The organism is Bacillus sp. FSL R5-0709 (assembly GCF_038004785.1).
GTDB lineage: Bacteria > Bacillota > Bacilli > Bacillales > Bacillaceae_G > Bacillus_A > Bacillus_A mycoides.
This window is the reverse complement of sequence record NZ_JBBORT010000001.1, coordinates 4,807,282-4,922,624: the sequence shown is the minus strand read 5'-3', so window position 1 is coordinate 4,922,624 and position 115,343 is coordinate 4,807,282. Positions and strand designations below refer to the sequence as shown.

The following is a 115,343-nucleotide window of genomic DNA, read 5'->3' as shown; positions in this document are numbered from 1 at the left end:
TCGAAGCAGGTACGCTGAAATTAGCAGGAACGGATGAAGAGACAATCTTTGGTCTTGCTGATGAGTTGTTATCTGATAAAGAAGCTCATGATAAGATGACGAAAGCATCTAACCCTTACGGCGATGGTCGTGCATCTGAGCGTATTGTAGAAGCGATTTTACAACACTTTAAGAAGTAACAACAATTGCGTGAAATAAAAAGAGCCAAATCGTATACGATTTGGCTCTTTTTTTATTCATGATTCCTCATAATCCACTCTGCATGAGCATTTGTAGAAGGGGGAGGAGGCGGTGGTGTTTTGTTCTCACTCGGCTCCTTCTTTGCTTTTGCGCTGGAGTTAGAATTTGAATCGGAATTTGTATTCTCATTTTTCGTAGTCTCTTTTGGAACTTTTGCTTTTTCTCCTATTTCCTTTTCAATTTCGTTACGTACAGTCTCTACACTGATTGGATCTGGAAGGAAGTAATAAATACCGCCAATTTTTCTGTCTTCTCCTTCAAGTTTTAACGTTTGTATTGTAGAAGGGTCGAATCCAGAGATTTTATTGTAAAGAGCAAGTCCGTCTGAAATAGGAATATCGGTTTTTATATATTTTCCAACTACCTTTGTTAAATCTTTAATTTTAAATACGGTAGAAGCAGAGTTTAGCTTTTGGGCAACAGCAGCCAGTACTTGTCTTTGTCTAGCAGCTCGACCATAATCACCGTTAGGATCTTGCTTTCGCATACGGACGTATGCGAGTGCTTCTTCACCATTTAAGCTCTGTTGACCTTGTTTAAATTGGATTTTTTTATAGTAATCCACGTCAGAGCGTTCCCAGAAATCGAAGGGGACATCAACGGTAATACCGTCAACAGCATCAACGATACCTTTAAATCCTTGGAAATCAATTTTAATATAATGATCAACAGGAACTTTTAAAAACTCTTCGACGGTGTCGATTGCCATTTTTTCTCCACCGTAAGCATGGGCAGCGTTAATTTTGTCTTCTTTATTTTTGCCAACAATCTTAACACGAGAATCGCGTGGGATACTCATAAGTGAAACCTTTTTTGAGTTTGGATTAACTGTCGCGAACATGAGTGAATCTGTTCGGCCGTTTTGACCATCTGTTGCGTAATCCTCAATACCCATAATTAGTATTGTGAAAGGTTTTTTTGTGATTTCCACATCTTCTGCTCGTAATTTAGATTTTTCACGGCTAAATCCACTGTACATCCCCATGAGAGAAGTGTAGGAATTTAACATATAAAGTCCTACGCTACCAAATAAAAATGCGAAAATAAGAAAGAAGAAAAACTTTCTTCTACGTTTCTTTTTTATTCTGCTATTTTGGAGATGATAATAACGTTCTTCCATATATAATCTCCTTATTCATTTGTAGGGAATTAATTCACTACATTAATCTTTAAAGGCGATAAGTTAGCTATTCTTAGATAACACCTTGTTCTAAGTACAACATATCTCCTTCTTTAATTGTACACTTCCCGTTTGTTAATTCAATCATCCAATCTGTAAATGTTTGTTTTCGATTTTCTTCTACATACGTATCGAATGTGACGTTTTCTAGATAATGTATATCTTTAATGTTATATTCTGAATTACGTAATTCATTTTCAACTTTGCCAAGCAATGTGTAATCAATTTCTGTTTCCATAACGCGCATTAGTTTTCGCTCAACAACGCCTACGTGATTAAGACCTTCACTTGTACACTTTCCATATGCACGAATTAATCCGCCAGCACCAAGTTTAATACCGCCAAAATAGCGCGTAACGACGACGACAGTATCTTTTAGACCTCGTTTTTTTAATACTTCTAACATAGGTACACCAGCTGTGCCGCTCGGTTCGCCGTCATCGTTTGCCTTTTGAATTTGATCTTGTTCACCGATTAAATATGCGGAACAATTATGTGTTGCATTCCAATGCTGTTTTTTTATTTTTTGTATAAATGCTTGAGCTTCCTCTTCCGTTGTGGCGCGATTCACATAGCAAATGAATCTTGATTTTTGAATCACAATTTCGTGCTCTCCATAGCCTTTTATTGTTAAATATTGTAATAACAATGGTATACGCCCCTATCTTTCAAAATAACTAGTACTTTACATTTTAAAAGCGAGCGTTTTTATATTCAAACATTTTTTACAAATATGTTGAAATTTTTGGTGAGTATTTTATTTTTTTGTTGTAATTTGTCGAGCGAGTGATTGTAGTTTCTAGCCGGCATTTTTATGTATGGATGCACCTTTTCTAGTTTTCGTGTAAAATTAGGGGATAAAAATTTTTTATAAGGCAGGTACCAAAATGAAAACAGCTATTGTTACCGATAGTACAGCATATATACCGAAGCATATTCGTGACGAACTCAATATATATATGATTCCATTAAACGTTGTGTTTGGAACGGAATCTTATCAAGAAGAGGCTGAAGTTTCAGCAAATGATTTTTATATAAAAGTACGTGAACAAGAAGAACTTCCGAAAACTTCGCAACCAGCAATTGGAAAGTTTTTAGAGTTATATGAAGAGTTATCTAAAGAATATGATGCAGTTATTAGCATTCACCTTTCCAGTGGAATTAGTGGTACATATCAAACAGCAACGGCAGCTGGACAGATGGTAGATGGTATTGATGTATATACGTACGACTCTGAAATTAGTTGTGAAGTACAAGGGTTTTACGTGCGTGAAGGGGCGAAATTAGTAAGTGAAGGGAAAGCCCCAGAAGAGATTATCGCTCGCTTTGATGAAATGAAGCAAACGATGGATGCTTATTTTGTAGTGGATGATTTACATCATTTACAACGTGGTGGAAGATTAAATAGTGCACAAGCTTTCATTGGTAGTTTGTTACAAGTAAAACCAGTATTATACTTTAGAGATAAAGTAATTATTCCATTCGAAAAAATTCGTACGCGTAAAAAAGCGTTAAAGCGTATCGTTGAAATCTTTGATGAGCAGGCAAATAAAGGTGTGCCTATGGAAGCTGTTATTATTCATGCGAATCGTGAAGAGGAAGCTAATGAATGGAAACAAGAATTAGAAGAGATATACCCTCATGTTACAATTCGTACGAGTTATTTCGGAGCTGTAATTGGGACGCATTTAGGTGAAGGTGCGCTTGGTTTAGGTTGGTATACGAAGTGATAAAGATATAAAAGCTCTCTTACTTGAAGAGGGTTTTTTTACGGGGATTTGACAAGTTAATATTTGGAAATGGTAAAATGTATGTAAAATTAAATAATGAGGAAAGTTTTATTACTTACTTTTTACAAGAAACTATATTATAATAGAAGAGAGGTGAAACATATGGAGCATAATTCTTGTTTATGTCCAAAGTTTGAGTCAGCTTTTACAATGCTTAGTAAGAAATGGACTGGCTTAATTATTAAATCTTTGCTCGAAGAGCCGAAACGTTTCAGAGAAATCGCAGATATTATACCGAATATGAGCGATCGTATGTTGTCAGAACGTTTAAAGGAATTAGAAGGCGAAGGTATTGTAGTTCGTAATGTTTATCCAGAAGTACCAGTTAGAATAGAGTACGGTGTAACTGATAAAGGGAAAGCGTTGGAAAGTGTTATGGATGAGGTCCAAAATTGGGCTGAGAAATGGATGAAGTAACGTTTCTATTTCATTCATATTGGAGTATTTTCAAAACGTAAGGGGTTCCCTTACGTTTTTTTTCAATCCTATAAAAAACGGTGTAAGGCTCTTAAAATTCTACATATATATACAAATTTAGATATACTTTGCTATAGAGATAAATGTAATATTACATTTATTTTACAAAACCGTAACATTAGCAAAAAAACTCCCGAATTATGGTATAAATTTTAATAGGTTATATACGGAAAATGAAAAAAGAAAGCGGTGTAAAAAATAAAATGAAAAAGCTAAAAATGGCATCTTGCGCATTAGTTGCAGGGTTAATGTTTTCAGGGCTAACACCAAATGTATTTGCAGAAGATAAAATTTCTGACGTGAAATCACAAATTAACACACAAAATGATACTTTACATAAACAACAACAAGAACGTGATGAATTACAAAAACAAATGAATGACTTAAACAAAACAATCCAAGGTTTGGATAAGTCTGTTCAAGAGAACGCTTCAAAACTTGATGAAACAACAAAAAAAGTTTCTGATACTGAGCAATTAATCGAAAATAAAAATAAAGATATTGCAGAACTACAAACAAAGATTGCAAAACGTGAAGAGTTATTAAGAAAACGCTTAGTTGCACTACAAGAACAGCCAAATACGAACATTGTAACAGAAGTTCTTGTAAACTCTAAAAACGTTGCAGATTTAGTTGATCGTTTAGCTTCTGTGTCTAAAATTATGGAATCTGACGAAGATATCATGAAAACACAACAAGAAGATCAAACGAACGTGAAAAAAGATGTTGAGACAGTAAAAGAAAAACAAAAAGAATTAAAAGAAGCACAAGCTCAAATTGAAACTGCTAAGAAAGAACTTGACGTTGAAAAAGAGAAAAAAGCAACAGCAGTAAACGATTTAAGCGGTAAAATGGATACAGTTGTAACTACAATGACAAGTACGGAAGGTCAATTGAAAGAGCTTGAACAACAGGCATTAAAATTACAACAAATCGCTGAAAAAGAAGCGCAAGAAAAAGCTGCACAAGAAGCTGCTGCTCAAAAACAAGCAGAACAAGCTGCTAAAGAAGCACAAGCACAACAAGCTGCGCCAGCGCCAGTACAAGAAGCTGCACCTGCAAACAATGCTGGACAAGCTCAAAAAGAAGAGCCTAAAAAAGAAGAGCCTAAAAAAGAAGAGCCTAAAAAAGAAGAGAAAAAGCCAGCACCACCAACTCCACCAACTGATGGTGTGATTGGTAAAGCACAACAATACTTAGGTTTACCATATGTTTGGGGGAGTGCATCTCCATCAAACGGTGGTTTTGACTGTAGTGGATTCATTTCTTACGTATTTGGTGTAGGTCGTCAAGACGTTGCAGGTTACTGGAACTCAGTTTCTAAAGTAAGTAGCCCACAACCTGGAGATTTAGTATTCTTCCAAGGTACTTATAAAGCAGGTCCATCTCACATCGGTATTTACGTTGGTAACGACCAAATGATTCATGCTGGTGATAAAGGGATTGCTTACGCTAGCTTAAGCAGTAGCTACAACCAGAAACATTTCTTAGGATACGGTAGATTCTAGGATTTATAACTGAATAAAAAACGTGTATAAAGTCGATAGTTTACTATTTTATAAGTAGGTTATCGGCTTTTTTGAGTTTTTACGAGATAAAGAGAAGGATTTATAGTAGTGCTGGAGGTGGCTATTGATGATGTTAGCTGGTAGACAGTTACTGTTAGAAGAACTCTCTTCAGATTTGCAGAATAAATTGGATCATCTGAAAAAGCACCGAGAAGTCGTTTGTGTGCAAGGGGTAATTAAGAAGTCTTCAAAATATATGTGTCAGCGCTGCGGAAATATAGAGCAGCGACTATTTGCGTCATTTTTATGTAAGAGGTGCAATGAAGTATGTACGTATTGCCGGAAATGTATAACGATGGGCAGGGTAAGTGAATGTACTGTACTTGTTCGCGGGATTGCTGAAATAAGCGGAGAAAGTTATTTGAATCCGTTACAGTGGGAAGGCGTTTTGTCTGACGGGCAGGAGTTAGCTGCGCAAAGTGTCGTTGACGCTGTTAGGCAGAAAGAATCATTTTTTATTTGGGCGGTGTGCGGGGCTGGAAAAACAGAAATGTTGTTTCGCGGAATTGCAGAGGCACTACAAAAGGGAGAAAGAGTTTGTATTGCAACGCCGAGAACGGACGTTGTACTTGAATTAGCACCAAGATTACAAGAAGTGTTTCCAAATATAAATGTAGCTGCTTTATACGGAGGGAGTTTAGACCGAGAAAAAGATGCGGCGTTAATCGTTGCAACTACACATCAATTGTTACGTTATTATAGGGCGTTCCATGTCATGATTGTAGATGAGATAGATGCTTTTCCGTATCATGCAGATAAGATGTTGCAGTATGCAGTAAACGAAGCGATGAAAGAGAAGGCAGCACGTATTTATTTAACTGCAACTCCAGATGAAAAGTGGAAGCGTAAGTTGCGAAGTGGTAAGCAAAAAGGGGTTATTATTTCAGGGCGATACCATCGTCATCCATTGCCAGTTCCGATATTTCGGTGGTGCGGAAATTGGAAAAAGGGTCTTATACGTAAAAAAATTCCTCGTGCTTTATTACAATGGTTAAATCTGTACTTATCGAAACGATACCCCATTTTTCTATTTGTTCCTCATGTGCGATATGTAGAAGAAATTAGCCAGTTATTAAAATCATTAAACAATCAAGTTGACGGTGTGCATGCAGAAGATCCGGCGAGAAAAGAGAAGGTAGCAGCTTTCAGAAAAGGAGAAATCCATTTATTAGTTACAACGACGATTTTGGAGCGAGGAGTAACTGTTAAAAATTTACAAGTTGCAGTTTTAGGAGCTGAGGAAGAAATATTTTCAGAAAGTGCTCTCGTTCAAATTGCAGGGCGTGCTGGCAGAAGCTCTGATGAACCGCATGGAGATGTTATCTATTTTCATTATGGAAAGACAGAGGCGATGGTGCGTGCGAAAAAACATATTCAAAGTATGAATAAGAATGCTAAAGAACAAGGATTGATAGATTGATGCATTGTCTACTTTGTGATGAGTATATTTCATATGCGATTAGTTGGTACACTTTTTTTGTTAAGCTTCATAAAAAGTATATATGTGATAGATGTGAACAAAAACTTCCCTATATTATAGGAGATATTTGCAAGGAGTGTGGTCGGCCTTTAGAACTTGTACCAGCTGAATATAAAAACGGGGATATTTGTATGGACTGCATAAGGTGGACGAACGAGCAGGGGTTTCCGTCTCTCATAAATCGTTCGTTGCATGTGTATGATGAAGGGATGAAAGAAATATTAGCACAGTTTAAATTTCGAGGAGATGCTGAATTAGTGCATATTTTTCATCAGCCTTTTCGAAGTCTTTTTCAAAAATATTTTGCGAATGTTTCAGTTGCCATTCCGGTTCCTCTTAGTGAAGAGCGAGAATACGAGCGTGGTTTTAATCAAGCGGAGTTACTAGCTTCTTGTTTGCCTATCAAAATGTTTTGTACATCATTAAGAAGAATAGAAACGGAAAAACAAAGTAAGAAGAAGCGTAAAGAAAGGATATCGGGAGTTAATCCTTTTTATTTTCAGGGAGAAGAGATGTTTCATGAGCAACACGTTTTAATCGTGGATGATGTGTATACGACAGGAATTACTGTTAGGCAAATTGGAAGCCTTTTGTATGATCGAGGAGCGAGAGAGGTTTCTTGTTTGACGCTTTGTAGAGGTTAATATGTGAATGTCGAAAGGAGTAATAAAAAGACGACAGGTCTTCTTTGACTTACAGTCTTGTCATTCGCTATAGTCAGAATATGGGGCGAATGCCCTGATTTTAAGAGTGAAGGGAATGGAATGAACATGCAAGGACGAGTAAAATGGTTCAATGCAGAAAAGGGATTTGGGTTTATTGAGCGTGAAGATGGTGACGATGTGTTTGTTCATTTTTCTGCTATTCAACAAGATGGGTATAAGTCGTTAGAAGAAGGTCAACAAGTGGAGTTTGATATTGTTGATGGAGCACGTGGGCCACAAGCGGCTAATGTTGTGAAACTGTAAAAATTAAGTTTTTGGAAAAGATAGAGCTGTATTTTTAGCAGCATTATATAGATGGCGAAAGCTCTTGCTCGTAACAAGGGCTTTTTTGTTTTAGAGGAGTTGTCAAAAAGTTGTTTCTTTTCTGTAACTAATTGTCCACAGTTACATTCGTTATTCACGATGTTAATAGGATAAAATAAAGATAGAAACGATGCATCTTTTCATTTCAACAAAAAACGATAAAAAAATCGCAATTCCACTAATTTTTTAAAAAAATTAGAAGGAGTTTTTAAGCCAATGTCGAAATTATAGTACATAGGCTTGAAAGGAGGAATTCATCTATGAAATTCAACATTCGTGGTGAAAATATTGAAGTAACTCCAGCATTAAAGGAATATGTAGAGAAAAAGCTAAGTAAATTAGAGCGTTATTTTGATACATTCCCAGAGATTAAGGTTAATTTAAAAGTATACTCTGACAAGCAACGTATCGAGGTAACAATTCCATTTACAGATTTATTACTTCGTGCAGAAGAAACAAATAGCGATATGTACGCTGCGATTGATTTAGTAGTTGATAAAATTGAGCGACAAATTCGTAAACATAAAACAAAGGTAAACCGTAAATTACGTGAGAAAGGTTCTATGAAAACTAACTTTATCCTTCCGGAAGCAGTAGCTGTTCTGGATGCGGTAGAAGAGGATGAATTAGAACTTGTACGTACAAAACGATTCGATTTAAAACCGATGGACGTTGAAGAAGCGATCTTGCAAATGGATATGCTAGGACATAGTTTCTTCGTCTTCACAAATGCTGATACAAATGAAACTAATGTTGTATATGGCCGTAAAGATGGGAAATATGGTTTAATCGAAACTAAATAATCATTCAAAAGCGCAGCCGAAATGGCTGCGCTTTTTTTATATGTTTTAGTGGTTGTATTGAGATTTTGAGTGTGATTATCTCTACAAGTATTTCCTTGCCATGAGCATACTAATTTTGTTTAATTTAACAAAATTTTATAATTGTAAATAAAATGTTAAGTCTTCTGAAATTAATTGATAGTGCATTTCGGTTTTGATATCCTAATATTGCATTATAAGGATTCACTTTATTCCTTCAGTGAAAAAATAAAATCAATATAATGCTACAAATTATCGGAGGTGTTTTTAGTGAGTATTAAGAAAAAAAGTCGTTTTATGTTTGGGTCTGTTTTATCTTTAGGTATTTTAGCTAGTACTTTTGCTTTAACCGAACCGGCCAAGGCTGATACTAAGGCTAATACAAGGGATGATCATGTGGAATTTACCTTTAGACTTTGGAATGCATATGATTATACTAATGCACGTCCTAAAGAGAATGATACTTCTATGTATATGCGTGTGAAGAGCAGTGAGAAGGGCGGTGGTTCTTTCAACGTTTGGACAGAAGCGGATAAAAATAAAAATGCAGAAAATAGAAAATGGGTAAATGTTTCAGGTGATTCAGGTAAGCATGAAGGAGAAGTGCAACCAGGTAAAACATATCTTTTCAAAAATTATGCATATGAAAACTATGGGAAAAATGTTCCTGTTAGATTTGGTGGTTATTCTAGAGAAAATAATGCTTATCCTACTGCTTGGAGCCCTGATAGTGTAAGACCTAATGGACCTTACATCGAATATTGATTTAGAAATTATAAATTGAAATTATTTATTTTGTAGCGCTAGAAAAAGTCGTATAGTTTCTAATCTAGATTATACGACTTTTTCTGCTATTTAATTTTTAAAAATAGGAGGAGCTGTAATGAAACTTATTTCAAAATATATTTTAGTTTGTTTTTTTATATTGAGTATTAGTTTCTTAGTTTCTTGTCAAAAGAAAGTAGATGAACCTATTGTAAATATTGAAGATACTTTAACGGAAAAAGGAAATTTAAAAAGTATTCAGTTGCAAGAAATTAAGAAAAATACTATTTATGAACAAGTATTTTTTGGGAATGAAAATGGTAATGATTTCTTTCAAGGTCAAATAGATAGAAATGATATTGCAATAGAAGATAAGCTTTTAGATAAAAATTTAAAGTCAGGAGTTATACCAGAAAATTATTATGTTTTTTTAACGGGTGTTACGAATAAGAAAAAACCAACGTATCTTTTGGGACGGATTGAACAAATTGATGGAAAAGTAATTCAGTGGAAACAAGAAGTTAAGAGTGTACAAAGAAAAGATGCGAATGGTGTTTATCAGTATGATGTTTATCAGTATGAAGTTGAGTTTCCTAAATTTGAAGGAGAGAGAGCAAATGTTTCTTTTCGTTACATTTGGTTAAATAAAGAAAATAAATGTTATGGTGTTGCGGATCAATTATTCATATTAAAAAAGATTTAAATTTAATTAATGGTTTATGGAGGAGCTATAGATGAGTTACTTTTTAGGAAGGATTTTAAAAGGTAGGATGTTTTGGTTGTCTTTATTTATTATGTTAATAATTGTTATTGCTCAATATATTGCTATGTGTGTAACAACTAAAGGATTTAACGATGATGGGATTATAAAGGTATCCCCATATTTGTCTAATATTTTACATTTTAATAGATTATCGTTTTATTGTGAGTTTTATCTACTTATATTTCCTATGCTTTCCGCGATGGCTGTAGCCGGAATTTACAGAACTGATAAAAATTATGGGTTTATTTATCCTGTTATTTCTAAAATGGGAACAGGTTATTATTTTAAGCTACTTTATTTTATTAATTTTATTGTATCTTTTTTTATTATAAGTTTCCCTTTACTATTTAATTTTTATTTATATGCAATGACTTATCCAACAGTTGCTCCGCATCCAATATTAAATTATATGGCTGCTACTGTTTCGCCAACAGCTCAATTTAATACGGTTTATTATGAGTACCCTACTTTATATTTTCTAATGTATGTATTCTTAAATGGTTTATACGGTGCGGTTTTTTCAAGTTTGGCTTTATCAATTTCGTTTTTTATAAAACGAGTTTATTTTATTTATTTAGTTCCATTTATTTTACATATTTTTTGGCTTGGTATTGGAAAAGGGATTCTCAATCCTAAGGATTATTTAATTAAAGATTTCGGCTTTTTTGAATTACAAATTTTTCTTAGTGTACTGTTATGTATTTGGTTTTGCTCTGTAGTTCTTTATTTACGGGGGAGTAGGAAGCATGTTCTTTTATAATGTAATGAAAGAAACTATAAGGATGAAATATGTTTGGTTAAGTATTCTCTTTTTACTTAATGTCAGTATCATTGGTTGTTTGTTCAATTATTTTGAACCTGGAATTGTAAAAGAGAAAATGAATGAATTGGAAACTTTGTATAAGGTTATGTCGTTTTATAATTTATCAACTATATTTATTCCTTTAACAATCGTTTTTTCTGTATATTCTATGTCGAATTTTTTTAGTATTTATGTTGTTTATAGAGTGAATAATGCATTGAAATTAGTTTCTATATATTATTTAAAATTATTAGTTTTCGTTTATTTTTTTGCGGGGAGTATGATTTTACAGTTATTTTTGATGTCAAATATGATGGCTGTAAACAGTATTTCTGTGAATTATCCATTATTATTTTGCATTCAATTATTTGCGAATATTTTCATATGTATGATAAGTGCTTTGTTGCAATTATTTTTACCTAGTTTACTTGCAATAATATGTATGATCACTGCTGTTTTACTAGATAGATTTATATTACATGGATTTTTATTTACAAATGTTTTTTATATAAATGTGTTTGAAGATGCTACGGGTTTATTTATACGTTTATTTGGATGTTTTTCTATCTTTTTTATAAGTGTATGGATTTTATCTAAAAAAAGTTATATTTCTATGAATGATGAAACAGAGGTGATCTAGTTTACATTATGATTTTATATCATTTGTTAAAAAGAGATTTACATGTAAGGTTTAGAGATTCCATCAAGATAATGGCTTTTTTATTCTTAATTTACGCTATGATTGTATTTACTTTTTTATACAATCAGTCTCTTATTAATGGTAAAGAACCTGGATTAGTAGATGTTACCTTTTATCGATTTTTTCATGGAGTAGACTTTGTTGATTTATCTCACTTTTATAAGGAGGGGCGATTTTCTATCCCTTTTTATTGGATTTTTTTTCAAATCACTCCTTTGTTGCTTGTAGGGAATTTTGCTTTTTCAGATATTCAACAGAATGGTGTTTATTTATTTCCTCGTGTTAAAAAGAAGCATTTTCTTTGGTTAACGAAAATACTATCTTTGGTCTTTTATATAATTAGTATTTGGATTGTTATGTATTTTCTTTGGTTTACTGTTTACTATTTGCTTTCTTTTGGCGAGTATTCTTTTTTAAATTTATATAGTCAATTTTCTTATAAAATATTAGGTACTATGCTAATTCAAATAATCATAAGCTTTTTATTAGCTTTAATTTTTGAGTTTTTAACGTTTTATATACCAATAACTATTGTTTTTGTACTGATGTTGATGTACCTATTTATGTCTATTTTCTTTCATAATATTTATTTTTTAGGCTCTTTTGTTATGCCAAATCGCTGGTATTTTGTTGATCACAGTTCAATTCAATTGACTTTAGGTAATAATCAATCTATTCAATGTAATGATTTACTTTTAATAGGAGTAGTAATTGTTGTTGTAATGATTTTATTAGGTAGTTTTTGTTTTAAAAAACTAGATGTGATAGGTGAATAATTTATGGACAATTATATTAAATGTGAATGTATGATGAAAAAATTAAAAGGAAATATTGTGTTAGATAATATTAGTTTATCGATAAAAAAAGGCGAGTTTTTAGTTTTGAAGGGGCATAATGGCTCTGGTAAAACGATGATTTTACGAGCTATATCAGGGTTAATGCGTTTGAATTCTGGATTTGTTTATATAGATAATAAAATGATCGGGAAACAAAAGCAATTTCCTGATTCTATGGGAATATTGATTGAATATCCAAGTTTTATTCCAGGGTATACTGGTTTTCAGAACTTGAAATTTTTAGCATCGATTAACAATAAAATTTCTGATGAGGAAATTTATAATATTATTCAAAGGGTTGGACTTGATAAAGCAGATAAGAGAAAGTATAAAAGATACTCTTTAGGTATGAAACAACGTTTAGGGATAGCGCAAGCTTTAATGGAACGACCAAAATTATTGTTATTAGACGAGCCAACTAATGCTTTAGATAGTGATGGGATAAAAGATGTTTTAGATATTTTGGAAGTAGAAAAATCTAAGGGAACGACTATTATTGTAGCTAGTCATGATGTGCATGTTCTAAATAATGGAATAGTAGATCGTATTGTACATGTTAATAATGGAAAGTTGGTAGATTAATAGTGACAAGAAAACATGTCTTAATAATCATTGGATTGTGTGTGTTGCTATGTACATTTGCTAGTTTGTTTAGATTTAAAACATTAAATCAAAATAATGAATCTTATAGAGTGGTAAAAGATGAGTTTTTATCTAATAGAACTTTTGATGATGGACAAGGAGTGAAGTTTCATGCACTTGAGCCTCTTGATCCTACAAAAGTTTATGATCCTTATGAAGACCGTGAAGTAGTGACGTATGTGTTACCTTTAAATATTACAAATACAACAAATCGGGATATTAACTTATTTAGTAATAAGTCTATTTCTAATACAATGTTTTATTCTAAAATAGGGGAGTTTTATAATTTAGTTCCTTATTCAATGGAATTACCTGAAAAATATCAGTTTGATCCTGTAATACCTGCTGGTAAAACAGTACGAGGATATATAGGGACAAATTATTTTATAGGAGATGACCCTTATAAAAATTATAAAAACTTTTCAAATGAATCAACTAAGGTGAAATTCATTTCTTTTATGAAGGATAAGAAAGGGAAATATCATGAATTAGAAATACCAATAAATTAATAACATTTATTAGTAGTATTAATTTGAAGTGTAATTGTAAAAAAAGAAAAAGTTCTATATAAAATGTATTAAGTAGAGTGTCTTTTTCTTCTTTATTGATATCTATATATTTTAAGTTTATTTTTGAGTTGCTGTGGTTGAGTATATCTTGCAATATAATGATAGATATTGTTTATAGAAATCAAAAGCTGAAGGTTTTGCGCATTGTGTGAGTATCTATGGGTGCTGCACCGGCAAAATCTTTGGCTTTTGTAATTGTCGATTTGAATCTTACTAATATGTTCATTCCAGCTACTCTCTTTAAAGGGAACGGGAAAGAATATTATTTAGAATTAATATGAAATTTGGAATATGAATTTGAAATAGAGAGGTAGGGAAAAGAATTATTAATTTGTTGAAACGAATAAAATAAAAACTTTTTCTGAATCTACGGCTCGACATTTGGACGATTGTTGTCATAGTTATAAGACAAGTGTTACAATTATCATTAGGTTTATACATTTTAGTTTTTTAATTAGGAGAAAAATTGGCATAACATAAATTTGATTTTTATAACGACTGATTGTAAAGAAAAAAAGAAAGCAATCGGAAGTTTTATTTTAATAAAAGAGGAGCGTATTTCCTATGATCGGTATTTTAAAAAAGGTATTTGATGTCAACCAACGCCAAATTAAACGTATGCAGAAGACAGTGGAGCAAATTGATGCATTAGAATCATCTATTAAGCCGCTAACTGATGAACAATTAAAAGGAAAGACGATTGAATTTAAAGAACGTCTAACAAAAGGTGAGACAGTAGATGATCTACTTCCTGAAGCTTTTGCGGTTGTTCGTGAAGCAGCGAATCGTGTTCTTGGAATGCGTCCATATGGCGTACAGCTAATGGGTGGTATCGCCTTACATGAAGGAAATATCTCTGAGATGAAAACAGGTGAAGGTAAAACGTTAACATCTACTTTACCTGTATATTTAAACGCATTAACAGGAAAAGGTGTTCACGTTGTTACAGTCAATGAATACTTAGCGCAACGTGATGCGAGCGAAATGGGACAACTTCATGAGTTCCTTGGCCTAACTGTAGGGATTAACTTAAATAGTATGTCACGTGAAGAGAAACAAGCTGCTTATGCTGCTGATATTACGTATAGCACAAATAACGAGCTTGGGTTCGATTACTTACGTGACAACATGGTGTTATATAGAGAGCAGTGCGTTCAGCGTCCACTTAATTTTGCTATCATCGATGAAGTCGATTCTATTTTAGTTGATGAAGCACGTACGCCGCTTATTATTTCGGGACAAGCTCAAAAATCAGCAGAGCTATACATGTTTGCAAATGCATTCGTTCGTACATTAGAAAATGAAAAAGAATATTCATTTGATGTGAAAACGAAAAATGTAATGTTAACAGAAGATGGTATTACGAAAGCTGAGAAAGCTTTCCATATCGATAACTTATTCGATTTAAAACATGTAGCACTTCTTCACCATATTAATCAGGCGCTTCGTGCACACGTTGTTATGCACCTTGATACAGATTATGTTGTACAAGAAGGCGAAATCGTAATCGTAGACCAATTCACTGGTCGTCTTATGAAAGGTCGTCGTTATAGCGAAGGTTTACATCAAGCTATTGAAGCAAAAGAAGGCGTAGAAATTCAAAATGAAAGTATGACGCTTGCAACAATTACGTTCCAAAACTACTTCCGTATGTACGAAAAATTATCTGGTATGACTGGTACAGCGAAAACGGAAGAAGAAGAATTCCGTAGTATTTACAATATGAATGTTATCGTAATTCCAACGAATAAAGATATTATTCGTGATGATCGTGCTGATTTAATCTTCAAATCAATGGAAGGTAAATTCAATGCAGTTGTTGAGGATATTGTAAATCGTCATAAGCAAGGGCAACCTATTCTTGTTGGTACAGTTGCAATTGAAACGTCAGAACTTATTTCAAAAATGTTAACACGTAAAGGTGTACGTCATAATATCTTAAATGCAAAAAACCATGCGCGTGAAGCAGATATCATTGCAGAAGCTGGTATGAAAGGCGCTGTAACAATTGCGACGAATATGGCTGGTCGTGGTACGGATATTAAGTTAGGCGAGGATATTAGAAACGTCGGTCTAGCAGTTATCGGTACAGAGCGTCACGAAAGCCGTCGTATTGATAATCAGTTACGTGGTCGTTCTGGTCGTCAAGGGGACCCTGGTGTAACACAGTTCTACTTATCAATGGAAGATGAACTAATGCGCCGCTTCGGTTCTGACAATATGAAAGCGATGATGGATCGTCTTGGTATGGATGATTCACAGCCAATCGAAAGTAAAATGGTTTCTCGTGCTGTAGAATCTGCACAAAAACGTGTGGAAGGAAATAACTATGATGCACGTAAGCAGCTATTGCAATACGACGATGTACTTCGTCAACAACGTGAAGTAATTTATAAACAGCGTCAAGAAGTAATGGATTCAGAGAACTTACGCAGTATTATTGAAGGTATGATGAAATCTACGATAGAACGTGCTGTTGCACTTCATACGCAAGAAGAAATCGAAGAAGATTGGAGCATTAAAGGTCTTGTCGATTACTTAAATACAAACCTTCTTGAAGAAGGAGATGTAAAAGAAGAAGAGTTACGTCGCCTTGCTCCAGAAGAAATGAGCGAATCAATTATCGCGAAATTATTAGAGCGTTATAACGAAAGAGAGAAGCTTCTACCTGAAGAGCAGACGCGTGAATTCGAAAAGGTTGTTGTATTCCGTGTTGTAGATACGAAATGGACAGATCATATCGATGCAATGGATCACCTTCGTGAAGGTATTCATTTACGTGCTTACGGACAAATCGATCCACTTCGTGAATACCAAATGGAAGGGTTCGCAATGTTCGAGTCGATGATCGCTTCTATTGAAGAGGAAATCTCTCGTTACATTATGAAAGCTGAAATTGAGCAAAACTTAGAGCGTCAAGAAGTTGTTCAAGGTGAAGCTGTTCATCCATCAAGCGATGGCGAAGACGCGAAGAAAAAACCGGTTGTAAAAGGTGACCAAATGGGACGCAACGATTTATGTAAATGTGGTAGTGGCAAGAAATATAAAAACTGTTGTGGCATTGGGCAGTAATAAGAAACTGTAGTTTAGACTGCTTTGCAAATTTTTACATCAAAAATGTATAATGAAAAGGATTAAACTCTCTCCGTAATAAGCGGAGAGAGTTTCCCTTGTTTTCATATGAAAGTAACAGCAATTACATAGAGGTGAAGGAAATGGAATTAGTAGAAATTAGGCAAGAATTAGAAAAAATGGCTAAGAGATTAGCGGCTTTTAGGGGGTCTCTTTGACCTTCCTGCTAAGGAAAAACAAATTGCAGAATTAGAAGAAACGATGATGGGCGCAGGATTTTGGGATGACCAACAAGGCGCACAAGCTGTAATTAATGAAGCGAATGCGCTGAAAGATATGGTTGGAAGATTCCGTCAGTTAGATGAGACGTTCGAAAACTTAGAAATGACGCATGACTTACTTAAAGAAGAGTATGATGAAGATTTACATGAGGAACTAGAATCTGAAGTGAAAACTTTAATTCAAGAAATGAATGAGTACGAGCTGCAGTTACTATTAAGCGATCCTTATGATAAAAATAACGCTATTTTAGAATTACACCCAGGTGCAGGTGGAACAGAGTCACAAGACTGGGGTTCTATGTTATTACGTATGTACACGCGCTGGGCTGAAAAACGTAGGTTTAAAGTAGAAACGGTTGACTACTTACCGGGCGATGAAGCTGGTATTAAGAGTGTTACATTATTAATTAAAGGTCATAACGCTTACGGTTACTTGAAAGCGGAGAAAGGTGTACATCGTCTTGTACGTATTTCACCGTTCGATTCTTCAGGTCGTCGTCATACATCGTTCGTATCTTGTGAAGTTGTACCTGAATTCAATGATGAAGTTGAAATTGAAGTGCGTACAGAAGATTTGAAAATAGATACGTATCGTGCAAGTGGTGCAGGTGGACAGCACGTTAATACGACAGATTCAGCAGTTCGTATAACTCATCTACCGACAAACACGGTTGTAACATGTCAGTCAGAGCGTTCTCAAATTAAAAACCGTGAGCATGCGATGAAAATGCTAAAAGCGAAATTATATCAAAAGAAATTAGAAGAACAACAAGCACAATTAGATGAGATTCGCGGAGAGCAAAAAGAAATTGGATGGGGCAGCCAAATCCGTTCTTACGTATTCCACCCGTATTCTCTTGTGAAAGACCATCGTACAAATACAGAAGTTGGTAACGTACAAGCAGTTATGGATGGAGAAATTAATCCGTTTATTGATGCGTATTTACGTTCTCGTATTTAATAAGAGAAAAAGCCAACAGAATTGTTGGCACATGCTGAGGTCCAAGAGGATATAAAGAGGCTTATCTTATTTATATTGATGAAATAAAGAGGAAGAGAAGTTGGAAACGACAACTTCTCTTTTTGATGAGATTATATGTAGAATACAATGCCGTATATTGTTTTGTAAAAGGTAGAGAATAGTAAAACAAAGTGGTAATAGAGTAGGACTTTATATAGAATTTCTCAGTTTTGATTGGAGAAAAAGGCTCTTTATAGAACTTTCTAAGGTGTTCACAGAATTGAAACAATTTATGAAAGCTTATTTTATTAGGCTTCTCACTATATTTGTGAAAAATATGAAATACACCTTAGTTTTTCTATATAAAGATAATGCTTATAATGAATATTGAATGTGTTATGAAAACTATTGCCTAGTTATGAATGAAAAGAATATCAACAATGGGGAGCGATAGAAGTGAAAAAGAAATTGTTGGCTATTACGCTGGGGACGTCAGTCGTTTTTGCTTTAGGAGCATGTGGAAATAAAGAAGAGAGTAAACCATCAAAACAATCTGCAAGCACAGATAGCGCAGAGCAAATTTTCCAAAAAAGTTGTATAGGTTGTCACGCTAAAGATTTATCAGGAGCAACTGGACCAGATTTACGAAAAGTAGGACAGAAATATGACGCAGCAGAGATTGAAAAGATTATTGAAAAAGGCCGCGGTTCAATGTCACCAGGAATTATTCAAGGTGAAGATGCGAAAAAAGTAGCTGAATGGTTAGCGGAGCATAAATAAGAAACGTAATTAATAAACGAGCTGATTGTATAACTTGACCGAAAAGTGCTTCGAGTTAAGTAATTACATGAGCTCGTTTACCTTTTATTAGGATGTAACATAACTGTAACAAAATTGTATCCGAATTGGAAACCGATTGATGTTACAATGGGGTTTGTAGAATTTTGATGAAATATATTACATAGAGTAGCATTGCTAATAAAAAGTATGTATGGAAGCTACCTTCAACAAGAATGGTCGAATGAAAATAAAGGTTTTTCTTTTATTTTCAAATGTACAGAAAAGTATTTCTAAAAAAATCATTAAGTATTGGGTGATAAATAATGATAAAAATGACGAATGTTTATAAGGAGTACCCAAATGGTATGAAAGCCATTGCTGGTCTCACAGTTAACATTAAACAAGGTGAATTCGTATACGTAGTTGGACCGAGTGGAGCCGGAAAATCTACATTTATTAAAATGATGTATCGTGAAGAGAAGCCATCTACAGGATCAATTAATGTAAATGGACTTGTAATTGAAACATTAGCAGAAAGAGATGTTCCATATTTCCGTCGTCAATTAGGCGTGATTTTCCAAGATTTTAAATTGCTACCTAAATTAACGGTATATGAGAATGTTGCGTTTGCTTTAGAAGTAATTGAAGAAGAGAAGGAAGCGATTCGTGAGCGCGTTACAGAAGTGTTAGGTCTTGTTGGTCTTGAAGAGCGTGCCGATGCACTTCCAAATGAGCTTTCGGGCGGAGAGCAACAACGTGTGGCGATTGCAAGAGCGATTGTAAATAAGCCAAAGGTTGTAATTGCCGATGAGCCAACAGGTAACTTAGATATTGAAACAGCTCTTGATATTATGAAGATTTTTAAACGTATTAATGAGCGTGGTACAACGATTGTTATGGCGACACATAACGCAGATATCGTAAATACAATTCGTCATCGTGTAATTGCAATTGAAGGCGGAAAAATTGTTCGAGACGAGATTGAGGGAGGATACGGATATGAAGGCTAAAACCCTTAGTCGACATTTGCGAGAAGGTGTGAAAAATCTATCCCGTAACGGATGGATGACATTTGCTTCTGTAAGTGCAGTAACAGTTACATTATTACTTGTAGGTGTCTTTTTGACAGCGATTATGAATATGAACCATTTTGCGACGAAAGTAGAGCAAGATGTAGAAATTCGTGTGCATGTTGATCCAGCAGCAAAAGAAGCTGATCAAAAGAAATTAGAAGAAGATATGAGTAAAATTGCGAAAGTAGATTCTATTAAATATTCTTCTAAAGAAGAAGAGTTGAAACGTTTAATTAAAAGCTTAGGCGATAGTGGAAAAACGTTCGAGTTATTTGAGCAAGATAACCCACTGAAAAACGTATTTGTTGTAAAGGCGAAAGAACCAACAGATACGGCAACAATTGCGAAAAAGATTGAGAAAATGCAGTTTGTAAGTAATGTTCAATACGGTAAAGGTCAAGTTGAAAAATTATTTGATACTGTAAAAACTGGTCGTAACATCGGGATTGCGTTAATTGCGGGTCTTCTATTCACAGCGATGTTCTTAATCTCTAACACAATTAAAATTACAATTTATGCTCGTAGTACTGAGATTGAAATTATGAAACTTGTTGGTGCAACAAACTGGTTTATTCGTTGGCCGTTCTTGTTAGAGGGATTATTCCTAGGAGTATTAGGATCAATTATTCCAATTGGCCTAATTTTAGTTATGTATAATTCGTTGCAAGGTGTGTTTAATGAAAAACTTGGCGGAACAATTTTCGAGCTTCTACCATACAACCCATTCGTATTCCAATTAGCTGGTTTATTAATGTTAATCGGTGCATTAATCGGTATGTGGGGAAGTGTAATGTCAATTCGTCGCTTCTTAAAAGTATAAAAAGTTGCAAACATAATTCGTACAAGCTTATCATATAGTAGAAATAGGTAAAGGCATCACACATCGTGTGATGCCTTTTGCTACACCACCTGTGTGTTCTGGAAAGGGGAATTCCGCATTGAAACGTAGAGTTGCAATTATTGGAATGGTTGTTGCATTTTTAATTGGTGCTGGCGGGATGTTTGGTGGTATGTACTGGTTTGGGATAAACCCAGCGTATGTAACGCAAACAGTATCGAATGGTAATGCTGGCACAGCGCAAGGGAATTTGGTAAAGATTAATGAGGCGTATGCACTAATTGATTCACGTTATGTGGAAGACGTGAAAGACGACAAATTAGTCGAAGGTGCGATACAGGGAATGTTGTCTACGCTGAAGGACCCTTATTCCACGTATATGGATAAAGAAACGGCAAAACAGTTTAGTCAGTCATTGGATCCTGAACTTGAAGGGATTGGAGCTGAAGTGAACAAGACGGACGGTAAGCTTATTATCGTATCGCCAATTAAAGGTTCACCAGCAGAAAAGATAGGAATTAAACCGAATGACCAAATTTTATCTGTAGATGGAAATAGTGTGAAAGATTTATCACGTGAAGAAGCAGTATTAAAAATTCGTGGTAAAAAAGGAACGACTGTTGCAATTGAAATTAAGCGCGCAGGAGTGGCTGATCCGATAGAATTTAAAATTAAGCGTGAAAAGATTCCGATTTTCACTGTATTTAGTTCCGTAAAGCAAGATAGCGGAAAAGATATCGGTTATATGCAAATTACTTCTTTCGCTGAAAATACTGCGAAAGAATTTAAGGATCAGTTAAAAGAGCTAGAGAAGAAAAACATAAAGGGCTTAGTTATTGACGTGCGTGGTAATCCTGGCGGTTATTTAAATAGTGTAGAAGATATACTAGGAGACATCATGACAGATAAAAAGCCAATGCTACAAGTAGAACAGCGAAATGGTGAGAAGAAGAAATTCTCTACGGAACTGAAAGAGAGAAAGTCATATCCAATTTCAGTATTAATTGATAACGGAAGTGCTTCTGCTTCAGAGATTTTAGCTGGTGCGCTAAAAGAAGGAGAAGGATACGATTTAATTGGTGAAAAAACGTTTGGTAAAGGTACTGTTCAACAGGCTGTTCCATTTAAAGATGGCAGCAACATTAAATTAACAATGTTTAAATGGTTAACACCAGATGGCAATTGGATTCATAAAAAAGGAATCGCGCCAACTGTAGAAGTGAAGCAACCAGATTATTATCATGCGACACCAATTCAAATTGAAAAGACACTTTCATACAATTCAAATGATGTACAAGTAAAACACGCGCAAGAAATGCTTAAGAGCTTAGGATATGTACCAGGACGTGAAGATGGATACTTTAGCAAAGAGACAGAATCAGCACTAAAAGCATTCCAAAATGCGAATGAGATGGAAGCAACAGGACAACTTGATAAAAAGACAGCTGAAGCGATTCAAACTAAAATCATTGAAAAAATCCGTTCTGGAGAAAATGATTTACAATTACAGACGGCATTGAAATTAATAGCGAAATAAGAAAGAATACAGGCACTTTGATGCCTGTATTTTTTTATGTGTTAAATATGATAAGATAAAAAGAAAGAATGATATAAATGGTGGTGAATGAATTCGTGGAGGCATGGCTTTTTGAAATACTACGAGCAGTTGGACGTTTTTTCTTACACCCTGCTGTCTATGTATTTTTAATTAGTAGTATCTTCGTTGGATACTTACGTATATTACGAGAACGAAAAGATTTTTCTTTTAAAGTATATGATATTTGGTTTGAACTACGAACAACTCTATTTGCAGGTATTGGGTACGGATTAATCGTATCTATTATTACGATTGGGCTTGGGCTTGTTGTTTCAAAAGCGAGTTTATGGGCAATTTTACTTTGGACGTTATTATTCGGATTAACTGCTATGTATCGATATTTATCTGTAGCTTATACTTTCGGAATCGCGATTGCACTCGTGTTGTTATCGTCTAAGATGCCAGTTTCCTTCTTACAGCTTGGAGAAGGTGAAGAGGGTACGATTGTATCCCTTGCTATTTTACTAGGCGTTATGCTCGTTGTAGAGGGTTTATTAATCTCTAAAAATGCAGTTCGTTATTCTACGCCGAAAATTAACAAAGGTAAGCGTGGGCTACGAATTGGACTACATGAATCCAATCGTTTATGGCTTGTACCAGTATTTATTCTTATACCAGGAGACGCGGTGACAGGATTTATTTCTTGGTGGCCTGTCGTTTCAATAGGTTCGACTACATACTCTTTATTCCTCGTTCCATTTTTAATTGGATTTATGAGAAAGGTTAGAAGTTATGAGCCGACGGAAGCTTTATTATTTACAGGAAGACGTGTCTATGGTTTAGCGGGGCTCGTACTCGTTTTAGGTATCGCAAGTTACTGGTGGCACGTATTCGCAATTATCGCGATGGGAGTCGCAATGCTTGGGCGCTTTACAATCTCGATGCAAGAGAAAATTGCAGACGAGAAAAGACCAGCATACTTTGCCGCACGTAATGATGGACTTGTTGTGTTAGATACAATTCCTAATACAATTGGGGCAGAGATGAATTTAAAACCTGGAGAAGTTATTACGAAAGTAAATGGAATCATTCCAAGAAGTACCGAAGAGTTTTATGACGCGCTTCAAACGAAGACGACAGGAGCGTTTTGTAAATTAGAAGTAGTAGATACAAATGGTGAGCTTCGTCTTGCTCAAACGGCATTATACGCCGGGGGACATCATGAATTAGGTGTTGTATTTGTTCAGCAAGAGCACGAGTGGGATTCGGAAGCTATATAAAATAAAATGGAAACCTTCATCAAATATAGATGAAGGTTTTTTTAGTTTCATAGACAGATAACTTGAATAATTACTTGATAATGGTTATCATTTAGAGAGTCTTTTAATTTGGAAAAGGGAGGAAAGATATGCTACGTAAATTTTTTTCTTACTATAAACCGTACAAAGGTTTATTCGTACTCGATTTTTCCTGTGCAGTTATCGCAGGTTTACTCGAACTTGGTTTCCCGCTTATCGTAAATCAATTTATTGATAAGTTATTACCAGGACAAAACTGGACGCTTATTTTATGGGCTTGTTTCGGTTTGTTCGTAGTTTATGTGTTAAATGCAGGTTTGCAATATGTCGTTACATATTGGGGACATATGCTTGGGGTTAACATTGAAACAGATATGAGGCAGAAATTGTTTGATCACATTCAAAAGCTATCATTCAGATTTTTTGATAATAATAAAACAGGTCATTTAATTTCACGTCTTACAAACGATTTAATGGAAATTGGGGAAATTGCTCACCATGGACCAGAAGATTTATTCATTGCCATTATGACTTTAGTTGGAGCATTTTCATTTATGATGATGATTAACTGGAAGTTAGCACTTCTAACATTCTTCGTAATTCCGTTCTTATTATGGTTGGCACTTTACTTCAATAAAAAAATGACAGGTACGTTTAGACGTTTATTCTCAGACGTTGCTGATTTCAATGCATGTATCGAGAACAATGTAGGCGGTATCCGCGTTGTACAAGCATTCGGAAATGAAAAGTTTGAGAAAGAGCAATTTGCTGTAAATAATGCTCGTTTCCGTACAACAAAATTAATGGCTTATAAAATTATGGCGTTAAATTCATCGATTAGTTATATGCTGATGCGTCTTGTAACACTCTTTGTATTAATATGTGGTACATGGTTTGTTCTGCAAGGTGAATTAACGTACGGTGGGTTTATTGGATTCGTTTTATTAACGAATATTTTCTTCCGCCCAATTGAAAAAATTAATGCGGTTATTGAAAGTTATCCGAAAGGAATCGCTGGTTTTAAAAGATATGTAGAACTTCTGGAAACAGAGCCGGATATTGTAGATTCTAAAGATGCAATAGAAGTTAAACATGTACACGGCGATATTCAATACAATAACATCACGTTTGGATATGAAAATAAAGAGCCGATTTTAAACGATATTAGTTTGAAAATACATGCAGGTGAAACAGTTGCTTTCGTTGGACCATCAGGGGCAGGGAAAACAACACTATGTAGTTTATTACCTCGTTTTTATGAACAATCATCTGGATCAATTCAAATTGATGGCATTGACACCAAAGAGATGACGTTATCGTCACTTCGTAAGCAAATCGGAATTGTACAGCAAGATGTTTTCTTATTCTCAGGAACAATTCGCGAAAATATCGCTTACGGAAACTTAAAAGCTTCAGAATCTGAAATTTGGCAGGCGGTAAAACGTGCTCAGCTAGAGGACTTAATTTACTCGCAACCAGACGGTTTAGATACAGTTATTGGTGAGCGTGGTGTGAAACTTTCAGGAGGACAAAAGCAGCGCTTAGCAATTGCACGTATGTTCTTGAAGAACCCGCCAATTTTAATTTTAGATGAAGCAACTTCTGCGCTAGATACAGAGACAGAACTTGCTATCCAAAAATCACTTGCAGAACTATCTGTTGGCCGTACAACATTAGTTATCGCTCACAGGCTTGCAACTATTAAAAATGCAGATCGCATCGTCGTTGTAAATAAAGACGGTATTGCAGAACAAGGTTCACATGAGGAACTAATCAAACGAGGCGAGGGTTACAGCCGATTGTATGAGGCGCAGTTTAGTTCGTAAATATAATTTCTGCTGAATTAGTGCACCATAAGTAAGTGGAAATCTTATATGGGAGGCTATAAAGCATGATTGTAACAACAACTTCTACAATTCAAGGGAAAGAAATTATTGAGTATATCGATATCGTTAATGGCGAAGCAATCATGGGTGCGAATATCGTGCGTGACCTTTTCGCTTCTGTCCGTGACGTTGTCGGTGGTCGCGCAGGCGCCTACGAAAGTAAATTAAAAGAAGCGCGCGACATTGCAATGGAAGAGATGAAAACTCTCGCAAGACAAAAAAATGCGAACGCCATTGTTGGTATCGACGTGGACTACGAAGTAGTTCGCGAAGGAATGCTAATGGTTGCGGTGAGCGGGACTGCTGTCCGTATATAAAGTGAAACTTTAATCAGTGGGGGGTTCATCCCCCACTGATTATTAGTTGAACCAATCGGGCGTTTACGGGCAGTTGATCTCCCACCTAATTTCTTTGCTCAAGCCGAATTTTGAGGTGGGAGTCTTACTGCCCACAAATAGCGGGATAAAGTGAAAAGCCGTGCTGGTGCACGGCTTTTTGTTGTTATTGTGTCTAACATGATAGGTAGGGTGATATTCTATGTCGAAGCCTCGATATTTCTTGGGAAATGTGGAAGGTCCCGTCGATATATGGGGAAGACATTAGAGCGCTTCTTTACACTGCCGAATTCGAACTAATAATTTTTCGTATTCTTGTTCGAGAAATGTGATGTCATCATGCTGATTTGGGATAGAAATCCGGCTGATGATTTCTGTTAATTTTGTTTGTAATCGTAATAATTCTTGTTCAGTAACGTTTACAGAAGCTTGGGTGGTTCTTTTTGTGTATTGCTCGTAATTGCCGTGGAATATTCTTGGTTCGCTCTCATCTACTTGTAGAATATGGTTTGCAACAGAACGAATAAAGGCACGGTCATGGCTAATGAAAAGTATTGTACCAGGATACTCCTGTAACATGCTTTCTAATTCTTCTTGCGTTGCCAAGTCTAAATAGTTTGTCGGTTCGTCGAGCAGAAGCATATTATAGTTTCCTAAAAATACTTTTGCGAGTGCAACCTTCATGCGTTCTCCACCACTTAAGATGTGCACAGGTTTATGAACATCTTCACGGCGGAATAGGAGCCGTGCAAGTATTGTTCGAACGAACGATTCTGTATAGTTTGTTTCTTCTAGAACGTTTTCTAAAATTGTTTTATCTGTTTTTAAAATAGATAATGTTTGTTCAAAGTATCCAATTTTACAACTTTTCGAAAGCTGAATGCCACGCTCGTTCGCGAGAAGCATTTTGAACAAAGTTGTTTTTCCGCTTCCGTTTGCCCCTAAAATAGCAAGCTTTGCCCCAGGGACAATTGTTCCATTCATATTTTTAAATAATGTGTGATCCCCTATTTTCTTCGTTGTTTTATTAAACTGAACAACTGCTTTACTATGAATTGGTGTGTGGTATTGTACGTCAAACTGAGCTTGAGAAAAGTCCTTCGGTGTTTCTTTCTGTTCCAACTTTTCAAGGCGTGTTTCTAGTGCTTTCGCTACTTTGCTAACATTTTCTTGCCCATGAGCCCCGCTTAACTTATAAAGTTTAGATTCAGATGAACTGAACCGTGTTGGGATTTTTGTCATGCTAGAAGCACGTTGCTTTCTTTGTGAAATTGACTGTTCTAACCGATTTTTTTCTTGTATATATTGATCATATTCTGCTTGTTTTTGTATTCGCTCACGTTCTTTTTGCTTTCGATAGTTTGAATAATTACCTTTATATTCTTGAATAGTACCGTCTTCAACTTCGATGATTTTTGTACATATGGCATCTAAAAGATCACGATCATGCGATATTAAAACAAGTGCACCTTTATAAGATAAAAGTGCCTTTTCTAATTGCTCTGTACCGAACATATCTAAGTGACTTGTTGGCTCATCAGCAAATAGAATACCTGCATTTTGTTCGAGGGCATGGGCGATCTTTAGGCGCATTCGTTCACCGCCGCTCATTGAATTTGCGACGTTTGAAATATTCCATTTGCCCTTAGCGAGGGAAGAAGCGGTTTCCGGTATCCCCTCGCTAAGCTGTGGAATGATGGCGATAGAACTATGATGAGTTACTGTGCCTTTGTCAGCTTCTATTTCTTTACTTAATATTTGTAATAACGTAGATTTTCCAGCTCCGTTGACTCCGACAATTCCTATACGATCGTTTGCTTGGATTTCTAGTGATGGTAACGTAAATATGGTGCGATCACCAAAGCTCTTTTCGATATTACGTGCGATTAAAATAGTCATAAAAAAACCTCCCTAGTTTCACTAGAGAGGATAAATGTCGCCCTTCAATGTAAAAATCGTACATAAATAAACGATTTTTTACATGATCGTATCGAAAGAAAGTATCGACAAATGGACAGACTAATCCTCTGCTAGTTTTCATCATTTTTGTTCACTATTTGTGATGGATGAAATAAATAAGAGAATTAGAACTTCATTGGTCAAAGTACCTTCCTTTCATAATATTACTTTTATTGTATGCGCATACAAATGGATTTGTCAAACTTATTTCTGTGTGCTATTTTTGAATTTATTATTATACAATTGTGCTTTTGCCAGTGCCTCAGCATCGTTCTTGATTTCATCTAGTCCATTCGCATCCCCAATAATATACCCTTCAAATGATGAACCAACAAAATCAAAGATATATTGAAACTGGGCGATAAGCGGCAATGCTTTCAGTTTTGGACTGTCTCCGCCAACGATGACAACGTACATTTTTTTGCCTTTCATTTTTTCTTTAAAATGAAGAGATTTATTACGCAAGCTTTGTGACCAGCGATCAACGAAGTTCTTCATGTGGCCGCTCATTCCGTACCAGTATAGCGGTGTAGCGAAGATAATCGTGTCGTGCTCTAGCATGCGTTTGGTTAACTGCTCGTAGTCATCATTTACAGGTTGAAATCCTTCTACATCATGGCGCTGATCTATGATTGGGTGGACGATATGATCACGCAAGTAAATTTGTTCTGTTTCAATCCCATCAATCACCATATGTGTTAAAGCTTCCGTATTTCCGTTTTGTCTTGAACTGCCATGTATAACAAACATGTAATCATCCCTTTTCTTTTGCTTGTTTTAGGAGTGAAACGTGTTTTTGTAAATTCGTTCGAATGTTGGAAAGTAATGTAATTTGCTTCGTTACCTCATCAAGTTTGTCTTCGTAAAGTGCAAGGATACTACTACACGGATTTTCGTAGAGATGTGGCTCGATTTCAAGGCAACGTAGCATTCGTTCTGTTTCTTCTAAATTTAAGCCGATTTGCAAGTACATTTGAATCAGCTCTACTTTTTCGATTGCACTTTCATCAAAATCACGGTAGCCATTTGCTAGGCGTTTCGAAGGGAGTAATCCCTTTTCTTCATAATGTCTTAGTGCCCTTTCGCTAACCCCAGTTTCTTTTGATAACTCTCCAATTCGCAATGCGTTTCACTCCTTTTACATGTATTGTAAACCTTCACACTAATGTGAAGGTCAACTCTGTTTTTTCGCAAAAGAATCTACGTGTTTTAAAAAGACTTGAATAGCTTTAGACGGGATAAAATATTTGCCGCGCACGATGGAGAATGGACGGATTAGCTCTTCGTTCGGAACAGGGATGTGGAATAGTTCTTTTGCTAATAGTTCTTTTCGAACAGTCCAATCTGAAAGGATGGCGATGCCAAGACCGGCTGCAACGGCTTCCTTCACGCTTTGAATACTGCTAAATGTAAAGAAGCGCTTCATTTTTAAATGATGTTGGTGTATAAAGCGATCGCTATAGGCACGTGTGCCAGAGCCGCTCTCCCTTAATACCCAGACTTGATCTTGCAATGTATTTTCGTTAATCCCCTTGATATGGAGCAATGGGTGGTTTGGCGGGACGACGAGTTTCATTTCATCTTGCATAAAAGTTTCAACATCTACGTCAGCGTATACGACTTGGCCTTCCACTAAGCCGATATCAATTTGATTAGAGCGGAGGCTTTGCAAAACTTCTTCCGTATTGGAGATAAATGTATGAACTTCGACGTGTGCATTTTCATTGGCAAAGCGCGCAAGTATTTTTGGAAGTAAGTATTCGCCAATTGTAAAGCTAGCGCCGATGCGAAGTGTCCCTGTTACGACGTTATGCAGCGCATTAATTTCCTGTTTTGCATCTTCATAAAGTGAGAGCATCTGCTTTGCGTGTATGTATAATATGTTTCCAGCTTCCGTAACTTGGACGTGCTTTGGGGAGCGCTGAATAAGTGTAGTCCCAAATTCATTTTCCAGGTTGCGAATGTGCATACTAACGCCAGGTTGTGAAAGGTTTAATAGTTCCGCAGCACGCGAAAAATGTTTTTGTTCAACGACAGTAACAAAGATCTTTAAAATGTCGACGTTCATTTGTTAGGCCCCTTTATTTTTGCTTTTATTTTATCATAAGTATTTCTGATGATAGGGATTCAATATTGATATTAAACTTATTATTAAAACTCTCTTATAATGTAACTAGAAAGAACATGCATGTTCCAATACGATTATTGGGGTGGTACAAAGTGGAACAAACACTTGTTATACAAAAGAAGAAGGGCTTTGGATTTTCGCAAGGTATTGGGATTACGTTATTAATCGCCATTGCCGCGAAATATTTAGCAGAGCTTCCATTTTTAAATATTATGGGACAATTAGTAATCGCTATTCTAATCGGGATGGTTTGGCGCGCCGCAATCGGGATTCCTCAAGAAGCGATAGTGGGAACGAACTTTGCGAGTAAGAAGTTGCTACGCTTTGGGATCATCTTACTCGGAATGAGGTTAAATCTTGTAGATATTGCGAAGGCGGGGCCGAAAGTATTGGTCATCGCAGCGGTTGTTATTACATTTACAATTTTCGTTGTATATGGACTAACGAAAGTATTTAAAGTAGAACAGAAACTTGGAATTTTAACAGCATGTGGGACGGCAATTTGCGGAGCTGCAGCGGTCGTGGCAATTGCACCGCAAGTGAAAGCGAAAGATGAAGAAACAGCAGTCGGGGCAGCAATTATTGCAATTTTAGGTACAATATTTACACTTATTTATACGCTATTATACCCAGTGCTTGGCTTCTCACCCTACGGTTACGGGGTGTTCTCAGGGGCGACGCTGCACGAAATCGCTCACGTTATCGCGGCTGCAGCGCCAGGAGGTAGCACGGCTGTAGACATCGCGGTTATTGTGAAGTTAACGCGCGTAGCGATGCTTGTGCCAGTAGCGATTTTAATTGGATTATGGTTTGGTAAGAGCGAGGAAAGCAAGGAAAAAAGATCGTGGCGCGACCTTCCGATTCCTTGGTTCATCTTCGGATTTTTAGCAATGAGTGCGGTGCATTCGCTTGGGATTATCCCAGAAGTTGTTGCCGGATATATTGTAGTAATTGCGTACATGCTTATTGCAATGGCAATGGCAGGGCTAGGTTTAAATGTAGAGTTTAAAACGTTCCGCAAATTAGGAAGTAGGGCATTTGTGGCAGGGTTGATTGGCTCGGTTTGCTTATCTGTTCTTGGGTACGTTCTTGTATATGCATTAGGATTTATGTAGCAAAAAAAGAGGCATCTTATAGATGTCTCTTTTTTTTACCTTTTTTTGTAAAGATATCTTTACTTGGATTTGGAAAATATTTATAATTAAAGTAAAGATATCTTTACTTTCGAAGGTGGAGCCTATGGGTGTGAAAAATAAAATTAAAGAATTGCGAAAACAACATCATATAACGCAAATTGAAATGGCAAAGGCGATGCAAGTGACGCGGCAGACAATAGTGGCGATTGAGAACCACCACTATAACCCAAGTCTAGAGTTATCCCTAAAAATCGCCAAATATTTTGGAATGAAGGTAGAGGAAATATTTACGCTGGAGTAAGGGGAGAGAAAATGAACGATACTAAAAAGTTGTATATCGCTACGGTCTTAGGATTATGTGGAGGGGGACGTTTTAGTTCGGATTATGGACCCATCCATACCGATGTTATCGCTTATAGTTAGTAACATTTTAGCAATTGTATTTCTGATATTGTATACGAATTACAAAAAGCGGAAGTACAAAAAAGAAGGACTTCCAGATATAGATGAGCGGGTAAATGAAAATATAAAAAAGTATGTAAATGTCTCATTTATATTCGCATTTCTTTTGCTTATTGTTTATATTGTTGCAAGCAAAGCGATAGGGCGAATTACTATACCGATTCCAGAAATATTCATTGTATGTAGTTTCTTATTTGCTGGTAGTCTCATCATAGGAGTAATGGCGGGAAAACGAGCATAACGATAGGAGGAATGAAAATGCAAGATGAGTTTGAGAGATTTCAGTCGGATAAAGCGTTTAAATATTTAGGGTTGTTTTTAACAATGAGTTTAGCGGTATGGAGTTTGTATAATTTAATTGTTTATGGAAATGCGGGCATGCCGTTTGTTTTATTTGTATTAGGACAGTTTGTTTATTTCTTTGTGAACTATTGGCCGAAATGGAAATATAGAAATCAAAAAGAGGCTGATCATGTATGAGTAAGCAAGATATTATACGGTTCATAGGAAGTTTGTTTTTAGCGGGTCTTGTTTTAAATGTGAGTTTAATGATTTTAAGTATTTCGTGGGGAACGATCTTCATATCGAATGTAGCACTAGTCATTTTATATGGCATTTCGGAATATAGAGAACAGAAGCGTTTGAAAGAAGAGAGAGTACCGTCAATTGATGAGCGAGTTGTGAACAATATGAAGTCATATTTTACGATTTGTATTACAAGCTGCGTTTTTTTTGTTCATTATGTATCTTTGTGTAAATAAGTATTTAGATAGGCAAGTAGTACATGTAAATGAGTTATTATATATTGCTATTTTTGGTTTATTAATAAGTATGGCATCGACGAGTGTGTTAGCAACAAGGAATAGATAGAAAAAGGGGAACTGGGATGGGATTACCGGTATTATGTGTCGCTACGGCTATTTTTGCTTTGTTTTGGGGAATACAAAACTTCTCTCGTAATCCAGTGCCAAGTGTATGTATTATGATTGGTGCTGTAGGTTTATCATACTATTTATTAATTTTAGCGCATTATCATAAAACAGCAACAAGTGTTGTTGTAGGGGCAATTATTTTATTTTGTGGTCGTGCTATACAAAAGGGGTTATTTCCATAAAAGCTGTTTATACAAAAGGTATAAACAGCTTTTTGTATTTTTTTTACAAACTACTTGAAAGTTACGTTACGTCATCTTTTATAATGAAGGAGAAGAGGTGATGGAGTTGATTTCAATTCAAGAACTAACGAGGGAAACAGGGGTTACAGTAAGGACGTTACGTTATTATGATCAAATTGATTTATTAAAGCCGAGTGGGAAAACTGATGGAGGACATCGGTTATATAGCGAGAGAGATGTTGTTCGTTTGCAGCAAATTTTATTTTTAAAAGAAATGGGTTTTTCATTAAAAGAGATTACGAATATGTTAATAACGGATGAGCTCAATTTAAAAGTATCGCTTGAAAAGCAACTTAGATTTGTACAGGAAGAACAGAAAAAATTTAATCGAATGGAACGTATTTTACAGGCAGTTGTTTATTCAGTAGATGTGGAGGGAGAACTGGATTGGAAAGTTATGTTTGAACTCATTCAGCTTTCGAAACAGTCTCCGCGAATACGTGAGATGTTTCAAAATGAAGTTTTTTCTAAGGGAGAACAAAAGTTGCTTCATAATTTGCCGAACATGAGTGAAGAAGATCCGAATGTTTTAGAATGGGTAAATTTATTAAAGCAACTACGTAACTTTATGAAAGACGGTAAGGAGGCATCATGTGATGAAGTACAAGGCGCAACAAAGAAATTAATGCAGAAGTGTTTAGAGATGGCAAATGGTGATGAAGCATTTTTAGATAAACTGTGGGAAGTAAGAAAGTCAAAAGAAGATTCACAGAAAATGAGTATGTATCCAATTGAAGAAGAGCTTCTATTATATATGGATGAGGCTTTTCGTATATATGACGAAAGGGAGAGGGATAAATGAGTATACTTGCAGAATATCGTTGGTATTTTTTAATTGGGGCAGAGATTGTATTTTGGTTATCAGCTATCGGATTCTTTTTACTAAGGTATGGATTTCGCTTGAAAAAGGCAAGTTTTATTATGGGGATTGTGCTACTTGTAAATGAAGTGTTTATTTTAACTTTAGGAGTAGTGGACTACTATCAAACAGGGAAGTTCTCTAATTTTCAAATCATTACGGTAATCATTTTATTATATGCAGTTTTTTATGGGAAAAAGGATTTGAAGAAATTAGATATATATGTACAAAAATTAGTTGCGAAGTGGCGGAATGAACCGGCGCCTATTATCGAAGAACCACTTGAAGTAACAGGGATGGCGCATGCGAAGCAGGAAATAAAAAATTGGGTTTTACATCTTATTTTGTTTATTGCGGTTCATATATTCTTTTTCTTCATGTATGGGCTTATTCCAGTAGAACAGTGGGGGAATTGGTTAGAGTCAGGAATCGTTTTAAATAAAACAGCAAGCCGTGTAAGCCAAGTATGGGCTATTATTCTTTTAGTGGATACTGCGATTTCATTTTCATATGTTATTTTTCCGAAGAAGGAGAAAGGAAACAAGAAGCTACTTTCATAGAGGAAAGTAGCTTTTTTCTAGTATACCAATAGTTTGTATAGGAGAGGATAACAATAGGGAAAAGAACAGGTTTTATATGCTTATTTCTCTTTAGTTTAGTAGCATGTTCACAACCTAACAGTGCAATTGATAAGAAGAATGATGTGGTTGCAAAGGGGGGGAGAAATTTCTAATCTAGATAAATTCGAGAAGTTCATTTGGAATGTGGAACAAGGGAAAGTTGATAAAATAAGAATTGTACAGTATACACATGAAGGTGATCCTGTTTTTCAAACGTTAGAGCATAGTAAGAAAGATATACTTTATGTGTTAGATAATAGACAAGATCAATTTGCTGGTGACCATAAAGGGTTACATAAAGATAGTTGTAAAAGGATTGTTAAAGAGCAACGTGAATCAGAAACGGTATATAGGTTAATAGATTGTACGAATGAAAATGGGCGCAATGGATATGACTTATTATATGTACTTGAAAAATAGAGTTAGTAGAGGAAGGAAGTATTTATTCCTTCTTTTTTTATGTATATCTTGTCGAAAATTTTACCGAATATCTGTTCGTTTTTTTAGGTTTTTTATGGGCATTCGTGGTAAAATAATAATACAGATTTTTATGAGGAGGTCGGTTTTTAGTTGGAACATCCATTTGAAATTATCTCAGAGTATTCCCCGCAAGGTGATCAGCCGGGAGCGATAGAGAAGCTTGTAGAGGGAATTAATAGTGGAAAGAAAAAGCAAGTGTTGCTTGGAGCGACAGGAACGGGTAAGACATTTACGATTTCAAATGTCATTAAAGAAGTGCAGAAGCCAACACTTGTAATGGCTCATAATAAAACGTTAGCAGGACAGTTATATAGTGAGCTGAAAGATTTCTTTCCTAACAATTCTGTGGAGTATTTTGTTAGTTATTACGATTATTATCAGCCGGAAGCGTACGTACCACATACGGATACGTTTATTGAAAAAGATGCGCAAATTAACGATGAAATTGATAAATTACGCCACTCGGCAACGTCTTCTTTATTTGAAAGAGATGATGTTATTATCGTTGCGAGTGTTTCGTGCATATACGGTTTAGGTTCTCCGGAAGAATACCGCGAGTTAGTTGTTTCGCTTCGAGTTGGTATGGAAAAGGACCGCAATCAATTGCTTCGTGAACTTGTTGATGTACAGTATGGACGTAATGATATTGATTTTAAGCGTGGTACATTCCGTGTGCGCGGAGATGTAGTTGAAATCTTCCCCGCATCACTTGATGAGCATTGTATTCGAATTGAATTTTTTGGGGATGAAATAGATCGTATTCGAGAAGTAAATGCATTAACGGGTGAAGTATTAGCAGAACGTGATCATGTAGCAATCTTCCCGGCATCTCACTTCGTTACACGTGAAGAAAAGCTGAAGGTCGCTATTGAAAATATTGAAAAAGAATTAGAAGAGCGTTTAAAAGAATTAAATGATAACGGTAAGTTGTTAGAGGCGCAGCGCATAGAACAGCGAACGCGTTATGATTTAGAAATGATGCGCGAGATGGGCTTTTGTTCAGGGATTGAAAACTATTCCCGTCATTTAACACTTCGTCCGGCAGGCTCAACGCCGTATACGCTTTTAGATTATTTTCCAGAGGATTTCTTAATCGTTATGGATGAGTCGCACGTATCGGTTCCGCAAGTAAGAGCGATGTATAACGGGGACCAAGCACGTAAGCAAGTGCTTGTTGATCATGGATTCCGTCTGCCATCAGCTTTAGATAATAGACCGCTCACGTTTGATGAGTTTGAAGAGAAAACGAATCAAGTTATTTACGTTTCGGCAACGCCAGGACCGTACGAGTTAGAGCAGTCACCGAAAGCAATAGAACAAATTATTCGTCCAACAGGGCTTTTAGATCCACCAATTGATATACGACCAATTGAAGGACAAATAGATGATTTATTAGGAGAAATCCATGACCGGATTGCGAAAAATGAACGTGTATTAATTACGACTTTAACGAAGAAAATGTCAGAGGATTTAACGGACTATTTAAAAGATGTAGGAATTAAAGTGAATTATCTTCACTCTGAAATTAAAACATTAGAGCGTATTGAAATTATCCGTGATCTTCGCCTTGGTAAGTTTGATGTACTTGTCGGTATTAACTTATTACGAGAAGGATTAGATATTCCAGAAGTATCACTTGTAGCTATTTTAGATGCTGATAAGGAAGGGTTCCTACGTTCAGAGCGTTCATTAATTCAAACAATTGGTCGTGCGGCGCGTAATGCAAACGGCCGCGTTATTATGTACGCAGATCGCATAACGAGATCGATGGGAATTGCAATTGAAGAAACACAGCGTCGTCGTAGTATACAAGAAGCTTACAATGAAAAGCATGGTATTACGCCGAAAACGATTCAAAAAGGAGTACGTGACGTTATTCGTGCGACAACAGCAGCTGAGGATACGGAAATATATGAAGCAACACCAGCTAAGAAGATGACGAAAAAAGAACGTGAAAATACAATTGCGAAGATGGAAGCAGAGATGAAAGAAGCAGCAAAGGCATTAGATTTCGAGCGTGCAGCTGAATTAAGAGATTTACTATTAGAATTAAAAGCGGAAGGGTGAAAAGAGTGAGTAAAGATTTTATTGTTGTAAAAGGTGCTAGAGCGCATAATTTAAAAAATATTGACGTAACCATTCCGAGAAATCAGCTTGTTGTTGTGACGGGATTGTCTGGTTCGGGGAAATCATCGTTAGCATTCGATACGATTTATGCAGAAGGGCAGCGTAGATACGTGGAATCTTTATCTGCGTATGCGCGCCAGTTTTTAGGGCAAATGGATAAGCCGGATGTTGATATGATTGAAGGTTTATCTCCAGCGATTTCAATTGATCAAAAAACGACGAGTCGTAATCCTCGTTCAACAGTTGGAACGGTAACGGAGATTTATGATTATTTACGTTTATTATTTGCACGAATTGGTACGCCGATTTGTCCGAATCATGGAATTGAAATTACATCACAAACAGTGGAACAGATGGTAGACCGTGTTCTTGAATATCCTGAACGTACGAAGTTGCAAGTGCTAGCGCCTATCGTGTCAGGGCGTAAAGGTGCGCATGCGAAAGTATTAGAAGATATTAAGAAGCAAGGTTATGTTCGTGTGCGCGTTGATGGAGAGATGCTGGATGTATCGGAAGAGATTACTTTAGAAAAAAATAAGAAGCATTCAATTGAAGTTGTTATTGACCGTATTGTTGTGAAAGAAGGAATTGCAAGCCGACTTGCAGATTCACTAGAAAGTGCTTTAAAGCTTGGCGGGGGCCGAGTTTTAATCGATGTAATGGGAGAGGAAGAACTTCTATTTAGTGAACATCATGCTTGTCCACATTGTGGTTTTTCAATCGGAGAATTAGAGCCGCGTATGTTCTCGTTTAATAGTCCGTTCGGCGCGTGTCCTTCTTGTGATGGACTTGGATCGAAGTTAGAGGTAGATTTAGAACTTGTTATTCCGAACTGGGATGTATCATTAAATGAACATGCGATTGCTCCCTGGGAACCGACAAGTTCACAATATTACCCGCAATTATTAAAATCCGTGTGTAATCATTACGGCATCGATATGGATATGCCGGTGAAAGATATACCGAAGGATTTATTTGATAAAGTGCTGTACGGAAGCGGGGAAGAGAAGCTTTATTTCCGCTATGTGAATGAATTTGGTCAAGTAAAGGAAAATGAGATTTTATTTGAAGGTGTTATTCCGAATATTGAGCGTCGTTATCGTGAGACGAGTTCTGATTATATTCGTGAGCAAATGGAGAAATATATGGCAGAGCAAGCTTGTCCGAAGTGTAAAGGTGGACGCTTAAAGCCTGAGAGTTTAGCTGTTTTCGTTGGTGATAAAACGATTGCCGATGTAACGAAATATTCTGTTCAAGAAGTACAGGAGTTCTTCTCAACTGTTGAGTTAACGGAGAAACAACAAAAAATTGCTCATTTAATTTTAAGAGAAATTCAGGAACGTGTCGGGTTCTTAGTGAACGTCGGTTTAGATTATTTAACGTTAAGTCGTGCCGCAGGAACTTTATCAGGTGGTGAGGCGCAGCGTATTCGTTTAGCGACACAAATTGGTTCTCGCCTTACTGGCGTACTTTACATTCTTGATGAGCCTTCTATCGGTTTGCATCAGCGTGATAATGATCGTCTTATTCGTACATTGCAGGAAATGCGTGATTTAGGAAATACGTTAATTGTTGTTGAGCATGATGAAGATACAATGATGGCTGCTGATTATTTACTTGATATCGGACCTGGTGCAGGTATTCATGGTGGTCAAGTTGTATCAGCAGGTACACCAGCTGAAGTTATGCAAGACGAGAATTCATTAACTGGGAAATATTTAAGCGGTAAAGAGTTTATTCCGGTACCACTTGAAAGACGTAAAGGTGACGGACGTAAAGTGGAGATTGTCGGTGCGAAAGAAAATAACTTAAAGAATGCGAAAATGTCATTCCCCCTAGGAACATTTGTAGCAGTAACAGGCGTATCTGGCTCTGGAAAAAGTACGATAATTAATGAAGTACTATACAAATCATTAGCTCAAAAGCTATATAAAGCGAAAGCAAAGCCAGGGGCTCATAAAGAAATTAAAGGTCTTGAGCAGTTAGATAAAGTTATTGATATTGATCAATCACCAATCGGGCGTACACCACGTTCAAATCCGGCGACATACACTGGCGTATTTGATGATATTCGTGATGTATTTGCGCATACGAATGAAGCGAAAGTACGTGGGTATCAAAAAGGACGTTTCAGCTTTAACGTAAAAGGCGGCCGTTGTGAAGCGTGCCGCGGTGATGGAATTATTAAAATTGAAATGCATTTCTTACCAGACGTGTATGTTCCATGTGAAGTTTGTCACGGTAAACGTTACAACCGTGAAACGTTAGAAGTGAAATATAAAGATAAGAATATTTCTGAAGTGTTAGGGATGACAATTGAAGATGGGGTAGAGTTCTTTGCTAATATCCCGAAAATTAAGCGTAAACTTCAAACGCTTGTAGATGTAGGGCTTGGTTATATGAAATTAGGACAACCAGCTACGACGTTATCAGGTGGTGAGGCGCAGCGTGTGAAATTAGCTTCTGAATTACATCGTCGTTCTACAGGGCGTACGTTATACATTTTAGATGAGCCAACGACTGGCTTACATGCACATGATATTGCACGCCTTCTAGAAGTGTTGCAACGTCTTGTTGAGAGTGGTGAGACGGTACTTGTAATTGAGCATAATTTAGATGTTATTAAAACAGCTGATTATATTATTGACCTTGGACCAGAAGGCGGAGACAAAGGCGGACAAATTGTTGCTTCGGGAACGCCAGAGCAAGTGGTGAAAGAAGAGCGCTCTTATACAGGTAAGTATTTAAAAGAGATTTTAGATCGTGATAAAGCAAGAATGAAAGAGAAAATAAAAGAAGTAGAGTTATCACAATAAGTTGTTAATAAAAACCGAGTGGGAATTGCACTCGGTTTTTATTTCACTAAGGGAAACTGGTAAGAATGTTAGTAGGTATACAAGTATAAAGAATAGAATAAATTGGTATAAGTGTTTGCATGTTACTTGCGTTTATTATCTATTAGCGTATGATGAAATATATATGTTAAAAGGATGTGTAAGGAAATGAGATGGATTGTATCACTTCTTGTAAATAGCGTTGTGTTAATCGCTGTATCCGGACTTTTAAAAGGGGTTGCACCAGACGCATTTTACATAGCAAATATACAAACTGCAATTATTGCGAGTATTATATTGGCGATTTTAAACGTATTTGTAAAGCCGCTTTTAATTTTAATTACGCTACCGATTACTCTTGTAACTTTCGGTTTCTTCTTAATTGTTATTAATGCGATTACGTTAAAGATGACGGATTCGTTATTAGGGGACGCCTTTAATATATCTGGATTTGGTGTAGCGATTGTTGCGGCAATTTGTATTTCTATTTTTAATATGATAATTGAAAAAGTAATTGTTGAACCGTTACATGAAAAAAAGAGAAAATGACAAAAAGAAAAACATTTCATGATTCATATGAAATGTTTTTTTCTATTTATTAGAAACCGAGTTTCTTGTTTCCAGAAAAAAATGGTACAATATCCGATAGAATGGAATTTTACATCAAATGAGACTGAACCCGCAGCGGAGTGGAGGTTTATACATATGCCGAAAGTAAGGACAAAAGATTTAATTGAACAATTTCAATTGGAGTTAGTAAGTGGTGAAGAAGGGATTCATCGTCCGATTGATACGAGTGATTTATCGCGACCTGGAATTGAAATGGCAGGATTTTTCACATATTATCCAGCTGATCGCGTGCAGCTTCTTGGGAAAACGGAGCTTACGTTCTTTGATACGTTAACGACAGAGCAAAAGCAAGAGAGAATGAAAGCGCTTTGTACTGAGGAGACGCCTTGTATTATTGTAACTCGTAATCAAGATGTACCGGATGAGTTATTACAAGCATCACGTGAATCAGGCGTGCCTTTATTACGTTCTGCTCAAACGACGACGAGATTATCAAGTCGTTTAACAAACTATTTAGAAGGTAAGTTAGCGCCAACAACAGCTGTTCATGGTGTGCTAGTAGATATTTATGGTGTTGGTGTTTTAATTACAGGTCAAAGTGGTGTCGGGAAAAGTGAGACAGCGCTTGAACTTGTAAAGCGTGGTCACCGCCTTGTTGCGGATGATAGCGTAGAAATTCGTCAAGAAGATGAAGATACATTAGTAGGGAGCTCACCTGATTTAATTGAGCACTTATTAGAAATTCGTGGTCTAGGTATCATTAACGTAATGACGTTATTCGGTGCAGGGGCAGTACGAAATTATAAACGTATTACACTTGTTATTAATCTTGAAATTTGGGATCAAAAGAAAAATTATGATCGCTTAGGTCTTGATGAAGAGAAGATGAAGATTATTGATACAGAACTTACGAAGATTACACTTCCAGTTCGTCCTGGTCGAAACTTGGCTGTTATTATTGAAGTAGCAGCGATGAACTTCAGATTAAAACGTATGGGAGTCAATGCGGCACAACAGTTCTCTGAACGATTAATGAGTGCGATTGAGTTAGGAAATCAAGAGTAGACTCTGGAGAGGGAGGTCATATATATGCTGTTAGGTTCTGTACCACAGCTTGACCGTATTGCAGTCCAACTTGGGCCGTTCCCTGTTTATTGGTATGGGGTTATTATCGGTACAGGTGTGCTATTAGGTCTTTGGCTAGCAACTCGCGAGGGAGAAAGGCTTGGTATTCACAAAGATACATTTATCGACCTTGTATTAATCGCAGTACCAATTGCCATTCTTTTTGCGAGAATGTATTATGTCATTTTTGAATGGGAATATTATTCGCAAAATCCGAGTCAAATTATTAATATTCGTCAAGGTGGTTTGGCGATTCATGGTGGTTTAATCGGGGCTGTTATTACAGGAATCCTTTTTGCGAAACGACGCGGGCTTTCATTCTGGAAGTTAGCGGATATTGCTGCGCCGAGTATTTTACTAGGACAAGCAATTGGCCGATGGGGAAACTTTATGAACCAAGAGGCGCATGGTGATGAAGTAACGAGACAGTTTTTAGAAGGTCTTCATTTACCAGATTTCATTATTAATCAAATGTACATTGATGGTGTGTATTATCACCCAACGTTTTTATATGAATCATTATGGAACTTTGCAGGTGTTATTTTACTACTCGCGTTACGAAAAGTGAATTTACGCCGTGGTGAATTATTCTTCACATATTTAATTTGGTATTCAGTGGGACGCTTCTTCGTAGAAGGTTTGCGTACAGATAGTTTAATGTTAGGACCACTTCGTATTGCACAAGTAATGTCTATTGGAATTGTTGTTATTTCTATCATTTTCATTATTGTGAGACGAAAAATGGGGCAAGCTGATAAAAGATATTTAGAAAATTAGAGAAAAGTAGCATCTTATAGAAGATGCTGCTTCTTTCATATTCAGGTAATGAAAGGATTAAGGACGATGAAAATAAATACAGTGTTATTTGATTTAGATGGAACGTTAATTAATACAAATGAACTTATTATCTCTTCTTTTTTACATACGTTAAATCACTATTATTCTAATCAGTATAAGCGTGAAGATGTATTGCCATTTATCGGTCCATCTTTGCATGATACTTTTAGTAAAATTGATGCAAGTAAGGTTGAAGAGATGATTACATGTTATCGTCAATTTAATCATGAGCATCATGATGAATTAGTGGAAGAGTATGAAACTGTATATGAAACGGTTCAAGAATTGAAGAAGCAAGGTTATAAGATCGGCATCGTTACAACGAAAGCGAGACAGACGGTTGAAATGGGATTAAAGCTTTCGAAACTTGATCAGTTTTTTGATGTTGTCGTGACGATTGATGATGTGGAACATGTGAAACCACATCCAGAACCACTTCAAAAAGCATTGAAATTATTAGATGCAAAGCCAGAAGAAACATTGATGGTTGGTGATAATCATCATGATATCGTCGGTGGACAAAATGCAGGTACGAAAACAGTAGCGGTTTCATGGACATTGAAAGGTAGAGCGTATTTAGAAGCGTATAAACCAGATTATGTGCTAGATAAAATGAGTGATTTACTACCGATTTTGTCCCGCATTAACGGGTAGTAAGATTCCTGCCGGTTAAAGTGTCACTTTTATATAAGTAGAGGAGAGAGTTCAGTGCGACGGACAACGCGCTATCCTGTTTCAGGAGAAAATTCATTGTGGAATGTGTATAAAACAGTTTCTTTTTGGAAGGTAATGAAAAATTTTATTATCATCCAAATCGCACGTTACACGCCATTTTTATCCGTAAAGAATTGGTTATATCGCACGTTTTTACGGATGGAAGTAGGAAAGAAAACGTCGTTTGCACTTATGGTAATGCCAGATATTATGTTTCCAGAAAAGATTACTGTGGGAGAAAATTCAATTATCGGCTATAATACAACGCTTTTAGCGCATGAATATTTAATTCGTGAGTATCGACTTGGAGAAATCGTCATAGGGAATGAAGTTATGATTGGAGCGAATACGACAATTTTACCAGGTGTGACAATTGGAGATGGAGCTATCGTTTCTGCAGGCACACTTGTCCATAAAGATGTACCAGGCGGCGCTTTCGTAGGCGGAAATCCGATGCGTATTATTTATACGAAAGAGGAAATGGCCACTAGAGAAGGTTGATGTTAAAAATGTAACATTTCCCTTCTCTTTTTATGAATAAAAAGGAAATAATTGATTATAATATACTGTTTTGTTTTTTACGGAATCGTTTATACTTATAGATAGAAGAATGTGTGAACGAAGAAAACAAAAAACTGGAGGATATATGGGGAAAAATCAAAGAATATATAAGGAGAACGGACAAGTTATCTCTTTTAATCAGTTAGCGGACTTCTTTTATAAAAAAGGGATGAGGGCTTATAAAGGGCAAAAATTGCAAGATGCAATTAAATATTTTCGAAGAGCAGCACAAAGCGAGAAGGAGCCGTTTATTTTATGCCAACTAGCAATAGCATTATCTGAATCTGGTGAATATCAAGAGTCGAATCAGATATTTCTAAAGCTTGTTAGATCCAATCCTGAACTTGAGCAATGCTATTATTTTATTTCAAATAATTATGCATATATGGGCTTGTTTCAACAGGCGAAGAAGTATGCAGAGCGATATTTAGAAGTTGCGGAAGAGAAGGAATTTGTAGAAGATACATTAGAATTGCTTGAGATTATGGAAGAAGATGCAATGGGTGCGGAAGAGATTGAGGATGAAGATGAGCTAATTGTTATGCAAGAAGAAGCGAACCGCTACATTCGTAACGGACAATTAGAAGAGGCGATTGCTACACTAGAAGTTGTTACGAAAGAATATCCAGAATTTTGGTCAGGACATAATAATTTAGCGATTGCACATTTTCAATCAGGTAATGTAGATCAAGCGCTTAAGTTAACAGAAATGATTTTAGAGAAAAATCCTGGTAATATGCATGCGCTTTGTAATACGCTTATTTTTCTATATTCAATTGGAGAGCATAAGCAAGTAGAGTCATTAGCGGGGCAGTTAGTTTCGGTATATCCAATTTCATTTGAGCATCGTTTGAAACTTGGAACAACGCTTGCAACAATTGGTCATTTTGAACCTGCATATAAATGGTTCAAAGTATTAAAGCGTCAAGGGTACGAAGGAGACGTCAGTTTTTATTACTGGTTTGCATACTCTGCGTATATGGTGAAGGAACAGCAAGTAGCTGAAAAAATGTGGCAACATGTTGTAGAATTGCATCCTGATAAAAAAGGAAAAGAACCGTGGAATGCACTGAATTTAGCAGATGAAGGACAAAATCTTTTATTTGAAGAGTTACGAAAATCATTTCAGCAAAGTACGACGCTAGAAGAGAAAATGCTAGCTTTATATTTAATGAATGAATTGTCAACACCAGAGAAGGTTGGATTCTTCTTTGATGTAACGCAAGCGAAAAATGGTGTTCCAATCGTATCGCAACTTGCAAAATATTTCTTTTTACTTAATAGTCATAAAAGCATCCCAGCTGATTTACAGCAATTTGAACAGTGCGTACGAATCGCGGATGCATTATACAATTATACGAAAAAAGATGATGAATTAATCGAAGAGTGTTTAAATTTTTGGTTTTGCACGTTCATACGTTTATATACATCTGGAGCGACTTTTACAAATGTGTACGGTTGGTCAGCGGCAATTGAATACATTGTGCGCGGCGAACAAAGAAATAAGATGACACAGGCAGAGCTTGGTGATGTATATAATGTATCTGTAGCGACTGTACGAAAGTATGTGCAGGCTGTTAAGCGCACGCACACGTAGGGTAGGCAAATCATTGGGAAAAAAATGATGCTAACAGTATAATGAGGGTAACTTAATGTGTATGAATGAATGGGAGTGAATAGTGTGTCAGAAGAAAAAATTTATGATGTCATTATTATTGGTGCAGGACCAGCTGGTATGACAGCTGCGGTATATACATCTCGTGCGAATTTAAGCACACTGATGCTTGAGCGTGGTATTCCAGGTGGACAAATGGCAAATACAGAAGATGTAGAGAACTATCCAGGTTATGAGTCTATTTTAGGACCAGACTTATCAAATAAAATGTTTGAGCATGCGAAGAAATTTGGTGCTGAATATGCATACGGTGATGTAAAAGCAATCATCGATGGTAAAGAGTACAAAACAATTATTGCTGGTAAAAAAGAATATAAAGCACGTGCAATTATCGTTGCAAGCGGTGCAGAGTATAAAAAAATTGGCGTGCCAGGTGAAACAGAACTTGGTGGCCGCGGTGTATCGTATTGTGCAGTATGTGATGGTGCATTCTTTAAAGGGAAAGAACTTGTTGTTATTGGCGGCGGAGATTCTGCTGTTGAAGAGGGTGTGTTCTTAACACGCTTCGCATCAAAAGTAACGATCGTTCACCGTCGTGACACTCTTCGTGCACAGAAAATTTTACAAGATCGTGCTTTCCAAAATGAGAAAGTAGATTTCATTTGGAATCACACTATAAAAGAAATTAACGACGCAAATGGTAAAGTAGGAAGCGTAACACTTGTAGATGTAAACAGCGGAGAAGAACAAGAAGTTAAAACTGACGGCGTTTTCATATACATCGGTATGTTACCACTATCAAAACCGTTTGTTGAGCTAGGTATTACAAATGAAAATGGTTATGTTGAAACGAACGAGCGTATGGAAACGAAAGTTCCTGGTATTTTCGCAGCTGGTGATGTTCGTGAAAAAATGCTTCGTCAAATTGTAACTGCAACAGGTGATGGTAGTATTGCAGCGCAGAGTGCACAGCATTATATAGAAGAGTTAGTAGAAGAATTAAAAACTGTAACAGAAAAATAAGGGGTAATATACCTTTTGAGAAGAAAGCTACCGATAGGAGCTTTCTTTTTTTTGTGAAAATGTCAAAGTTTTGTCAAAAACAATTAGGATTATAAGATTTCTTATTGATATACTGGACTTTACGGAAAAAATCACTATAAGAAATGAGGAATTTATTCAGTATGGAATGGCGTAATATATATCGTGGATTTTGTATGGGCGTTAGTGATTTAATTCCTGGTGTGAGCGGCGGAACAATCGCTGTTGTGTTAGGGATTTATGAACAATTGCTCGCAGCAATTAGCGGATTCTTTAGTCGTGAATGGAAAAAACATTTAGCGTTTTTAATCCCACTTGCAGCTGGTGTAGCTGCGGCTTTTCTAACGTTAAGTCACGTTATTAAATATTTATTAGCAAATCATTATGAACCGACTCAATTTTTCTTCCTCGGTTTAATTATTAGTATATTACCGATGTTAATGAGAGAAGCTGATGCAAAGGCAACGTTTAAAGGTAGTCATATTGCCTTATTAATAATTGCAGCAATTCTTGTTGCAATAACAGCATTCTTTAAACCAGATAAGGCAGCGGATCCAATTACGACGTTAACAATTTTAAATGCAATTGGTTTATTTTTCGCAGGATGGATGGCTAGTATGGCTATGCTTCTTCCTGGAATTAGTGGATCGTTTATTTTATTAATTATTGGTGTGTATCCAACAGCAATTAACGCTTTAACTACACTCAATTTACCGTTAATCGTGGTTATCGGTGCCGGCGTGATGGCCGGATTTGTTGTAAGTAGTAAAGGAATTAGTTATTTGTTAAATCGTTATAAAAGTATGACATTTGCGGCAATTATTGGGCTCGTTATCGGGTCGATTGTCATTGTGTTCCCTGGCATTCCGACTGGTGGCATTTCAATTGTAAGTTCAATTATTACTTTTATTTTAGGATTTGCGGTTGTTACTTATTTCGGTAAGAAATAAGTGTTTTAATCCCCTTAACGATAAAAATCGTTAAGGGGATTTTTATGTGCTATTCATAGGAAGTAAGGTATTTTGATTGCTTGTTATAGAAAGAATTTTTACAATTGCTTAGCGAAAGGGGACTGGCACCTTCGTTGTAGCAAACTGTTTTTGATAGTATAATGAAATGAGTATGCAGTGAGAAATTTTGCTGCAAGTAGCTGAGGTGAAGAAACATGCAAAGAGTGACAAACTGTGTGTTAATTAGAGATAATGAAGTACTCTTACTCCAAAAACCTCGCCGAAATTGGTGGGTTGCACCGGGCGGGAAAATGGAGCGTGGTGAGACAGTAAGAGATACCGTTGTTCGCGAGTATCGTGAAGAAACAGGTATTTATTTAAAGAATCCAGCATTAAAAGGGGTCTTCACTTTTGTCATCCAAGAAGGTGATAAAGTTGTTTCTGAATGGATGATGTTCTCCTTTTTAGCAACAGATTTTGCAGGAGAAAACAAATTAGAGAGCGAAGAAGGCATCATTGGTTGGCATACATTTGATAAAATTGATGATTTAGCAATGGCACCAGGAGATTATCACATTATTGATTATTTAATTAAAGGGAATGGTATAATCTACGGTACATTTGTATATACCCCAGATTTTGAGTTGCTTTCATATCGATTAGATCCGAGTTAAACCTGCAAGGAGAGGATACGATGACAGAGAATAATGATATAAAAATGGTAATTATTACAGGGATGTCTGGAGCTGGAAAGACGGTAGCGTTACAAAGTTTCGAAGATTTAGGATATTTTTGTGTAGATAATTTACCACCGATGTTATTGCCGAAGTTTATTGAACTTATGGCAGATTCAAAAGGTAAAATGAATAAAGTGGCACTCGGTATTGATTTACGTGGCCGAGAGTTTTTTGAATATTTATGGGGAGCGCTTGATGATTTATCAGAACGTACATGGATTATTCCTCATATTTTATTTTTAGATGCGAAAGATAGCACACTTGTAACTCGTTATAAAGAAACGAGACGTTCGCATCCACTTGCGCCAACTGGCTTGCCGTTAAAGGGAATTGAAGCTGAGCGTGGTTTATTAACTGATATGAAGGCAAGAGCGAATATTGTGCTTGATACATCTGATTTGAAACCGAAAGAATTACGAGAAAAAATTGTTCACTTATTCTCAACAGAAACTGAGCAAGCATTTCGTGTAAATGTTATGTCATTTGGATTTAAGTACGGAATTCCAATTGATGCTGATTTAGTATTTGATGTTCGTTTTTTACCAAATCCATATTATATTCCACATATGAAGCCATTAACAGGACTGGATGAAGAAGTTTCGTCGTATGTGTTGAAATTTAATGAAACACATAAGTTTTTAGAGAAATTGACGGATCTTATCACTTTCATGCTGCCTCATTATAAAAGAGAAGGTAAGAGTCAACTTGTAATTGCGATTGGATGTACAGGTGGGCAACATCGTTCTGTTACGCTTACAGAGTACCTTGGGAAACATTTGAAACCAGAGTATAGCGTTCATGTATCTCATCGTGATGTGGAGAAGAGAAAGGGCCATTAAGGGATGAAAAAAGAGAGAAAACCTAAAATTGTTATCATGGGAGGTGGAACTGGACTTTCTGTTTTATTAAGGGGATTAAAACAATATCCTGTTGATATTACAGCAGTTGTAACAGTAGCCGACGATGGAGGCAGTTCAGGTAGACTACGTGATGAGCTAGAAATTCCACCTCCAGGTGATATTCGTAACGTACTTGTTGCGTTATCGGATGTAGAACCATTAGTGGAGGCTTTATTTCAGCACCGTTTTACAACTGGAGACGGACTGAAAGGGCATGCGTTAGGAAATTTACTATTGGCAGGTATGACTTCGATTACAGGAGACTTTTACCACGCGATTACGGAAACGAGTAAAGTATTAAATGTCAGAGGACGTGTATTACCAGCAGCGAATCAAAGTGCGGTACTTCATGCAGAATTAGAAGATGGAGAAATTGTAACAGGTGAATCAAAGATTCCTCATTTCGGGAAGAAGATTAATCGTGTCTTTTTAACTCCAGAAGATGTAGAACCGTTATGTGAAACGTTGACGGAAATTAAACGAGCTGATTTGCTTGTTTTCGGTCCAGGAAGTCTGTACACAAGTATATTACCGAATTTAGTTGTTAACAAAATTGGAGACGCTGTTCTTGCTGCAAAAGCGAAGAAGGTATATGTATGTAATGTTATGACGCAAGCGGGCGAAACGAAGGGTTATACTGCATTTGATCATGTGCAGGCGTTACATGATCATTTAGGTAAACCATTTATCGACACTGCGATTGTAAATAATCGTGATATTCCTCGTGAATTACGTAAGTTATATGAGGAAGAGATGTCGGAACCAGTTGCACTGGATACAAATCGTTTTGCTGAACATAATATCGAAATCATTCAAGATAGATTAGCGAAATATGATGATCGTGTTGTAAGACATGATACATTAAAGTTAGCTTCTATTTTATATTCATTGTTATAAATGTGCGTTGCCTCATTTGAGGTAACGCTCCTCATTCATATAGGACAAGATTTTTGTTCCAAAGTAATAGTATAAGGAGGTGTTGACTGTGTCATTTGCATCAGAAACAAAGAAAGAGTTGACCAACCTTGAAATGAAGGAATGCTGCGAGAAATCAGAATTATCGGCGTTGCTTCGAATGAACGGATCGCTTTCTTTTTCAAACCGTCGCCTATCTATCGATATTCAAACGGAAAATGCAGCAATTGCAAGAAGGATTTATACGCTTTTGAAAAAAGGATATGATGTGACGGTAGAATTACTTGTTCGTAAAAAAATGCGATTGAAGAAAAATAATGTATATATCGTGCGGCTTGTTGAGAAGTCTCGCGAAATATTAGCAGATCTTCACATTGTTCGAGATGACTTTTCGTTTATTCGAAATATATCGCAGGAATTAATCGAGAAGAAATGTTGTAAACGATCGTATTTACGCGGTGCATTTTTAGCAGGTGGTTCAGTAAATAACCCAGAAACATCATCTTATCATTTAGAGATCTTTTCGTTATATAAGGAACATAATGATTCTATATGTGAACTGATGAACGGATTTGATTTAAATAGTAAGACGTTGGAAAGAAGAAAAGGGTACATTACGTATTTGAAAGAAGCTGAAAAAATTACAGAGTTTTTAAATATTATAGGTGCCCATAATGCACTTTTAAGATTTGAAGATATTCGAATTGTTCGCGATATGCGTAATTCAGTAAATCGTTTAGTTAACTGCGAAACAGCTAATTTAAATAAAACAATTGGTGCAGCGCTAAGGCAAATTGAGAACATCCGCTATATTGATGAGACGGTTGGGCTTGATATTTTGCCAGATAAATTAAGAGAAATTGCACAGTTACGAAGAGATTATCAAGATGTAACATTGAAAGAGTTAGGTGAGATGGTATCCGGGGGGAAAATTAGTAAATCGGGTATTAATCATCGTTTGCGTAAAATCGATGAAATTGCAGAGAAATTACGCGCGGGGGAAACAGTAGCAAAAAAATAAAAGGTTAAAGGGGAAATGGAGCTGTGGTTCAAAAACTGGTTAAAGTGGCATTAAAAAACGGCTTACAAGCACGTCCGGCTGCGTTGTTTGTACAAGAGGCAAATCGCTTTCATGCGGATATCTTCATCGAGAAAGATGGAAAGACAGTGAATGCAAAGAGCATAATGGGGATTATGAGCTTAGCAATCGGAACTGGTAGCATGATTACAATCACAACAGAAGGTTCAGATGCAGAAGAGGCTTTGGAAGCATTAACTGCATATGTACAATAAAGGGTTATCGCGAATGTGCGATAGCTTTTTTTATTTTTCTGTTTGTGGGGTGCGTGGTTGGTGTGGTAACGAATGATCGGTGGGTATATAGCTGGTTCGCGCTTGTCGGAAATTGTCGGTAAGTCGATAAGTTGTGGTCGATAAAATTGAAAAATCACCGATATATTGGATTAGATACTAGGTGGGGTATGTGATACTCTTGTACATAATAAAAAAGCGCCCTGTAGTAGGGCGCTTCCGCTTTTAGTTATTAACGATTTGTAAAGATCTTATCGATTAAGCCGTATTCTAGAGCTCTTTCTGCTGTCATGAAGTTGTCGCGGTCTGTGTCGCGTTGTAGAACTTCAAGTGGTTGACCTGTGCGGTCAGCAAGAATTTGGTTTAATTTTTCACGTAAGAATAGGATACGTTTTGCAGCGATTTCGATTTCAGTCGCTTGACCTTGTGCACCGCCAAGTGGTTGGTGAATCATTACTTCACTGTTAGGAAGAGCGAAACGTTTTCCTTTTTCACCTGCTGCAAGTAAGAATGCACCCATAGATGCAGCCATACCGATACAGATTGTTGATACTTGTGGTTTAATAAACTGCATTGTATCGTAAATTGCCATACCAGCTGTGATAGAACCACCAGGGCTGTTGATGTAAATGTGAATATCTTTTTCTGGATCTTGAGATTCCAAGAATAAAAGCTGGGAAACGATTGAGTTTGCTACATTGTCATCAATTGCGCTACCAAGCATAATGATGCGATCCTTTAATAGTCGAGAGTAAATATCGTAAGCGCGTTCTCCACGATTTGTTTGTTCAATTACTGTAGGAATTAAATTCATCTGTTATTTCCTCCTTTAAAAGCTTTCTTAGTCTTATAATACAATTATGGTCAATGAAGGTCAAACGAAACCACTTTAAATCAAAAAATATGTAGTTGTATCATGATTTATTCGCTATGTTTTTAAAATTCCCTGCTTATGTATCTTCAACATCATAACCGAATTACATAAATTTAAACGTGATTAATGGTGTGGAAAAGGCAAAAGAACGCCTTTTGTATAGAAGCGTTCTTTCATTTTTTATTCTTTTAACAGATAGGTTACTTTATTTAAGATTTTCTCGATTTGTTTTGCGTTTTTACTATACATATCACTCGCTGATTTTGATTTCGTTTCTAAAGAGAATAATTCAAGATCAGCATTGCATTTCTTTAAGGATGCTAATAATAAAGGCTTGTTTTGAGGAGAAGGCATTTGGAGTTTATCATTATAGATGTCGATAGTAAGTTGTCCGTATGAATCAACTTGACCAAGAAAGACATTTTCAATGACAACACCGAGTTTTTCTAGCTCAGAATGTAACCAAGCGCGATTATGTCCGCTAGCAGAAAGAGGTTCATCTAGTACATTTCCATCCATAATAACAGTTTGCGGTTCTTTTTCGTTTGGCACTTTTAAGCTGATATCTTTTGCTGTAAGTGGTTGGCGATCTTTCTTTAATAATACATTTAATTCACCGCTCGGTTCTAGTACAGCAAATTCAACATCAGCTACGCTGAACGCATTTTTTCCTCTGAGAAGCTCAAGTAATTCATCACTTGTATACTTTTCTTTCTTTAAATTATCTTCAAGTATTTTGCCGTCTTTTATTAATACGGTAGATTTTCCTTCAAAAAAATCTCGAGCTGTTTTGTTCTTTAAAGAGAGGATTCCAGTGAAAAAAGGTACCACAGCGAAAATGAGTATCGCAAAGACGCCGTGGAAAAATTTTGAATCAAGCCCTGTAGATACTTGGGCAGCGATGTCACCGATTGTCATTCCGGCTATGTATTCAAAAAAGGAGAGCTGAGAGATTTGTCTTTTTCCTAACCATTTCGTAATAGCGAATAAAATAATTAATATGAATACAGAGCGAAGAATGACAAGTGTCCATTCCGGCAGGTGAGACATAGTCATTTCCTCCAGTCTACTTAAAACCCTTTATATTGAGGTTCTTCACGTTCTAATACTGAAACTCTATTCTGTAAATCGGTGATGATGCTGTCCATTTCTAACATACATTCATGAAATACACGTTTTGATTCCGCGTCCTGTGAATTTAGTGAAAGGGAGCTTAAACTTGCTTGAGCGCCCCTTACACTGGCAAGGCAGGTTTTAACGCTAGCGATAACTGTCATACGAACACCTTATCCTTTCGGTTTGAATAGCAATGCTCCAATGAAGCCGAAAATAATGGCAGCTGATACACCAGCACTCGTTACTTTAAACATGCCGGTAATAACGCCGACGATGCCATGTTTGGCTGCTTCCTCCATCGCGCCATGAACGAGGGCATTACCGAAACTTGTAATAGGTACAGTTGCCCCAGCGCCTGCAAAGTCGATTAATGGTTCATACAGATTGAATCCATCTAATATAGCTCCAGCAACAACGAGTGTTGCCATCGTATGAGCGGGGGTTAGTTTGCCGACATCAAACATAAGCTGTCCGATTACGCATATGAGTCCACCAATGACGAAAGCCCAGAAAAAAATCATTGCGTTGCACCTCCAAATTCAATCGAAACAGCGTGAGCGATACACGGAATCGTTTCTTCTTGTTGGAATGTAAGTGGAGATAGTAAAGCGCCTGTCGCAACGACAAGTATTTTTTTGAATTCTCCTCTTTTCATTCGGTTTAATAAATGTCCGTATACGACTGTTGCTGAACAGCCTGGACCACTTCCACCAGCTATGACAGGTTGACCTTCTCTATAAATGATGATTCCGCAATCTTGAAATTGCTCGCTCTTTACCTTTGTTCCATGTTTATGTAGTAGGTCGTAAGCGATTTCGCGACCGACATGTCCAAGGTCACCTGTTACGATTAAGTCGTAATAAGAGGCGTCAATTTGTCGTTCGCGTAAATGAGCTTCAATCGTATCGACAGCAGCTGGGGCCATCGCACCACCCATATTAAAAGGATCTGTTAGTCCCATATCAATAACTCGTCCAATGGTGGCCGATGTTACTTGTGGACCATATCCAGTGTCGCTTAAAATAGCCGCGCCTGCACCGGTCACTGTCCACTGAGCCGTAGGAGGTTTTTGACCACCATATTCAGTTGGATAGCGGAATTGTTTTTCTACCGCAGCGTTATGACTTGATGCCCCAGTTAATAAATACTTTGCACCTTTTGCATTTACGATACTTGCACCGAGTGCTAAGCCTTCCATAGAGGTAGAACAGGCGCCGAATAAACCGAGATAAGGTGTTCCGAGTGTGCGGCATGCAAAGCTCGTTGGAGTTATTTGGTTAATTAAATCCCCTGCGAGTACGAATTGAATATCGTCTTTACGGAGCTTTGCCTTTTCGGTAGCGCGGCTACAAGCTTCTTCAAATAAAATTTTATGCGCCTTTTCGTAAGAATCTTGTCCGAGCCATAAATCTTCATGCAGGGTATCGAAGTCTTCAGGAATTTTTCCATTTGCCTCAAATGGGCCACCGACTACACCTGTTGAGATGATAACTGGTTTGTTTTCGAATACCCATGTTCGGTGTCCTTGTAACATTTACAGCCCTCCCCATTGAAAGAGAATCGTTTTAATAAGAGCGATGACAAAAGCTGAAAATACGCCAAATAAGATGACCGATCCTGCTAGTTTAAACATGTTACCACCAACGCCGAGAACGAACCCTTCTGTACGGTGTTCAATACATGCGGCAATAACAGAGTTACCAAATCCAGTAACGGGAACTGCGGTACCAGCACCAGCAAATTGTCCGAGGCGATCGTAGACGCCAAATCCCGTCAGTAGCATGGAGATAAAAATAAGAGTTGCAACGGTAGGGTTCCCGGCAGATCTTTCAGTGAAATCAAAGTACGTAATATAAAAGGTGGAAATCAGTTGGCCTATTAGACAAATTAATCCCCCGACGAAAAAAGCTTTCATACAATTTTTTAAAACGGGGCGCTTCGGTTCGCGCTGTTGTTCGAATTTTTTATATTCTTGTTGCACAGGTGTTAAATTTTTATCTTTACTAGACATTTGAATCCTTCCTTCTCTTTTAGAAAGCTTAAATATTAGATCCCATTTCTGATTGAATGAGTTTTAACTGTTCTTTAATGTCATCCTTACTCACTTTCTTTTTCTTAATTTTGTTTTCAAGTTCTTCTATGAGCATAAAAATCTTTTTGTCTGTACTTACACGAATATCGAAAGTAGGGTTTTCATCACTTAGCTTCTTTTTTAATTTACTTCGTAAAGGTTTTAAACCAAATCTTTCGTGGTGTTCAGGTTTAACGGCTATGTAAAGATCTAAATTTGTATTAACTGCGGTAGCTTCTATAATTCCCTCCATAGCAAGAGCTTTTTTCTTAGCGTCTTGCGATATAGATTGATTAAAGGATTCTGTACTCATTTTTGTTAATTTAGGGCCCTTTTTCTCATCTGCCCGCTTAGCTTCTTCTTTCTTTACTTTTTTATCTAACGGGCTATTATCACATCCGGTAAGTGAACCGAATAGGAGCATAAATAACGCGGTTATGATTCCAAGTTTTCGCATTATAATCATTCCATTTCTATTGCATTATGTAATTTGAGAAAAAAGGATGATTGCATATCATCCTTTTTCTCAAATTGTGTACCATTAGATGAAATGGCACTTTTGGTTATTGCTGTGTGTATTGTGGTTCTTCTTGCTGGACTTCTTCAACACGCGGGTTTAAAGAATCGATAATTGTTTGTGTTTGCTGCGCAGCTGTTTGGAAAAGTTGCTTTGCTTGTTGGTTATCCGTATCAAGAGCGAATCCCTCTAAGCTAGCTTGTGCACTTTTTAATCCAGAAACAGTTTGCTTTAGTTTTGTAATTACAGTCATTGAATGAAGCCCCCTTTGGAATATCAATTCAAAGATTATAATTTGTGAGTTGGGGTGAATTTATGATTGGAAAATTTAGGTTTTTGAAGTTAAAGCTTTGATTCAAGCGTCAATGAATTCTGTGTTATAGTGGCGCTTTATAAGATGGAAGAGGATAATATGTAATTCATGATGTAGGTATGTTACCTGTTGAAGATTAAAAAGTAACTGAAAATTACACGAGGTTAAATTTCTAATTATTCACAAAAAACATATCAATAAAATATATATTTCTATTCTTGTAGTTATTTTTAATTTAAAATAAAATTTTCTTGTATAGTAAAAAAAAGGATGTGTTCAGTTTTAAAAAAATAATATCTTCATTATCTTATTCGTTCAATCGAAGTCATTCACGAAAGAAGAACGTTATTAAATCAACGTTTCTTTTAATGCATAAAACATTTACGAATTGTTTTGTTCATCGAAAGTCTTGCGAATTCTTTTAAATCAACGTTTAGAAGAGAAAGTCGAAAGTAACAAAAGTCATTTATGTTGTATTCGTCATTCATCAAAATGAATACGCTATTCACCACAAGCCAACCCAAACGAAAATTTTCCGAACCCTCCAAGCCACCCCGCTGAGCCGTCGCAGGAGTCCCTTAGAGATAGTATTTGTGATTTTTGAATCAGGGGGTTGATCTCTCGCGAAGTCCTGACGCAGCCCAGCGAATTGTCTTTTACCCAATCCTCGCCGAGTTTCTACTATCAAAGAAAATAACGTTTCTAATGCGATTGGGCAGCCGTTATCGGAACTTACCCCCGACAGTGTGTTAAAATTAATCGAAGCGGAAAACGAGGATCTCCAATTGACTGAACGTGTGATCGGTTGGACAGTTTAAGAGGGTTGTATAAAAAGGGAGATGGCGCAAAGATGGTGAGATCAAAAGAGAATGATTTAACGGAGAAATTGGCAGAAGGTCACCGAGAATATGGTGACGGCAACTTTACAGTACAGAACATCGGTGATGAAACTAACCCGAATTGGACTGTCGTAAAAAATGTGAGGAAGGGATCGGCAGGCATTCGTGAAGGGGAAGATATATTTAGCCTGCGATCAAAATATATAAAATAGTGCGGAGATGGGCGGGCATCACTTCGCCTGTCTTTTTTTTATAGACTATATGCGAAAAGTACGATGCCGAGAGATGCAATTCTAGACGATTAGATTTAATATGATGAAGTATGAGCCTATATGCGTTCTATTTCGATTTAAGTAGATTAAGGGGGAACGAAAGAAGGAAAACTGCGCACTAAAGCTAGTGTAGAAGAAGTTTTTATGCTTGCGTATTAGGTTAGCGTCAGGATATAATATCCATATGTAAAGAAGCGAACGTCTACGTGTTGGTGTTCGTATCCTACGTTTAACTTTCGGTAAGAACAAGTCGGAAGAAGACGGAGGCAAACCGTTGATATTATCGTAATAATCATGCGCCCATAGCTCAGTCGGATAGAGCGGTGGTTTCCGGTACCACGTCTGCCGGGGGTTCGAATCCCTCTGGGCGCGTTATGTATTGTTGTTGTGATGTGTTCTATTTAAAAGTATTGAGTAAATAGCACATAATAGCGTGAAGAACGTGTTGAAAATTAATAGTAAATCTAAAGAAACCCCTTGTATGTGATTAGAAATAATCGTGTATAGGGGGTTTTTCGTTATGAAAAGAATTAAAGAGTGAAATGCAATTCAAATCAGAACAGATTTTAGCACTAAAAGAAATTGTAACGAGATATATTGCACAAGCGTATTGTTAAGTTGCTGAACGAAGATATGAAACGTAAGATAGTAGTGATTCACAAAGCAATAGGGACAGGCTAGCCGTCTTTGCCAGTAAGCTGAAGTTTAATAAAAGTGATCATCTTTCGTTGGCATTATCGGACTTTCTTGACCGTTATGAAGGAGAAGAAGAATGAAAAAAGGTTCTCGCAAGCTATTTGAAATAAAATCGTTTCTTACATGTATTGAAGAAGAGGAGTGCGGAGAAAAGGTCTATTATGTAACGATGGAACATCATAACAGTAGTGTGACTCGTCACAAGATAACGAAAGATGATGCATTCGAAATGTTAGTTGCGTATGCAAAAGGAATACCTGAAATCATGGAGGGCTTCATGGAAGATGAAAATTTCAATGAAGTTTATAAGATAACGGCATCGCTAGGTATTTATTGCAGTTAAGTAAAAAGTACATGTCATAAATGTTGTTCACTTGTAAGAATAGACCCTGGAAAAATAACTCAGAGGTAATCCAAGTCACAATTCGAAAATTACACAAAGCAGATAAACAAGAAAGTATCTTTATAGCAAATCGCAACGCTGTGAATTTGGTGCGTGTGGTACTCGTAGAGGATACGAACGGAATTAATCTATCAAATGAAAATGCGACAATGGTGAAGAAACGTGTAATATTCGATATGTACTCGCCATTGTAAAAAAAGGTCTGAACTTACAAGTATAAGTTCAGACCTTTTTTTATTATCACTTGTTATATCTGATAATAAGATTTACTATTAGTATGTGGTAATAACTTTTATGCGTTATTATTTTCTTTCAATATTATTCAAATTTAGGTTGTAAGATGTAAATCTCATTAATACATATAAATTAATAATATTTTGGAATGGGTGTCTGCGATAGGATTCTCCTTTTACCAAACTTATTGTACAATAGAAACAAGGGGGAGATTAGTTTGAAGGCAAGTCTTTTACAAGAACAAAGCTTACGTTTGGCAATGACACAAGAGTTAAGGCAAGCGATTACAATGCTCCAGTATAATGTACAAGAATTATCGGAGTTTTTGTATGAGCAATCGTTAGAGAATCCCCTTATTGAGTTAGGTGGTTTTGAGAGGGAGAAGAAAAAGAGCTCTAACACAAGTAAAAGTACCCGCAAACAAGTCGAGAATCAAATGGAAATCTACAGTGTGGATTCTACAACGATTCAGCAACATTTATTAAATCAACTACAGTATTATAAAATAGATGAAGAAGAGCGAAAAGCAGCTTCTTTCATTATTATGAACATGGATGGAAATGGTTATTTACAAGAAACAAATGAAGAGTTATCAGAGCTTCTTTCTGCGCCAATTGATGTAGTGGACTGTTCCGTGGAGCTTGTTCAATCGTTAGAGCCAGCAGGGGTAGGTGCGCGTAATATTCAGGAATGTCTATCAATCCAATTGAAGCGCTTACAAAGAAGAAATGGGTTAGCGGAAGAAATTATAGATGATCATTTTAATTATTTCGTTAAGAAAGATTGGCGAAAGCTCGTTCAAGTGTTGAAGTGTACCAACGAGGAATTACAGGATGCGGTGAACTGTATTACATCATTGCAGCCGAAACCAGGTCTTGCATTTTCTTCTGATAAACCACTTTATATTGTGCCTGATATGGCGGTAAAAAAAGATGGCGATCATCTCGTTTTACAGATGAATGAGAGAAATATGCCAAGAATTGAAATTCACTCTGAGTATAGTGCGTTACTAAATAATAGTGAAAGTGAAGTGGCTTCTTACGTATCGGAGAAGTATCAGCATGTGCAATGGATTATGCGCAGTTTGAAACAGAGAAAACAAACACTCTTACAAGTGATGAATATTATTATGGAAAAACAGCATGATTTCTTCTGGGGAGGTCCAGAGTATTTAAAACCACTTGCATTAAAAGAGGTGGCGGAAGAGTTAGGTGTGCATGAGTCTACAATTAGTCGTGCAACGCGTAATAAATATGTGCAAACGCCGTACGGTTTATTTGAGATGAAATCATTCTTTAGTAATTCTATTTCTACGACGGAAGATGAGGCGGTTTCTACAAAGCGTGTGAAACAATTCATTCAAACGCTTGTTGGAGCAGAAAATAAGAAAAAGCCACTTTCGGATCAAAAGATTTCAAAATTATTAGAAGAAGAGCATGAAATCGTTATTTCTCGAAGAACGGTTGCGAAGTATAGAGAACAAATGCATATTCCTGCTTCGTCTCTAAGAAAAACAATTGGATAGGTGAAGAAGATGAAGGTTGTACTATATACAAAAAAAGATTGTGGTCTTTGCGTGAAGGCGAAACAAGTTTTAAAAGAAGTACAATATGAATATTCTTTTCAAATTGAGGAAATAGATATATATGAAGATAATGACCTTTTAGAGAAATACCATCTAATGATTCCTGTTGTAGAAATAGGCGGAAGACAAGTAGAATATGGTAACATTCACAAAGGTGTCATAATAAACTATATAAACAATGCAGTTAAGAGTTGAATAAGTTTCTGTCTCCTGTTACAATAATACACGTAGCAGGGATTATTTTTTTAACCTAAGTGGGACACAAAATGTCACTATGGGACATAAAATGACCACGAAGGGAAATGAACCGATGTAGTGAGGAGAAAAGATATGCGCTCATGGATTCAGAACACAAAAAAATTATTACCTGATCTGCTACCTGTTATGCAAACGAGAATGCAAGTGCTTCAGTACATTAGGCTTATGCAGCCGATTGGAAGAAGAAACTTATCTGCAAGTCTCGGTATGACAGAACGAGTATTGCGAAGTGAAGTTCAAGTTTTGAAAGAACAAAACTTAGTTCACGTCGCTTCTTCTGGAATGACTTTGACAGAAGAAGGAACAGCTTTAGTTCTTGCTTTGGAAGACTTTATGAAAGAAATTTCCGGGTTAAAGGTTTTAGAAAAACAACTTAAGGAAACATTAGACTTGGATGAAGTTTTCGTTGTCCCTGGTGATAGTGATGAATCACCTTGGGTCAAACTGGAGATGGGCCGTGCTTGTGTGACTTGTATAAAAGACCGTCTGACAGTGAATAATATCGTTGCTGTGGCTGGAGGAACTACGCTAGCTGCTGCTGCGGACATGATGCAACTTGATTGCAAAGATTTACATATGCTATTTGTCCCAGCACGTGGTGGAATTGGAGAAGGTGTCGAGTTAGAAGCCAATACCATTTGCGCCAAAATGGCACAAAATACGATGAGTAATTATCGCTTATTGTATGTTCCAGATCACGTTAGTAGCGAAGCATATGCGTCTATTGTAACCGAGCCCTCCGTGAAAGAAGTTCTTGAGTTGATTCGATCTTCCAATATCGTCATTCATGGAATTGGTGATGCGTTAACAATGGCACGTCGCAGAAATACTTCAGAAGCAGATTGGTTAAAGATTCAGGCAAGCGAAGCAGTTGGCGAAGCTTTCGGTTACTACTTTAATGAACAAGGAAATGTTGTTCATAAAGTAAGAACAGTTGGTATGCAACTTGAAGATTTACAACATGTATCTCACGTTGTCGCAGTCGCTGGAGGTTCTTCAAAAGCAAAAGCAATACAGGCTGTAATAAAGCAAGGGCACACTTCAATTCTAATTACAGATGAAGGTGCAGCAAAACAATTAACAAAGGGTATTACCCTTTAATATAATCCCCCAAGGAGGAAATTTAAATGACTAAAATTGGTATTAATGGATTTGGACGTATCGGACGTAACGTATTCCGCGCAGCTCTTAACAACTCTGAGGTAGAAGTAGTAGCGATCAACGACTTAACAGATGCTAAAACATTAGCTCACCTTTTAAAATATGATACAGTTCACGGAACTTTAAATGCAGAAGTATCTGCTAACGAAAACAGCATCGTTGTTAACGGTAAAGAAATTAAAGTTATCGCTGAGCGTGACCCAGCTCAATTACCATGGAGCGACTACGGAGTAGAAGTAGTAGTAGAATCTACTGGCCGTTTCACTAAAAAATCAGACGCTGAGAAACACTTAGGTGGATCAGTTAAGAAAGTTATCATCTCAGCTCCAGCTTCTGACGAAGATATCACTGTAGTTATGGGTGTTAACCATGAACAATACGATGCAGCTAACCACAACGTAGTATCTAATGCTTCTTGTACTACAAACTGTCTAGCTCCATTCGCTAAAGTATTAAACGAAAAATTCGGCGTAAAACGCGGAATGATGACAACAATTCACTCTTACACTAACGACCAACAAATCTTAGACTTACCACACAAAGATTTACGTCGTGCTCGTGCAGCAGCTGAAAACATGATCCCAACATCTACTGGTGCTGCTAAAGCTGTAGCATTAGTATTACCAGAACTTAAAGGTAAATTAAACGGCGGCGCTGTACGTGTTCCAACTGCTAACGTTTCTCTTGTTGACTTAGTTGTTGAACTTGACAAAGAAGTAACAGTTGAAGATGTAAACGCAGCATTCAAAGCAGCTTCTGAAGGCGAATTAAAAGGTATCCTTGGATACAGCGAAGAGCCATTAGTATCTATCGACTATAACGGATGTACAGCTTCTTCTACAATCGATGCATTATCTACAATGGTAATGGAAGGTAACATGGTTAAAGTACTTTCTTGGTACGATAACGAAACTGGTTACTCTAACCGCGTAGTAGACCTAGCTGCATACATGACTTCTAAAGGTCTTTAATTCTTAAGTATATAAGCAATCAATGACAAAACGAGGGAGAGGGTTTGTTCCCTCTCTCTCTTCTTTCGTTTTAGAAGCAAATGTGTTAAGCTTTTGAATGGGTTTTGTCAATCCTAACTAGTAGTCGGAGGGAAATCCAATGAACAAAAAATCAATTCGTGACGTAGATTTAAAAGGTAAGCGTGTATTTTGCCGCGTTGATTTCAACGTACCTATGAAAGAAGGCAAAATTACAGATGAAACTCGTATCCGTGCAGCTCTTCCTACAATTCAATATTTAATAGAGCAAGGTGCGAAAGTAATTTTAGCAAGTCATTTAGGCCGTCCAAAAGGTGAAGCAGTAGAAGAATTACGTCTTACTCCAGTAGCAGCACGTTTAGGCGAGCTTCTTGGTAAAGATGTTAAAAAAGCGGACGAAGCATTCGGACCAGTTGCACAAGAAATGGTTGCAGCAATGAACGAAGGCGACGTATTAGTTCTTGAAAACGTACGTTTCTATGCGGGCGAAGAAAAGAACGATGCAGAACTTGCGAAAGAATTTGCAGCTCTTGCTGATATCTTCGTAAACGATGCATTCGGTGCAGCTCACCGTGCTCACGCTTCTACAGCAGGAATCGCAGACTACCTACCAGCAGTATCTGGTTTATTAATGGAAAAAGAGTTAGATGTATTAGGTAAAGCACTTTCTAACCCAGAACGTCCATTCACAGCTATCATCGGTGGTGCGAAAGTAAAAGATAAAATCGGTGTAATTCGTCATCTATTAGACAAAGTAGATAACTTAATCATCGGTGGCGGACTTGCTTACACATTCGTTAAAGCATTAGGTCATGAAATTGGTCTATCTCTATGTGAAAACGACAAAATTGAACTAGCTAAAGAATTTATGCAACTTGCAAAAGAAAAAGGCGTAAACTTCTATATGCCAGTTGATGTTGTAATCACAGAGGAATTCTCTGAAACTGCAACAACTCAAATCGTTGGTATCGACTCTATCCCTTCTACATGGGAAGGCGTGGACATCGGTCCTAAAACACGTGAAATTTATGCAGATGTAATTAAAAACTCTAAGCTTGTTGTATGGAATGGACCAATGGGTGTATTCGAAATGACTCCATTCGCAGAAGGTACAAAAGCAGTAGGGCAAGCATTAGCAGATGCAGAAGATACATACTCTGTTATCGGCGGTGGTGACTCTGCAGCAGCTGTTGAAAAATTCGGTATGGCTGATAAAATGAGCCACATTTCTACTGGCGGCGGTGCGTCATTAGAATTCATGGAAGGTAAAGAACTTCCAGGTGTAGTGTGTCTTAACGACAAATAAGTAGCAGCCAAAGAAAAAGGACGGTGCAAAGCATGCGTAAACCAATTATCGCAGGTAACTGGAAAATGAATAAAACTCTATCTGAAGCAGTTAGCTTCGTAGAGGAAGTTAAAGGTCAAATCCCAGCAGCTTCAGCTGTTGATGCAGTAGTTTGTTCGCCAGCTCTATTCTTAGAGCGCTTAGTAGCAAAGGCTGAAGGAACTGACTTACAAGTAGGTGCACAAAACATGCACTTCGAAAAAAATGGTGCATTCACTGGCGAAATTAGCCCAGTAGCACTTAGCGACTTAAAAGTAGGCTACGTAGTACTTGGCCACTCTGAGCGTCGTGAAATGTTTGCTGAAACAGACGAGTCAGTAAATAAAAAGACTCTTGCAGCATTTGAACATGGTTTAACACCAATCGTTTGTTGTGGTGAGACTTTAGAAGAGCGCGAAAGCGGAAAAACATTTGATCTAGTAGCAGGTCAAGTAACAAAAGCACTTGCAGGTTTAACAGAAGAGCAAGTTAAAGTAACTGTTATCGCTTATGAGCCAATCTGGGCTATCGGTACAGGTAAATCTTCTTCTTCTGCAGATGCAAATGAAGTATGTGCGCACATCCGTAAAGTTGTTGCAGAAGCTGTTTCTCCAGAAGCTGCAGAAGCTGTTCGTATTCAATACGGCGGTAGCGTAAAACCAGAAAACATTAAAGAGTATATGGCACAATCTGACATCGACGGCGCTTTAGTTGGCGGTGCTAGCTTAGAGCCTGCTTCGTTCTTAGGTCTTCTGGGGGCGGTAAAATGAGAAAGCCAACAGCTTTAATCATTCTTGATGGTTTCGGACTACGTGAAGAAACTTACGGGAATGCTGTAGCACAAGCTAAGAAACCTAATTTTGATGGTTACTGGAACAAATTCCCTCACACAACGCTTACAGCTTCTGGTGAGGAAGTAGGTCTTCCAGCAGGTCAAATGGGTAACTCAGAGGTTGGTCACTTAAATATCGGTGCTGGCCGCATCGTATATCAAAGCTTAACACGCGTAAACGTTGCAATTCGTGAAGGTGAGTTCGATCAGAATGAAACTTTCCAAAATGCAATTAAAAGCGTGAAAGAAAAAGGTACTGCTCTTCATTTATTCGGTTTACTTTCTGATGGTGGTGTGCACAGTCACATGAACCATATGTTTGCTCTTCTTCGCTTAGCAGCAAAAGAAGGCGTGGAGAAAGTATATATCCATGCATTCTTAGATGGCCGCGATGTTGGACCACAAACAGCAAAAGGTTATATCGATGCAACAAATGAAGTAATTAAAGAAACAGGAGTAGGACAATTCGCGACTATCTCTGGTCGTTATTACTCCATGGACCGTGACAAGCGCTGGGATCGCGTAGAAAAATGTTACCGTGCTATGGTGAATGGTGAAGGCCCTACTTATAAATCAGCAGAAGAGTGTGTAGAAGACTCTTATGCAAATGGTATTCATGATGAATTCGTATTGCCGTCTGTAATTGTTAACGAAGATGACACGCCAGTTGCAACAATCAATAATGATGATGCAGTTATCTTCTATAACTTCCGTCCAGACCGTGCAATTCAAATTGCTCGTGTATTTACAAACGAAGACTTCCGTGAGTTCGATCGTGGTGAAAAAGTACCTCACATTCCTGAATTCGTTTGTATGACACATTTCAGTGAAACTGTAGATGGTTACGTGGCATTCAAGCCAATGAACCTTGATAACACATTAGGTGAAGTTGTTGCGCAAGCGGGATTAAAGCAACTTCGCATCGCGGAAACTGAAAAGTATCCGCACGTTACATTCTTCTTTAGCGGTGGTCGTGAGGCTGAATTCCCAGGAGAAGAGCGTATTTTAATTAACTCACCGAAGGTTGCAACGTATGACTTGAAACCTGAAATGAGCATTTATGAAGTAACGGACGCTTTAGTAAATGACATTGAAAATGATAAACATGATGTTATCATTCTTAACTTTGCAAACTGTGATATGGTTGGCCATTCTGGGATGATGGAACCAACAATTAAAGCAGTAGAAGCAACTGACGAATGTTTAGGAAAAGTTGTAGAAGCGATTCTTGCAAAAGATGGTGTAGCACTTATTACTGCTGACCATGGTAATGCCGATCAGGAGTTAACTGCTGAAGGTGGACCAATGACAGCTCATACAACTAACCCGGTTCCTTTCATCGTTACAAAAAATGATGTAGAGCTTCGTGAAGGTGGTATTTTAGGAGATATCGCCCCAACAATGCTTACACTTTTAAATGTGGAACAACCGAAAGAAATGACAGGTAAAACAATTATTAAATAATTTGCTTATATAAAAAGGAGAGAATTTATTATGTCAACAATTATTGATGTTTATGCTCGCGAAGTCCTTGACTCTCGTGGTAACCCAACTGTAGAAGTAGAAGTTTACACAGAAAGCGGCGCATTCGGACGCGCTATCGTACCAAGTGGTGCATCTACTGGTGAGCACGAAGCAGTAGAATTACGTGACGGTGACAAATCTCGTTACCTTGGTAAAGGTGTTCTTAACGCAGTAAACAACGTTAACGAAGCAATCGCTCCAGAAATCGTTGGTTTCGACGTAACTGACCAAGCTGGTATCGACCGTGCTATGATCGAATTAGATGGCACTCCAAACAAAGGTAAACTAGGTGCTAACGCTATCCTTGGTGTATCTATGGCAGTAGCTCACGCAGCAGCTGACTTCGTAGGTCTTCCATTATACCGTTACCTTGGTGGATTCAATGCAAAACAATTACCAACTCCAATGATGAACATCATCAACGGTGGTTCTCACGCTGATAACAACGTTGACTTCCAAGAGTTCATGATCTTACCAGTTGGTGCTCCAACATTCAAAGAATCAATCCGTATGGGTGCTGAAGTATTCCATGCACTTAAAGCTGTATTACATGACAAAGGTCTTAACACTGCAGTAGGTGACGAAGGTGGATTCGCTCCAAACCTTGGTTCTAACCGTGAAGCATTAGAAGTAATCATCGAAGCTATCGAAAAAGCTGGTTACAAAGCTGGCGAGAACGTATTCTTAGGAATGGACGTTGCTTCTTCTGAGTTCTACAACAAAGAAACTGGTAAATATGACCTTGCAGGCGAAGGCCGTACTGGCTTAACTTCTGCAGAAATGGTTGATTTCTACGAAGAGCTTTGCAAAGACTTCCCAATCATCTCTATTGAAGATGGTTTAGACGAAAACGACTGGGATGGTCACAAATTATTAACTGAGCGTATCGGTGATAAAGTACAATTAGTTGGTGACGATTTATTCGTAACTAACACTCAAAAACTTGCTGAAGGTATCGAAAAAGGTATCTCTAACTCAATCTTAATTAAAGTTAACCAAATCGGTACTTTAACTGAGACTTTCGAAGCAATCGAAATGGCTAAACGTGCTGGTTACACAGCAGTTGTATCTCACCGTTCTGGTGAAACTGAAGATGCTACAATCGCTGACATCGCAGTTGCAACTAACGCTGGCCAAATCAAAACTGGTTCTATGAGCCGTACTGACCGTATTGCTAAGTACAACCAATTATTACGTATCGAAGACGAGCTAGGCGAAATCGCTGTTTACGCTGGTTTACAATCTTTCTACAATATCAAACGATAATTGTAGAAAATAACGACAGACCGTGAGAAATCACGGTCTGTTTTTTTTTTTGCTAAAATTGTTCGTCTGTCATAAGTGACATGAAGTATTTAAAGAAGAGATTATAATCAAAATCGATAGCAATTTGCTGCGAGGGCCGATTGGTGAATGGGTTTGATCCTACTAAAGAGCGGAAATCACCGATGCTTGCTCCTTGAGCGTAAGATTCGGTCATGACGGTAATTGGTGATTTGTAGTAGGTAAACATAGAATTATCAAGTAAAGCTAATATCGGTATCGTGTCATGAAAAGGGCAGCCTTTTAATCGTGGTAAAATTTTTTCGTAATATCCATAGTAGTAATGATCGAATAGAGGTTTGACGAGAGAAGCCTTTCCTTTCGCCTCAATATATTCAGCCATATCAGGTGTAACGATGGAATACTGAGTTACATTTAACGGGTATATGTACATGTTGGATGCAGATTGTAATACAATGTTAGCCGCGATTGGATCGCCATAAAAATTCGCTTCTGATACGGGAGTTACATTACCTGGGTGCAGAAAGGAACCACCCATTACATAATAAGATTTAATTTGCTGCATTAAGTTTTTACATAAAATAAATAAAGCAGCTAGGGAAGTGAGTCGCCCTAAACTTACAATGATTAGTTCGTCTTTATACTGCTCGATAAGAGGGATAACTTCAAAAAAATTCTCCATTTCTCCGTTTTGTAACTTTTCATTTGGGATGATTGGCCCTAACCCTTCTTCACCGTGAATATTAGTAAAAAAAGCGGGTGGACCTCCATTGAGAGGACGGTCTGAACCACCAAATATTTTCATATCTCTATTTCTTGATTTTTGTTTAAGAAAATGAGCATTTTGTACGGCCATTTCTTTTGGAACATTGCCGTAATCAGCGACAATCCCAACAATTTCAATTTCATCGATAAAGAATGCGAGGAGGAGGGCTATCGCATCGTCGATTCCAGGATCACAAAAAATGAGAATTTTTTTAGACATACGTTCACCACCTATCTTTATATATATATGTGTGCTAGAGAGAAGGCAGAATAAAAATGGAGTGAAGGATTTTGTTTTATTAAAATAATAACCATCAAAATTCAGAAAATATAAACTTTATATATTAGGTCAAGGTTTTTGACGTAAATTACATTAGGAAACGCAGTCATATCAAGGGTGTAAGCGTATAATATAGTGGGTTTTCGTTGTCGATTTGATAAATTGCAGGTTTTTACAATTTATACTATGATAAGGATATTAACAGAAGATCGTATAAACATGAGGGATGATGAACATGAAACTTACAAAGATTCTTGTCCAAATTGCTGCTCTTTATGTATTTTATATCGTTGGAAATTGGGTGCAAGAAATGTTGAATCTTCCGATTCCAGGAAGTTTGATTGGGATGTTCCTCCTACTTGTTTTGCTTAGCCTAAAAGTACTTCCAGTGAAATGGTTTGATTTAGGAGCAGAAACACTCGTTGCTATTATGCCGTTTTTATTAATTCCGCCAACGCTTGGCTTAATGAATTACGGTGCTTTTTTTATGAGTAAAGGAATTTCCCTTTTCATTACAGTTGTAGCGAGTACGTTTTTAATTATTATTGTCGCAGGACATACAGGACAATATCTTGCGAATAGAAAGGAAAAAGAGACACAATGAGCCAAATATTAATCGGAATCGGTTGGGTTCTTTTTACGGTGCTATTATATCAATTATCTAAAAAAATCTACAAATTATTTCCAACACCATTTACCATTCCAATGCTTGTTGCAACAGGATTAATGGCTTTCTTATTTATAATGCTTGATATACCATATCAAAATTATATGGAAAGTGGTGGTGGCTGGATTGCGAAGCTATTAGGACCAGGTGTTGTAGCATTTGCAATCCCGCTTTATAAACAACGTCATGTTCTGCAAAAATATGTTGTACCAATTGCTGGTGGTGTATTAGTAGGTACAACAGTTGCTATTGCAAGTGATTTTGCTATCGCCACACTTATGGGAACAGATAAAAGCTTAATTTTATCTTCTTTACCAAAATCAGTGACAATGCCAGTTGCGATGAGTGTATCTGAACAAGTTGGTGGTGTCCCGTCCTTAACAGCAGCATTCGTCGTTATCGCAGGGATTACTGGAACGATTTCAGGACCAATTTTATTAAAATGGAGCCGTGTTACAAACTCAGTTGGTAAAGGGATTGGCTTTGGATGTGCGTCTCATATTATGGGTGTTATGAGAGCGATGAAAAATAATGAGCATGAAGGTGTTATTGGATCGGTAACAATGACATTAACAGCAATTTTGACATGTTTGCTTGGACCGTTATTCGCAATGATGTTCATGTAATAGAAGAAAAGCGAGAGCGATTCTATAGCTCTCGCTTTTCTATAGGATTTATGCTACATTTAAAATAACTGAATCTTTGTAGGAGGTACGCCAAGTGCATACGTTATTATCAGTTTTACTTATTATTGTATCGATTTTAATGATTGTTATGGTACTTATGCAGTCTAGTAATAGCTCAGGCCTTTCAGGCGCTATTTCAGGTGGTGCAGAGCAATTGTTTGGTAAGCAAAAAGCACGTGGAATTGAAGCGGTATTAAACCGTGTTACAGTTGTCTTAGCTGTACTATTCTTCGTACTAACAATTGGTGTTACGTACTTAAATTTATAAAATTAAAAGAAGAAGCGTTAGCGGATTATGCTAATGGTTCTTCTTTTTTTGATTTGTTATTCAAAAAAAGTTTCTAATTAGATTATAGAATTATAAATATGGTACACTAAGAATAGAAAGAATACGACTAGATTACAGAAGAGAAAGAGGAGAAGTACATGATGAAATTAGCATCTCCGAAACCATTTACATTTGAAGGTGGAGACCGCGCTGTTTTATTATTACATGGATTCACAGGGAACTCAGCTGACGTACGCATGCTAGGGCGTTTCTTAGAGAAGAAAGGCTATACTTGTCATGCGCCAATTTACAAAGGACACGGTGTACCACCAGAAGAGCTTGTTCATACAGGCCCTGAAGACTGGTGGAAAGATGTAATGAATGCCTACCAGCATTTAAAAGATCAAGGTTACGAGAAAATAGCTGCGGTTGGATTATCATTAGGCGGAGTATTCTCATTAAAACTTGCTTATACATTACCGATTTTAGGTGTTGTACCAATGTGTGCACCGATGTACATTAAAAGTGAAGAAATTATGTACCAAGGTATATTGGCATATGCCCGCGAATATAAAAAGCGTGAGCAAAAATCACCAGAACGAATTGAGCAGGAAATGTTTGAATTTAAACAGACACCAATGAATACATTAAAAGCATTACAGGAGTTGATTCGTGACGTACGCAATAATGTTGATATGATTTATGCTCCAACATTCGTTGTACAAGCACGTCATGATGAGATGATTAATACAGATAGTGCTAACATTATTTATAACGGTGTAGAATCTACGTTAAAAGACATTAAATGGTATGAAGACTCTACGCATGTCATTACACTTGATAAAGAACGTGATGTGCTACATGAGGATGTATATAACTTCTTGGAGCAACTAGATTGGTAAGGTCTAGTTGCCTCTTTTTTTCATAAGGGAATTTTTATCCCGCTATTTGTGGGCTAATAATCAGTGGGGACGGACAAAAAACCACTGGTTAAAGTTACACTTTATGAAAGCTGTAAAAAATCATTGGGAGATGATTAAAGTTTCACTTTATACATCCCCCATCTTTCGGATACACTAAATAATATAAGGGTTTAAAGGAGGTATTTCTGCTTGGAAGAAATCATGCAAGAACATATTGATAAGTTGTTATTATTTATGAGGGAAGAAGCGTATAAACCGTTAACGATACAAGAATTAGAATCGGCATTTGGAATCGAAGGCTCTGAGGGCTTTAAAGATTTCGTAAAGGCACTTGTAATGATGGAAGAGAAGGGGCTTGTTATCCGCACACGTAGTAACCGCTACGGTCTTCCAGAAAAAATGAATTTAGTACGCGGTAAATTAATTGGGCACGCACGTGGTTTTGCGTTCGTCGTTCCAGAAGAGAAGAAAACAGGAGATGATGATCTTTTCATCCCGCCGACAGAATTAAATGGTGCACTTCATGGTGATACAGTATTAGCACGTGTTAGCGCACAATCAAGTGGATCACGCCAAGAAGGCGCGATTGTTCGTATTTTAGAGCGTGGAACGAAGGAACTAGTTGGTACATATACAGAGTCAAAGAACTTTGGATTTGTTATACCTGATAATAAACGCTGGACAAGTGACATTTTTATCTTGAAAAGTGCATCTATGGGCGCTGTAGAAGGCCATAAAGTAGTTGTGAAAATTACGGGCTACCCAGAGAACCGTTTAAGCGCAGAAGGTGAAGTTATTCAAATTCTAGGTCATAAAAATGACCCAGGAGTAGATATTTTATCTGTCATTCATAAACATCATTTACCTTTAGCATTCCCTGAAGAAGTGATGGAGCATGCAAACAGTGTACCAGAAACGATTTCAGAAGAAGATATAAAAGATCGTCGTGATTTACGTGATCAAATGATTGTTACAATTGATGGTGCGGATGCGAAAGACTTAGATGACGCTGTTACAGTAACGAAGCTTGAGAACGGTAACTATAAGCTTGGCGTTCATATTGCGGATGTAAGTCATTACGTTCAAGAAGGTTCTCCAATTGATGTTGAAGCAGCAGAGAGAGCAACGAGTGTATATCTTGTAGACCGTGTAATTCCGATGATTCCGCATCGTTTATCAAACGGTATTTGTTCATTAAATCCGAAAGTAGACCGTCTGACACTATCTTGTGAAATGGAAATCAACAATCTAGGTGATGTTGTAAAACACGAGATTTTCCAAAGTGTAATTAAAACGACAGAGCGTATGACGTATGCTGACGTAAGAAGCATTTTAGAAGATGAAGACGAAGCACTAATTGAACGTTACGAGCCGCTAGTACCAATGTTTAAAGAAATGGGGCAGTTAGCACAAATTTTACGTGAAAAACGTATGCGCCGTGGTGCGATTGACTTTGACTTTAAAGAAGCGAAAGTACTAGTAGATGAAGAAGGAAAACCGACTGATGTTGTAATGCGTGATCGTTCTGTATCAGAGAAGTTAATTGAAGAGTTTATGCTTGTTGCGAACGAAACAGTAGCGGAGCATTTCCACTGGATGAACGTACCGTTTATGTACCGTGTCCATGAAGATCCGAAAGAAGATAAGCTTGAGCGTTTCTTCGAGTTTGTAACAAACTTCGGATATGCAGTAAAGGGACGTGCGAATGAAATACACCCTCGTGCATTGCAGCAAATTCTTGAAATGGTTCAAGGTCAGCCGGAAGAAATAGTCATTTCAACAGTTATGCTTCGTTCTATGAAGCAAGCACGTTACGATTCGAACAGCTTAGGACATTTTGGTTTATCAACTGAGTTCTACACGCATTTCACATCGCCAATTCGTCGTTACCCAGATACGATTGTTCATAGATTGATTCGTGAATACATCATTAATGGTAAAGTAGACAACGAAACGCAAGCGAAATGGCGTGAAAACTTACCTGAGATTGCAGAGCACTCTTCTAATATGGAACGCCGCGCTGTTGAAGCAGAGCGTGAAACAGACGAAATGAAAAAAGCAGAGTATATGGTCGATAAGATCGGTGAAGAGTATGACGGTATGATTAGCTCTGTAACAAACTTCGGTTTATTCGTAGAGCTTCCAAATACAATTGAAGGTCTTGTACACGTTAGCTATTTAACAGATGATTACTACCGTTATGACGAAAAACATTTTGCGATGATTGGAGAACGTACAGGTAACGTATTCCGCATCGGTGACGAAATTACAATTCGTGTTATTAACGTAAATAAAGACGAGCGTGCAATCGACTTTGAAATCGTTGGCATGAAAGGCACACCTCGTCGTAAGTTCAAAGATCGTCCAGTTGTGATTGAACAGCCAAGAACAGGCAGAAAGAAACGCGGTGGACGTAGCGAACGTAGTAATGAGCGCGGTGGTGAACGCGGCACAGGAAGAAAGTTTGATCGTGGTGGACAAGGAAAAGGAAAAGCATCTGCATCTGCATCCACATCCGCTAGTCAGCCAGGGAAAAAAGATGGTAATAGTAATGGTAAGAAGAAAAAAGGATTCTTTGAAAATGTACCAGGATTCAAGAAGAAAAAGAAAAAGCGCAAGTAAGAAAAGAGTGGCTTCGCCTTACATTCTGAGCGAGCCACTTTCGCTTTTTGTTGAATCCAGCTACAGTGGCTAGAATGTTCGGTGGCTTCGCTTCTTCCCAGGAGGCAAAGAGCGCCTCAAGGTCAGAAGCTCCATCCACCTCACATTCTGAGCGAGCCACTTTCGCTTTTTGTTGAATCCAGCTACAGTGGCTAGAATGTTTGGTGGCTTCGCTTCTTCCCAGGAGGCAAAGAGCGCCTCAAGGTCAGAAGCTCCATCCACCTCACATTCTGAGCGAGCCACTTTCGCTTTTGGTTTACATTTGTTACAATAGTAAAAATAGAGGAGGGACGTTATATGCCAAAAGGTACAGGTAAGGTTATTGCGCAAAATAAAAAGGCATTTCATGATTATTTCATCGAAGAAACATACGAAGTAGGGCTTGTCCTTCAAGGAACGGAAATTAAGTCGATTCGCGCTGGACGCGTGAACTTGAAAGATGCGTTTGCACGTATACATAACGGTGAAGTATGGGTTCATAATATGCATATTAATACATATGAACAAGGGAATCGTTTCAATCACGATCCGCTACGTACAAGGAAGTTACTTCTTCATAAAAAAGAAATTGATAAGCTAGCAGGTTACGCAAAAGAAACAGGATATGCATTAGTTCCAGTTAGAATCTATTTGAAAAATGGATTTGCGAAAATGGCACTTGGTTTAGCAAAAGGTAAGAAGCAATATGATAAGCGTCACGATTTAAAAGAGAAAGAAGCTAAACGTGAAATTGCACGCGTGTTCCGTGATCGTCAAAAGATGTAATACAGATATTTACATTTGTAAAACGGCGCGCGTATGATATAATAACTTATGTAAGATTGTTGCACATTGAAAAACAGCTCTTAGTAGCTATCACGATATTTCTTCGTATGCTCCATTTTTATCATGGGGACGTTACGGATTCGACAGGGATAGTTCGAGCTTAGGTTGCGAGTCGAGGGGATCGGCCTCGTTAAAACGTCAAAGCCTATAATTGGCAAACAAAACAATCTTTCTTTAGCTGCTTAATTGCACTAAAGGTTCCTCCCTCCATCGTCCATGTGGTAGGGTAAGGGACTCAAACTAAGTGGACTACGCCGGAGTTCGCCGTCTGAGGGCGAAGGAAGAGAACAATCAGACTAGCAACTTGGAAGCCTGTCGATAGGCCGAAGAGTTCGCGAAATGCTAATATATCGACTACACTCGTAGAAGCTTAAGTGCCGATATTTTTGGACGTGGGTTCGACTCCCACCGTCTCCACCAATACATATTTGGTGGTTTTTTTATTTTGTATGTGATATGAACCATAAGTTTGCCGTTCCGGCAAGCTTATGGTTCTTTTTGTTTGCGGCAAACTTATGCTTCCAGGATTTGAAGAATATTTTTAATGTCGCTTTTAAATAAAGTCACGATGTTTATAAAAAAGACGCGATGTTTTCTCCCTTTGGATCTGTTTATCTAAAGGGGTGTTTTTATAGTGAAAAGAAGATTTGAACTGAAAGACGGATTAAGGAACTGTTGAGTAGCAATAAAGTTACTCAACTAAAGGGCCATTTTGTGGAATAACACTTAATAAGAAAATTAGATATTTCTGTTAAAGAATATAGAGAATATTATGAAGAAACGTACTTAAGCTAAGTGGCAGGTTAGTTGAAGAAGGAATTTCTCTAAACTTGGAAGAATTTATATTCAAAAATATGTTAAGGAGCTTGTGAATTATATGGAATCCATTAGCAAAAGCGAAGTGAAGCTACGAGATATCACAGAGGAAGATCTTCCTATCTTTTTCGAACAACAACTAGATTCAACGGCGAACTATATGGCTGCCTTTACAGCTAAAGATCCCACTGATAAGGACGCATTTTTTGACCATTGGAAAAAAATTATCGCTGACGAGACTATCACAATTAAGACTATATTATTCAATGGCATTGTCACTGGACACGTCTCGAACTTTGAACAGTTCTGCGAACCCGAAGTAAGCTACTGGATTGGGAAGGAATACTGGGGTCATGGTATTGCAACTAAAGCGTTGTCAGAGTTTCTGGAGTATATTAAGGTACGCCCGCTCTATGCTCGTGCCGCTAAAGATAATCTCGCCTCCATTAGGGTATTGGAAAAATGCAGGTTTAAAATCATCTCTGAAGATAAGGGTTTTTCCAACGCAAGAGGCAAGGATGTTGAAGAATTTATTTTGAAGCTCGAATCTTATGATAGGTAATTTAATACCGTAATACTATTGGAGCGGTTCTTGACTAAGAAACCTTCTGTTGTTTAACCAACGGGTGCTTTTCTTCAATAAGGTTTGAATAATGATCTTTAGTAATCGGACGCGATTGTTGAGCAAACACAGATAGAAAAATGATTAAACTTTTTATAAAAAATTATTCACTAGCAACAAATAACCCAAGCATTTTGATCAAACTTTTTTCAAAATGTTTGGGTTTCTTCTGTTGAAAAATCAATTTTTGTAGCATGCTTTTAATCAAACTTTATTACAAACCAACAGTATTCACGGCAAGCTTATGGGTTAATAATTAATCCACGGCAAAGATATGCTTCCTTTAGCGGCAACTTTATGGGTAAAGTCACAAAAAGAACCATAACTTTGCCAGGTTGGCGAGGTTATGGTTCTAAAATTAGAATGTATTTAATTCTTCGGTTCTTTCAATTCCATTCTCCATGCATCTTGTGTGTGTTATCCCCTAACGATCACAATTTTATCTAAAATAAACAATAACAAAATCACTTCTACACAAGTATTTATAAGTAGAAAAATAGAAAGAATACCGTTTTTTCATTTTGTGGTTTTATAAAATGCTTAAGTTGAGGACGGTACCCTTGAAACAGAAACTGAGGGAATAGTTATTGATAATAAGCAGCTAGATAATATAGTTGCTCTTAATGATTAAATAATATGTATTTAAATCTTCATATATTTTGTGTTTTTATCCATATCTATTGTAAGATTATATAGAGTTCTCCTAATAAGCTGTTATAATGGCTTTTTTTAGGGATTTAATATTTATAAATCTTAAATTATTTTTTGGAGATAACTTTTTATCCAACTAAGTTATATTGAAGTAGAGGTGAACCATCGGTGAAGCAGGTGTTAGTAATTAAGAATGAACGGTCTTTTGCAAAGAAAATAGTAAGCGGTCTAACGCAAGAGGGCTATTTCATTTTAAAACTTCACAATGAAAACCAAGGTTTAAATATAGTATATGAACAAGATTGGGATATTATCATATTGGATTGGGATTCATTAAGTATATCGGGACCAGAAATTTGCAGACAAATACGACTTGTTAAAACGACACCGATAATTATTGTGACCGACAATATTTCTAGCAAGGATTGTATAGCAGGGCTACAAGCAGGAGCAGATGATTATATTAGAAAACCATTTGTGAAAGAAGAATTAGTAGCGAGGGTTCAAGCTATTTTAAGGAGAAGTGACTGTATCCAGCAAAATGAGACAAACTTTTTTCAGTTTAAAGATCTCTTTGTTGATGCATCTAGCAATATTGTGAAAAAAGGTGGTAAAAATCTCACGCTTACTAAGCGCGAGTACGATTTACTTGTATTTTTAATCAAGAATAAAAACACAATATTGAGCCGTGAAATGCTTTTGAACCAGGTTTGGGGATATAACGTAGTAGTCAATCCCAATGTAGTGGATTTATATATTGGGTATGTAAGAAAAAAATTAAAGTGCGAGAAGAGAGATAGATATATTCAAACGATACATGGCAGGGGCTATTCAATGGTTGAATGATAAAAATAAGATAATAAAATAGTTTCTGTGAAATATTAAAAGACGGAAACTATAAAAAGAAGATTGCTATCAGATAGTGGAATATGAAAAAATTAGCTATTAATGGGCCCTTTTTTGCAGTAGAAATCATGGTTTATAAGGTGCTAATCTATCAGTTAGTACGTGTGGGGGATGGATCTGGTGGAGACTGTATCTAATTTGTTTTTAATTTTGTTAACTCACACCATTCACAAGATTTTCACAGAATTAATGACTATACTTATTTACAGGATGTTCAAATGAAAATGATTATCAATAGCAATTTAGATGCATAAAAGTTACTATCTAATTTAATCTATGGACTTTATCATTTTCGAACTAAATTACATAATAAGGAGTATACGTATGAAAAAAACTATGCTTTTAAAATTAGTAAGTATTCTAGCAATTTTCACTTTAATGTTAGTAGCTTGCTCAGATTCAAGTAAGGAAACTTCGAAAGCTAATAAAGGTGATAGTAGTGATAAGCCAAAAACGGTTGAAATCACTGATGCACATGGAACTGTTAAAGTCCCTGTAAATCCAAAAAATGTAGTTGCTTTAGATAATAGAACTTTTGAAACTTTAGCTGATTGGGGAATTAAATTAGCGGCTGCTCCAAAGGATGTAATGCCTGCAGATTCAGCATATGTAAAGGATAGTAAAGTTCAAAATATTGGAAATCACCGCGAACCAAATCTTGAAATTATTGCAGCGGCAAACCCTGAACTTGTAATCGTTGGTCAAAGATTTGCTGGCCATTACGAAGAAATCAAAAAATTAGTACCAAATGCAGCTGTTATTGATCTTAATGTTGATGTTTCTGAGAAATCTACTACGCCTGGGAAAAATTTAGTAGATGGACTTAAAAGTTCTACAATTACTTTAGGAAAAATCTTTGATAAAGATAAAGAAGCTAAACAATTAGTAGCTGATTTTGATAAATCTATTGAAACTGCAAAATCTGCTTATAATGGAAAAGATAAAGTTATGAGTGTTATCGTTACTGGTGGGAATATTGGTTTTGCTGCTCCTCACTCTGGTCGTGTTTGGGGACCAATGTATGAAATTTTCGGTTGGGTTCCAGCACTAGAAGTTTCAAATTCTACTGCAGGTCATAAAGGTGATGACGTTTCTGTTGAAGCTATTGCACAAACAAATCCTGATTGGCTTTTCGTATTAGATCGTGATGCTGCAACATCTGATGCTGCTACTTCAGCTCCTGCTAAAGATGTTATTTCTAAATCACCTGCTCTTCAAAACACAACTGCTGTTTCTAAAAAACAGGTTGTTTATGCACCAGAAGATACTTACACAAATGAATCAATTCAGACTTACATAGAGTTATTTGGTAATATTGCAAAAACTTTAGCTAAGTAGTGTAAAGGAGTACGAAACAGTGTCAAAAAATATAATTTCTAGGGTTGAGAATACTTCTCAACCCCAGTTTTATAATCACAATAAATTATGGACAAAACCTTTTATAATAGCGATTATAGTTGTTATAATTTTAGGGATTATATCACTGTTTACTGGAGTTTATGATATACGCGGACAAGAGGACGGAATGGAGATGTTTTTCATAACTCGTGTTCCGAGAACAGTTGCATTAATGCTTACTGGTGCTGCAATGGCGATGGCAGGACTCGTAATGCAACTCATTACACAGAATCGTTTTGTTGAACCTACTACAACGGGGACTATTGAATGGTCAGGCTTAGGCCTGCTTTTTGTATATTTATTATTTCCTGCCCCGACTTTAGTTCAAAGAATGACTGGTGCAATCATTTTTTCTTTTATAGGAACTATGATTTTCTTTTTATTTTTAAGAAGAGTTAAACTTCGTTCGTCTTTAATTGTCCCGATTATTGGATTGATGCTTGGAGCAGTTATTTCTGCAGTGTCTACTTTTTTGGGACTCCTTTTTCAAATGACGCAAAGTATTGAAACTTGGTTTGTAGGTTCATTTGCTAACGTTCAGGTTGGAAGATATGAATATTTATGGCTGATTGTTATCATTACTTTGCTTATTTTTATGTATGCTAATAGATTGACTTTAGCTGGACTAGGAGAAGATGTCGCAACAAGCCTTGGAGTTAATTACAATAGAATTGTTCTTTTTGGGACTGGCCTTATCTCTGTTGCAGTTGGAATTGTTGCAGCTGTTATTGGACACTTACCTTTCTTGGGATTAATTGTTCCAAATATTGTTTCAATGTTTAGAGGTGATGATCTTAGGAGTAATTTACCTTGGGTGTGCGTGATCGGAATGGGGACAATAACTGCCTGTGACATCATTTCTCGAACAATTATAAAGCCTTTTGAAGTACCTGTTTCTTTAATACTTGCAACAGTGGGAGCAGTCGTGTTTATTACTATTTTATTGAGGCAAAGAAAACCAAGGAGGCTACGATGATCACATTAGAATATAAAAATAAAGAAAATGTCGAAATCGATTCTAGCCTTCATAATGAAAATAGATCAGCTAGTGCTTTTCGTTCTAAGAAGGAAGCAAGACGTTATTGGATTTTGCTGATAACATTGATTGCTTTAGGTCTTCTTTCTTCATATGGACTTTTAGTTTATAACAATCCAGTTCCGATAGATTCACCTTCTTTTATCCCAGTTGTTAAGAGAAGGATAGTAGCTATTGTTGCAATGATTATTGCTGCAGTTTGCCATAGCTTGTCGACAGTTGCTTTCCAATCTATTACGAATAATAAGATTATTACTCCTTCGCTTTTAGGTTTCGAATCACTTTATTCAGCAATTCAAACGAGTACAATATTCTTCTTTGGTGCTAGTGCATTGATAAATTTTAATGGAATTGGATCATTTTTATTTCAAGTCGTTGTTATGGTCTTTATGAGTTTGATACTTTATGGATGGTTACTTTCCGGTAAATACGGGAATTTACAACTTATGCTTTTAGTTGGAATTATTATTGGTACCGGGCTAAATTCTGTGTCAACTTTCATGAGGAAACTACTTGCGCCTTCAGAATTTGATATTTTACAAGCGAGATTATTTGGTTCTGTTAATCATGCAGATCCTGCATATTTTCCTATTGTAATTCCTATGATCATAATTGTAGCAGTATTAATTTTTGCACATTCTAAGAATTTGAATGTTTTGTCACTAGGAAAGGATGTTGCTACTTCTTTTGGAGTTAAATATCAACCTAGTGTAATTTATACGCTTGTATTAGTTGCTATTTTGATGTCCATTTCAACAGCTCTAATTGGGCCACTTACTTTCTACGGCTTTTTAGTAGCAACTTTGAGTTATCAGGCGGCGTCAACGTATGATCATAGATATATTTTTCCAATGGCTTTTGCAATAGGATTTTTAATAATGACGAGTGCATACTTTTTAATGTATCATGTATTCCATGCTCAAGGTGTAGTTTCAGTTATTATCGAATTATTTGGTGGAATAACATTCTTAACTATAGTTTTAAGGAAGAGGGCTTTATGATAAAAATTGATAATGTTAAAAAGTTCTATACTGATAAGGTAAAAATAGGACCTTTGGATATTGAAATACCAAAAGCGGGCTTTACTTCTTTAATTGGACCAAATGGAGCTGGAAAGTCAACGACACTTTTGATGATTGGCAGACTTTTAGATATGGATGAAGGCCAAATTCAGGTAGCAAATATGGATGTTTCTGAATCCAAATCAAAAGACCTAGCAAAAGTTTTGACTATATTGCGACAAGAAAATCATTTTGTAACTAGGCTTACTGTTAGACAATTAGTTGGATTTGGGCGCTTTCCTTATTCAAAGGGAAGATTAACTAAAGAGGATGAAGCTATTATTTCTAAATATATCGATTTTTTAGATTTAACTAATTTAGAGAATAGATATTTAGATGAGCTTTCTGGTGGTCAAAGACAAAGGGCATATGTAGCGATGGTATTGTGCCAAGAGACTGAATATGTACTTTTGGACGAGCCTCTGAATAACCTTGATGTTGCTCGTTCTGTTCAAATGATGGAGCATTTGAGACGTGCGGCTAATGAATTTGGAAGAACAATTTTGACTGTTATGCATGACATAAATTTTGCGGCTAAATATTCTGATAAAATTTGTGCTATGAAAGATGGACAAATAGCTGCTTTTGGAACAGTAGAAGAGGTTATGGACCCAAAAATTTTGACAGATATTTTTGAAACAAAAATAGAAATTATCAATGGTCCTTATGGGCCAATAGCTGTTTATTAGTTACAAAATGTAAAAAATGAGTATGTCAAAAAAATACTGTAGCTTGTGTAAATCATGCCAGCTACTCTAGTTGAAGTTGCTGTCTGTATTTTATAGGCAGCAGTTTTTTTTAATGCGGTTGCCCATGATAACTCTTAATATTTCTGGCTGCTCGTAACAGTCCTGTATGTATTTCATTACTTCCGGTCCTGCGATGCTTCCAACAATAAACTTGTAAATTACTCATGAAATGCAAAGAACGCTTCGTATTTTCAAGTATTTACCAAACGTAAAATTTATCTCTGTATAACTTTTTATAAGAATTCAGCTTGTTTTTTTTGTATGTAATATTGCATATAAGAGTGTATTGATAAAAGTGTAAGGGGTCACTATAATGAGGGCATAAAGATAAATCACATTTTCGTAGCAATAAAAAAGGAGGAAATAATATGGAAATCGCAATGGCAGTTTTGAAATTTGTAGGTGGCGTAATCCCGTTAATTCAAGAACTTTTGAAAGCATTTATGTAGGTTTATTAGTTAGCTATCATTTATCAATCATTATCATATCTTACTAAAAAAAGAACGGGGTGATTTTTCTGAATATTAAGAAAAACACTAAAAGAAGAAAGTTCCTTGCGTGTTTATTAGTTAGTCTATGCACTATTAATTATTCATCTATTTCCTTCGCAGAAACACAAGCAGGTAATACAACTGATGTAACCAAAAATGCTAGTGGCATTGATACTGGTATAGCAAATCTTAAATATAATAATCAAGAGGTTTTAGCTGTAAATGGTGATAAGGTAGAGAGTTTTGTTCCGAAAGAAAGTATCAATTCAAATGGTAAATTTGTAGTAGTGGAACGCGAGAAAAAATCACTTACAACTTCACCAGTCGATATTTCGATTATTGATTCTGTGGTGAATCGTACGTATCCAGGAGCGGTACAACTTGCAAATAAAGCTTTTGCAGACAATCAACCGAGTTTATTAGTGGCTAAGAGAAAGCCTTTGAATATTAGTATAGACTTGCCTGGCATGAGAAAAGAAAATACAATTACTGTCCAAAATCCGACATATGGTAATGTGGCTGGAGCAGTAGATGATTTAGTATCTACTTGGAATGAAAAGTATTCTAAAACACATACGTTACCTGCAAGAATGCAGTATACAGAATCTATGGTTTATAGTAAATCACAAATCGCAAGTGCCCTTAACGTTAACGCTAAATATCTTGATAACAGTCTAAACATTGATTTTAATGCGGTTGCAAATGGAGAGAAAAAAGTGATGGTAGCGGCATATAAGCAAATATTTTATACCGTAAGTGCTGAACTACCTAACAATCCATCCGATCTTTTTGATAATAGTGTTACTTTTGGTGAGTTAACTCGTAAAGGTGTAAGTAATTCGGCTCCACCTGTTATGGTCTCAAATGTAGCTTATGGTAGAACTGTTTATGTAAAATTAGAAACAACATCTAAGAGCAAAGATGTACAAGCTGCTTTTAAAGCCTTACTTAAGAATAACAGCGTCGAAACGAATGGACAGTACAAAGATATTTTTGAAGAAAGTACCTTTACTGCTGTAGTATTAGGCGGAGATGCGAAAGAGCATAACAAGGTTGTTACTAAAGATTTCAATGAAATCCGAAATATCATTAAAGATAATGCTGAATTAAGTCTTAAAAATCCAGCATACCCAATTTCATATACAAGTACTTTTTTAAAAGATAATGCAACTGCTGCTGTTCATAACAATACAGATTATATCGAGACGACAACTACAGAATATTCAAGTGCTAAAATGACACTGGATCATTACGGTGCTTACGTTGCGCAATTTGATGTATCTTGGGATGAATTCACATTTGATCAAAATGGTAAAGAAGTACTAACACATAAAACATGGGATGGTAGCGGCAAAGACAAAACGGCTCATTACTCTACAGTTATCCCTCTTCCACCAAATTCAAAAAATATAAAAATCGTAGCAAGAGAATGTACTGGTCTTGCATGGGAATGGTGGAGAACAATTATTAATGAACAAAATGTTCCATTAACAAATGAAATAAAAGTTTCAATTGGAGGAACAACATTATACCCAACTGCTAGTATTAGTCATTAGGTATAAAAAGGCGCCCTGTAAGCAGGGCGCTTTTTTACTTAGTCACAAATTTTACTCTTTCCAAAACTGTTCCAATAGAATGACAAGCATGGTACCCACAAGTAATCCATTACTTAAAACATATTGTAAGGAAGAAGGAATTCCGCTAAATGCACTTTCTGTAAGAAACATTATTCCCAAACTGATTAATAATGAAATTCCTAATATTGTTAATCGGCGTTGATTTAATTCTTCACGTAAAATGGATTGAAATGAAATGCCTATTACTTGGACAAATGTTGCTAAAAGTGCGGCATTAGCAATAGGACCTGGTAGTAAGGATATAAAGTTTACAATTGAAGGAATAAAAGAAATTCCTGCTAATATAAGACTTGCTATAAGGAACGACTTCACTTTTCTTTGTCCTGTTAGTTGAATAAATCCTGCTGATGCAGGTAATGGTACAATTCCAATTGTAGAAAACAACGACGAGATAATATGCGATATACCTCCGGCCCACACGCCGCGGTTCAGTATTTGCTTTTCATTTTCTTTAGATAACGGAGCCACTTGTTTTACAGCCGAAATAGCAGCGATTGTATTTGCAACTAAAAGAAATGTAAATAAAGTTGCAGTTAGAGCCATTCCAATATCGAACCTAGGCATGCCCCAAGCGAATATCTCTGGTAACTTAACTAACGGTGTGTGTGAAGGCAGATGAGATGATTTTCCTAATACAGCATACAAAAGCCAACCACATGAAATTCCAAGTAACACAGCGTAACTTTTCATCCATCCTTTCCCTTTAATTGATAAGAAAGTAATAAGCGCAAAAACAAAGAGCGCAATAGTAGCCGTTGTATAATCAGGATGAGTTACAGCTCCTTGTAATCCCATCATTCCTTTTAGTAACACACCACTAAGCTGAAGAGATAATATTAAAAGAAAAGTTCCTGTAACTAAAGGGGTAAATAAACGCAAGGTTCGATGTACAAGCCCTGTTATACCAAGCGTGAAGAGTAATATACCTGCAATAATTAATCCGCCTTCTAAAAGTTGTAATACATCCTTTGCACTTTGTCCCTGATGCATAGCGACTTGTCCCAATATGACAAATATACTTACCCATGAACCGGCTGGCCCATCCGCTATGGGATAGTGATGCCCAAACCATGCTTGTATAAATGAACTTACTCCTACAACTAAAAAAGTTCGTTGCATTAATGTTGAGATATCTTCTATTGATAAATGGAATATGCCACCAATAATGATAGGCAATGCAATTGCATTTGCTAATAAAAACACAAACCACTGTAGAATACTAAAGCTCGTATCGACGTATTTTTTATTCATATTATTCTCCCTTGTATAAAAAGAATCTCATAGTAAAAATCCATCCTTTCTATACAGCTAGATTAAAAAGGATGGATTTTATAAATCTATAAAATCACTTTAATTATATAGATAGATTTTTAATTAATTACCATGTACGGAACGGTAAGAATTTCCCGTTAAGTGTAATCACGATACGAGGGTCGCCACCTTTTGGATCTTCTTGTGTGTCCACACCTAGATTGAAGTTAATTGCACTCATTACACCTTCGCCAGCTTTTTCTAGAATTAATTCTCTAAGAGTCGGTGCGTATTGTAACATCATTTCATATAATCGATATAAGATTGGGTCAGTAGGAGGCATTTGCATTACTTGACCTCTAAGTGGAACTACTGTTAATGCTTGAACTACTTCTTCATCTAATTCTAATAGTTTACCGATTTTTTCTGCTTCTGGACGTGTCATTGTAGCTTGTCCTAATAACGCTGTTACAACCCAAGTCTCAGAGTTTTCACTTACTTTTGAAATTTCTTCCCATGTTAAACCTTTTGCAATTTTTGCTTCCATAATTTTTTGTGTAGCTTCTTGTCTATTCATATCTAATAACTTCCCTTCATTTAAGTAATAATTAATTTTTCATACCATTTAATGCTTTATATCCATCAACTATTAAGTCTAATTTACCTGTGTGAGGATCAATAACTAAACCATGTACAGGAACATCTTTTGGAATAAGTGGATGATTTCTTACTAAATCAACATTAGCCTGAGTTGAACCGTTGACATCATCGAATCCAAATAACCATTTTTCAAGGTCAACACCAGCATATTCAATCGCTGATAAAATTTCTGGTGAAGCTACTCCACGATCTAATATTTTTTGAAGTGTTCCTTTTGGATTAGTTTGGCTCGCACCACATCTTTGGTGTCCGATAAGGAAGATTTCATCTGCATTTAGATCATATACTGATGCGACAACACTTTGCATAACACTATCGAAAGCAGAAGCAATTTTACCACCTGCATTTCTGATAACTTTTGCATCACCATCGTGTATATCTAAAGCTTTTGGAAGTAGCTCAATTAAACGAGCGTCCATGCAAGAAACAACAACCATACGTTTTTTAGGCAGTTTTGTCGCTTCACGAGGAGCGTATTCTTTATTTTCTACAAATTGTTCATTGAACGATAAAATCTCTTGTAATAACATATTTGTAACCTCCTTTAAATCTAGATGTATTTTTTTGTTGCGTCCTCTGTGTTATAAGTAAATATAACTGATAAACAATGTGATGTAAGAGGATAAACTAAGTATAGTGAATTGTATCGACAAGCAGAATAAGTTGGCGAAACACTTTCTGGCTTTCTACTTTCACGATGAAAGGATTGGTTTATATCATTGATCAAACAGATTTTGAGATACTGAAATTATTAGGAGAAAACTCAAGAATACAATGGAAAGAACTTGGTCAAAAAATACATATGACGGGGCAGGCTGTAGGAAATCGAATTCGAAGATTAGAGGATTTAGGGATTATTGAACAATATACAATCGCAATAAACCGAATCAAATTAGGACAAGTAGTGACTGCATTTGTTACTTTATTCGTAACAACAGCTAATCATCAAGAGTTTATGAATTTCTTTCAAAAAGAAGAAGGGATTTCTGAAGTAGACCGTATAAGTGGTGAGGGATGTTATTTATTAAAAACACATTTTGCTTCTAATGAAGAATTGGATAACTTTCTGGGGCGACTATTAAAGTATGGGAATTATCGTGTTAACTTATCAATAGGAAAGTTAAAATAAGATTTCTTTTTTTGAGGTTATAGTAACATTATTTGCTAAACCTTATTTGTATAGAGATAATAAAATTTTTATCTTAAATAGTCGGAGCCTTACTACAATTTATGTGTAGTAAGGCTTTTTAAAGCTGTTAAAAAAATGAGAGATATTATATTCAACAATCGTGCTGAATTGTTGAGGGGGATATAAGACAATTTTTTTCAAGGGAATCATAAATGATTTTTCTTTAAAAAAATCCTGCAGCTCAGTACAGGATTTGTAATCAAACGTTTTTAAAAGCTAAATTGTGGTTTTATATCACCTTTATAAGGCTCATGTTCAACGAATATAGTTATGTCTTTACCCGCTTGGTCTTTACCAGTTCTTTTATACGTAAATTTCTTATTATTCAGTTCAGTAAGTTCAAGAGCCGCACCATATTTATTATTTCCAATTGAAACATGAGCTCTTATTTTATTTTCATGTACAACATCGAAGTAGCCATAATCACTGCGGCTTTGACCTGTTTCGCTATTGAAGAACTCGTATTTATTAGACTTGTCATCAAATTTTGCTAGACTTATAAAATTCGAATTAAACTGCGTTACATCATTACCGGCTTCATCTAATACCTTTGTTCCATGCCAAAGGGTTCCGCCTAAAATTTTATCTCCATCCACGTTTTTAACGATATCACCTGTAGTAGAGTTTAGCTGCTTATTCGGATCCGTGAAAGAAAGCTCTTTTTCTTTATATGGAACATGTTCAACGAAAGCTTCTACATCTTTACCGTTAGCATCTTTCCCTATTCTTTTATAGGTAAATACATTTTTATTTAGCTTTGTCATGTCAACAACAGCTTGATACTTCATTGATTCTGAAATTAATATTCTTTTCTTCCCATCATTTGTGACAAAGAAAGTTCCTTTATCGCCACGGCTTGCACCAGTCTTAGCATCAAAAAATTCATATCTTCCTGACTTCGCATCATATTTTGCAAGACCAATGAAGTTTGCATTTTCTTTCGTTAAGTCATTTTTATCTTTGTCATACACTCTTGTACCTTGCCAATTTGTCTCGCTAAGAATATTAGCCATTTTTTGCCCTTTAGTTAACTTATTTTCCTTTTTAGTATCTTTCGCAGCTTGTTCTTGTTTTTGTTTACTATGATTTTCTTCAGCTTTCGTGCCAGCGCAACCTGTTAATGCTAATGTGAATCCTAGCAGTATGGATGATAGTACTTTTGTTTTTTTATTCATTTTTATCGTCTCCTTATTGTATGATTTTAGTTAGTACGGTTTGCGATTATAGTAGCAGTTCGTCCTTTTAAATTTTTGTTATATGAAAAGATTCAGGTGGGAGCAACGAACTTAGTTACTACGTTTATCATGTTAATCCCCGAGTATAAACTCCCTCTAAATAAATCATTAAAAAAAGATAAACTAATTCCTAAAAAATTTTCATATTTATAAAAAACAATCGCTGGCTTACTGGATGGCCCTTTCGAACGCTTATCAATTTTTTTCTGATACCTACGAGTAATCGAAAAATACATAGTAAAGGAAGAAGGAAAGCTGTTAACAGTAATGTAATTCTTAATAGAGTTAATCGAGTGTATTGTAAAAGTTTTTAAGATGAATTGTAGGGGAAATGATGATCTTATAGAAGGTGATTCCTATAGGAAGGGGATGTCCATGTTTGATTCAACAGATTTTAAAATTATAAAGTTACTACAAGAAAACGCTAGAATGAACTGGAAGGAAATTGGAGAGATAGTACATTTGACTGGCCAGGCTGTTGGGAAACGAATTAATAAATTAGAAGAGGCGGGTGTCATTCAAAAATATACGATAGATATCGACAGGGCTAAGTTAGAAGGGTCTATTATGACGTTTGTTACACTATTTCTGCATGCACCACATTATCATAATCAAATTCAAACTTTTTTTGAAAAAACGGACTTAATTACTGAAATGTATCGTATAAGTGGCGATGGATGTTATATCATGATTCTTCACACATCTTCGCACCAGCAATTAGAAGAGACTCTTGCAGATGTTTTACATTATGGTGATTATCGTATAAATACTGTCATTAAGACAATCGAAAAAAAGAAAGAATAAGAGATGTATTCTTTCTTTTTTTATATGGAACTGTAATTCTTTATTTGCTCTTGTTTATAAAACAGTTTGCCGACATGATTTTCGCATAAATATCACCAAACTCTAACGAACTCATGAACGATTGATGAGCGTGTACTGCGGGGATCAGATTTCCTTGAAATTCTAAATCTCTTGTTGTACAAGCATCTTCAATTACAACACATTGAAATCCTAAATCACTGGCAGCACGTACTGTTGCATCAATACATACATGAGTCATCATACCGCAAATGACTAGTTGATCTATTTTTTCTTTCTTTAATGTTTCAAATAAATTGGTTCTTAAAAAACTGTTAGGGTGATGTTTTTGTATGACTCTTTCGTTAGCAATTGGCTGTACATCATCATGAATTTGAGCACCTACTGTTTCAGGTAAGAAGAAAGTAGCTCCTTCATTGTTCGCAATATGTTGTACGTGAATAACTGTTTTATGTTTTTCACGAAATACTTTCAAGACTTCTTTCGCTTTTTGTGCGGCTTTTTCAGGTTGATGTAATTCCATATTGCCGCCTTCAAAGTAATCATTTTGTATGTCGACTAATAGTAACGCTTCGTTCATCATTAATCCCCCCACAATTATTTATCCCGCATTAACGGGCAGTAAGACCACCACTTCAAAATTCAGCGAAAGCAAAGAAGTTAGATGGGGGATCAACTGCCCGTAAAAGCCCGATTGGTTCAACTAATAATCAGTGGGTGATGAAGAAAACCCCTACTGATTAAAGTTTCACTTTATACAGCAAGTTATTTGTACTGTACCGTTATTATATAAATTGCAACTATGTGGAAGTAATAACGTCATGAAAAGATTTTGACGTATATGGTTTCATTGTGAAAAAGCTAAAGGATGCAAAGAAAAGATGGGGACAATTTGTTTGTGGTTTTTTGATTTAGAAACAGAAAGTGGATGGGGAAGTAGATATTAACTTAATGATGCATCTAAGCAAACGTACTATTAGATGAATCATTAAGTAACAAAGGAGCTGGGTATTTTCATGCGTTGTTATCTGTGTTTAGTGATAGCTTTTGTTGCTCTTTTAATTTTTCAGGAGTCACGTCATTTCCTAAAGGATCTAATATTTTTAATCCTGTAACAGTGGTGTTGATTTGCCCGCGAATAATTTGAAGATACTCCTCGCGTAATTCTGTGCGCTCATTTAATTCTGTTTTTGTTAAACCTTCTTCTTTTTGCTTTTTAGCTAATTCATTAATTCGATTTAAAACTTCAAGGATTGTTTTCTCCGCCTTTCTTTTTTGTATTATTCGATTAGATTGTAGTTTTGCATTATGATTATGGTTGCTACCATCATAGTTTCGTTAATAGTGTTTATCGTACTTTCATTCCAAAAGTACGATAAACACGGTGATTAAAACTCGCCATTCCAAGACGTTACTTCATCTACAGTTAATCGAACTGATGGGAATCCTGGCTCTTTTGCTTTGCCTAATGCAATCATTAAGACGTCAGTTATTAAATGCTTTGCGGAATTCTTCAACGTTATAGCCAAGCATTGGGACTGTATCGTATCCTCTCGCTTTTGCAGCAAGCATAAATATCCGAATGGTGAAGTAATCGTGAAAGAGGATGATCATATATGATTTAACATTTCTGTAAGTATAATTTTGCTATAATGAATAAGTACTTACACGAAGGGGAGCTAAAAGAGAAAATGAAGTCATTTAATATCGATCATTATATAGCTAGCGTTTTACAGTGGATATTAAATATAGCATTAATCATATTATCCATTGTTTTATCGATTTTTTTAATTAACGAAACAATTACTTTTATTCAATACATATTTTCAGCGAAGAAGTATACATCTTATAAATTAGTTGAGAGTATCATCGTCTATTTCCTATACTTCGAGTTCATCGCATTAATTATTAAGTATTTTAAGTCGAATTATCATTTTCCGTTACGTTATTTTATTTATATCGGAATTACGGCGTTAATTCGTTTAATTATTGTGTCTCATGAGGAACCAATGGAGACGTTATTATATGCGGGATCCATTCTTGTTTTAGTTATTGCTTTATACATATCGAATATGAGAGATTTGAGAAAAGAGTAGTGCAGACATAAGTTTGCACTACTTTTTGTACCTTGACCTTCAAGTTACTTGAAGGTTTACAATGTAATTAGGGCGTTTGAAATCGAAAAAAATTGAGAAATTAAGTGAAGAGGTAATTTTACTTGGAGGTTATAGAAATGAGTCAGGAATTGAAATTACGTCCTTTAGAACGGGAAGACTTAAAGTTTGTACACGAACTTAATAATAACGCGCATATTATGTCGTATTGGTTTGAAGAGCCTTATGAAGCATTTGTGGAGCTGCAGGATTTATACGATAAACATATACATGATCAAAGTGAGCGCCGATTTATCGTTGAGAAAGATAATGAGATGGTGGGATTAGTCGAATTAGTAGAAATCGATTATATTCACCGTAGAACTGAATTCCAAATTATTATTGATCCGAGTTACCAAGGTTACGGTTATGCAGCTGATGCAACGCGTTTAGCGATGGATTACGCTTTTTCCGTATTAAATATGCATAAAATATATTTAGTTGTCGATAAAGAGAATGAAAAAGCTGTACACGTTTATAAAAAGGTCGGATTTATAGTAGAAGGTGAGTTGCAAGATGAGTTTTTCGTTGATGGCAACTACCATAATGCGATAAGAATGTGTATGTTCCAAAAAGAATATTTTAGAGTGAAGAGGCTATAGACAATGATTGTCTATAGTCTTTTTATTATTCAAGTCAACAATTATTTATCGTAAAACGATAAAAAATTGTTGACTTGAAATTCGTCGGGACTTATTATGAGGTTAGCAAAAGTAATTGTGAAATTAAAGGAGAATATATTATGAAAAATAAATTTTTATTAGCTATCGTACTAATATCGTTAGGAGTTACCTGTTTATTAATGCACGGTACAACTAGTAAAGTGGCGGATAATGGGCTTCTTGTAGAACCTTTCTTTTTCCTAGTACCAGTAAGCTACCTATTGTTCTTTAGTGGTATTGGTGTGTTGCTAGTTGGATTTATCACTTCAAAGTTGAAAAAACAGCAATAGATAAATGCTGTTAGTTTAGGAGTGGATTTTTGTGAAACAAAACGAATTGTCATTATGGTTAAAGTTAATTATCATTCTTTGCGGATGTTTTGGTTTATTGTTCTGCATATATATTGGGCCAGAAACGGGAAGAGCGGTATTGTTAGTTTCAGAAAATTTGAAGGGACTATATAAGCCTTTAGTACTGTTCATTTGGATCACAGGAATTCCATTTTTTAGCGCTTTATTTTTGCACTGGAAGACAAGTAGGAGCAGCGATTACAGTGGCCGGGGCACAGATGACAATTCAGGCAGTGCATCAGGCCATTCAAATGCAACAACAAGCACAAGTAGCACAAATGATGCAGAGCCAGTATATGTCGTATGCACAGCTTCCTGTGCAAAGTATACATTATGATGTGTATCCAGCTGGTTTATCCCGCATTAACGAGCAGTAAAACTCCCACCTCAAAATTCGGCAGGAGCAAAGAAGTTAGGTGGGAGATCAACTGCCCGTAAACGCCCGATTGGTGAAGGCTAATAATCAGTGGGTAAGAACAAAACCCCCACTGATTAAAGTTTCACTTTATTTTCCATTCCATATGGCGGGACATACTTCTTATGAAAGAAAGCGACTCAATAGAGTCGCTTTTTTATATTCCACCGAGCTTCATTCCAAGGAATGCGAATAGGATACCAATTATGTAAGTAGTACTTAAATATAAAAGGAATGTGTAAATTTTTTTGCGATTGAGAAGCTGAATGGACTCTAATTTAAGTGTCGAAAATGTGGTGAATGCGCCCATAAATCCAGTTCCTAATAATAATTGCCATCCTGTAGAGACTCCGTTGCCAATTATATACCCGAGTAAAAATGCTCCTGTTATATTAATAAGGAATGTAGCAATTGGAAAGGGTGTTTTATTTCTTTTTTTAAACCAATTGCTAATTGCAAATCGTGTAATCGCACCGAAAAACCCTCCAGTTGCCACTAATAAAGCTTCCATCATAAGTGATCACCTTCCGTAAGTGATTTCTTAATTAAGAAATCACCTAGTGTATAGCCAAGTCCAGACATAATGAGACCGCCAAGTATGCTACATGATACATATAAGAAAGCCGTGCTCCATTCAGAATGATTGATTAATTGCACAGTTTCTACACTAAATGTTGAAAACGTCGTAAAGGAACCGATGAATCCAGTCCCGATGCCTGTGATAACCTCTGAAGGTAAGATGTTTAGCCGGGCGATATACGTAGTTAGCCATGCTAATAAGAAGCAGCCGGCTAAGTTAATGAGTAATGTAGCTAATGGAAAAGAATGATGCCAAAATGTATGAATAGTAAGACCTAAATAATAACGAGAAAGGGCTCCTAATATACCGGCTATACCGACGATAATATAAATCAAATTCCTCACCTCTTTAAATAGCTTGCTCAAAAAAATAGACTCCTACCAGTAGTTATACTGGTAGGAGTCATTAGCTAAGCAGCGGTTATGGCGAACTCCATCGCCTATGATTATTACATATAGTGTACTAAACATTGTGTTTAATTTCCAGTGGAGAAGTTTGTGCATTTTGTATTTATATAATAGTTTAAGATAAGGAATCCTTACTTATAAACTAAATATAGTGATATAAGGTTTTCAGTGTGATAAAATATTTCGTATGTCTGTCATTTTCTTTATTTAACTGAAAATAAAGAAAAGTAAAATCGTATGTTTTAGAAAAGGAGTCGTTTGTTTGAAAAAGTTATTAAAAATAGTACTTATATGTATTTTAGTAGGTGTGGGAGTTGTAGGTGGTTTTTTAGCTTATATGACACTTACAAAAGAACAGCCGGCTGATGTTATAAGCTTGAAGGTGGAAAACAATAAGGAGCGCGTAATTGCGCATGAAAATGAATTTAAAGTTACAACATTTAATATTGGATATGCTGGACTAGATAAGGATCAAGACTTCTTTATGGATGGGGGAAAAGGGTCTGGTTCAAGTAGTAAAGAACAAACGGAAACTAACTTAAAGAATATGCTTTCGTTTTTACAAAATGAGAATAGTGATTTTGCGCTATTACAAGAAGTAGATATAAAATCAATGCGATCATTTGATGTAAATGGGCATGAATTTTTGAAAAAAGGACTGCCTGATTATACTTCTTCGTTCGGAAAGAACTATGATACAAAATGGGTTCCTGTACCAATCACAAGTCCAATGGGATATGCTGAAGCTGGATTAAGTACATTTTCTAAATATACGGTTCAAACAGCGAAGAGATTTCAGCTTCCTGGAATGGAGCCGTGGCCAAAGCGTTTATTTGATTTAGACCGAGCGATTGTTGAACATAAAATTCCTGTTAATAATGGGAAATTTGTTAGACTCGTAAATTTACATTTGTCTGCTTATGATGAAGGCGGAAAAATTAGAAAGCAGCAAGTGGAGTATTTAAAAGAATATATGAACAAGCATTATAAAAATGGTGATTATGTAATAATGGGCGGAGACTGGAATCAATTAATTTCTAACGCTCAGTTAAGTGATCCAAAGTTCGTGAAAGAGCGTCCTGAGTGGTTAGTAGAGTTACCAAAGGACTTTACTGATGGTGGCTTTAAGTGGGCTGTAGATCCGTCTGTTATGACTGTGAGAGATGATGTGAAGAAATATGTGGAAGGTGAAAATTTCGTCACGATTATTGATGGCTTTATCGTTTCACCGAATGTTGAAATTGTAAATGTACAAGGGAAAGATTTGAAGTTTGAAAATAGCGATCATAACCCAGTGAGTGCGGTATTCAAGCTGAAGTAATCGATACGTATGAGTAGAAGGTGGGGCTTCATATATGGAGTGGTTAAAGAGAACTTGTTTTTCTAACCTTGAGAAAGAATCACAGAAAAATCATTTATTGCTATTTATCACGATGTGTAGTTTCTTCCTTGGGATAATCGCGATTGGGTATTACGGATATATTTTTACAGAGAGAGCAATAGCATTTTGGATGTGTGGTATTTCTATCGTAGTATTTGGAACGCTGCTTACTTTTATAGAAAGTATGGAAGCAATGTATAAATACATCATGACATGTATGCTACTTATTATGTCTTTCATTATGGTACAAGCATTTAATGAAAGCCCAGCTGTATTTCAAATGGTCTATTTTACATTAGCGGTTTCACTTATTTATTTGAGTGAACGTCTTATTTTAATTCTTGGCGGGGTAGCAGTTGTTGTTACATTTATACTTTGTAGTTATTGGCCAAATCAATTTTTTGCGTATACAGCGTCATCTGAAGCTGCAAATTTCGCAAGCTTGTTAGCGATTGTAACGATTGCAATGTGGGGTGTAACGAAGATTGGTTCTAATCTGTTGGCTCGTTTAAGTGATGAGAAGCAAGCGGTGATGAAGAAAGCTCAGGAGTTAGAAGAAACGCAAAGGCTTATTGAGAGAACAGTTGTGAAACTAGATAGTAATTTCAATCATTTAAGACAAAATATGAATACATCGATGGAGTCAATGAGTGAAATTAACTTTGCTTTTGAAGAAGTAGCAGTGGGAACCCAATCGCAATCAGAGATGATGTCTCGTTCAGTAGAAGTATTGAATGATATGGAGGGAAATATTGAACAAATCATCTCTCAAGTAAGAAATGCTTCGATTCGTGTTGATGAAAGTTTAGAAATTTCAAAGGGTAGTGTAAGTACTTTAAGAAATTTTGAAGCTAACATGAGAAGTTTAAATGATGTTGTTTCACAATCAGGAACTATATTTAGAGAATTGATGACACAATCGAAACAAATTAATGAAATTGTAGATGTAATCACGAATATTTCAAGTCAGACGAGTTTGTTAGCTTTAAATGCAAATATTGAGGCTGCAAGGGCAGGCGAGCATGGAAAAGGTTTTGCTATTGTAGCGAATGAAGTATTAAAGCTTGCTGAAGAATCGAATCGTTCTGCGGGGAGAATTCAAGGGATTTTGAAGGAGTTTAGTAATCAAGCAAGTAAAGTAGAAGTGCAGGTAGAGAAGTCAGAAAGAGTACAAGAAGAATGTAACGAAATGTTAGCAAGTGTTTTGACGAATGTAACGGATTTAGGGAAGTTTATTGATGCGATTAATGATGTAATGAGGGAGATTGTTGGTCATCAAGAAAGTTTCCAAGCTAAAACGACGAATATCGTAAAGGACGTTACACATGCTTCTAACGTAATTCAACAAACTTCTGCAGCTACGGAAGAAGTGTTAGCGAGTGTTGAAGAAGAAAAGCATCGAAATGATACATCGGTGAAGACGTTACATACTGTTAGCGAGCAAGTGAAGTTGCTAGAAGATATTTTAGAAAAGTAATATCTCTTAAAAAGGGTACACCATGTGTGCTCTTTTTTCATTTAAATGAATACTTGATAGTAATTTAATTGCTTTTCTGCGCGTTTTCTGCCAAGCTTAAGGAGATAAACTGAGACTTTAATTAGTGGGGCTATACGCTACTGATTATTAGTTGAACCCCGCAAATAGCGGAATAAAATACTTCAAAGAAAGAATTATATAGGTGACGCATATGATCGAAGTTAAGACTTCTGAACTTAGTGATGGAGAATTTAATAGAGGGGTATTTGCAACTCGTGATATTAAAAAGGGTGAGTTGATTCACTCAGCACCAGTTATCTCTTATCCGAATGAACAGCATGAACACATTGAGAAAACGTTACTTGCTGACTACGCATTTGAGTATGGGGTAAATCATACGGCATTCCTGTTAGGATACGGCATGTTATTTAATCATGCATATAATCCGAATGCAACGTATGATATTGTCTTCGAGAATCATACGTTTAACTTCTTTGCTTACAAAGATATAAAAGCGGGAGAAGAGATTCTAATCAATTATAATGGTGAAGTTGATGACGATGAGCTATTATGGTTTGATAAGGAAAAAGAAGAGAACGAAAAATAAGTTAAAAAGTATAGAAAGGGCACATTCTGTGGGATGTGCTCTTTTTTTATTGATGAAAATAAAGTAAAGATTACAAAAAAATACCACTTTTCTTTCGTGTGGTATAGTAAGATATTGAAGGGTATTACTTTGAAAAACCTATATATTTTACAAATTGTTGTCTATATGGTTACATGTCAAGTTTAGTAGCCCATTTGGGTTGCTTTATTATGCGATATATATTTTAATATGAGTGGAACCTCTTATAATTTAAGAGGTTTATAGGTGTGCTTTATGTACACTGTATTCACCACGTTAGCTGTTGTTTTGTAATGCATTTTTATGTGGGGATATTATGGACCCGTATATAGCGGGATAAAAAGATTATAGAAATAGAGGAATCGTAAAATGAATATGCACGAGGTTTATAAATATTTAAGTACAGTATTGCCTGAAGGTCATGTGAAGCAAGATGAAATGTTAAAGAATCATACGCATATTAAAGTGGGCGGGAAAGCGGATGTGTTCGTTTCTCCTACGAATTATGATGAAATTCAAGAAGTTATAAAGTATGCGAATCAATACAATATTCCAGTTACGTTTTTAGGAAACGGCTCTAATGTTATTATTAAAGACGGTGGTCTGCGCGGGATTACAGTAAGTTTAATTCATATTACAAATGTTACTGTAACAGGGACAGCGATTGTTGCGGGGTGTGGTGCAGCAATTATTGATGTGTCACGAATTGCATTAGATCACTGTTTAACAGGACTTGAGTTTGCTTGTGGTATACCAGGTTCAGTTGGCGGAGCGTTATATATGAATGCTGGTGCATATGGCGGTGAGGTTGCATATGTGCTAACAGAAGCTGTCGTAATGACAGGTGATGGAGAGCTACGTACTTTAACGAAAGATGCATTTGAATTTGGATATCGTAAGAGTGTATTTGCGAACAATCATTACATTATTCTTGAAGCGAGGTTTGAACTTGAAGAAGGTGTGCGTGAAGAGATTAAGGAAAAGATGGATGATTTAACGTATAAGCGTGAATCAAAACAACCTTTAGAGTATCCTTCATGTGGCAGTGTATTTAAGCGTCCACCAAATAATTTTGCGGGTAAGCTTATTCAAGAATCAGGACTGCAAGGTAAGCGAATTGGCGGAGTTGAAGTTTCTTTAAAACACGCTGGATTTATGGTGAATGTTGATAACGGAACTGCACAAGATTATATCGATTTAATTCATTTCGTACAAACAACTGTTGAAGAAAAATTCGGTGTGAAATTAGAGAGAGAAGTAAGGATTATTGGAGAAGATCTACAGTAATCTTTGAATAAAAAACGTATAAAAGTATGAATTATTTCGAAATAACATTTGGTTATTGTTGACAATTTGATTTGGATTCAATATAATGGCTAATAATTTAACAAATAAAATATACGTTGAAAGAGCCCAGTAGCAGTTTGTCACTGTTATCAAAGAGAGCTAGGGATTGCTGGAACCTAGCACAAACAAACTTGTGAATTACACTCTGGAGTATCTTAGGTAACGCTAAGCGGACTAGCAATCGATATTATTGCTAAGAGTGGTATGAATAGCTATGCTATTTATGCAAACTGGGTGGTAACACGGTGAATAATCGTCCCTATGTCTATTGTAGACATAGGGGCTTTTTTGTTTTCAAAAAAATAAAGGGGATGACAAAAGATGAATATTATTGATGAATTAGAATGGCGCGGTGCTGTGAATCAGCAGACAGATGAAGAAGGTTTACGTAAGTTAGTAGAAGAGAAAAAGATTTCACTATACTGCGGAGTTGATCCGACTGGTGATAGTATGCATATCGGACATTTGATTCCGTTTATGATGATGAAGAGATTCCAATTAGCTGGTCATCATCCGGTTATTTTAATTGGCGGGGCAACAGGAACAATTGGTGATCCAAGTGGACGTCAATCAGAGCGTCAACTGCAAACTTTAGAAGTGGTGCAGCATAATGTAGATGCGTTAACAGCGCAAATGAAAAAGTTATTTGACTTTGGCGGGAATAGCGAAGTGAAGATGGTAAATAACTATGACTGGACACATAAAATAAACGTTATCGAGTTTTTACGTGATTACGGAAAAAACTTTAGCATAAATAGCATGTTAGCGAAAGATATTGTCGCAAGTCGTTTAGATACAGGGATTTCTTTCACAGAATTCACGTACCAAATCTTGCAAGCGATGGATTTTCATCATTTATACACAAAAGAAGATGTTCAATTGCAAATTGGTGGTAGTGATCAATGGGGAAATATTACGAGTGGTTTAGATTTAATTCGTAAGTTAGAAGGTCATGAAGCGAAAGTATTCGGATTAACGATTCCATTATTATTAAAATCAGATGGTACGAAGTTTGGTAAATCAGCAGGTGGTGCTATTTGGCTTGATCCGGAAAAGACAACACCGTTTGAATTTTACCAGTTCTGGGTGAATACAGATGACCGTGATGTAATTAAATACTTGAAATACTTTACGTTCTTAACGAAAGAGCGAATTGATGAATTAGCAGCGAAGGTAGAAACAGAGCCTCATAAACGTGAAGCACAAAAAGTATTAGCGGAAGAAATGACGAAATTCGTTCATGGAGAAGAAGCATTTTTACAGGCAGTGAAAATTACAGCAGCGTTATTTAGCGGAGATATTAAGTCGTTAACAGCTGATGAAATTGAACAAGGCTTTAAAGAGATGCCGACATTCCAATCTTCAAAAGAGACGAAAAATATCGTAGAGTGGCTAGTTGATTTAGGAATTGAACCTTCTAGACGTCAAGCGCGTGAAGATATTAATAATGGGGCTATATCTATGAATGGTGAAAAAGTAACGGATGTGGGTACAGATGTTACTGTAGAAAATTCATTTGATGGACGATTCATCATTATTCGTAAAGGGAAGAAGAACTACAGCTTAGTGGAATTAGGAGAATAGTTCTTGTGAAAGAGCGGAAGTAGGGAAGATATCTACTTCCGCTCTTTTCATATACACAATTTCGACATAAAAAAGTCAGTATATTTTGATAATTAAAGAGGTTATATTATTCTTTTGTCGAATAAATAAGTTAGAGAAAATTACGGATAAAGTGAAACTTTAATCAGTGGGGGGTTTTGTACATCCCCACTGATTATCAGCCCGCAAATAGCGGGATAAAAATAGCCCGAACCATGCAGGGCATGATTCGGGCTTATATTCAGATTAGTATGCTAAGCTGAATAGACCTTTAATGTGTGATAAGTAACGAACGTTACTTGCTTCTTTCATTAATGATGCTGGTAAACCTTTAAGCGGAGTATTGCTTGCTCCGATTGTAGCAACAGCATCTTTACGTCCTAGACTAGCAAGTGTTCCAGAGTTGATAGGTGCGAACTCTTCGAATGCTTTGCCTTCTAGTGCTGCGTATAAGTTGTATCCAATTAACTCACCCATTTGCCAAGCGATTTGTGCAGTTGGTGGGTATGGACGACCGTCTGGAGAGAAGACAACAGCGCTGTCTCCAGCAACGAATACGTCTTTGTGAGAAGTAGATTGTAGATGTGCATCAACAGTTGCACGACCGCGGTTTACTTCAAGACCTGATTCACCAATTAATGGATTACCTTGTACGCCGCCTGTCCAAACGAATGTGTTAGCAACGATTTTTTGACCGTCTTTTAAGTCGATTTCATTACCAGCAACGTTTGTTACAGGAAGACCTGTTAAGAATGTAACACCGCGTGCTTCTAAGCTAGCAGTTGCACGTTCGATTAAGTGGTCTGGTAATACTGGAAGGATTTTTGGACCTGCTTCAACAAGAAGAAGTTTAACTTCTTTTGGATTTACGCCGTGGCTTTTTGCAAGTTTAGGCATAATGTCAGCAAGCTCACCAACTAGCTCAACGCCAGTTAATCCGCCACCACCGATTACGATTGTAGCATCAGCTTCGTTTTTCGTTTTAGCGTATTCACGAATACGGTCTTCAACGTGTTTGTAGATTTTGTTTGCATCAGCAGCAGATTTTAATACCATGCTGTTTTCTTCTAGTCCTGGAATACCGAAGTAAGCAGTTTTACTTCCTAAAGCAACTACAAGTGCATCGTAAGATAGCGTAGTGCCACCAGCTAGTTTGATTTCTTTGCTATCAACTGAGAATGACTCAACTGTTGCAATTTTAAGATCGATGTCTTTACCTTTGAAAAGCTTTGTAAGTGGCATTGCAATTGCTTGCTCAGCAACGTTACCAGCTGCAAGGCGGTGTAGTTCAGTGATGATTTGGTGCGTTGGGTATTGGTTAATCACTGTAACTTGTGCTTCTGATTTGCTGTAATATTTACGTACGTTTAAAGCGGCAAGAAGACCGCCATAACCAGCGCCTAAGATGACAATTTGTTTTGACATAGTATGATATCCCCCGTCTTTACTAATTGTTGTTATAAGTTAAATTATTTATTGTTACGTTCTGCACTAATTTGAAGGTATGCGTTCACAAAGCGGAACATTTTTTGTGCTTGTGGGTCTTTTAGTAATTTTAATAGACCGAACAGGCCGATAACTTCGTTGCTTTCATCAGCACGATCTTTTGCTTCGATAGCAGTTGCAGCCATGCTTTTCACTGTATCCTTTACAGGTTCTACAAGCTCTGTGATTGCACTAACAGTGTCGCTTTTTAATACTTCATCAGTAGCAACAGTTTGAGCGAAGTCATAAGACTTAGTTAAAATGTTAACAAGCTCAGTTAATTTTGGAAGCTGTTCTACTAGTGTTGTTAATGATTCTTGTACCTCAGGTTTTAACAACTGATCAAGTACATCAAGTTGTCCTTGGCTAGCAGAAATTTGTACAGTTTCTTGTTCTGGCTTTGTTTGAGTCATAGTTTCTGGCATCTCCAATTCTCCTTTACGATAGCAATACTCTTATTTTTGATAGATAAGATAGTAAACACTTGCGAAACTTTATACAAAGTTTCACAAAGCACAATAAAATGCCTTTAAATTTATGACAGCAAGTAAGCTGAAATCATAAATCCAAAACCATAATGTCCTACCTATTATTTATGAACTGTCCGATACATGGCTTGTCCGCATAATGGAAAGTTCCCTTATCGGAAAGTGTATATAATATATATCCTATATTATATACTATATACACGTATGTTAACATAAAAATGATTCCTAATTATTTGATATTGATTCTGTAACCTAGTACTGACAAGGCATGAAAGCGCATAAATTATTTTATCTATCTTAAAAATGTACATATATATAAAGAAAAAAAGGAGGAAATGGACAAATTTATGTTCATTTTTTCCTTTTTTTATTGTTCACCTTCTGTAATTAGCATTGATGTGTTACCGCTTTTTTCAAGGTGGCATTCGCCCCAAGTACAAAGAGAATCAAGAATGGATTCTAAAGACCAACCGTAGTCTGTAAGAGAATATTCTACTTTCGGTGGTACTTGATTGTATACCTTTCTTTGAATAACTCCGTCTTCTTCTAATTCGCGTAATTGCTGTGTTAACATCTTTTGTGTAATACCAGGCATGAGACGTTTTAATTCACTCGTTCTCTTTGTACCTTTCGTTAAGTGGCAAAGAATAACGACTTTCCATTTTCCGCCGATAACCTCTAAAGTCGCTTCAACGGGAATATTATATTTCTTCATATAAAAATCTCCTTTGATGAATGTAGATTTCAGTTCTCCAACAAAAGAAGCCAAATAATTTAAATGTTACTAAAAAGTACCTATAGCACTTTAAAGTACGTACTTTTTATTATGTTGAATATGTTCCATAATAGCATACGTAAGAGGGAAATGAGTAGTACGGTACTAAAAAGTGCCTATGTTACTTTTTGGTACCTATCGTACTTTAAAGTGCGTTCTTCAAAAAAAGAGTGAAGCCATTCATAATAGCATATATCAGCAGTAACATTATTTTTGTAGAAGATAAAAAGGCCTTTTTATCACACTATTATGATTGGATTTCTCGCATTAAGGAGGAGTTCAATTGAATTCATATACAGTATCTTCTTCAGCGGTACAGACGAATCGAAGAAGTATGTTTGCTTTATTAGCGCTAGCAATTAGTGCATTTGGAATTGGTACAACCGAATTTATTAGTGTCGGTTTATTACCATCTATTTCAGAGGATTTACATGTTTCTGTTACAACAGCGGGTTTAACCGTTTCTTTATATGCATTAGGGGTAGCGTTTGGTGCCCCAGTATTAACGTCATTAACAGCTAGTATGTCGCGAAAGACATTATTAATGTGGATTATGATTATTTTCATTATTGGTAATGGAATTGCGGCAGTGGCAACAAGTTTTACTGTGTTGCTTATGGCGAGGGTTGTATCTGCGTTTGCACACGGCGTTTTTATGTCGATAGGATCCACAATTGCGGCTGCGCTTGTACCAGAGAATAAACGTGCAAGTGCAATTGCATTTATGTTTACTGGTTTAACTGTTGCGACGATTACAGGTGTACCAATTGGAACGTTTATTGGTCAACAATTTGGCTGGAGAGCATCTTTTATGGTGATTGTGGTCATTGGAATTGTTGCCTTAGTCGCAAACAGCATGTTAATTCCGTCTAACTTAAAAAAGGGTACACGAGTATCATTTCGTGATCAATTCAAACTTATCACGAACGGAAGACTCTTACTTGTTTTCGTCATTACTGCATTAGGATATGGAGGAACATTCGTAACATTTACGTATTTATCTCCGCTATTACAAGAAGTAACAGGATTTAAATCGAGTACCGTTACAATCATTTTGTTAGTGTACGGGATTGCAATTGCGATTGGGAATATGGTCGGCGGAAAATTATCGAATCATAATCCAATTCGTGCACTATTTTACATGTTCTTTATTCAAGCAATTGTATTATTCGTACTAACATTTACAGCGCCGTTTCAAGTGGCGGGGCTTATCACAATTATTTTTATGGGGCTATTCGCGTTTATGAATGTTCCAGGACTACAAGTGTATGTCGTTATATTGGCTGAGCGTTTCGTGCCGAGTGCCGTTGATATCGCATCAGCAATGAATATTGCAGCATTTAACGCAGGAATTGCTCTTGGGGCTTATTTGGGCGGTATTGTAACGAACTCGTTAGGATTAATTCATACAGCTTGGGTAGGCGGCATTATGGTAGTAGGCGCTGTTATTTTAACAGCTTGGAGTATGAACTTAGAAAAAAGAGATCAAGCAAAATAAAGGAGAGAAAAATATAATGAAAAATTTACAAAGTAAAACAACATTGCATAACGGTGTGGAAATGCCTTGGTTCGGTTTAGGTGTATTTAAAGTAGAAGATGGACCGGAACTTGTAGAGGCTGTGAAAGTAGCCATTAAAGAAGGATACCGTAGCATTGATACAGCTGCGATTTATGGAAATGAAAAAGCAGTTGGAGAAGGCATTCGCGCTGGTATAAAAGAAGCAGGAATTTCTCGAGAAGATTTATTCATTACTTCAAAAGTGTGGAACGCAGATCAAGGATATGAAACGACACTTGCTGCATACGAAGAGAGCTTAAAAAAATTAGAACTAGATTATTTAGATTTATATCTTGTCCATTGGCCTGTTGAAGGGAAATATAAAGATTCGTGGAGAGCGTTAGAAACACTTTATAAAGAAGAACGCGTGCGTGCAATTGGCGTAAGTAACTTCCAAATCCATCATCTGAAAGACGTACTGGAAGGTGCGGAAATTAAGCCGATGATTAACCAAGTAGAGTATCACCCGCGTTTGACGCAGAAAGAACTACAGGCTTTCTGTAAAGAACAAGGAATCCAAATGGAAGCATGGTCACCACTTATGCAAGGGCAATTATTAGATAATGAAACTTTACAAGAAGTTGCTGATAAGTACGGTAAAACAACAGCGCAAATCATTTTACGTTGGGATCTTCAAAATGAAGTTGTAACGATTCCGAAATCAACGAAAGAACAGCGTATTATTGCGAATGCTAATATATTCGACTTCGAATTAACAAAAGAAGATATGGAAAAGATTGATGCTTTAAATCAGAACCACCGCGTTGGTCCAGATCCTGATAACTTTGATTTCTAATAGAGGTAAGTTCAAAGGGTGCAAAAAAGTTTGCACTCTTTTTTGTTTTGTCTATGCATAAAAAACTTTTCTAACTAAATAATACATAGTAGTAAATTTGTTATTTTATAAGGGGTTGTAGACATGAATATAAAACGATCGTTCAAGCTAATGGCCGCTTTTTTGAGTGTTTTATTTGTATTTGCGAACTTATTATTCCCACTTCAAAAGGCATCCGCAGAGGTTATGGATCACACGAAGTATCAAATGGATTGGAGTTATAGTAAGTCAAAGAAAAAACCAATTCGAACAGAGCTTATTAAAACAGCAGATGGCAAAATTGCTTTTTGCTTAAATGTGGATTTGAAATCTCCGAGCGGCCAAGATTTACCTGAAATGGGTAAAGTAGATATTAACGTATACCGTGTACTATTAAACGGGTATCCGCAGAAGAGCCCACAAGAATTAGGTGTTTCCGATTGGAGAGAGGCACATTACGCAACGCAGCTTGCGGTGTGGGATGCGTTAAAACAAATTGATATTAACGATTTAGATTTCCGTAATAAAAATGTAGAAAAAGTAACGAAAGATATAGTTGCAAAAGCAAGCGCTAGTGAGGAACTACAAGAAATTACGATGAGTGTAGTACCATCAGAAGAACAAGAGGCAGTATTAAAAAATGAGTTTTTTGAAACAGGTTTATACACAGTGCAAACAAATGCAAAAAGTGGAACGTATAAAGTGCAAGCAACAGGTGCACCAGAAGGCGCGAAGTTCGTAAATGAAAAAGGCGAGGGAAAAACAGAATTTAATGTAGGAGAAAAGTTCCGCATTTTAATTCCGAAACAAACACCATCGGGTGGATTTAGCTTTAAAGTATCAGGGAATTTAACGAAACTACAAGGAATTGCACATAAAGGAACACCGACAATTCAAAATGCAGTTGTGTTACTTGAGCGTAGTGAAGAGAAAACAAGTCCAGAGTTGGCGGTAAGTTGGAAAAAAGCAAATGGTCATGATAATAAACCAAATAAACCCTATACACCAAATGAACCACATAAACCGAATCAAATTAAAAGATAGTGGAAAAAGCATTGGCGTTTGCCAGTGCTTTTTTCTTATCTGAGTAGAAGTTAAATTATATGTTAAAAATAATAAACGGGTATAGATAACATGAAAACAATATTGGGACAGTTTAAACTATATTTTAGAATAATATAAAATATGTTGAAATCCAAACGTTACGATTAATGGATTATATTCACAAAATTGTAACATTATTCTGATTGAAAATGCTATCAAACAAAATAGAAAGCGTGTAAAATTCAGTTGGAAAAACTACCTATAGATGGTCATATATGAATAAAATGTAAGTTTCTATTGTTTTTCACATTTTTAGATGTATAGATGACAAGACTGAAGTACATTTTTTACTATTCTCTTTTTATGTAGGAAGAGAACTCATCACAAGTAGAAAGAAGTGAGGAGGATACAATACATAAAAATTTTATAATATAGGAAATTGAATACATTGAGAGGGATGCGGTAGTAATGGATACAGGTGCGCGAGGTGTTAGTCTATTCATTAAATGGTTTTATAAAAATAATAGGATTTTCAATTAAATGAATGTATAGGGTAGTTTGTCTAAAAAAAGGAATAGGGGACACAGATTATGTCAAAGAAGAAAAAGAGTAGGGTATTAGTAGCTGGAGTTTTTTTAGCTACGTTATTAACTCCGTATGGTCTTGAAGTGCCTAAGGTATATGCAGAGATGACGATTGAAGATAAGGAGAAACAGCAAGAAGAACGAGTGTATCAATTGCTGCCAAAAGGTGATGTAGAAGAGATACGTGAGTTGCATCAGCGTCGAATGAGTTTTTCTCCCTATGAACCAACTGGTATTTATGTAAAGCCAGGTGAAGAAGTAGTTATTCAAGTAGATGGGAATCAAAAGATTAAAGCTTATATTGGCACATATTCTTATGAAAAAGAAGAACCTAAACAATTCAATTTAAATCCTGGTGAAAATAAAATTTCTTCTCCGAATGGAGGGCTATTATACTTTTATAATTATCACAACACAGGAGAAGTAGTTGCTAAAGTAAAAAAAGGTGGTATACCAAATCCTTTATTTATTTTAGGTAAACATACGACAGAAGATTGGAAACGTATGTTGAAGGAATCACCGAATTCATATGCAATCGAGATGAAAGGGGAAAATAGTTTACTAACTATGCATCCTGAGACTGTGGCGGAACATTTGAAGCAAGAAGATCCAGCTGCGTTATTAAAGAAACATGATGAAATAATTAATATAGAACATAAGATATCTGGTTTATCAAAAGATGGTGTGGGTGTTGCGAATCAAGGCAAACATTCCATTCATTATGTTGAAGACTGGTATACGGACAATTATATGTATGCGACTTATTATCGAACAGCTTATAGTAAAGGGAATTTAGAGTCAGTACTAAATCTAGAAGAGTTAACTGCGGATGGATGGGGACCTTGGCATGAAGTGGGGCATCAACATCAACAGGACACTTGGTTATGGGAGGGGCTTGGAGAAGTAACCGTTAACATTTATTCTTTAGCAGTTCAAACTGCATTTGGACATAAAACAAGGTTAGAGCAAGAAAATCGTTATGAAGCCGCATTTGCTTATCTAGGTAAACCGAATGCGCAAGAGAAGATGAATGAATTCGAAAAATTAGTTATGTTTTGGCAGTTGCATTTAGCTTATGGAGACCAGTTCTATCCGAAATTACATCAAATGTATCGTGTGTTACATGATACAGAAATGCCTAAATCTGATGAAGAGAAAAAGCAGATGTTTATTTACATGACGTCAAAAGTAGCTGGGCAAAATTTAATTCCTTTCTTTGATAAATGGGGAATAATTCCAAATGATGATACTAGAGAGAAGATTGAAAAATTAAATTTACCAAAATTAGAAAAGGAAGTTTGGTTATCTACAGATAGCAATCCAATTCGTGAAAAACAAACTGAGTTATATGAAATTCCATATGGCGAGCCAAATAATGAAAAAATACAAAATGTAGTAATTGGTACTACATATGATGAGAAAAAAGCAAAAGAACTTGTACAGAATTTAGGAGAAGGTGTAAAAACAACAGGTGTGATTATGCAAGATAAGCCTGAAGTTGGAGAAAAAACTGTAAAAGTAGAAATTATAGATGAAAAAGGGAATAAAAATTTAATTCCTGTTGTAGTAAATGTTGGTTATGGTGATAGCTTAGTATTCAAAGGGCTCAATTATAGTACTGATATTAAATCGATTGTAACACTGCAACACGATCAGAAAAAGTTTAGTGCGACAGCTGATTCTAATCAAGTGCATTATTATTTTAAAGAAGATGCGTATTTTGAATTCACATTACTAGATCCAAATGGAAATGAGAAAAAGAAAGCAACTGTAAAAGGTGTTGAAAATGCGGAAGAATTCGCAAAATCGATTAATGGGTTAGAGTTCGAGTATGGTGACGTTGTAAAAGTGTATCACGCAGAATCAGATCGCTTTAATTGGTATCAAAATAATAACTTTATCGGCCAAGGTAGGGCGAAGGTAGAGGAAGAATTATTATTTAAAGTAACAGAAAAGGGCTTTGAGAGAATGGAAGCTCAACAAGAAGTAACAGTAGTACCGCAAAAAGTAGTAATCGGAACAGATGCTGAAAGATTAGAAGCAAAAGATTTTGTTCAAGTGAAAGATGGAGAAGTAATCGGATTTGTAGAAAAACCGAATACAACAAAAATCGGTGAACAAAAAGTAAAAGTAGAAACGAAAGATCGTTTTGGAAATAAGAAAGTGACAGAAGTGCCATTGGAAGTAATGTATGGCGATAGTTTAGTCTTCCAAGGTGATGGTAATAAAACGCGTTCTGTCGTAACTGCGGATCATAATACGAAAAAGCTACAGGCAACATTTACGGATTCTAAAGTTCATTATCGTTTTGAGAATGAAAAATATATGGGAATCACGATATATGATCAAAATGGAAATGAAAAGAAAGTTATTTCGGTAGAAGGGCAAGAGACTTCTGAAAGTTTTGCAGAACAGTTGAATGGTGTAGACTTCGCATATGGTGATGTTATTAAGGTATATCATGCAGAATCAAATCGATTAAAGTGGTATCAAAAGAATGAGTTTGTAGGTAACGGTAAAGGGAACGTGGAACAAGAGTTGTACTTTAAAATAACGGAAAAAGGTTTTGAAAAACTGGAAAGCTTACAAGAAGTAACAGCAGTACCACAAAAAGTGACAATTGGAACAGAAGCTGAAAAATTAGATGCAAAAAACTTTGTTCAAGTAAAAGGTGGAGAAGTAGTTGGTTTTGTGGAAAAACCTAGTACAACAAAAATCGGTGAGCAAAAAGTAAAAGTAGAGACGAAAGATCGTTTTGGGAATAAGACAATAACAGAAGTACCGATTGAAGTGACGTATGGAGATAGCCTGGTGTATCAAGGTGTGTCCAATGTTACACGTTCTATTGTTACGTTAAATCATGACGAAAAGAAATTACATGCAACATTTACGAATGATGTGATTCATTATCGTTTTGTGAACGAACAGTATTTAGGTTTTACGATTTATGATCAAAATGGAAATGAGAAAAAGCATATATCAGCAGACGGTCAAGAAACCTCAAAGAATTTTGCGGAACAAGTAAATGGTACTCCATTTGAGTATGGGGATGTTGTAAAAGTGTATCATGCAGAACCAAGTCGTCTGAAATGGTATAAAAAGAATGAGTTAGCAGAACAAGTAGCTTCAGCAGAAGTTGTATTTAAAATCACTCAAAGTGGATTAGAACTAGTAAAGGGACTTTGTAATAAAAAATGCGCGTAGATATTGGATCTACGCGCATTTTTTTCTATTACTCAGCTTCAGAAACAACTGTGAAGCGTTCGTTTACATGTTTTGGATTTTCGATTTCATCAAGTGCTGCTACCGCAAAGTCTTCGTAACTTACGTAGCTATCACCTTTCGCATTAACAAGAAGGTTGTCTTTGCCAGCTGTATAAGAGCCAGTGCGTTTTCCTAATGCGAATAGTGCAGAAGGGCTAATGAATGTCCAAGTAATATCATTTGTTTGATTTAGGATTTCTAAGTTTTTACCTTGGTTTTGAGCTGTTGCAAGATATTCATTTGGGAATCCTGGTGTATCAAATACACGTGTTGTTTTCTCTTCGTCTACAAATAAGCTACCAGCGCCGCCAACAACAAGTAATTTTGTATTAGGTGCACCTTTCATAGCTTCGATAAGTACGTTTCCTGCATCTACGTGAAGGTGTTCTTGTCCGGCTGGAGCACCGAATGCATTTACAACTACATCGAATGCTTGTAGGTCGTTAGATGTAAGAGTGAATACATCTTTCTCTAAAATCTTTACATTTTCTTCTGTAATTTTTGCAGCGCTTCTTACGATTGCAGTTACTTCATGTCCGCGATCTAATGCTTCTTTTAAAATACGACTTCCTGCTTTACCAGTTGCTCCGATGATTCCGATTTTCATAATAAATCCCTCCAAAGTGTTTTGTTAAAGTGTATATCTGAAAGTAAATGAATTTGTTGTAATAAGGTTTGTTACAACTTGATGTAATCATTATAGTTACAGGTTGGTATTTTTGTCAATGGGGTAGTTTGTAGATTTACTTTTTGTTTTAGTATGCACAGTTAGAGGGAGGAGAGTCATAAAGATATTGTTACTTCGTGTCTGGCTAATATTTGGAAAATGCAAATTGTCGAAAAATGTTGATTTTTAAATGTTTTTTAAATATAATTCGTTTTATGGAGAAAAGGAGGGGTTAATTGTATGGATATTTTAGAGCAATTTGTTTCATCAACGAATACAATTCTTTGGTCATATATTCTTATTGCAATGTTAATTGGTTTAGGTCTTTATTTTTCTATTAAATTGAAATTCGTACAAATTACTCATTTAGGGGAAATGGTTCGATTAATGAGTGATGGATTAACTGGAAAGACACGTAAAAAGGGAAGTGTATCGTCATTCCAAGCATTTTGTATGAGTTCAGCAGCTCGTATTGGTATCGGGAACTTAGCTGGTGTAGCGCTAGCTATTTCTATGGGAGGACCTGGAGCTGTATTTTGGATGTGGGTTATTGCGATTATTGGGGCGTCTTCAAGTTTCGTAGAAAGTACGCTTGCGCAAATTTATAAAATAAAAGATGGCAGTGGCTTCCGTGGTGGTCCTGCTTATTATATGGAAAAAGGTTTAAATAAACGTTGGATGGGAATTTGGTTCTCTATCCTTATTACAATTAGTTACGGTTTAATTTTCAACTCAGTACAAGCAAATACAGTGACATTAGCATTTAAAAATGCATTTGGTATTGAGCGTTATGTTGTAGGGATTGTGCTTGCGGTATTGGTTGCGGTTATTATTTTTGGTGGTGTGAAAAGTATTGCGCGTATGTCAGAAATGATTGTTCCGCCGATGGCAATTATTTATATTGCAGTAGCTGTGTTCGTTGTTATTAAAAATTATTATTTAATACCGGATATGTTTACAGAAATCTTTAAAGGTGCATTCGGTTTAGATTCAGCTGTAGGTGGCGGTATTGGTGCTGCAATGAAGTTTGGTATTCAGCGCGGATTATTTGCGAATGAAGCAGGTATGGGTAGTGCGCCAAACGCGGCTGCAACAGCTGATGTAACGCATCCAGCTAAACAAGGATTTATTCAAACAATTGGAGTATTAGTGGATACATTCTTAGTGTGTACATCAACAGCGTTTATCGTACTATGTTCTGGTGCGTATAAGGCAACAAATTTAGAAGGTATTGAATTAACGCAAGTCGCGCTAAGTTCACAAATCGGTTCGTGGGCAAGTAGCTTCTTAGCGATTATCATTTTCTTATTTGCTTTCAGCTCATTACTAGGAAACTATTATTATGGTGAAACGAATATTGAATTTATTAAACGAAGTAAAACTTGGTTAACGATTTATCGTATTGCGGTTGTAGGAATGGTACTATTCGGCTCTGTTGCGACGCTTCAAGTTGTATGGAATATGGCAGACTTATTTATGGGTCTAATGGTAATCACAAACTTAATTGCGATTACACTTCTTGGCCGATTTGCGTATGCTGCGTTGGCGGACTATGTGAAACAAAAGAAACAAGGAAAAGATCCGGTATTCAGTGCAGATTCTATTCCTGGTTTAACGAACACAGAGTGTTGGGATAAGCCGGCGGTAACAGATAAAGAAAAAGCAGTATAATAAAAAGGCGAGCATCGAGATGAATTCGATGCTCGCCTTTTTTGTTGTAGTAAATGATAAAAAGGGTGAGAGGTAATTATTAATATAATTTTTGTTTGTTCATTCCTCTCGTTATTTGTAGGGAACGTACTGTCTTAAAAGTATGACTGGTCGAATAGGATGAGTGATTGAGTATTGGATAAATGCACGTACTAGTTATATTTTCACGTAAAAAAACATGTATGTTAAGAACCTTCACGCATCCATGTAATGAAACCTAACATAAAGTTCTTGATTACTAAAAGTTTTTAGAATATAATTTTCTTATTGTCATGAAGAGGGGGAACGCAATGATGGATTTTTTAACTCAGGTTATTGGGGATATAAATAATGTTCTATGGTCATATATTATTATTGCAATGCTAATTGGACTTGGACTTTATTTTTCTTTCCGAGTAAAGTTTGTTCAAATACGTTACTTTGGAGAAATGATTCGCTTACTTGGGGATGGAGCGAGTTCAAAAACAAGAAAAGCGCAAAAAGAAAAAAGTGGTGTATCGTCATTCCAAGCATTTTGTATGAGTACAGCATCTCGTGTAGGAACTGGTAACTTAGCTGGTGTGGCAATTGCGATTTCAGCAGGAGGACCAGGAGCTGTATTTTGGATGTGGTTAATCGCGGTAATTGGAGGAGCTTCTGCATTTGTAGAGAGCACATTAGCGCAAATTTATAAAGTGAAAGATGGGAACGCATTCCGCGGTGGTCCAGCGTATTATATGGAAAAGGGTTTAAAGAAACGCTGGCTAGGAGTTGTCTTCTCTGTTCTAATAACAGTTAGTTTCGGATTAATTTTCAACGCCGTGCAGTCAAACACAGTAGCCGCGGCTTTTGATGGAGCATTTAACACAGATGGTAAGTTTGTAGGTCTGTTTATGGCTGGTTTACTTGCAATCATTATTTTTGGCGGGGTTAAGCGTATTGCACGTGCGGTTGAAATGATTGTTCCAGTAATGGCAATTATATATGTAGCAGTGGCATTATTCGTTGTTGTAACAAACATTACGGCAATTCCATATGTATTTAAAGAAATTTTCTTACATGCTTTCGGAATTAAAGAAGTAGTGGGCGGGGGATTAGGAGCTGCGATTTTACTAGGGGTAAAACGTGGATTATTCTCAAATGAAGCAGGTATGGGTAGTGCGCCAAACGCAGCTGCGACTGCAAACGTAACGCACCCAGTTAAACAAGGTTTCATTCAAACTTTAGGGGTATTTACAGATACATTATTAATTTGTAGTTGTACAGCATTTATCATTTTATTATCAGATGTGCCTGGAGCGGCTGATTTAAACGGAATTCAATTAACGCAACAAGCATTAAGTCAACATATCGGACCGTGGGCTTCTATATTTGTAGCAGTTGCAATCTTCTTGTTTGCATTTAGTTCATTAGTAGGTAACTACTACTATGGTGAAACAAATATTGAGTTTTTAAATGGAAGTAAAGTTTTACTAAATGTTTATCGAATCGCGGTACTTGGTATGGTTATGTTAGGTTCTGTAGCAACAATTCAAATTGTTTGGGACTTAGCAGATTTATTCATGGGTATCATGGCTATTATTAACTTAGTGGCGATTGTATTCCTTTCTAAGTATGCTTTCGCGGCATTATCAGATTACGTAAAACAAAAGAAACAAGGAAAAGATCCAGTCTTTTATGCGGAGTCTATTCCAGGTTTAAACAATACAGAGTGCTGGGATAAGCCAGCAGTAGCAGATAAAGAAAAAGCTGTATAATAAAAAGGAACGAGCATCAGAGAAATTTGATGCTCGTTTTTTTTATGGTGATAAACTAAAGGAAGAGGGAAAATACGAACATTAATGAGTGTTTTATAATAAAATGTATTTTTTTAAGAAAAGTGCGGATGTGAGTTATAATTTGTGTTAGAATGGAAAATGGCTTTGAGACAAGAGATTTTATGGTTTTTCATATCCGATTGAAGGTTTTGGAGGAGAAATGGAAAGTTCGGATTATTCCTTGTTTCGAGTAGTCAGACGTTCAACGTTAATGAAGAGTTAAATGGAGGATTTTATTAATGAAGTTTGTTATGTTTCTTGTAGGACTACTAGTTGTATTCGTACTCGGCTTTCTTATAAGTTCTGATCGTAAGAAAATCAAGTATAAACCAATCGCAATTATGCTTGTTATTCAGCTAGCGTTAACGTATTTCTTATTAAATACGCCAATTGGTTATATTTTAGTAAAAGGAATTTCAGATGGATTTGGAGCACTTCTTGGATATGCGGAATCTGGAATCGTTTTCGTATTTGGTGGTCTTGTTAATAAAGGAGAGGTTTCATTCTTCTTAACAGCTTTATTACCAATCGTATTCTTTGCAGTGTTAATCGGAATTCTGCAACACTTTAAAATTTTACCGATATTTATTCGTGCTATTGGTACTATGCTAAGTAAAGTAAATGGTTTAGGAAAATTAGAATCATATAATGCAGTAGCGGCCGCAATTGTTGGGCAAGCAGAAGTATTTATTACAGTAAAAGATCAATTAAGTAAAATCCCAAAACATCGTTTATATACACTATGTGCATCTTCCATGTCGACAGTATCGATGTCGATCGTTGGTTCTTATATGAAAATGATTGAACCAAAATATGTAGTAACAGCACTTGTATTAAATTTATTTAGTGGTTTCATTATTATTCATATTATTAATCCGTACGATATTACGGAAGAAGAAGATACACTGAAGTTAGAAAATAAGAAAAAACAGTCATTCTTTGAAATGTTAAGCGAATATATAATGCTTGGTTTCACGATTGCGATTACGGTAGCAGCAATGTTACTTGGTTTCGTAGCATTAATTACAGCAATCAATAGCTTGTTTGATTCAGTGTTCGGTATTACATTCCAAGCTATTTTAGGATATATTTTCTCTCCATTAGCATTCGTAATGGGTATCCCGCAAGCAGAAATGGTAACAGCGGGACAAATTATGGCAACAAAATTAGTATCAAACGAGTTTGTTGCGATGCTTGATCTAGGAAAAGTAGCTGGTGATTTATCAGCTCGTACAGTCGGTATTCTTTCTGTATTCCTTGTATCATTCGCGAACTTCTCATCTATCGGAATTATCGCAGGCGCAACGAAAGGGATCGATGAAAACCAATCAAACGTTGTTTCATCATTCGGATTACGACTTGTATACGGTGCGACATTAGTAAGTCTTTTATCCGCGATTATCGTTGGTGTTATGTTATAAAGTGAAACTTTAATCAGTGGGGGGCTTTATCCCCCGCTGATTATTAGCCTTCACCAATCGGGCTTTTACGG

Annotated in this window: 113 protein-coding genes, 1 tRNA gene, 1 other RNA gene, 5 pseudogenes, 1 riboswitch and 1 other annotated feature (1 of these 122 running past the window's edge); of the genes and pseudogenes, 91 read left to right on the top strand and 29 right to left on the bottom strand. The window is 36.3% G+C overall.

Annotation, left to right across the window (positions count from 1 at the left end; all coding sequences use genetic code 11):
* Nucleotides 1-179, top strand: partial view of a non-hydrolyzing UDP-N-acetylglucosamine 2-epimerase gene (gene wecB, locus MKX37_RS25460; RefSeq protein ID WP_002034751.1) — the final stretch only. It extends 937 nt beyond the left edge of the window; only the last 179 of its 1,116 coding nucleotides appear in the window; its start codon lies off the left edge, out of view; it ends in the stop codon at nt 177-179.
* Nucleotides 180-232: 53 nt separating this feature from the next.
* On the opposite strand, the gene MKX37_RS25455 is transcribed toward wecB, so the two are convergent.
* Together MKX37_RS25455 and MKX37_RS25450 are read right to left on the bottom strand one after the other, a co-directional pair.
* Nucleotides 233-1,360, bottom strand: a complete 1,128-nt coding sequence (locus MKX37_RS25455) for an LCP family protein (RefSeq protein WP_078421828.1) — start codon at nt 1,358-1,360, stop codon at nt 233-235.
* Nucleotides 1,361-1,433: 73 nt separating this feature from the next.
* Nucleotides 1,434-2,069, bottom strand: a complete 636-nt coding sequence (locus MKX37_RS25450; protein WP_002034752.1) for a YigZ family protein — start codon at nt 2,067-2,069, stop codon at nt 1,434-1,436.
* 238 nt (nt 2,070-2,307) lie between these two features.
* Here MKX37_RS25450 and MKX37_RS25445 point away from each other — a divergent pair, with 238 nt between their 5' ends.
* The 14 genes from MKX37_RS25445 to MKX37_RS25380 all read left to right on the top strand — a co-directional run bounded on the left by MKX37_RS25445 (nt 2,308) and on the right by MKX37_RS25380 (nt 13,601).
* Complete coding sequence (locus MKX37_RS25445) at nt 2,308-3,150, top strand: DegV family protein (RefSeq protein ID WP_002016143.1); 843 nt, start codon at nt 2,308-2,310, stop codon at nt 3,148-3,150.
* A 162-nt stretch (nt 3,151-3,312) separates the two neighbouring features.
* Nucleotides 3,313-3,627 (top strand): winged helix-turn-helix transcriptional regulator, encoded by a 315-nt coding sequence (locus tag MKX37_RS25440; RefSeq protein ID WP_002089608.1) that lies wholly within the window; start codon nt 3,313-3,315, stop codon nt 3,625-3,627.
* A gap of 233 nt (nt 3,628-3,860) precedes the next feature.
* The gene (locus MKX37_RS25435; protein ID WP_078206528.1) at nt 3,861-5,195 is read left to right on the top strand and encodes a C40 family peptidase; all 1,335 of its coding nucleotides are present in this window, start codon (nt 3,861-3,863) and stop codon (nt 5,193-5,195) included.
* A 130-nt stretch (nt 5,196-5,325) separates the two neighbouring features.
* Entirely contained in the window at nt 5,326-6,675 is a 1,350-nt protein-coding gene (gene comFA, locus MKX37_RS25430; protein ID WP_139367909.1) for an ATP-dependent helicase ComFA, read from the top strand.
* Nucleotides 6,675-7,379 carry a ComF family protein gene (locus MKX37_RS25425; protein WP_033731070.1) on the top strand — a complete coding sequence of 235 codons (705 nt, stop codon included), beginning with the start codon at nt 6,675-6,677 and terminating at the stop codon, nt 7,377-7,379. Before comFA ends, MKX37_RS25425 begins: the two co-directional genes overlap by 1 nt.
* A gap of 126 nt (nt 7,380-7,505) precedes the next feature.
* Entirely contained in the window at nt 7,506-7,703 is a 198-nt protein-coding gene (gene cspC, locus MKX37_RS25420; RefSeq protein ID WP_001990088.1) for a cold shock protein CspC, read from the top strand.
* Between the two features lie 320 nt (nt 7,704-8,023).
* On the top strand, nt 8,024-8,566 hold the full coding sequence (gene hpf, locus MKX37_RS25415) for a ribosome hibernation-promoting factor, HPF/YfiA family (RefSeq protein WP_002089603.1): 543 nt from the start codon (nt 8,024-8,026) through the stop codon (nt 8,564-8,566).
* A 288-nt stretch (nt 8,567-8,854) separates the two neighbouring features.
* Nucleotides 8,855-9,349 carry a hypothetical protein gene (locus tag MKX37_RS25410; protein ID WP_002184661.1) on the top strand — a complete coding sequence of 165 codons (495 nt, stop codon included), beginning with the start codon at nt 8,855-8,857 and terminating at the stop codon, nt 9,347-9,349.
* 118 nt (nt 9,350-9,467) lie between these two features.
* Entirely contained in the window at nt 9,468-10,052 is a 585-nt protein-coding gene (locus MKX37_RS25405) for a hypothetical protein (protein WP_002068272.1), read from the top strand.
* A gap of 31 nt (nt 10,053-10,083) precedes the next feature.
* Nucleotides 10,084-10,872 carry a hypothetical protein gene (locus MKX37_RS25400; protein ID WP_016121052.1) on the top strand — a complete coding sequence of 263 codons (789 nt, stop codon included), beginning with the start codon at nt 10,084-10,086 and terminating at the stop codon, nt 10,870-10,872.
* Nucleotides 10,859-11,554 carry a hypothetical protein gene (locus MKX37_RS25395; RefSeq protein WP_002129924.1) on the top strand — a complete coding sequence of 232 codons (696 nt, stop codon included), beginning with the start codon at nt 10,859-10,861 and terminating at the stop codon, nt 11,552-11,554. Before MKX37_RS25400 ends, MKX37_RS25395 begins: the two co-directional genes overlap by 14 nt.
* A gap of 71 nt (nt 11,555-11,625) precedes the next feature.
* Nucleotides 11,626-12,390 carry a hypothetical protein gene (locus tag MKX37_RS25390; protein WP_002129923.1) on the top strand — a complete coding sequence of 255 codons (765 nt, stop codon included), beginning with the start codon at nt 11,626-11,628 and terminating at the stop codon, nt 12,388-12,390.
* 3 nt (nt 12,391-12,393) lie between these two features.
* The gene (locus MKX37_RS25385) at nt 12,394-13,032 is read left to right on the top strand and encodes an ATP-binding cassette domain-containing protein (protein WP_002129921.1); all 639 of its coding nucleotides are present in this window, start codon (nt 12,394-12,396) and stop codon (nt 13,030-13,032) included.
* A gap of 41 nt (nt 13,033-13,073) precedes the next feature.
* The gene (locus MKX37_RS25380; RefSeq protein WP_078421837.1) at nt 13,074-13,601 is read left to right on the top strand and encodes a hypothetical protein; all 528 of its coding nucleotides are present in this window, start codon (nt 13,074-13,076) and stop codon (nt 13,599-13,601) included.
* Between the two features lie 55 nt (nt 13,602-13,656).
* On the opposite strand, the pseudogene MKX37_RS27500 reads toward MKX37_RS25380, so the two are convergent.
* Nucleotides 13,657-13,857: pseudogene (locus tag MKX37_RS27500) on the bottom strand (tyrosine-type recombinase/integrase); the annotation flags it as partial.
* 368 nt (nt 13,858-14,225) lie between these two features.
* Here MKX37_RS27500 and secA point away from each other — a divergent pair.
* The 9 genes from secA to MKX37_RS25335 all read left to right on the top strand — a co-directional run bounded on the left by secA (nt 14,226) and on the right by MKX37_RS25335 (nt 25,704).
* Nucleotides 14,226-16,733 carry a preprotein translocase subunit SecA gene (secA, locus tag MKX37_RS25375; protein ID WP_002129917.1) on the top strand — a complete coding sequence of 836 codons (2,508 nt, stop codon included), beginning with the start codon at nt 14,226-14,228 and terminating at the stop codon, nt 16,731-16,733.
* Nucleotides 16,734-16,876: 143 nt separating this feature from the next.
* Nucleotides 16,877-17,975, top strand: a protein-coding gene (gene prfB, locus MKX37_RS25370) for a peptide chain release factor 2 (protein WP_098632007.1) whose coding sequence is annotated in 2 segments (ribosomal slippage) — nt 16,877-16,948 and nt 16,950-17,975 — 1,098 coding nt in all. Because the reading frame shifts where the segments join, the coding sequence is not laid out codon by codon here.
* A gap of 456 nt (nt 17,976-18,431) precedes the next feature.
* A complete protein-coding gene (cccB, locus tag MKX37_RS25365; RefSeq protein WP_002124013.1) occupies nt 18,432-18,755 on the top strand; it encodes a cytochrome c551 in 324 nt (107 codons plus the stop codon).
* Between the two features lie 323 nt (nt 18,756-19,078).
* Complete coding sequence (gene ftsE, locus MKX37_RS25360; RefSeq protein ID WP_003192357.1) at nt 19,079-19,765, top strand: cell division ATP-binding protein FtsE; 687 nt, start codon at nt 19,079-19,081, stop codon at nt 19,763-19,765.
* Nucleotides 19,755-20,648, top strand: coding sequence for a permease-like cell division protein FtsX (gene ftsX / locus MKX37_RS25355; protein WP_002089596.1), 894 nt, complete (start codon nt 19,755-19,757; stop codon nt 20,646-20,648). The genes ftsE and ftsX overlap by 11 nt, the downstream gene beginning before the upstream one ends.
* A 118-nt stretch (nt 20,649-20,766) precedes the next feature.
* Nucleotides 20,767-22,203 (top strand): S41 family peptidase, encoded by a 1,437-nt coding sequence (locus MKX37_RS25350; protein ID WP_012261984.1) that lies wholly within the window; start codon nt 20,767-20,769, stop codon nt 22,201-22,203.
* 95 nt (nt 22,204-22,298) lie between these two features.
* On the top strand, nt 22,299-23,483 hold the full coding sequence (locus MKX37_RS25345) for a PDZ domain-containing protein (RefSeq protein WP_016121049.1): 1,185 nt from the start codon (nt 22,299-22,301) through the stop codon (nt 23,481-23,483).
* Nucleotides 23,484-23,611: 128 nt separating this feature from the next.
* Complete coding sequence (locus tag MKX37_RS25340) at nt 23,612-25,327, top strand: ABC transporter ATP-binding protein (RefSeq protein WP_002034767.1); 1,716 nt, start codon at nt 23,612-23,614, stop codon at nt 25,325-25,327.
* 65 nt (nt 25,328-25,392) lie between these two features.
* Complete coding sequence (locus MKX37_RS25335) at nt 25,393-25,704, top strand: heavy metal-binding domain-containing protein (RefSeq protein ID WP_002068307.1); 312 nt, start codon at nt 25,393-25,395, stop codon at nt 25,702-25,704.
* 282 nt (nt 25,705-25,986) lie between these two features.
* Here the strand turns inward: MKX37_RS25335 and abc-f are convergent, their stop codons facing one another.
* From abc-f to MKX37_RS25315, 4 genes are all read right to left on the bottom strand, one after another.
* Entirely contained in the window at nt 25,987-27,621 is a 1,635-nt protein-coding gene (gene abc-f / locus MKX37_RS25330) for a ribosomal protection-like ABC-F family protein (protein WP_078421830.1), read from the bottom strand.
* A 264-nt stretch (nt 27,622-27,885) separates the two neighbouring features.
* Nucleotides 27,886-28,431: a flavodoxin family protein gene (locus tag MKX37_RS25325; protein WP_002016115.1), complete on the bottom strand. Its 546-nt coding sequence runs from the start codon at nt 28,429-28,431 to the stop codon at nt 27,886-27,888.
* Nucleotides 28,432-28,435: 4 nt separating this feature from the next.
* The gene (locus tag MKX37_RS25320) at nt 28,436-28,804 is read right to left on the bottom strand and encodes a MerR family transcriptional regulator (protein WP_002184670.1); all 369 of its coding nucleotides are present in this window, start codon (nt 28,802-28,804) and stop codon (nt 28,436-28,438) included.
* A gap of 51 nt (nt 28,805-28,855) precedes the next feature.
* Complete coding sequence (locus MKX37_RS25315; RefSeq protein ID WP_012261980.1) at nt 28,856-29,749, bottom strand: LysR family transcriptional regulator; 894 nt, start codon at nt 29,747-29,749, stop codon at nt 28,856-28,858.
* 152 nt (nt 29,750-29,901) lie between these two features.
* Here MKX37_RS25315 and MKX37_RS25310 point away from each other — a divergent pair, with 152 nt between their 5' ends.
* The 24 genes and pseudogenes from MKX37_RS25310 (at nt 29,902) to MKX37_RS25195 (ending at nt 50,758) form a co-directional block, all read left to right on the top strand.
* The gene (locus MKX37_RS25310; protein ID WP_078177900.1) at nt 29,902-30,924 is read left to right on the top strand and encodes a YeiH family protein; all 1,023 of its coding nucleotides are present in this window, start codon (nt 29,902-29,904) and stop codon (nt 30,922-30,924) included.
* Between the two features lie 124 nt (nt 30,925-31,048).
* Entirely contained in the window at nt 31,049-31,246 is a 198-nt protein-coding gene (locus MKX37_RS25305) for a helix-turn-helix transcriptional regulator (protein ID WP_002016109.1), read from the top strand.
* An 11-nt stretch (nt 31,247-31,257) separates the two neighbouring features.
* Nucleotides 31,258-31,648, top strand: a pseudogene (locus MKX37_RS25300) (hypothetical protein).
* A 17-nt stretch (nt 31,649-31,665) separates the two neighbouring features.
* Nucleotides 31,666-31,887: a hypothetical protein gene (locus MKX37_RS25295; RefSeq protein WP_002089582.1), complete on the top strand. Its 222-nt coding sequence runs from the start codon at nt 31,666-31,668 to the stop codon at nt 31,885-31,887.
* Nucleotides 31,884-32,277: pseudogene (locus MKX37_RS25290) on the top strand (ATPase). Before MKX37_RS25295 ends, MKX37_RS25290 begins: the two are co-directional and overlap by 4 nt.
* Before the next feature lie 16 nt (nt 32,278-32,293).
* Entirely contained in the window at nt 32,294-32,521 is a 228-nt protein-coding gene (locus tag MKX37_RS25285; protein ID WP_002034710.1) for a hypothetical protein, read from the top strand.
* A 100-nt stretch (nt 32,522-32,621) separates the two neighbouring features.
* Complete coding sequence (locus tag MKX37_RS25280) at nt 32,622-33,383, top strand: MerR family transcriptional regulator (RefSeq protein WP_002034711.1); 762 nt, start codon at nt 32,622-32,624, stop codon at nt 33,381-33,383.
* The gene (locus MKX37_RS25275) at nt 33,380-34,000 is read left to right on the top strand and encodes a hypothetical protein (RefSeq protein ID WP_078421832.1); all 621 of its coding nucleotides are present in this window, start codon (nt 33,380-33,382) and stop codon (nt 33,998-34,000) included. Before MKX37_RS25280 ends, MKX37_RS25275 begins: the two co-directional genes overlap by 4 nt.
* A gap of 47 nt (nt 34,001-34,047) precedes the next feature.
* Nucleotides 34,048-34,480, top strand: a pseudogene (locus MKX37_RS25270) (DUF4362 domain-containing protein).
* 150 nt (nt 34,481-34,630) lie between these two features.
* Entirely contained in the window at nt 34,631-36,607 is a 1,977-nt protein-coding gene (gene uvrB / locus MKX37_RS25265) for an excinuclease ABC subunit B (RefSeq protein ID WP_002016097.1), read from the top strand.
* A gap of 5 nt (nt 36,608-36,612) precedes the next feature.
* Nucleotides 36,613-39,483, top strand: coding sequence for an excinuclease ABC subunit UvrA (uvrA, locus tag MKX37_RS25260; protein ID WP_002016096.1), 2,871 nt, complete (start codon nt 36,613-36,615; stop codon nt 39,481-39,483).
* Between the two features lie 186 nt (nt 39,484-39,669).
* The gene (locus MKX37_RS25255; RefSeq protein ID WP_002089574.1) at nt 39,670-40,050 is read left to right on the top strand and encodes a phage holin family protein; all 381 of its coding nucleotides are present in this window, start codon (nt 39,670-39,672) and stop codon (nt 40,048-40,050) included.
* Nucleotides 40,051-40,206: 156 nt separating this feature from the next.
* Complete coding sequence (hprK, locus tag MKX37_RS25250; RefSeq protein ID WP_002016091.1) at nt 40,207-41,136, top strand: HPr(Ser) kinase/phosphatase; 930 nt, start codon at nt 40,207-40,209, stop codon at nt 41,134-41,136.
* A gap of 24 nt (nt 41,137-41,160) precedes the next feature.
* Entirely contained in the window at nt 41,161-41,973 is an 813-nt protein-coding gene (lgt, locus tag MKX37_RS25245; RefSeq protein ID WP_002034719.1) for a prolipoprotein diacylglyceryl transferase, read from the top strand.
* Nucleotides 41,974-42,039: 66 nt separating this feature from the next.
* On the top strand, nt 42,040-42,687 hold the full coding sequence (gene ppaX / locus MKX37_RS25240) for a pyrophosphatase PpaX (protein ID WP_002089567.1): 648 nt from the start codon (nt 42,040-42,042) through the stop codon (nt 42,685-42,687).
* Between the two features lie 54 nt (nt 42,688-42,741).
* On the top strand, nt 42,742-43,248 hold the full coding sequence (locus MKX37_RS25235; RefSeq protein WP_002129892.1) for an acyltransferase: 507 nt from the start codon (nt 42,742-42,744) through the stop codon (nt 43,246-43,248).
* A gap of 145 nt (nt 43,249-43,393) precedes the next feature.
* On the top strand, nt 43,394-44,905 hold the full coding sequence (locus tag MKX37_RS25230; protein ID WP_002129890.1) for a tetratricopeptide repeat protein: 1,512 nt from the start codon (nt 43,394-43,396) through the stop codon (nt 44,903-44,905).
* Nucleotides 44,906-44,989: 84 nt separating this feature from the next.
* Entirely contained in the window at nt 44,990-45,946 is a 957-nt protein-coding gene (gene trxB / locus MKX37_RS25225) for a thioredoxin-disulfide reductase (RefSeq protein WP_002089563.1), read from the top strand.
* 161 nt (nt 45,947-46,107) lie between these two features.
* Nucleotides 46,108-46,914 carry a DUF368 domain-containing protein gene (locus tag MKX37_RS25220; RefSeq protein WP_078421833.1) on the top strand — a complete coding sequence of 269 codons (807 nt, stop codon included), beginning with the start codon at nt 46,108-46,110 and terminating at the stop codon, nt 46,912-46,914.
* A 215-nt stretch (nt 46,915-47,129) separates the two neighbouring features.
* On the top strand, nt 47,130-47,588 hold the full coding sequence (locus tag MKX37_RS25215; protein WP_002124062.1) for an NUDIX hydrolase: 459 nt from the start codon (nt 47,130-47,132) through the stop codon (nt 47,586-47,588).
* 20 nt (nt 47,589-47,608) lie between these two features.
* Nucleotides 47,609-48,490, top strand: coding sequence for an RNase adapter RapZ (gene rapZ / locus MKX37_RS25210; protein WP_002016084.1), 882 nt, complete (start codon nt 47,609-47,611; stop codon nt 48,488-48,490).
* A 3-nt stretch (nt 48,491-48,493) separates the two neighbouring features.
* Entirely contained in the window at nt 48,494-49,447 is a 954-nt protein-coding gene (locus MKX37_RS25205) for a gluconeogenesis factor YvcK family protein (protein WP_002016083.1), read from the top strand.
* Nucleotides 49,448-49,535: 88 nt separating this feature from the next.
* Nucleotides 49,536-50,486, top strand: coding sequence for a DNA-binding protein WhiA (gene whiA, locus MKX37_RS25200; RefSeq protein ID WP_002016082.1), 951 nt, complete (start codon nt 49,536-49,538; stop codon nt 50,484-50,486).
* A 23-nt stretch (nt 50,487-50,509) separates the two neighbouring features.
* A complete protein-coding gene (locus MKX37_RS25195) occupies nt 50,510-50,758 on the top strand; it encodes an HPr family phosphocarrier protein (RefSeq protein ID WP_002016081.1) in 249 nt (82 codons plus the stop codon).
* Nucleotides 50,759-51,008: 250 nt separating this feature from the next.
* Here MKX37_RS25195 and clpP read toward each other — a convergent pair whose 3' ends face one another.
* The 8 genes from clpP to MKX37_RS25155 form a co-directional block, all read right to left on the bottom strand.
* Complete coding sequence (gene clpP, locus MKX37_RS25190; RefSeq protein WP_001049156.1) at nt 51,009-51,590, bottom strand: ATP-dependent Clp endopeptidase proteolytic subunit ClpP; 582 nt, start codon at nt 51,588-51,590, stop codon at nt 51,009-51,011.
* Between the two features lie 240 nt (nt 51,591-51,830).
* Nucleotides 51,831-52,700, bottom strand: coding sequence for a DUF421 domain-containing protein (locus MKX37_RS25185; protein ID WP_002016080.1), 870 nt, complete (start codon nt 52,698-52,700; stop codon nt 51,831-51,833).
* A 20-nt stretch (nt 52,701-52,720) separates the two neighbouring features.
* Complete coding sequence (locus MKX37_RS25180; protein ID WP_002034728.1) at nt 52,721-52,927, bottom strand: DUF1657 domain-containing protein; 207 nt, start codon at nt 52,925-52,927, stop codon at nt 52,721-52,723.
* Between the two features lie 9 nt (nt 52,928-52,936).
* Nucleotides 52,937-53,287: a stage V sporulation protein AE gene (spoVAE, locus tag MKX37_RS25175; RefSeq protein ID WP_000575919.1), complete on the bottom strand. Its 351-nt coding sequence runs from the start codon at nt 53,285-53,287 to the stop codon at nt 52,937-52,939.
* Nucleotides 53,284-54,300 carry a stage V sporulation protein AD gene (spoVAD, locus tag MKX37_RS25170; protein WP_000938981.1) on the bottom strand — a complete coding sequence of 339 codons (1,017 nt, stop codon included), beginning with the start codon at nt 54,298-54,300 and terminating at the stop codon, nt 53,284-53,286. The genes spoVAE and spoVAD overlap by 4 nt, the downstream gene beginning before the upstream one ends.
* A complete protein-coding gene (spoVAC, locus tag MKX37_RS25165) occupies nt 54,301-54,777 on the bottom strand; it encodes a stage V sporulation protein AC (RefSeq protein ID WP_002129887.1) in 477 nt (158 codons plus the stop codon). It abuts the gene before it with no gap.
* A gap of 28 nt (nt 54,778-54,805) precedes the next feature.
* A complete protein-coding gene (locus tag MKX37_RS25160; RefSeq protein WP_002167400.1) occupies nt 54,806-55,294 on the bottom strand; it encodes a YhcN/YlaJ family sporulation lipoprotein in 489 nt (162 codons plus the stop codon).
* 106 nt (nt 55,295-55,400) lie between these two features.
* Nucleotides 55,401-55,607 carry a DUF1657 domain-containing protein gene (locus MKX37_RS25155; RefSeq protein ID WP_000216167.1) on the bottom strand — a complete coding sequence of 69 codons (207 nt, stop codon included), beginning with the start codon at nt 55,605-55,607 and terminating at the stop codon, nt 55,401-55,403.
* Between the two features lie 910 nt (nt 55,608-56,517).
* Between MKX37_RS25155 and MKX37_RS25150 the strand changes: the two genes are divergently transcribed.
* The 11 genes from MKX37_RS25150 (at nt 56,518) to eno (ending at nt 67,050) form a co-directional block, all read left to right on the top strand.
* Nucleotides 56,518-56,718 (top strand): hypothetical protein, encoded by a 201-nt coding sequence (locus tag MKX37_RS25150; RefSeq protein ID WP_002129884.1) that lies wholly within the window; start codon nt 56,518-56,520, stop codon nt 56,716-56,718.
* Between the two features lie 356 nt (nt 56,719-57,074).
* A tRNA-Arg gene (locus MKX37_RS25145) sits at nt 57,075-57,150 on the top strand.
* 400 nt (nt 57,151-57,550) lie between these two features.
* Complete coding sequence (locus MKX37_RS25140) at nt 57,551-57,817, top strand: hypothetical protein (RefSeq protein WP_016121040.1); 267 nt, start codon at nt 57,551-57,553, stop codon at nt 57,815-57,817.
* A 511-nt stretch (nt 57,818-58,328) separates the two neighbouring features.
* Nucleotides 58,329-59,636 carry an RNA polymerase factor sigma-54 gene (gene rpoN, locus MKX37_RS25135; RefSeq protein WP_002129881.1) on the top strand — a complete coding sequence of 436 codons (1,308 nt, stop codon included), beginning with the start codon at nt 58,329-58,331 and terminating at the stop codon, nt 59,634-59,636.
* A gap of 9 nt (nt 59,637-59,645) precedes the next feature.
* Nucleotides 59,646-59,891 carry a glutaredoxin family protein gene (locus MKX37_RS25130; protein WP_002089547.1) on the top strand — a complete coding sequence of 82 codons (246 nt, stop codon included), beginning with the start codon at nt 59,646-59,648 and terminating at the stop codon, nt 59,889-59,891.
* Nucleotides 59,892-60,026: 135 nt separating this feature from the next.
* Nucleotides 60,027-61,055 (top strand): gapA transcriptional regulator CggR, encoded by a 1,029-nt coding sequence (gene cggR / locus MKX37_RS25125; RefSeq protein ID WP_002089545.1) that lies wholly within the window; start codon nt 60,027-60,029, stop codon nt 61,053-61,055.
* A 26-nt stretch (nt 61,056-61,081) separates the two neighbouring features.
* A complete protein-coding gene (gene gap, locus MKX37_RS25120; protein ID WP_002016071.1) occupies nt 61,082-62,086 on the top strand; it encodes a type I glyceraldehyde-3-phosphate dehydrogenase in 1,005 nt (334 codons plus the stop codon).
* Nucleotides 62,087-62,225: 139 nt separating this feature from the next.
* On the top strand, nt 62,226-63,410 hold the full coding sequence (locus tag MKX37_RS25115; protein WP_033731066.1) for a phosphoglycerate kinase: 1,185 nt from the start codon (nt 62,226-62,228) through the stop codon (nt 63,408-63,410).
* Nucleotides 63,411-63,442: 32 nt separating this feature from the next.
* Nucleotides 63,443-64,198 carry a triose-phosphate isomerase gene (gene tpiA, locus MKX37_RS25110; protein WP_002016069.1) on the top strand — a complete coding sequence of 252 codons (756 nt, stop codon included), beginning with the start codon at nt 63,443-63,445 and terminating at the stop codon, nt 64,196-64,198.
* The gene (gene gpmI / locus MKX37_RS25105) at nt 64,195-65,724 is read left to right on the top strand and encodes a 2,3-bisphosphoglycerate-independent phosphoglycerate mutase (protein WP_002129880.1); all 1,530 of its coding nucleotides are present in this window, start codon (nt 64,195-64,197) and stop codon (nt 65,722-65,724) included. Before tpiA ends, gpmI begins: the two co-directional genes overlap by 4 nt.
* A gap of 30 nt (nt 65,725-65,754) precedes the next feature.
* Nucleotides 65,755-67,050 carry a phosphopyruvate hydratase gene (gene eno, locus MKX37_RS25100; protein ID WP_002034740.1) on the top strand — a complete coding sequence of 432 codons (1,296 nt, stop codon included), beginning with the start codon at nt 65,755-65,757 and terminating at the stop codon, nt 67,048-67,050.
* A gap of 52 nt (nt 67,051-67,102) precedes the next feature.
* Here eno and MKX37_RS25095 read toward each other — a convergent pair whose 3' ends face one another.
* Complete coding sequence (locus MKX37_RS25095; protein ID WP_033731065.1) at nt 67,103-68,053, bottom strand: nucleoside hydrolase; 951 nt, start codon at nt 68,051-68,053, stop codon at nt 67,103-67,105.
* 286 nt (nt 68,054-68,339) lie between these two features.
* Between MKX37_RS25095 and MKX37_RS25090 the strand changes: the two genes are divergently transcribed.
* From MKX37_RS25090 to alo, 14 genes are all read left to right on the top strand, one after another.
* On the top strand, nt 68,340-68,717 hold the full coding sequence (locus MKX37_RS25090; RefSeq protein ID WP_170935229.1) for a CidA/LrgA family holin-like protein: 378 nt from the start codon (nt 68,340-68,342) through the stop codon (nt 68,715-68,717).
* The gene (locus MKX37_RS25085) at nt 68,714-69,406 is read left to right on the top strand and encodes an LrgB family protein (RefSeq protein ID WP_002129877.1); all 693 of its coding nucleotides are present in this window, start codon (nt 68,714-68,716) and stop codon (nt 69,404-69,406) included. The genes MKX37_RS25090 and MKX37_RS25085 overlap by 4 nt, the downstream gene beginning before the upstream one ends.
* 94 nt (nt 69,407-69,500) lie before the next feature.
* Nucleotides 69,501-69,734, top strand: coding sequence for a preprotein translocase subunit SecG (secG, locus tag MKX37_RS25080; protein ID WP_002016062.1), 234 nt, complete (start codon nt 69,501-69,503; stop codon nt 69,732-69,734).
* A 161-nt stretch (nt 69,735-69,895) separates the two neighbouring features.
* Nucleotides 69,896-70,636 carry an alpha/beta hydrolase gene (locus MKX37_RS25075; RefSeq protein ID WP_162836430.1) on the top strand — a complete coding sequence of 247 codons (741 nt, stop codon included), beginning with the start codon at nt 69,896-69,898 and terminating at the stop codon, nt 70,634-70,636.
* A 222-nt stretch (nt 70,637-70,858) separates the two neighbouring features.
* Nucleotides 70,859-73,279: a ribonuclease R gene (gene rnr / locus MKX37_RS25070; RefSeq protein ID WP_370458377.1), complete on the top strand. Its 2,421-nt coding sequence runs from the start codon at nt 70,859-70,861 to the stop codon at nt 73,277-73,279.
* 336 nt (nt 73,280-73,615) lie between these two features.
* A complete protein-coding gene (gene smpB, locus MKX37_RS25065) occupies nt 73,616-74,083 on the top strand; it encodes an SsrA-binding protein (protein ID WP_002034685.1) in 468 nt (155 codons plus the stop codon).
* A gap of 125 nt (nt 74,084-74,208) precedes the next feature.
* Nucleotides 74,209-74,563, top strand: a transfer-messenger RNA (tmRNA) gene (ssrA, locus tag MKX37_RS25060).
* Nucleotides 74,564-75,020: 457 nt separating this feature from the next.
* Nucleotides 75,021-75,521 (top strand): GNAT family N-acetyltransferase, encoded by a 501-nt coding sequence (locus MKX37_RS25055; protein WP_002184681.1) that lies wholly within the window; start codon nt 75,021-75,023, stop codon nt 75,519-75,521.
* An 879-nt stretch (nt 75,522-76,400) separates the two neighbouring features.
* Nucleotides 76,401-77,078 carry a response regulator transcription factor gene (locus tag MKX37_RS25050; RefSeq protein ID WP_003192297.1) on the top strand — a complete coding sequence of 226 codons (678 nt, stop codon included), beginning with the start codon at nt 76,401-76,403 and terminating at the stop codon, nt 77,076-77,078.
* Nucleotides 77,079-77,462: 384 nt separating this feature from the next.
* Nucleotides 77,463-78,476 carry a siderophore ABC transporter substrate-binding protein gene (locus tag MKX37_RS25045; protein ID WP_002129874.1) on the top strand — a complete coding sequence of 338 codons (1,014 nt, stop codon included), beginning with the start codon at nt 77,463-77,465 and terminating at the stop codon, nt 78,474-78,476.
* 19 nt (nt 78,477-78,495) lie between these two features.
* Nucleotides 78,496-79,512, top strand: a complete 1,017-nt coding sequence (locus MKX37_RS25040) for an ABC transporter permease (protein WP_002129872.1) — start codon at nt 78,496-78,498, stop codon at nt 79,510-79,512.
* Entirely contained in the window at nt 79,509-80,573 is a 1,065-nt protein-coding gene (locus MKX37_RS25035) for an iron chelate uptake ABC transporter family permease subunit (RefSeq protein WP_002129871.1), read from the top strand. Before MKX37_RS25040 ends, MKX37_RS25035 begins: the two co-directional genes overlap by 4 nt.
* Nucleotides 80,570-81,322 (top strand): iron ABC transporter ATP-binding protein, encoded by a 753-nt coding sequence (locus MKX37_RS25030; RefSeq protein WP_002120667.1) that lies wholly within the window; start codon nt 80,570-80,572, stop codon nt 81,320-81,322. Before MKX37_RS25035 ends, MKX37_RS25030 begins: the two co-directional genes overlap by 4 nt.
* Before the next feature lie 568 nt (nt 81,323-81,890).
* Complete coding sequence (gene alo, locus MKX37_RS25025; RefSeq protein WP_002016038.1) at nt 81,891-83,429, top strand: anthrolysin O/cereolysin O family cholesterol-dependent cytolysin Alo; 1,539 nt, start codon at nt 81,891-81,893, stop codon at nt 83,427-83,429.
* A gap of 51 nt (nt 83,430-83,480) precedes the next feature.
* On the opposite strand, the gene MKX37_RS25020 is transcribed toward alo, so the two are convergent.
* The 3 genes from MKX37_RS25020 to MKX37_RS25010 all read right to left on the bottom strand — a co-directional run bounded on the left by MKX37_RS25020 (nt 83,481) and on the right by MKX37_RS25010 (nt 85,951).
* Nucleotides 83,481-84,761, bottom strand: coding sequence for a purine/pyrimidine permease (locus MKX37_RS25020; RefSeq protein ID WP_078422081.1), 1,281 nt, complete (start codon nt 84,759-84,761; stop codon nt 83,481-83,483).
* A gap of 127 nt (nt 84,762-84,888) precedes the next feature.
* Nucleotides 84,889-85,338: a cyanase gene (gene cynS / locus MKX37_RS25015; RefSeq protein WP_001081567.1), complete on the bottom strand. Its 450-nt coding sequence runs from the start codon at nt 85,336-85,338 to the stop codon at nt 84,889-84,891.
* A gap of 31 nt (nt 85,339-85,369) precedes the next feature.
* Nucleotides 85,370-85,951 (bottom strand): beta-class carbonic anhydrase, encoded by a 582-nt coding sequence (locus MKX37_RS25010; RefSeq protein WP_002129867.1) that lies wholly within the window; start codon nt 85,949-85,951, stop codon nt 85,370-85,372.
* A gap of 167 nt (nt 85,952-86,118) precedes the next feature.
* On the opposite strand from MKX37_RS25010, the gene MKX37_RS25005 reads away from it, so the two are divergent.
* The gene (locus tag MKX37_RS25005) at nt 86,119-86,550 is read left to right on the top strand and encodes an Lrp/AsnC family transcriptional regulator (RefSeq protein WP_002016035.1); all 432 of its coding nucleotides are present in this window, start codon (nt 86,119-86,121) and stop codon (nt 86,548-86,550) included.
* Nucleotides 86,551-86,819: 269 nt separating this feature from the next.
* Here MKX37_RS25005 and MKX37_RS25000 read toward each other — a convergent pair whose 3' ends face one another.
* Nucleotides 86,820-87,785: a DUF4822 domain-containing protein gene (locus MKX37_RS25000; RefSeq protein ID WP_078422082.1), complete on the bottom strand. Its 966-nt coding sequence runs from the start codon at nt 87,783-87,785 to the stop codon at nt 86,820-86,822.
* A gap of 429 nt (nt 87,786-88,214) precedes the next feature.
* Here MKX37_RS25000 and MKX37_RS24995 point away from each other — a divergent pair, with 429 nt between their 5' ends.
* Nucleotides 88,215-88,649: an Lrp/AsnC family transcriptional regulator gene (locus MKX37_RS24995; RefSeq protein ID WP_002099310.1), complete on the top strand. Its 435-nt coding sequence runs from the start codon at nt 88,215-88,217 to the stop codon at nt 88,647-88,649.
* Between the two features lie 40 nt (nt 88,650-88,689).
* Here MKX37_RS24995 and MKX37_RS24990 read toward each other — a convergent pair whose 3' ends face one another.
* The 3 genes and pseudogenes from MKX37_RS24990 to MKX37_RS24980 form a co-directional block, all read right to left on the bottom strand.
* Nucleotides 88,690-89,247: a cysteine hydrolase family protein gene (locus MKX37_RS24990; RefSeq protein WP_033713130.1), complete on the bottom strand. Its 558-nt coding sequence runs from the start codon at nt 89,245-89,247 to the stop codon at nt 88,690-88,692.
* A 434-nt stretch (nt 89,248-89,681) separates the two neighbouring features.
* Nucleotides 89,682-89,921: a DUF896 domain-containing protein gene (locus MKX37_RS24985; RefSeq protein ID WP_078422106.1), complete on the bottom strand. Its 240-nt coding sequence runs from the start codon at nt 89,919-89,921 to the stop codon at nt 89,682-89,684.
* A 134-nt stretch (nt 89,922-90,055) separates the two neighbouring features.
* Nucleotides 90,056-90,242, bottom strand: a pseudogene (locus MKX37_RS24980) (nitroreductase family protein); the annotation flags it as partial.
* Between the two features lie 116 nt (nt 90,243-90,358).
* On the opposite strand from MKX37_RS24980, the gene psiE reads away from it, so the two are divergent.
* The 4 genes from psiE (at nt 90,359) to MKX37_RS24960 (ending at nt 92,209) form a co-directional block, all read left to right on the top strand.
* A complete protein-coding gene (gene psiE, locus MKX37_RS24975) occupies nt 90,359-90,763 on the top strand; it encodes a phosphate-starvation-inducible protein PsiE (RefSeq protein ID WP_002129862.1) in 405 nt (134 codons plus the stop codon).
* 137 nt (nt 90,764-90,900) lie between these two features.
* On the top strand, nt 90,901-91,422 hold the full coding sequence (gene speG, locus MKX37_RS24970) for a spermidine N1-acetyltransferase (RefSeq protein WP_002112781.1): 522 nt from the start codon (nt 90,901-90,903) through the stop codon (nt 91,420-91,422).
* A gap of 140 nt (nt 91,423-91,562) precedes the next feature.
* A complete protein-coding gene (locus MKX37_RS24965; protein WP_002129860.1) occupies nt 91,563-91,772 on the top strand; it encodes a DUF3955 domain-containing protein in 210 nt (69 codons plus the stop codon).
* 257 nt (nt 91,773-92,029) lie between these two features.
* Nucleotides 92,030-92,209 carry a DUF3947 family protein gene (locus tag MKX37_RS24960; RefSeq protein WP_080019790.1) on the top strand — a complete coding sequence of 60 codons (180 nt, stop codon included), beginning with the start codon at nt 92,030-92,032 and terminating at the stop codon, nt 92,207-92,209.
* 195 nt (nt 92,210-92,404) lie between these two features.
* On the opposite strand, the gene crcB (MKX37_RS24955) is transcribed toward MKX37_RS24960, so the two are convergent.
* Nucleotides 92,405-92,761, bottom strand: coding sequence for a fluoride efflux transporter CrcB (gene crcB / locus MKX37_RS24955; protein ID WP_002167412.1), 357 nt, complete (start codon nt 92,759-92,761; stop codon nt 92,405-92,407).
* Nucleotides 92,758-93,162, bottom strand: a complete 405-nt coding sequence (crcB, locus tag MKX37_RS24950) for a fluoride efflux transporter CrcB (RefSeq protein ID WP_002143706.1) — start codon at nt 93,160-93,162, stop codon at nt 92,758-92,760. The genes crcB (MKX37_RS24955) and crcB (MKX37_RS24950) overlap by 4 nt, the downstream gene beginning before the upstream one ends.
* A 54-nt stretch (nt 93,163-93,216) precedes the next feature.
* A riboswitch (Fluoride riboswitch) is annotated at nt 93,217-93,276 on the bottom strand.
* Nucleotides 93,277-93,496: 220 nt separating this feature from the next.
* On the opposite strand from crcB (MKX37_RS24950), the gene MKX37_RS24945 reads away from it, so the two are divergent.
* From MKX37_RS24945 to tyrS, 5 genes are all read left to right on the top strand, one after another.
* A complete protein-coding gene (locus MKX37_RS24945) occupies nt 93,497-94,555 on the top strand; it encodes an endonuclease/exonuclease/phosphatase family protein (protein WP_002167413.1) in 1,059 nt (352 codons plus the stop codon).
* A 34-nt stretch (nt 94,556-94,589) separates the two neighbouring features.
* Nucleotides 94,590-96,092, top strand: coding sequence for a DUF4077 domain-containing protein (locus MKX37_RS24940; protein ID WP_002143703.1), 1,503 nt, complete (start codon nt 94,590-94,592; stop codon nt 96,090-96,092).
* A gap of 211 nt (nt 96,093-96,303) precedes the next feature.
* Nucleotides 96,304-96,699, top strand: coding sequence for an SET domain-containing protein (locus tag MKX37_RS24935; protein ID WP_000573650.1), 396 nt, complete (start codon nt 96,304-96,306; stop codon nt 96,697-96,699).
* Between the two features lie 387 nt (nt 96,700-97,086).
* The gene (murB, locus tag MKX37_RS24930; protein ID WP_002016019.1) at nt 97,087-98,004 is read left to right on the top strand and encodes a UDP-N-acetylmuramate dehydrogenase; all 918 of its coding nucleotides are present in this window, start codon (nt 97,087-97,089) and stop codon (nt 98,002-98,004) included.
* A gap of 107 nt (nt 98,005-98,111) precedes the next feature.
* Nucleotides 98,112-98,328 (top strand) — a binding site (T-box leader).
* A gap of 57 nt (nt 98,329-98,385) precedes the next feature.
* Nucleotides 98,386-99,648, top strand: coding sequence for a tyrosine--tRNA ligase (gene tyrS, locus MKX37_RS24925; protein WP_078177980.1), 1,263 nt, complete (start codon nt 98,386-98,388; stop codon nt 99,646-99,648).
* Between the two features lie 264 nt (nt 99,649-99,912).
* Here the strand turns inward: tyrS and MKX37_RS24920 are convergent, their stop codons facing one another.
* The 3 genes from MKX37_RS24920 to MKX37_RS24910 all read right to left on the bottom strand — a co-directional run bounded on the left by MKX37_RS24920 (nt 99,913) and on the right by MKX37_RS24910 (nt 102,354).
* Entirely contained in the window at nt 99,913-101,091 is a 1,179-nt protein-coding gene (locus tag MKX37_RS24920) for an NAD(P)/FAD-dependent oxidoreductase (protein ID WP_002016002.1), read from the bottom strand.
* Nucleotides 101,092-101,135: 44 nt separating this feature from the next.
* A complete protein-coding gene (locus tag MKX37_RS24915) occupies nt 101,136-101,576 on the bottom strand; it encodes a DUF1641 domain-containing protein (RefSeq protein ID WP_002016003.1) in 441 nt (146 codons plus the stop codon).
* Between the two features lie 430 nt (nt 101,577-102,006).
* Nucleotides 102,007-102,354, bottom strand: coding sequence for a winged helix-turn-helix transcriptional regulator (locus MKX37_RS24910; protein ID WP_000760478.1), 348 nt, complete (start codon nt 102,352-102,354; stop codon nt 102,007-102,009).
* Nucleotides 102,355-102,748: 394 nt separating this feature from the next.
* Between MKX37_RS24910 and MKX37_RS24905 the strand changes: the two genes are divergently transcribed.
* From MKX37_RS24905 to MKX37_RS24890, 4 genes are all read left to right on the top strand, one after another.
* Nucleotides 102,749-103,912 carry an MFS transporter gene (locus MKX37_RS24905; RefSeq protein ID WP_161939635.1) on the top strand — a complete coding sequence of 388 codons (1,164 nt, stop codon included), beginning with the start codon at nt 102,749-102,751 and terminating at the stop codon, nt 103,910-103,912.
* A gap of 16 nt (nt 103,913-103,928) precedes the next feature.
* Nucleotides 103,929-104,768, top strand: coding sequence for an aldo/keto reductase (locus MKX37_RS24900; protein ID WP_002068247.1), 840 nt, complete (start codon nt 103,929-103,931; stop codon nt 104,766-104,768).
* A gap of 123 nt (nt 104,769-104,891) precedes the next feature.
* Nucleotides 104,892-105,830, top strand: a complete 939-nt coding sequence (locus tag MKX37_RS24895) for a thioester domain-containing protein (protein WP_078422083.1) — start codon at nt 104,892-104,894, stop codon at nt 105,828-105,830.
* Nucleotides 105,831-106,420: 590 nt separating this feature from the next.
* Nucleotides 106,421-109,618 carry a putative mucin/carbohydrate-binding domain-containing protein gene (locus MKX37_RS24890; RefSeq protein ID WP_078206611.1) on the top strand — a complete coding sequence of 1,066 codons (3,198 nt, stop codon included), beginning with the start codon at nt 106,421-106,423 and terminating at the stop codon, nt 109,616-109,618.
* A 28-nt stretch (nt 109,619-109,646) separates the two neighbouring features.
* On the opposite strand, the gene MKX37_RS24885 is transcribed toward MKX37_RS24890, so the two are convergent.
* On the bottom strand, nt 109,647-110,285 hold the full coding sequence (locus MKX37_RS24885; RefSeq protein ID WP_002129841.1) for an NAD(P)-dependent oxidoreductase: 639 nt from the start codon (nt 110,283-110,285) through the stop codon (nt 109,647-109,649).
* A 300-nt stretch (nt 110,286-110,585) separates the two neighbouring features.
* Between MKX37_RS24885 and MKX37_RS24880 the strand changes: the two genes are divergently transcribed.
* The 3 genes from MKX37_RS24880 to MKX37_RS24870 all read left to right on the top strand — a co-directional run bounded on the left by MKX37_RS24880 (nt 110,586) and on the right by MKX37_RS24870 (nt 115,272).
* Nucleotides 110,586-112,016 (top strand): alanine/glycine:cation symporter family protein, encoded by a 1,431-nt coding sequence (locus tag MKX37_RS24880; protein WP_002167417.1) that lies wholly within the window; start codon nt 110,586-110,588, stop codon nt 112,014-112,016.
* A gap of 332 nt (nt 112,017-112,348) precedes the next feature.
* The gene (locus tag MKX37_RS24875) at nt 112,349-113,791 is read left to right on the top strand and encodes an alanine/glycine:cation symporter family protein (RefSeq protein WP_033713841.1); all 1,443 of its coding nucleotides are present in this window, start codon (nt 112,349-112,351) and stop codon (nt 113,789-113,791) included.
* A 299-nt stretch (nt 113,792-114,090) separates the two neighbouring features.
* The gene (locus tag MKX37_RS24870) at nt 114,091-115,272 is read left to right on the top strand and encodes a NupC/NupG family nucleoside CNT transporter (protein ID WP_002089478.1); all 1,182 of its coding nucleotides are present in this window, start codon (nt 114,091-114,093) and stop codon (nt 115,270-115,272) included.
* Nucleotides 115,273-115,343: the final 71 nt, after the last annotated feature.

Excerpts from the sequence above, each read along its gene's own strand:
- MKX37_RS25455 (WP_078421828.1), bottom strand. The coding sequence starts at position 1,360 with ATGGAAGAACGTTATTATCATCTCCAAAATAGCAGAATAAAAAAGAAA.
- MKX37_RS25445 (WP_002016143.1), top strand. The coding sequence starts at position 2,308 with ATGAAAACAGCTATTGTTACCGATAGTACAGCATATATACCGAAGCAT.
- MKX37_RS25440 (WP_002089608.1), top strand. The coding sequence starts at position 3,313 with ATGGAGCATAATTCTTGTTTATGTCCAAAGTTTGAGTCAGCTTTTACA.
- MKX37_RS25435 (WP_078206528.1), top strand. The coding sequence starts at position 3,861 with ATGAAAAAAGAAAGCGGTGTAAAAAATAAAATGAAAAAGCTAAAAATG.
- comFA (WP_139367909.1), top strand. The coding sequence starts at position 5,326 with ATGTTAGCTGGTAGACAGTTACTGTTAGAAGAACTCTCTTCAGATTTG.
- MKX37_RS25425 (WP_033731070.1), top strand. The coding sequence starts at position 6,675 with ATGCATTGTCTACTTTGTGATGAGTATATTTCATATGCGATTAGTTGG.
- cspC (WP_001990088.1), top strand. The coding sequence starts at position 7,506 with ATGCAAGGACGAGTAAAATGGTTCAATGCAGAAAAGGGATTTGGGTTT.
- hpf (WP_002089603.1), top strand. The coding sequence starts at position 8,024 with ATGAAATTCAACATTCGTGGTGAAAATATTGAAGTAACTCCAGCATTA.
- MKX37_RS25405 (WP_002068272.1), top strand. The coding sequence starts at position 9,468 with ATGAAACTTATTTCAAAATATATTTTAGTTTGTTTTTTTATATTGAGT.
- MKX37_RS25400 (WP_016121052.1), top strand. The coding sequence starts at position 10,084 with ATGAGTTACTTTTTAGGAAGGATTTTAAAAGGTAGGATGTTTTGGTTG.
- MKX37_RS25395 (WP_002129924.1), top strand. The coding sequence starts at position 10,859 with ATGTTCTTTTATAATGTAATGAAAGAAACTATAAGGATGAAATATGTT.
- MKX37_RS25390 (WP_002129923.1), top strand. The coding sequence starts at position 11,626 with ATGGCTTTTTTATTCTTAATTTACGCTATGATTGTATTTACTTTTTTA.
- MKX37_RS25385 (WP_002129921.1), top strand. The coding sequence starts at position 12,394 with ATGGACAATTATATTAAATGTGAATGTATGATGAAAAAATTAAAAGGA.
- secA (WP_002129917.1), top strand. The coding sequence starts at position 14,226 with ATGATCGGTATTTTAAAAAAGGTATTTGATGTCAACCAACGCCAAATT.
- ftsE (WP_003192357.1), top strand. The coding sequence starts at position 19,079 with ATGATAAAAATGACGAATGTTTATAAGGAGTACCCAAATGGTATGAAA.
- ftsX (WP_002089596.1), top strand. The coding sequence starts at position 19,755 with ATGAAGGCTAAAACCCTTAGTCGACATTTGCGAGAAGGTGTGAAAAAT.
- MKX37_RS25340 (WP_002034767.1), top strand. The coding sequence starts at position 23,612 with ATGCTACGTAAATTTTTTTCTTACTATAAACCGTACAAAGGTTTATTC.
- MKX37_RS25335 (WP_002068307.1), top strand. The coding sequence starts at position 25,393 with ATGATTGTAACAACAACTTCTACAATTCAAGGGAAAGAAATTATTGAG.
- abc-f (WP_078421830.1), bottom strand. The coding sequence starts at position 27,621 with ATGACTATTTTAATCGCACGTAATATCGAAAAGAGCTTTGGTGATCGC.
- MKX37_RS25325 (WP_002016115.1), bottom strand. The coding sequence starts at position 28,431 with ATGTTTGTTATACATGGCAGTTCAAGACAAAACGGAAATACGGAAGCT.
- MKX37_RS25315 (WP_012261980.1), bottom strand. The coding sequence starts at position 29,749 with ATGAACGTCGACATTTTAAAGATCTTTGTTACTGTCGTTGAACAAAAA.
- MKX37_RS25305 (WP_002016109.1), top strand. The coding sequence starts at position 31,049 with ATGGGTGTGAAAAATAAAATTAAAGAATTGCGAAAACAACATCATATA.
- MKX37_RS25295 (WP_002089582.1), top strand. The coding sequence starts at position 31,666 with ATGCAAGATGAGTTTGAGAGATTTCAGTCGGATAAAGCGTTTAAATAT.
- MKX37_RS25285 (WP_002034710.1), top strand. The coding sequence starts at position 32,294 with ATGGGATTACCGGTATTATGTGTCGCTACGGCTATTTTTGCTTTGTTT.
- MKX37_RS25280 (WP_002034711.1), top strand. The coding sequence starts at position 32,622 with ATGGAGTTGATTTCAATTCAAGAACTAACGAGGGAAACAGGGGTTACA.
- MKX37_RS25275 (WP_078421832.1), top strand. The coding sequence starts at position 33,380 with ATGAGTATACTTGCAGAATATCGTTGGTATTTTTTAATTGGGGCAGAG.
- MKX37_RS25255 (WP_002089574.1), top strand. The coding sequence starts at position 39,670 with ATGAGATGGATTGTATCACTTCTTGTAAATAGCGTTGTGTTAATCGCT.
- hprK (WP_002016091.1), top strand. The coding sequence starts at position 40,207 with ATGCCGAAAGTAAGGACAAAAGATTTAATTGAACAATTTCAATTGGAG.
- lgt (WP_002034719.1), top strand. The coding sequence starts at position 41,161 with ATGCTGTTAGGTTCTGTACCACAGCTTGACCGTATTGCAGTCCAACTT.
- ppaX (WP_002089567.1), top strand. The coding sequence starts at position 42,040 with ATGAAAATAAATACAGTGTTATTTGATTTAGATGGAACGTTAATTAAT.
- MKX37_RS25230 (WP_002129890.1), top strand. The coding sequence starts at position 43,394 with ATGGGGAAAAATCAAAGAATATATAAGGAGAACGGACAAGTTATCTCT.
- MKX37_RS25220 (WP_078421833.1), top strand. The coding sequence starts at position 46,108 with ATGGAATGGCGTAATATATATCGTGGATTTTGTATGGGCGTTAGTGAT.
- MKX37_RS25215 (WP_002124062.1), top strand. The coding sequence starts at position 47,130 with ATGCAAAGAGTGACAAACTGTGTGTTAATTAGAGATAATGAAGTACTC.
- rapZ (WP_002016084.1), top strand. The coding sequence starts at position 47,609 with ATGACAGAGAATAATGATATAAAAATGGTAATTATTACAGGGATGTCT.
- MKX37_RS25205 (WP_002016083.1), top strand. The coding sequence starts at position 48,494 with ATGAAAAAAGAGAGAAAACCTAAAATTGTTATCATGGGAGGTGGAACT.
- clpP (WP_001049156.1), bottom strand. The coding sequence starts at position 51,590 with ATGAATTTAATTCCTACAGTAATTGAACAAACAAATCGTGGAGAACGC.
- MKX37_RS25185 (WP_002016080.1), bottom strand. The coding sequence starts at position 52,700 with ATGTCTCACCTGCCGGAATGGACACTTGTCATTCTTCGCTCTGTATTC.
- MKX37_RS25180 (WP_002034728.1), bottom strand. The coding sequence starts at position 52,927 with ATGACAGTTATCGCTAGCGTTAAAACCTGCCTTGCCAGTGTAAGGGGC.
- spoVAE (WP_000575919.1), bottom strand. The coding sequence starts at position 53,287 with ATGATTTTTTTCTGGGCTTTCGTCATTGGTGGACTCATATGCGTAATC.
- spoVAD (WP_000938981.1), bottom strand. The coding sequence starts at position 54,300 with ATGTTACAAGGACACCGAACATGGGTATTCGAAAACAAACCAGTTATC.
- spoVAC (WP_002129887.1), bottom strand. The coding sequence starts at position 54,777 with ATGTCTAGTAAAGATAAAAATTTAACACCTGTGCAACAAGAATATAAA.
- MKX37_RS25160 (WP_002167400.1), bottom strand. The coding sequence starts at position 55,294 with ATGCGAAAACTTGGAATCATAACCGCGTTATTTATGCTCCTATTCGGT.
- MKX37_RS25155 (WP_000216167.1), bottom strand. The coding sequence starts at position 55,607 with ATGACTGTAATTACAAAACTAAAGCAAACTGTTTCTGGATTAAAAAGT.
- MKX37_RS25150 (WP_002129884.1), top strand. The coding sequence starts at position 56,518 with ATGGTGAGATCAAAAGAGAATGATTTAACGGAGAAATTGGCAGAAGGT.
- MKX37_RS25140 (WP_016121040.1), top strand. The coding sequence starts at position 57,551 with ATGAAAAAAGGTTCTCGCAAGCTATTTGAAATAAAATCGTTTCTTACA.
- MKX37_RS25130 (WP_002089547.1), top strand. The coding sequence starts at position 59,646 with ATGAAGGTTGTACTATATACAAAAAAAGATTGTGGTCTTTGCGTGAAG.
- cggR (WP_002089545.1), top strand. The coding sequence starts at position 60,027 with ATGCGCTCATGGATTCAGAACACAAAAAAATTATTACCTGATCTGCTA.
- gap (WP_002016071.1), top strand. The coding sequence starts at position 61,082 with ATGACTAAAATTGGTATTAATGGATTTGGACGTATCGGACGTAACGTA.
- MKX37_RS25115 (WP_033731066.1), top strand. The coding sequence starts at position 62,226 with ATGAACAAAAAATCAATTCGTGACGTAGATTTAAAAGGTAAGCGTGTA.
- tpiA (WP_002016069.1), top strand. The coding sequence starts at position 63,443 with ATGCGTAAACCAATTATCGCAGGTAACTGGAAAATGAATAAAACTCTA.
- gpmI (WP_002129880.1), top strand. The coding sequence starts at position 64,195 with ATGAGAAAGCCAACAGCTTTAATCATTCTTGATGGTTTCGGACTACGT.
- eno (WP_002034740.1), top strand. The coding sequence starts at position 65,755 with ATGTCAACAATTATTGATGTTTATGCTCGCGAAGTCCTTGACTCTCGT.
- MKX37_RS25095 (WP_033731065.1), bottom strand. The coding sequence starts at position 68,053 with ATGTCTAAAAAAATTCTCATTTTTTGTGATCCTGGAATCGACGATGCG.
- MKX37_RS25090 (WP_170935229.1), top strand. The coding sequence starts at position 68,340 with ATGATGAACATGAAACTTACAAAGATTCTTGTCCAAATTGCTGCTCTT.
- MKX37_RS25085 (WP_002129877.1), top strand. The coding sequence starts at position 68,714 with ATGAGCCAAATATTAATCGGAATCGGTTGGGTTCTTTTTACGGTGCTA.
- MKX37_RS25075 (WP_162836430.1), top strand. The coding sequence starts at position 69,896 with ATGAAATTAGCATCTCCGAAACCATTTACATTTGAAGGTGGAGACCGC.
- rnr (WP_370458377.1), top strand. The coding sequence starts at position 70,859 with ATGCAAGAACATATTGATAAGTTGTTATTATTTATGAGGGAAGAAGCG.
- smpB (WP_002034685.1), top strand. The coding sequence starts at position 73,616 with ATGCCAAAAGGTACAGGTAAGGTTATTGCGCAAAATAAAAAGGCATTT.
- MKX37_RS25055 (WP_002184681.1), top strand. The coding sequence starts at position 75,021 with ATGGAATCCATTAGCAAAAGCGAAGTGAAGCTACGAGATATCACAGAG.
- MKX37_RS25045 (WP_002129874.1), top strand. The coding sequence starts at position 77,463 with ATGAAAAAAACTATGCTTTTAAAATTAGTAAGTATTCTAGCAATTTTC.
- MKX37_RS25035 (WP_002129871.1), top strand. The coding sequence starts at position 79,509 with ATGATCACATTAGAATATAAAAATAAAGAAAATGTCGAAATCGATTCT.
- MKX37_RS25030 (WP_002120667.1), top strand. The coding sequence starts at position 80,570 with ATGATAAAAATTGATAATGTTAAAAAGTTCTATACTGATAAGGTAAAA.
- MKX37_RS25020 (WP_078422081.1), bottom strand. The coding sequence starts at position 84,761 with ATGAATAAAAAATACGTCGATACGAGCTTTAGTATTCTACAGTGGTTT.
- cynS (WP_001081567.1), bottom strand. The coding sequence starts at position 85,338 with ATGAATAGACAAGAAGCTACACAAAAAATTATGGAAGCAAAAATTGCA.
- MKX37_RS25010 (WP_002129867.1), bottom strand. The coding sequence starts at position 85,951 with ATGTTATTACAAGAGATTTTATCGTTCAATGAACAATTTGTAGAAAAT.
- MKX37_RS25005 (WP_002016035.1), top strand. The coding sequence starts at position 86,119 with ATGAAAGGATTGGTTTATATCATTGATCAAACAGATTTTGAGATACTG.
- MKX37_RS25000 (WP_078422082.1), bottom strand. The coding sequence starts at position 87,785 with ATGAATAAAAAAACAAAAGTACTATCATCCATACTGCTAGGATTCACA.
- MKX37_RS24995 (WP_002099310.1), top strand. The coding sequence starts at position 88,215 with ATGTCCATGTTTGATTCAACAGATTTTAAAATTATAAAGTTACTACAA.
- MKX37_RS24990 (WP_033713130.1), bottom strand. The coding sequence starts at position 89,247 with ATGAACGAAGCGTTACTATTAGTCGACATACAAAATGATTACTTTGAA.
- psiE (WP_002129862.1), top strand. The coding sequence starts at position 90,359 with ATGAAGTCATTTAATATCGATCATTATATAGCTAGCGTTTTACAGTGG.
- speG (WP_002112781.1), top strand. The coding sequence starts at position 90,901 with ATGAGTCAGGAATTGAAATTACGTCCTTTAGAACGGGAAGACTTAAAG.
- MKX37_RS24965 (WP_002129860.1), top strand. The coding sequence starts at position 91,563 with ATGAAAAATAAATTTTTATTAGCTATCGTACTAATATCGTTAGGAGTT.
- crcB (WP_002167412.1), bottom strand. The coding sequence starts at position 92,761 with ATGATGGAAGCTTTATTAGTGGCAACTGGAGGGTTTTTCGGTGCGATT.
- MKX37_RS24940 (WP_002143703.1), top strand. The coding sequence starts at position 94,590 with ATGGAGTGGTTAAAGAGAACTTGTTTTTCTAACCTTGAGAAAGAATCA.
- MKX37_RS24935 (WP_000573650.1), top strand. The coding sequence starts at position 96,304 with ATGATCGAAGTTAAGACTTCTGAACTTAGTGATGGAGAATTTAATAGA.
- murB (WP_002016019.1), top strand. The coding sequence starts at position 97,087 with ATGAATATGCACGAGGTTTATAAATATTTAAGTACAGTATTGCCTGAA.
- tyrS (WP_078177980.1), top strand. The coding sequence starts at position 98,386 with ATGAATATTATTGATGAATTAGAATGGCGCGGTGCTGTGAATCAGCAG.
- MKX37_RS24920 (WP_002016002.1), bottom strand. The coding sequence starts at position 101,091 with ATGTCAAAACAAATTGTCATCTTAGGCGCTGGTTATGGCGGTCTTCTT.
- MKX37_RS24915 (WP_002016003.1), bottom strand. The coding sequence starts at position 101,576 with ATGCCAGAAACTATGACTCAAACAAAGCCAGAACAAGAAACTGTACAA.
- MKX37_RS24910 (WP_000760478.1), bottom strand. The coding sequence starts at position 102,354 with ATGAAGAAATATAATATTCCCGTTGAAGCGACTTTAGAGGTTATCGGC.
- MKX37_RS24905 (WP_161939635.1), top strand. The coding sequence starts at position 102,749 with ATGTTTGCTTTATTAGCGCTAGCAATTAGTGCATTTGGAATTGGTACA.
- MKX37_RS24900 (WP_002068247.1), top strand. The coding sequence starts at position 103,929 with ATGAAAAATTTACAAAGTAAAACAACATTGCATAACGGTGTGGAAATG.
- MKX37_RS24895 (WP_078422083.1), top strand. The coding sequence starts at position 104,892 with ATGAATATAAAACGATCGTTCAAGCTAATGGCCGCTTTTTTGAGTGTT.
- MKX37_RS24890 (WP_078206611.1), top strand. The coding sequence starts at position 106,421 with ATGTCAAAGAAGAAAAAGAGTAGGGTATTAGTAGCTGGAGTTTTTTTA.
- MKX37_RS24885 (WP_002129841.1), bottom strand. The coding sequence starts at position 110,285 with ATGAAAATCGGAATCATCGGAGCAACTGGTAAAGCAGGAAGTCGTATT.
- MKX37_RS24880 (WP_002167417.1), top strand. The coding sequence starts at position 110,586 with ATGGATATTTTAGAGCAATTTGTTTCATCAACGAATACAATTCTTTGG.
- MKX37_RS24875 (WP_033713841.1), top strand. The coding sequence starts at position 112,349 with ATGGATTTTTTAACTCAGGTTATTGGGGATATAAATAATGTTCTATGG.
- MKX37_RS24870 (WP_002089478.1), top strand. The coding sequence starts at position 114,091 with ATGAAGTTTGTTATGTTTCTTGTAGGACTACTAGTTGTATTCGTACTC.